We start from the raw sequence: 90,645 nt of genomic DNA, 5'->3' as shown, positions 1-90,645 counted from the left end.
TTTTCAAAGTATTTGTGTGAAAAAATGTCAATCCATTGAGGGTCAAATATAGAAGTCTCAAATTCTATGTCAGAAAAGTAAAAGTAAGAGTTTTTGGGGAGAGTGTCAAGGGAAGAAGAAGGGTTGAGGGTTGAGGATTGAGGGTTGAGCTCGTCAGCTCGTCAGCTCATCAGCTCATCAGCTCCGAACATCAAAGAAAGAGAGAACCGTCATTTATCTTCGCCCGGAGAAGCTAAAAAAGCATTCCCAAATCATTTAAAAGAAGAGAAACGTTATCAAATTAATGAATGCCAATGTCAAAAAACACACAAATAAGCATTCTCCAAAAAAGTTTTCTCAAAATAAAACACTAAATTTGAGTTTAAATCAAAACAAACAGCGTCAGGTCTAAGGAAAATACTATCACTCTTTTTGCAAATAATTATGACCTCAAAGCATGTGTTTAACAACAACTTAACCTGATACAAAAAATCCTAATTTAAACCAGTAAAATGAACCCCATGAAAAAAATGAAACACCCTATCTATTTGTTGCTCATCTCAATTCTCTCAATAGCCTTTCTAACCTATTGCTCTGATGATGAAAATAACACTGTTGTCCCTAAAACCGAATTGAACCCCAACGAAGAAGAGGAAGAGAACGAGAGTTCAATTGACGGGGACGTATTGATGATCAACAACTTCATAAAAGAAAATATGGAGATCTACTATTTCTGGAATGAAGAGTTGCCTGACATCGATCAGGAAAAAGAAGAAGATTCAGAAGAGTATTTTTACAAGCTATTAAAGGATCCCGAAGACAGATGGTCCTTTATTACCGATGATTACCCGGCACTGGTAAAGTATTTCTCCGGAATTGAAAAAAGCACCGGTTACTCATTACAACTTATGTATCTGAATTCTACCTCAAACCAGGTGATTGCGGTTATAGAATATGTTCATCCGGACACTCCTGCAGAAGAAGCAGGTCTGAAAAGAGGAGATATCATTATAAAAATTGACGGGCAGTTAATTAATGATGAGAATTACTCAGATCTTCTGGCCCGGACATCTTTTGAAATTACTTTAGGCGAAATAGTTGGTGGCAACACGTCAGATCTGGAACCAACAATCCCCATACAAGCGATGGAAATAAACCTGAATCCTATTGTAAAAACCAACATCATAGATACGCTTGGACACAAAATAGGCTATTTGGCTTATACCTCCTTTGTTTTTGATTACAATGACGATCTTGAAGCGGTAATCCAGGAATTCAAACAAGCAGGCGTAACTGATATGGTGCTGGATCTACGTTACAATGGTGGCGGCTCTGTGGCTACGGCCGAACTCCTGGGAAGCATGTTGGTCCCTACCGGAAATGCAGGTAACGTCTTTATTGAAACCGTTTATAATACTGTTGTCACCAACAGCTTAAATCAAGACCCTGATCTTCCGGATGATTTCTTTTTACGCAAATTCACGGAGCACGAGTCCAATCTCAATCTTGACAAATTGTATGTATTCACAACTGAATCAACGGCTTCTGCCAGTGAGATGATTATCTATGGTTTGGAACCTTATATGGATGTCGTGCAAATCGGAACGCAAACTCACGGAAAATATTACGGTTCGATTACCCTTTATGATGAAGAAGAAAAGCACGACTGGGCAATCCAGCCTATCGTTCTGCGTTCCATCAATGCAGAGGACAATATTGACTACACACAAGGGCTAATCCCGGAGGTTGTTCTGAACGACTATTTCTATAACTATCCCGGAGATCTGGGAGATCCGGAAGAGTTGTTTATGGCTAAAGTTATATCAGTAATTACTGGAGAACCCTTTATTTACGATCAAAGCGATGAACAATCAATTGCAAAATCAGCCTCCAGACAGTTCAAAAAAGCACCAGGCCTGAGGGAAAAGCTTTATCCATTAAGAAACAGGATGTGGGTTGACTTTCCGGAAGCAATGAAACCCTGAAAAAACAGTTCTGAATAAATTCCTAAGGGTCGGATGTTTATTAACTTCCGGCCCTTAATTGTTTAAGAAACTTTGATGCAAAAATAAAATCATTCAACCGCTCGTTGTCTGATTTTAAAATCTCTCCATTGGTTCCTTCCCAGCATTTTTCACCATTGGCAATAAATACCACCTTTTCACCAATCCCCATTACAGAATTCATATCGTGCGTATTGACAATGGTGGTCATATTGTACTCTTTGGTTATCTCCTGAATCAACTCATCAATAACAATCGAGGTCCTCGGATCCAGCCCCGAGTTGGGCTCATCACAGAAAAGATATTTTGGATTAAGAGCAATAGCCCGTGCTATAGCCACACGTTTTTGCATCCCACCACTGATTTCGGCAGGATAAAGATGATTGGCATTTTCAAGATGAACTCTTTCAAGGCAGAAATTGGCTCTGTCGATCCGATCGCTCATGTTCATATCGGAGAACATATCCAACGGAAACCTCACATTCTCTTCCACCGTTTTTGAGTCAAAAAGCGCACTCCCCTGAAACAACATACCCATCTCCTTTCTCAAATCTTTACGCTCCTTCCCGTGCATTTTTGTAAAGCTTCTGCTGTCATAAATCACTTCCCCCTGATCCACTTCGTGAAGTCCCACAATAGTTTTAAGCAAAACGGTTTTCCCGGACCCACTCTGACCAATAATCAGATTGGTCTTTCCGGCCTCGAAAACGCTTGACACATCTTTCAACACATCATTCTCGTCAAAAGACTTATATATACTTTTTATTTCTATCATGCCAATAATAGTTGAGTGAGAATCAAATTAAACAAAAGGATCTGAATACTACTAACAACAACAGCCTTCGTACTGGAGCGTCCAACCTCCAGAGATCCTCCGGAAGTGTAGTAACCCCAATATCCTGAGATCGTAGCTATCAGAAATCCGAAAACAACTGATTTTATAAGGGAATAAACCACATAAAACGGGATAAAGGCATATTGAATCCCATAGATGTATTCAGGAGAGGGCACCACACCTGTGGAAGCTCCGGCCACCCAGCCACCACCAATACCAATCCCCATGCTTATCATTACCAAAAATGGATTAATAAAAATCATGGCAACCACCTTAGGAAGAACCAGGTATCCTGCAGAATTGATCCCCATCACATCCAAGGCATCAATCTGCTCCGTCACACGCATTGTGCCAATTTCTGAAGCAATGTGCGACCCCACTTTCCCAGCAAGGATCAAGGAGACAATGGTAGAAGAAAACTCCAGCAATATGGTATCCCGCGCAGCCACCCCGACAGTATATTTGGGAATAATTGGCAGCTCAATATTATAAGCTGTTTGCAATGTGATGACTGCTCCTATAAAAAAGGAGATGATGACAACTATGCCAAGAGAGCCTACCCCGAGGTCATCAATTTCATCAATTATTTGTTTAAAAAATATACGGTGTTTCACCGGTCGTCCGAATACTCTCTTTAGAAAAAGAAAATACCTGCCTGTTTGGTATAAAAAAGCCATGGTTGAAAATTTTCTTAAAAATAGTAACTAATTTAGTGGAATGAAAAAAAGAAAACTCATTGATTAACTAAACAGAACCATTATCAATTGACTTACAATTGTTAACATCAAAGAAGTAAAAAATGAAAACCAACACTTTTTGTGTCATCATGGCAGGGGGAATCGGAAGTCGCTTCTGGCCCCTGAGCAAAACTGAAACACCAAAACAATTCCTCGACATTCTGGGGACAGGAAAAAGTCTCCTGAGACAAACATTTGAACGGTTCGCTCCCATCTGTCCGGCTGAAAATATCATTGTAGTTACCAGTGGGGATTATGGCAAGATGGTATTAGAACAACTTCCGGAATTAAAACCCGACCAGGTGCTTACAGAACCATTCAGAAGAAATACGGCACCCTGCATCGCTTTTGCCAATAAATGGATTGAGGAAAGAAATCCGGACGCCAACATTGTGGTAACCCCTGCCGACCATTTGATCATCAATGAAAGCGAATTTCACAAAGCCATCAATCAAGGGCTGGATTTCGTTGATACTAATGACGCCCTGCTGACTCTGGGTATAAAACCGCATCGCCCCGAAACGGGTTATGGATATATCCAGACCGGGAAGAACGAAGCCAACAATGAAGCCATCAAGAAAGTAAAGACTTTTACTGAAAAGCCCAACGCCGAACTGGCAAAGGTTTTCTTTGAAAGTGGTGAGTTTTTCTGGAATTCAGGCATTTTCCTCTGGTCTCTTAAAGCCATCAACCACTCCTTTGAGAGTCACCTGAAAGAAGTTAAACAGCTTTTTGATCCTCTGAAGACAAAACCCGCTATTGAAGAAAAAGAGATTACCGACATCTATGCAGAATGCAAGAATATTTCCATTGATTACGGTATCATGGAAAAAGCCGATAATGTATATGTGGAAACGGTAAATTTTGGTTGGTCTGATTTAGGAACCTGGTCCTCACTCTATGAATATTCCGCTCAGGATAAGGAAGGCAATGCTGTCATAAACGGAAAAACTCTTTTGTACGATACTGAAGGCTCCATCGTAAATGTACCGGAAGACAAAATTGCTGTTGTTCAGGGTTTATCGAATTATATTGTGGTGGACTCAGGCGATGCTCTATTGATATGTCCTAAAGAAAATGAACAGCAAATCAGACAATTCACAAACGATATCAAAACAGAGTTTGGAAGAGAATAATTTTTTCATCTCGAATTACAGAGCACAAAAAAACCCGGAATTAAATAATCCGGGTTTTTTTTGATGAAAATATCTTATTAAAACTTCCACAGATCGTGTTCCCACTGGAATATTTCATTTTCAATACGCTTAGACTCAAGGACAGCTTCTTTTCCTACGGTATAAGACTCAATGGTTCTGTTGTCAAACACGTTGGCTTCCTGAACCACATAACTTCCGAAGTAACGTTTAATAAAGATATCGTCAAAACTTCTTCGCTGAGCATCGTTCATTGGATTAAACACCTCGTATTGCGCAAAGAGATCCCTTATTTCAGGAAAATAAACCCAGAATGCTTTGTTTTTAACCACACCTCCTGCTGCACCTGCGGCTTCCCCCAGATCTTCATTCACAGACTCACGAATAGGGCAAAGTCCAAGAATTCGTACATCAAGACGTGAGTAGTTACGGTCAAAGTACCAGATTTCTTTTACCATTATCTGCTTCACTTCATAGGTTTTAGCACCCTCTACAACCGTTTGCTCCGCCATAGTACCATCCTCCTGTTCAATCATAACAGTGCGGGTACCGGCGCCCAGGTTCTTCAGAATATCGTCTTCACTTTCCAGCGGAACTTTAAATTCATCTTCTGAAAAAGCAGAGAACGCGGTGATATCACCAAGCACACCATCTCCAACTTCACCAACAACTCCTTTAAGCATAAGATCAATCAAACTGTAACGATCGTCCATAGGAGTAGTAGGATAATAGAGCGGCAAATTCATCTTTTCGCGTAAATCAATAATTCGCCAGATTTTTTTTGCCCACAAAATATCAGCTTCCCTGATACTGGGATATGGAACAGGTTTTCTGTTTACCACATGTTGTTTTTCAAACAACCCGTCAATCGGAAGATTATCATCATTCCGTTGAGCTGAAAGATTCAGAGAACCAAATCCAAAAGCTCCAATCAAAAACATTATAAGAAGCTGTTTTCTCATCGTAAGATATTTTTTCTTTTCAAATCCTTATTGAATTGTAAAACTAAGTGATCCAAGGTCACGTGTAGAACCGTCGGGCCCTTTGGCCTGTATGTTGTTGAACAGAACAACACCTCCAACTCCTACACCCCGAATCAAGTCTTTTTGTTCAGTGGTAATCACGCCACTTTCACTGTCCACGAACTGAAGATATCCGTCTCTGATTGTGGATATTCTGAAATTGATAACATTAAACTTAAGGTCAAAATCAAAGTTATCCATTTTAGCAATAACGGCACGTTGTGCCAACAACAGGTTCTTTCCAATACCTCCGCCACGCATTCCGGCAACTGTAGCCACCGGGTCAGGCACCCGCTTAATTCGAAATGGTTGGCTGCCCAGATTCTGAGTTTGCCCGTTAAGTGTGGTACTCACACTCACTATCGCTTGTTTACCTGATGAATTGGCATTCGGAGAAACAGAGTATTCATTTCCACGAATTTTTCTCATCCTGGCGTTGGTAATTCTCACATTCAAGTTCTCACTGGGTACGCCGGGAACAGAAACCTCTACGGGATTCTCAACACCAATATAAAATACATTCATTTTAGTTGGTGAAATTACCACACCTGGTTGTGATACCAGATAAGACCCAGCAACGTCGCGTCGCGTATAGGTTCCATCGGGTCCCATTACCGCAATCTCGCCGCTCCATTCCTTTTCTCCAGTGGAATTAGCCGGAATCCTTAAAACTCCACGCCCATTATTAATGGGTAACTCTTCACCATTCACAGTAACAATCGGAGGCTGCGTAGTATCTCTTGCAGCAAGCATGATTTCCGCATAATATTCATCACCGCGAATCACATATTCCGATCGGGGTATAACGATGGCCTCAACGCTGTTAAATTTGAAAGAGCCCTCATCAATTTTGCCATATAGATACCTAATCATATCAGACTCCATATTCCTGACTTCACTTTGAAGCTGACTCATAAGAGCCATAACAGCAGACATTGGTAAATGCTCGAATTTTTCACTTTCCCAACTGCGACCTTCGCCTTCCGATCTTGGTGGATCTTTAGGAGTCAGCGTTCTTTCAAGAGCATTAAGAAGGGCTGTATCCGCGGGGTCAACCATTTCACTCAAAACGTCACGATAGTGAATCAGATGTTCTTTCAACTCTTTACTTCTGGCCCCGCCCCTCTCGGTAATCATTAATTGCGCCGCAATATCCTGATTGTCCAAAGAAGTATAATGCGTTGGGGTAGCCTCAGGACCATCAGCTGTCTGAACAATTAACGTTTTCAAGTCCTGTATATGTTTAAACAAACTGTCAGCTTCTGTCTTAACTTCGAGGGCATTATGATACTGGTCACTAACTTTCTTCTCGTTAGTGGCATATGCGCTTTCAAAATCAGAATATAACAGGCTGTTTTTATTCTCCATCGTTTCGATGGTTTTTCTGATACTGCTATCTACCAGTTGAAAAGCCTGAAGAAGTTCTCCTGAAACATTGAGAGCCAACATAGCCGTCAGGAAAAGATACATCATTCCGATCATCTTTTGTCTCGGCGTTTCAGGACAGTTACCACCACTCATATCACAAAAAGGTCTTTAAGGTTATTACTTTCCTGATTAATTTTGTTTACTCCCCATGTTCATGGCGCTCAGCATATTGCCATAAATGGTATTGAGTTCAGAAATATTCTGATTCAACTTACCCAATTCTTCCTGATAAGTTTTAGCGTCCTCGACTGACTTCCTGAATTCCTGGTCAATACTTCCCAACTGGGTAGTTACGCTTTTAGAAGCTTCCATCTGTTCGGAAATACTTTTTAATTGCATTTCATAAACAGAATTAATAGCCGCCAGCTGTTTATTTGCTTCACTCAGTTGCTCTTTGTAGCTTTCTGAATTTGTTGCCAATTGACCGGCATTTTCATTCATCGATTTACTCAGAGTCTGATAAGAGCTAACCAACGCCTGGCCAGAGGTCTCAATATCTTTAACAAGGTTACCTCCTGCAGCAGCCATTCCATCTGCCAACTGTTGACCTCCGGCAGATATTTTTTGGGCTGTTTCACCATAACTCGAACTTAGTGATTCAAGTTCCTGCGCACTCTTAACCTGAGAGTTAGATAATTTAGAGACCGATTCAGAAGCCATCTTCATACTTTGCAGGTAACTTTCTGTGGCCAATGAAGCATCACTCAGATCAGCCAACTGACCAGTTGTTGCAGAAAGCTTTTTTATACCCTGACTCAATTTTTCTACAACATCGGGCTCGAGCGTACCGCTTTCGATAAGAGCAGCCAAATCGCTACCTCCTCCACCACCGGAGCCTCCTCTGTTTCTTCCGCGATCTTCGGGCTCAAGGCCTACAAGTTCGGGATAAACCAAACTCCAGTCGGGCATTTCATGAGGGGGCTCAAATGCTGAAAGAAAGAAGATAACAATTTCTGTTCCCATTCCAATCAGTAGCATCAGTCCGGCACCCGGATAATGCTGAATTTTGAACAAGGCTCCTGCAAGTACTAGTGCAGCACCCCATCCGTAAACTTTACCCATTACCTTTTTATAGGCAGGACTCTGTACAAATTCCGAAAGACCCATAACAAAATTTTTTCTTTTCCAATCCTAAAATTTAACCTCCGATAAAATCACGCACACACCGGAAACCGATATATGACTTTGCTGAATCCTGGTATTCATAGGTGCGAATACCATTCTGCAGATAATACCCGATATCTTTCCAGGATCCACCTCTGATAACTTTTCGCTTCATCACTTCAGGATCTTCGGGGCGGGCATTGTATTTATAGGTAGGACTCATGTCATGCATAAATCCGTATGACGACTCGTCGTATGCGCTGGAAGTCCATTCAGCGACGTTTCCGGCCATATCGAACAGTCCAAAATCATTGGGAGCAAAATTGGCTACAGACATGGTGTACATTCCCCCATCATCTCCATAGCGTCCTCTAAGCGGTTTAAAGTTGGCAAGGAAACATCCCTGGTTGTTACGGGTGTAATATCCTCCCCATGGATACTTGTTCTGATCAAGACCACCACGAGCGGCATACTCCCACTCAGCCTCACTGGGTAAACGATAGTTACTTACTACCGGCTCTCCCTTACTGATCAAATAATCGTTAAGAAGATTGGTTCTCCAGATCGCAAATGCGGTAGCCTGCTTCCAGGTAACTCCAACCACAGGATATTCATCAAATCCTGGGTGCCAGAAATACTTTTCAGTCAATGGCTCATTGAAAGAATAGGTGAAATCAGCAACCCAGACAAGTGTATCCGGATAAACCAAAACCTGATCGCTCATGATGAATGCAGAACGATCGGTGATTTCACGTTCGCGACCATCCTTGTCATATGCCATCCCTTCATACTCCTTGGTTTCATAGTTGTACCTGTTGGTCTTCTTTGCTGCCTGCTGAAGATCTACCCATTGGTAGTCATATACCAATTTTCTGGTATCAACCTCTTTTCGACGGAAAAACCGTTCGTTTTCAGGCAGAAACATCTCCTCCAGAATGGCAGCATACTCTTCATTACGCCAATCGATAGGTTCATCCCAGTTCAGGAATGGAGGATCGATGGGATTACCAAATTCGTCCTCTGCAATAATGAATTCTTCGAATTGCTCACCTAACAATCGACGAGCCAATGAATCGCGAACCCAATAAACAAATTGACGATACTCGGAGTTGGTAATCTCGGTTTCGTCCATCCAGAACGACGGAACTGACATGGTCCGTTTCTGGGAACTCATAGTATAAGCGAGGTCTTCGTCTGCCGGGCCCATATTGAAGCTGCCTTGCGGTATAAAAAGCATACCATAAGGATCAGGCTCATAAAAAGCCGCTTTTCTGGATACTCCGACCAACTCTCCGCCGCCGGACTGACCACATCCGCTTAAAACTGTGACTACGATGACACTCAGGGCAAGTACTTTCTTCATAGTATTTCGGATAATCTATTTTGTTCTAATTTTCTACAAAAATCTGACACTCTTATATCTCTTTTTCTTCTTATTAATATTCAAATCGAAAGAATAACCTATCATTATTTCATGTGAACCACTACTGCTGTTTGAAAGTTTTGATATGGTTATATCGTAACTATATCCGGCTCTTATTCCATTCTTCAGGTTCAGACCGGCTAGCAAAACCACTGCATCCTGATATCTATACGTCAGTCCGGCCCAATACTTTTCCCGAAAGTGCAAATTCACATTCAAATCTGCCTGCCAGCTTCCACCACCTTGTCGGAAAAAAATGGAAGGTTCCAAATCAAAATTTCGTTCTTCCAGATTTATCAGGTATCCTCCTGTTAAAAACAGGGATCGATGCACATATACGTAAAACTCATCCTGAAAGTTTGGTTCAGGAGCAAATAAATGCTGAATACCTGCACCAGCATACCAATTGGGCCCCTGATAAAAAGCTCCTAATCCAAAATCCGGAGTGAACCCACTAATTTTTTCTGTTGGGATCTGCGGATCATTAGGATCATGATAATCACTCTCTGGAATCACCACTCCGGAACCATCAAAACTCTGACTAAGAATTCCCGTTGAAATTCCAATTCCTAACTCTCCTTCACCGAGTAGATATCTTCGTGCGAATGACAATCTTATCATTAGGTTGTTAAAAAAACCGATGTCATCATTCATCACTTCCAACCCAACACCAAACTTTTTACCAAATAAATTCAAAGCTGCATCAGCACCTGCTACCGTTGTAACCGGAGCCCCTTCCAATCCCGTCCATTGATTACGGTTCATCAAAACAACATTCATCTTCCCACTGTTCCCGGCATATCCCGGGTTGGTGTTCAAATGGTTAAACATGTTTTGACTAAACATGGGGTCAAATTGGGCGTAAAGTCCGGAGGAAATGCAAAATAAAAGAAAAAAAACAAAACTCCTACTTTTTATTTTGTTAAAAATAGGTGACACTGTTTTCTTACCACCTCCCCGCAAAACCCCTATTTGCTTATTTGACAGGCCCTTGTCTCCATCAAAAGAACGTATATTATCTACGCAAAAAGCTAAGTCCATATACTATATTTGGCCGGTAAAGGTTTCGTTTTTCATTAAGAAACTAAAATAATTCTTCTATTTAGTGCTTGCCCGAAAAGTACAATTTCTGCGTTACGCCCTTTCTGAAAACAGTTATTTACGAAAGTAAACGCCTTGGTTTTCAGAAAGACCAAGCCTTGAACTTGAACTTTTCGAATCAAGCACTCGGAAAATCCATAGTTTTCTTGTTGGCACTATTTATTTCCATTCTTTGAATTCTTCATAAAGAAATGCCACCACAAGGCAGGTAATTCTTTAGCTACAGCTTCCTTATAATCTTTTTCGGCACATGGGATCAACCGCTCATTCTCGCCGTGGGGCACCATCAGCCACCATCTGCCATTGGCCGGATTATGATAAAATTTAAGGGAAGCATCAAACTCTTCCAGGTAAACCGCTTTTAATTCATAATCCTGAAATGACCTTGCAGGGAAGTCACCACAACGAGCTCCTCGTCCTTCTAAAAAATGCCAACACATCTGTGCCGCCAAAGGACCATACTCCTTGCCTTCAGAATTCCCTGAAGGTAAGTTAAAAAGCCCGACAATTTTTAAAACATCAGAAGCTCCGGCATACCATAAAATTCTGCAAGCATCAAGTTCTGAAAAACCGTTTGGCATATTATTCCCTTCAGGCAGCACCGGCATCCCTTTAATGGCCGAAAAATCGAAGCTCAAAATGTCCGACTGCCTCAAAAAAACCTCTACAGTTTCAATGTTCTCATCCCTGAGATCTTTTAATCGTGCCAACCGAAAATAATGCTCGTCAAGTACCCGTTCCTGCTCGCCAGTGCAATAATAACTTTGGCATCCCAACAAGCTCACATCCTCTATATTTTCAGGGCCATAATCAGCAATCAGCTTATTCAGGAAGGTTCTTTCTGAAAAATCGTCGTTAGCCGGCAACACGTCAATAAACGAATCGATCACTGTAAGGCTGAATTTTCTGACTGTTTTTGGGAAAACCCCGCAAACAGGAACCGTCAAATCCTGCGAACCTCCGAGGACTAAAACCACAACATCCCGCTGCTCAAGATATTCAATCACTTCATTAAGAGCAACATAACGATCATTAAGACTGTTACCTTTAACATTGCCTAAATCAGCAATTACTTCTCCGGAAGAAATTTTTCTCATCCCGTACAGCCATCGGCGCATAATGACCGGAGCTTCAGCTGAAACTGCCCGTTGGCAATTTCTGGTTTCGGGAACACCCAGTATGGCTATGTCAAATTTCTTATCCAAAAACCATTGAGGCGTTCCATCAAAAAAAAATATGTGATTCCCCAGTGTTTCCTCATCAGCAATACCTTGATAAGAAACCCGGTTCAATTTAACAGGCTCTATGTAATTACTGATTTCCACCAGACAATTTATTTTTTATTTATTATTCATCCTAATGGACTTAGCGACTATTCTACTTAGTTTTTTTTGTCGCTTTCGAAGCTGAAGGACTCTTCTTCTTCCCGGCCGCAGCGCTTTTGGTTGCTTTCTTTGTGCCGGGAGTTTTTGTGCCTTTCCCTTTCTTCGTTTTTTTGGTTTTATCTCCCTCTGCAATGAGTTTCAGACAATCATCATAACTCAAAGCGGCAGCCTCAGTGTCCTTAGGGATCTTATAGTTTTTCTTTTTGTAACTGATATAAGGTCCCCATCTACCGTTAAGCACCTGCACGTCCTTATCTTCTTCAAACGATTTAATATGCTTTTTATTGTCTCGTTCCCTTTTCTCTTCAATAAGTTCGATGGCACGTTCCAAATCAATGGTCATCGGATCATCCACCCCCTTCTTCAAAGAGGCAAATTTTCCGTCGTGTCGGACATACGGACCAAAACGGCCAACACCAACTACTACTTTCTTATCTTCATATATTCCCAGGTCGCGTGGGAGATCAAATAACTTAAGTGCCTCCTCCAATGTTATTGTTTCAAGATGCTGCTCACGCGTAAGGGGTGCATATCGTGGTTTCTCCTCATCATCGGAACTTCCCAACTGGGCCATAGGTCCAAACCGGCCAATGCGAACACTGATGGGTTTACCTGATTTAGGGTCAGTCCCTAACACTCGCTCTCCGGTTGTCCGATCGGATTTTTCCAGTGTTTCTTCCACCTGCTGATGAAAAGGTTTGTAAAACTCATCGATGGCCTTCTGCCACCCAAGATTTCCCAAGGCAATTTCATCAAACTCCTGCTCCACTCTGGCTGTGAAATCATAGCTAACGACATTCGGGAAATAGCTGACAAGAAAGTCGTTAACCACCATTGCAATATCGGTGGGAAAAAGCTTATTTCTTTCTGCATTGGCCATCTCCGATCTTTCCTCATGCTTCACCGCTCCAGCTTCAAGCCAAAGAAATTGGTAAGCGCGTGGCGTACCTGGACGATCTTCCTTCACCACATACCCCCTTTGCTGTATGGTACTGATGGTTGGTGCATAGGTGGAAGGACGTCCAATTCCAAGTTCTTCCAGCTTACGTACCAAACTTGCTTCGGAATACCTTGGTGGTTTCTGAGAGAACCTTTGACGCGACTCCAGTTTTTTCAAGGATAGCTCATCGTTCTCTTTCATGGCCGGCAGGAATGTGGCAGACTCTTCGTCGTCTTCCTGATCAGACGATTCAATATACACCTTCAGAAAACCATCAAACTTCACAACCTCTCCGGTGGCGATAAACTGGTGTTTCTCAGCACCAACGTTTATATTAACCGTAGTCTTCTCGATAAGAGCATCACTCATCTGAGAAGCCATTGTGCGTTTATAAATTAAATCATATAGTTTTTGTTCCTGAGCAGGTCCGCTAACCGATGGATTGTCAGGATAAGTTGGCCTGATGGCTTCGTGTGCCTCCTGTGCTCCTTTCGATTTTGTGCGGTATTGCCGAACCTTCACATACTTATCTCCGAATTCGGAAGTTATGGCAGATGCAACGGCACTAACAGCCGATTTGGCAAGATTCACCGAATCTGTTCTCATATAAGTAATCTTACCTGCCTCATAAAGTTTTTGAGCCACTGACATGGTTTGTCCCACGCTAAATCCGAGCTTTCGGGCAGCCTCCTGTTGCAATGTAGAGGTAGTAAACGGGGCAGCGGGAGTCTTTGTTGACGGCTTTTTTACAACAGAATTCACCTTGAAATCAGCTCCTGCACAACTATTCAAAAAAGCTTTTGCCTCTTCCAGTGTCTTAAACCGATGATTCAGTTCAGCCTTAAAATCACTCTTCTTTCCATTTTCATCGATGGTGAAAATGGCGGACACACGGAATGCTGATTCCGCTTTGAAATCGAATATTTCTCTTTCACGTTCAACCAAAAGTCTGACCGCAACCGACTGAACTCTGCCTGCGGACAAGGATGGTTTCACTTTTTTCCACAGGACCGGTGAAAGCTCAAAACCCACCAGCCTGTCCAGAACCCTGCGGGCCTGTTGTGCATTAACCAGGTTATCATCGATAGCTCTGGGAGATTCAATGGCCGAAAGAATTGCATCTTTTGTGATTTCATGAAAAACAATTCTTCGCGTTTTTTTCTGAGACAATTCCAGCACTTCACTAAGGTGCCATGCGATTGCCTCTCCCTCGCGGTCTTCATCGGAAGCAAGCCAGACTGTTTCAGCTCCTTTAGCCAGCGACTTTAATTCACGAACCACTTCCTTTTTATCTTCGGAAACGATGTACTGAGGTTGATAATTATGTTTTAGATCAATACCAAAATCTTTCTTTGCCAAATCACGTATGTGACCAAAACTGGATTTCACCATGAAACCCTTTCCTAAAAATTTTTCTATCGTCTTGGCCTTTGCAGGCGACTCTACAATAACCAGATTCTCTTCTGTTGTCTTCTCTTTTTTCGCCATCTTCGATTATTTGGTTCTAATGCGACGCATTATAATAAAACTTGGGGCCAAATTTATAAAATATTGTTAACAGCAATCAAGCGACTACCTGCTGCTTCACAACACAAAACAACTCAATTCTCTGTCCCACAATGCATTTACACACATACAAATATTTTTTCAAGGTTTAATTATTCCGTTTCACCTCCGGTATAAAGAAACGAAATTCCCACAACTAATTTTTGCCCTATTTTATTACTTCTGCGTTTAGCCTTTTAGCCGTAGTTCACTATGGCTGTTAAGCTCACCTTAAAAAAAGGGAAATATCACCATAAACTATGGTTCATAAAATTAAGGATCACAACACCAGTAGTAGATTTATAAAAATAGTATATTAATTTTTTGGTGTCCGGTAAAAGATTTCAGATCGCTTCACTACATTCGAAATGACAAGCACCTAAGGGAGGTTTGGTGGAGGATGGGGTTGGTTTTCGGTTTAGCCAAAAACCACCCCCATCATCCGAATATTGATCCAGTAAAAACGTGTTCATTGCGAGGAAACCGAGGCAATCTAAAGAGGTAAAACCAAATTTCTCCGAACAACAGTAATTTTTTAAAAATTTTCTTTTATGATATTTATGCTTAAAAAATATCATGTTCGTTTCATCACAAAAAGACACAGGATCGTCGTTGGCTAAAATATTCTGATTCCGTCTTTTTTCGTACTTTTACACCCAATGCAAAACGGAACAGGTTTTGTAAGTATTCAGAAATTGAACTAATTACTTCAGCAATAAATAAAACAACAGATGGAACAAGGTCGCTTAAAAAAAATATTACGCTGGTTATACGGTCTTTTCATTGGAGCCGTAGTTGTTGTTGTTTTACTTTTTTTCATGATCTCCAAAGGCGCGTTGGGTTTTATGCCCAGTTTTGAAGAACTGGAAAACCCCAAAAGCAACCTGGCTACTATTCTCTATTCGGCAGATCAGGAAGTGTTGGGAAAATTCTTTCATGAAAACAGAACCAATATAGACTACAACGAGCTGAATACCAATGTCATAAATGCATTGATTTCAACTGAGGACATCCGATTTTATAAACATTCAGGAATAGACTCCCGCGGACTGGCAAGGGTGCTTTTTCGAACGATTCTAATGGGAGAGAAAAGTTCCGGGGGAGGTAGTACCATTACACAACAGCTGGCCAAACTTCTGTTTCATGATCCTGCCAGAAATCTTTGGCAAAGAAGTCTTCAGAAACTCAAAGAATGGGTTATAGCAGTAAAACTCGAACGAAGTTATACCAAGCAGGAAATCCTGACCATGTACCTCAACAAAGCCCCGTTCATATATGGAGCCTACGGTATTGAATCCGCCGCACATACTTTTTTCAGCAAGCCCATGGACTCCATTCGTGTGGAAGAAGCAGCAACCCTTATTGGGATGCTTCAAAACCCCTCACTCTATAATCCGTTGAGGAGACCTGACATCACGCAAAACAGAAGAAACATTGTGCTTTCGCAAATGCAAAAAGCCAATCACATCAGTCCCGAAGAGTTTGACAGTCTCAAAACATTGCCATTAAACATCCGTTTTCAGCGTGATGATCACATTCATGGCCTGGCTCCTTATTTCAGGGAACATCTGAGATTAAAGCTATCTGCTGAGAAGCCGGAGCGGGAAAACTATGCCTCATGGCAGGAACAACAATTTATAGAAGACAGTATTGCCTGGTTGGAAGATCCTCTTTTTGGATGGACCAATAAAAACCTGAAAGCTGACGGAACCAAATACAACATCTACAGCGACGGACTTAAAATCTACACAACCATCGACAGCCGCCTTCAGACTTATGCCGAAAATGCCGTAAAACAGCATATTGGAGAAGAAATTCAACCTCTGTTTTTTAAAGAAAAAGAAGGCCGGTCAAGGGCACCTTTCACCCGAAAGATTACACAGGAGCAGTATGAGAGCATCATCGATCGCGCCATGAGAAACTCGGATCGTTACCGGAACCTCAAAAATGCAGGTTTTAGCACAGATTCGATCCGACAAGCCTTTGAAGAACCCGTGGAGATGGAGGTTTTCAGCTGGCAGGGAAATATTGACACAATTATGTCTCCTTTGGACTCCATACATTACTATAAGTCATTTCTCCGAGCCAGTCTACTCTCCATGGATCCGCAATCAGGGCACGTTAAAGCCTACATCGGAGGCCCCAACTACCAGCATTTTAAATACGATATGGTGTCGCAGGGTAAACGTCAGGTGGGATCCACCATTAAACCATTTGTTTATACCCTGGCTATGCAGGAGGGACTAACCCCCTGCGACATGGCCCCCAACATCCCGCAAACTTTCAACCTTATCACAGGACAAACCTGGACACCGAGAAACTCAGGGTCGAGCCGTGCAGGTGAAATGGTTTCACTTAAATGGGGGCTGGCCAATTCCAACAACAATATTACCGCCTGGATACTGAAACAGTTCAACCCTCAGGCAGTGGTAAACATTATTCATGACCTGGGTATCCAAAGCCCCATGGATCCGGTCCCATCGATTGTTTTAGGTGTCCCCGAATTTGGTCTGGATGAAATGGTGTCGGGATATTGCACCTACGCCAATAAAGGCGTAACAGTGAACCCCCTGATGGTGACCCGGATAGAAGACCGGTATGGAAATGTGGTGGCCAATTTTGCACCACGTAAAGAAGAAGTCCTGAGCGAAGAAACTGCCTTCCTGATGATCAATTTACTGGAAGGAGTTGTTAACCAGGGAACCGGAATAAGACTTCGGTTCAGATATCAGTTTGATGCCCAGATCGGAGGAAAAACAGGTACCACCCAAAATCACTCCGACGGTTGGTTCATGGGGATTACCCCCAACCTGGTAACCGGCATTTGGGTAGGAGGTGAAGACCGGGACATTCACTTCGACAACATCGGCATGGGACAGGGAGCAAACACCGCATTACCTATATGGGCCCTTTACATGAAGGAGGTTTACGAAGATGAGGAAATACCCATAACACAGGAGGATCGATTCGAGGAGCCGGTCAATTTCAACATCAACCTGGAATGCTCGGACGAAAACATCACCGCTGATGAAGAGGTCCTGGAAGGTGGAGACTCTATTCTATCAGAAGATGAGTTTTTCTAAGCAAAAAGAAACCTGAAGGCCTCCTCTATTTTGGAGGCCTGCACCACCTTAATGCCATAAGCTTCCGGATTAAAACCTCTGTTGTACCGGGGCACCACAATTGACTTAAAGCCAAGTTTTTCAGCCTCACTCACCCGTTGCTCGATCCTGGTTACAGGCCTTATTTCTCCTGACAGGCCAACCTCTCCCGTCAGGCAAACTCCACGCGGAACAGTCAGATCTGTATTGGAAGACAAAACAGAAGTAACCACCGCAAGATCAATTGCAGGGTCGCTCACCTTGAGGCCCCCGGCAATATTTAAAAAGACATCCTTTGCTGCGAGTTTAAACCCTGCCCGCTTCTCCAAAACGGCAAGCAACATATTCAACCGTCTGAGATCGAAACCCGTAGAAGAACGTTGCGGCGTTCCATAAGCGGCAGTACTTGCCAGTGCCTGTACCTCAATCATAAAAGGACGGATTCCTTCCATGGCAGCCGAGATGGCAATCCCGCTCATATCCTCCTCATGTTGAGCCAGCAGCATCTCCGAAGGATTACTCACCTCCCTGAGGCCGTCACTCTGCATTTCAAAAATCCCAATTTCTGATGTCGATCCAAACCGATTCTTCACAGAACGTAAAATCCGATACATATACTGTCGGTCGCCTTCAAACTGTAGAACCACATCCACAATGTGTTCCAGCACTTTTGGACCTGCAAGATTCCCCTCCTTATTGATATGTCCAATCAACAAAACAGGGATATTTTTTTCTTTAGCAACTTTTAGAATAGCCGCAGTACATTCCCTGATCTGGGATACACTTCCCGGAGCCGATTCAATTGCCTCGCGTTCCATAGTCTGGATACTATCAATGACGACAAAACCCGGATTTTCATTCTCAATGTGAACCAAAATCTGCTCCAGAGAAGTCTCTCCAACCAACATACAGTGATCACCGTTCAGGTCACTTAATCTGTCGGCACGAAGTTTGATCTGCTGGGGACTTTCTTCTCCCGAAACATATAGAATCTTCTGACTTGTAAGTTTCATCGCCATCTGCAGCACCAGGGTAGATTTCCCAATGCCGGGTTCTCCTCCAAGCAATACCAGGGACCCGGGCACAATCCCCCCTCCCAGAACCCTGTTAAGTTCAACAATGCCCGTATCGATGCGAGGAATATCACTTACCGTAACCGACGACACCGCCACCGGTTTTTGCTTGTCATTTCCCAAGGAGAGAGAGAGGCGTTTGTCTTTGGTTTTACCTGTAATAGAAATCTCTTCCACATAGGTATTCCATTCACCGCATGCATAGCATTTACCGACCCATTTGGGAGATTCGGCACCACAATTCTGACAAACAAAAACAGTTTTAGTTTTGGCCATTTTTCTTCATATTTTGAAACAAACTTAAAAATTTTCAGCCAATAAAAAACCCCGGTTTCCCGGGGTTCATATTCTACATAAAAGATTTCTCTGTCAAATCAGCTTATTGGTACCTGTGTCAGGAAAAATAAACACCGGTTTATAAGCCTTTGCCTCATCCAACGGCATGGAAGCATAAGTGATGATGATAACAATATCGCCAACAGCCACTTTTCTGGCAGCAGCACCATTCAGGCAAATCACACCCGAACCGGGTTCTCCCTTGATGACATAAGTCTCCAGGCGTTCCCCGTTGTTATTGTTAACCACCTGAACCTTTTCATTCTCAATAATGTTTGCAGCTTCCATCAGTTCTGAATCAATGGTTATGCTTCCCACATAATTAAGATTGGCTTCGGTAACCGTTACATTGTGCAGTTTAGATTTTACAACCTCAACGTTCATCTGAATTCAATTTACTTAACGGCCAGGTAGTCTCTTTTTTTTCTTTTAATAAAAACAACCCAGGCCCATTAATCAGAAAAATACCAATTTCTCTCTCAATCACAAAACCGGAAAACTTCTGACCTTTGTCAAAAGTAATCAATCATCCGGTAAGGTTTCCAGAACCCGTTCCTGAAAGAGCTGTCACAAGCTCTGTGTCACTTTCCCGGATTCTTATAAATTATATTGTCAATCAATCTGATTTTCCCTGCAAAAACAGCAATACACCCTACAATATAAGAGCTATCTTCCCATCTGTCAACCGGCTGCAATGTATTGCCGTCCACAACATCAAAATACTCAACTCCAAGGTTTTCATCCCCGTTAATACTGCCGATAACAAACGCTTTAATTTCAGCAATATTTTTAAAGGGGACAAAATTACAAGATTCCTTTAAAGTTTTGGCTATCAAAGGAGCACTTTTTCTGTGTTTTTTTGTTAAAAGCATATTTCTGCTACTCATTGCAAGTCCGTCAGCTTCACGCACAATAGGACATGCAACAATTTCAATGCCTGAATTTAACTGACGTTCCATTTCACGAACAATGGCCAGTTGTTGAAAATCCTTCTGCCCAAAAAATGCTTTATCCGGCTTCACCATTTCAAATAGACGGCTCACAACCTGTGCCACACCATTAAAATGCCCGGGACGATGCTCGCCTTCCATTACTTTATCCAACGCTCCGAAATCAAAAACTCTTTCGTCCGTTTCAGGATATACTTCTTCAACAGATGGAGCAAACAGAAGTTCACAGGCGGTATTTTTCAAAAGATTCATATCCTTATCCAAATCACGGGGATAACGCTCCAGGTCTCCGGGGTCATTAAACTGACTGGGGTTAACAAAAATGCTTACCACCACTTCATCACATTGCTTACCCGCAGCTTCCACCAAAGACAGGTGTCCCTGATGCAAAGCCCCCATGGTGGGAACAAAACCAATGGTTTTATTTTCGTTTCTTAACTGAATTATTTTTTCGTTCAGCTCTTGTTTAGTTTTTATCAGTTCCATATCAATAGAATATAAGCCCGGCAGCAGTTTTCTCATTGTAATACGTTGCATGAAAAGCACGGGGGCATCACTAATTCAGGTTTTCAAAAAAAGAGACAAAATAAATAATAATTCCCAACCTAACCTGCAATCTTCTTTAAATATTCTTTTATTGCCAACAGTTTCCCAAATATTCTTCCAAAAAGGATTTCATCTCTTAAACCCTTATACCGATTATGGTTTTGTAAAGTTTTGGTTTTCAAAAACCTATTTCCGAACAAAGAATTTATCAACATAATTGTTGCTGCGTCCGACAATCTGCATAACACAAACCACTTTTAAATTCAAACTTAATCTGATCTTCTGATATACACATGGCGGGTTAAAATTTAAGATTACGTCACCCTGTGGCCAATGAACAGGACTTTTCAGGGTTTAAACCTGGATTATTCATAACAAAAGCTCATGAGTCGAAGATCGACGAAGTCAATAAACCAGATAAAGATAAAAACCAAGTCATAGCTTAAGACTAAAATACCGCAATCTGTCATTAATCTCACTGACCATCAGAACCTAAGAAACAGCCACCACAATCGCTCCCGGTAAACAAACAAAAGTAAAGAGCTGACAACAACCCTCCCTCACAAAAACGTGCCTCCCTGAAAACCAGCGCAAAAGCAATTCATACCACACAAACAACTTTGGGGGGATAGCATATTTTTTGTACTTTTGTAAAATATTTATCTTAATATATCCTTGAAAAAATGGAAAATAACAAGGTCTTATTCATCTCACAGGAAATAACCCCTTATCTGCCCGAAAATTCAATGTCGGCACTTTGCAGGAATCTACCTCAGGGCATTCAGGAAAGAGGAAAACAAATCAGAACTTTCATGCCACGTTTTGGCAACATCAATGAGCGACGCAATCAACTCCATGAAGTGATACGTCTCTCAGGGATGAATCTGATTATCGATGACACCGATCACCCGCTGATAATCAAGGTAGCCTCTATCCAGGCAGCCCGTATGCAGGTGTATTTCATCGACAACGAAGATTATTTCTCGAGAAAAAATACCATCATTGACGATGATGGCAAGGAATTTGAAGATAACGATGAGCGCATCATCTTTTTTGCCCGCGGGGTTTTGGAAACCACCAAGAAGCTTAGATGGGCGCCGGATGTTGTGCATTGTCAGGGTTGGTTTACCGCACTGGCACCACTTTACATCAAAAAGACCATGAATGACGACCCATATTTTGCTGATTCAAAAATCGTCTATTCCGTTTTTGATGATGATTTCACCAATGACCTTAACCCAAACATTAAAGAAAAGGCAAAACTCGAAGGCATTTCGGATGATGATTTAAAAGTTCTGGATCCAGCCAACTTTGTAACCCTCACAAAGCTGGCAATAGACAATTCAGATGCCATTATTCAGGGATCGGAAAAGATCAACCCCGAAATTGAAAAATACATCAAAGAATCGGGCAAACCATTCCTTGAATATCAGCCCGAAGACAAATACATGGATGCCTACAATGAGTTTTACGACCAATTGTAGCGTTCGATAATTTTAAACGATCAAAACAGACTGGATTTTTATGCTGAACAAAAGAAGTCTCCGGCAATTCATGCCCTTAATTCTGGCAACACTTGCTATTTTCTCGTCCTGTAAAGAAGAATCAGGAACCCTTGGGCTGGATGTTTTACCCCCGGAGGATATCTTCACCGGAACCGATGCCACTTCGCGTTTGATGGGACAAAATTATGATCCGGGCAATTTAATATCGAGCGATGCCAGCTATGCAATACTGGGATCCGTAAATGACCCGTTCACAGGTCCTACCGAAGCATCCTTCATTACCGAAATTAATTTGGGCGAACGAATTGGCAGTTTAAATAAAACCACCGAAGCAAGGGAGTATTTTGTAGATTCACTTGTGCTCAATCTGGCCTATGTAAAAGAATGGTGGCTGGGTAACAAAGATGCAAAACACGAGGTAAGTGTTCATCGGTTCAACGCCCCTTTATCAATGACCGAAACCTATTATTCAGACATGCCGGTAGATGGTCTTTACGATGAAACTCCGATTTCGACAATTATCAAAAGTGCCAACGACGGACTAGCGGACTCCTCCTGGATACAAAACAACTACACTAACATCTGGCAGTTAAAACTTGATGACGCGGTGGCTAATGAGGTTTTCAACCTCAATGACTCAATAATGAGTGATCGAAAAGCTTTCAGAGAAACTTTCGGTGCCTTATTTATACAGTCTTCACTGTCCGACACAGAAACTGCCGGATCACTAATCGAATTCAATCTTACCGATGAGCTCTCAAATATGAAAATGTATTATTCATATTACGTTATCGACACGGTTGACAATGCCAATGAGGTGGTGGACACTGTTCAAACATCCTACACCTTCCCGATTAATCTGGAGTGTGTTAGACTTAACAGATTCTCCCACAACAATCAGGAAGCCGTAACTTTTAATGATCAGGAAACCGAACACCTGATAGCACAGGGAATGGCCGGAAGTATGGTTGAAATCGACTTTAACGATATAATGTTAGTCAATGAAGACGGAGATCAGGTAAACCTTTTCAGTTATTGGAAAGAGAAACTGGATACAGAGAAGAACAACGAATACAATGGAATCAGCGCTGTTGACATTATCTTCGAAGCCGATACCACAAAACAATATGAAGATGATAACTTTTTCTCTCCAGCAGCTCAGGCATTAAGGCTGTATAAAAAAGACGGTGACCGTTATGTACAACCTGGCTACTCATACGACACCGATGACACTACCGAGTGGTCATCAGGGTTTTCCGGAGGAGATTTTGTTGAAGAGACAGGAACATATACCTTCCGAATGTATAGGGAATCATTTCTTATGATGGTAGAAAAAGAGGATTTAAGAGGTCCTTACTATCTTTCCACACCAGATCCTGCTTCCTATCCCTGGAAAGTTTTGTTGAAAAACTCAAACAATTCGGACAATCCGAATCCAAAAATCAGGATAAAGGAGGTCAGCATCGACACTCTTTAAATCCCTGAATATTTGTTAAGATTTTGTAAAACACAAACACACTTAATCACATAAAATGCCTTGCACCAAACCCGCGGTGTAAGGCATTTTTTTTGCATTGAAACCAAAGAAACCCTTCAGCATCGATTTTTGACATCTCAGTAATTTCAGCAGAAATGCTTACTTTTACATATACAGAAACTTCCCTGAGCTCAATCCCTTATCCAACAAACACTTACTATTTTGTCCTGCAAAAAAAACCAAAACAACACCCCATGTCAGGACTTGTATGATATTTGTAAAAAACCTATTTTAGAGGAATTAAAAAACGCAAAAACTATTGGAACAAAAGTCGTTTCTTCACTATAAAAATTGAAACTATGACAAAAAAACTTCAGGACCTTACCGAAAAGATATACAACGAAGGGGTCCAGAAAGCCAAAGAGGAAGCAGAAGCCATCCTGGAGGAAGCTCGTAAAAAGGCTTCAGCAATAGAAAAGGATGCCCAAAAGAAAGCCGGACAGACCATAGAAGATGCCGAAAAGAAAGCTGAAGAAATTAAAAAACACGTGGATTCGGAAATGAAGATGGCTCTCGAGCAATCCATGGCTGCCCTCAAGCAGGATATTGCAGGCCTGGTAACGATGGAAGCTGTGGAACCCACAACCAAAGAACTTTTTTCCGATAAAAAATACCTTGGAGATTTGATTGAAAAGACCATTGACGGGTGGATCAAAAAGGAGAGCATGGATCTCGAAGTTATTCTTCCGGAGAGTCAGCGCAAAGAAATGGAAGACCATTTCAGGAAGCAACTGGCCCACCATTTAAACAAAGGTCTCCAACTTTCGTTTTCTAAGAATATGAAATCAGGATTTAAGGTAGGTCCGGCCGACGGAAGCTATGTAATCAGTTTTACCGATGAAGATTTCAACAACTTCTTTAAAACCTATCTGCGTCCCAAATCAACTGAATTATTGTTTGAAAAAAAATAAATATGTCGAAAGGATACTACTATCTTGTCGCCGGATTACCTGATTTGGTTCCTGAAGAAAAGAAATTGTCCTTTTCCTCAGTCGATTTCAGAGAGCTGATGGCAGATGAGTTAACCACCAAAGATTATGCTTTATTAAAGCTTTTCTATCTGCCTTTCGACCACGAAAACCTGCTCAATCTCTTCTTTGAAGAGGGCAAAGAGTGGGATTCCCGTGGCAATTTCAGCAAAGAAGAACTGGAACCACTGGCAGACAGAAAGCTGGCACAATCCGCAGACACTGAGGCACTGCCTGATTACCTTTACGAATTTGTCATTACAATGCACGGAGAGGAAGCTCCGGGAAGCAGAGTGGAAGCAGCCCGGCAACTAAGTGCCGATTATTATGCCTATCTGTACCAAAACTCCAACACCTTTGTCCGGCAACTGGCAAAATACCAACAAGATACTGCAAATGTACTTACCGCACTTAACGGACGAAAACACGAACTACAATATGAGCAGGCACTTATTGGAAACGATGAAGTAACTGAAGCTCTTAAAAAAAGCCGGTCCAGAGATTTCGGTCTGAAATCAGAGGTAGAACACATCGAAGACCTTCTTCAGATTTTTGAAATGGATAATATTACCGAACGTGAATTAAAACTGGACATACAAAAATGGCATTTTGTTGAAGAAGAAACATTCTTCAACTATTTTACCATTGAAAAAGTACTGGCCTTTTTACAGAAGCTCTTTATTGCTGAGCGATGGATTAATCTGGATCCTGAAAAAGGCCGTGAAATGTTTGAAAAATTATTTAGCGAATTGAAGTCGGGATTTGAATTCCCCGAAGAATATACATTGACCTATGGAAAAAAACGATAAGACAACCGGAACAGTATCCGGCATCATTGCCAACCTGGTAGTGGTGGATGTGGACGGACCGGTGGGACAAAATGAGATTTGCTTCATAGCCCACGGGAAAGAGCGATTGATGGCAGAGGTCATTAAAGTGACCGGCGATCAGGCATATGTGCAGGTATTTGAAAGTACCCGGGGCTTAAGACCCGGCAGTAAGGTTGATTTTGAGGGACACATGCTCGAAGTAACACTGGGCCCCGGAATGCTCTCCCGTAACTACGACGGATTGCAGAACGATCTGGATAAGATGGAAGGCGTGTTTCTTAAAAGAGGTGACTATACAGATCCGCTGAACAGGGAGCAAAAGTGGAGTTTCAAACCCCTGCTCGAAAAAGGTGCCGAAGTGATAGCAGGTGACTGGCTCGGTGAAGTAGAAGAAAATCAAATGCCCCACCGCATCATGGTTCCTTTTAAACTGGAAGGGGTCTATACCATTAAATCGATTGTCGGGGAAGGCGAATACACAGTAGATGAGGAAATTGCCGTTATTGAAGACAAAGATGGCAATTCCGTTTCAGTGAACATGGTTCAGAAGTGGCCTGTAAAAGTGCCCATTAAGACCCACAAAGAAAAACCACGTCCTTTCAAATTACTTGAAACAGGCGTTCGTTGTATAGATACACTCAATCCCATTACCGAAGGAGGCACCGGATTTATCCCCGGACCGTTTGGTACCGGGAAAACCGTACTTCAGCATGCCATATCAAAGCAGGCCGAAGCAGACATCGTTATTATTGCCGCCTGCGGAGAACGGGCAAACGAGGTTGTGGAAATTTTCAAGGAATTCCCCGAACTGGATGACCCGCGGACAGGGCGAAAACTGATAGAGCGAACCACCATTATTGCGAATACCTCTAACATGCCGGTTGCTGCCCGGGAGGCATCGGTTTACACCGCCATGACGCTGGGAGAATATTACAGGGCCATGGGCCTTAAAGTATTGCTGATGGCTGACTCCACCTCACGCTGGGCGCAGGCACTGCGGGAAATGTCCAACAGGCTGGAGGAACTTCCCGGACCTGATGCATTCCCAATGGACCTGTCGGCCATTATCTCCAATTTCTATTCAAGAGCAGGATATGTCTATCTCAATAATGACAAAACCGGCTCCATCACCTTTATCGGAACTGTTTCTCCTGCCGGTGGTAACCTGAAAGAACCGGTTACAGAAAACACCCGCAAAGCAGCCCGTTGTTTTTACGGATTGTCGCAGGATCGGGCAGACAGTAAGCGCTACCCAGCTATTGATCCCATTGATAGTTATTCCAAATATCTTGAATATCCCGAACTCCAGAAGTCTCTCCAAAAAAATATGGGAGAGCACTGGCTGGACAATGTCCTTAAAGCAAAGGATATTCTTTTTAGTGGTAAAGAAGCCGACGAACAAATCAATATTCTGGGTGATGACGGAGTGCCCATAGATTTCCACCAACGCTTCTGGAAAGCTGAATTAATCGACTTTGTGGTTCTTCAGCAGGATGCATTTGATAAAATTGACGCATCCACACCTTTGGAACGTCAGAAATATATGTTAGAGAAGGTGCTCAACATTGCGGATACTGCCTTTGAATTTAAGAACTTTGAACAGGTGGGAGATTTTTTCAAGCGCCTGATCAACCAACTGAAGCAGATGAATTATTCTGAGTTTGAATCAGAAAAATTCAAAACCTTCGAAAAAGAGCTGGAAGAAATGCTCAGGGAGTTTGCCGTTGAAACCAAAGAGGAAGCACAGGCAGTCTGATGCTTTTTTTGCCAGGAGTCATTAACAGCATTTCTGCAAAAATAGAGACGAGAAGGTTTCCTGAAGGTATTAATTAAAAACAATTCAGATTAAAAAATATGAGCAGTCAGGCATTTCAAAAAGTATATACCAAACTGACCAATATTACCAAGGCCACTGTTTCGCTAACTGCAAAGGATGTAGGTTACGACGAGATGGCTGTGGTAAATGGACGGATGGCCCAGGTAGTAAAAATTGTGGGCGACCAGGTGGTTTTACAGGTTTTCTCAGGCACGGAAGGAATCCCTACCAATGCCGAGGTAACATTTCTTGGGAACCCGCCACAGCTAAAAGTCAGCGATGAATTGTCCGGAAGATTTTTCAACGCCTATGGCCATCCGATTGACGGCGGCCCCGAAATCGAGGGTGAAATCCGTGAAATTGGCGGACCATCGGTTAACCCGGTGCGCCGCGAACAGCCTTCCCAACTTATCGCTACGGGAATTGCAGGCATCGACCTAAACAACAGCCTTGTTTCCGGTCAAAAGATTCCATTCTTTGCCGACAGTGACCAGCCTTACAACCAGGTAATGGCCAATGTGGCATTGCGCGCCAAAGCAGACAAAATCATTCTGGGCGGGATGGGGCTTTCCAACGACGATTACCTCTTTTTTAAGCAGGTATTCGACAATGCAGGAGCACTCGACCGGATTGTAAGCTTTGTGAACACCACCGAAGATCCGCCGGTAGAGCGACTGCTGGTGCCAGATATGGCATTGACGGCGGCCGAATATTTTGCAGTGGACAAAGACGAAAGTGTGTTGGTTTTGCTGACCGACATGACCCTCTTTGCCGATGCACTGAGTATTGTATCCAACCGGATGGACCAGATTCCCTCGAAAGACAGTATGCCGGGATCACTTTATTCCGACCTTGCACGCATTTACGAAAAAGCGGTACAATTTCCATCAGGCGGTTCCATTACCATTGTAGCAGTAACCACCCTGTCAGGCGGTGATATCACACACGCAATCCCTGATAATACAGGTTACATCACAGAAGGTCAGCTTTTCCTTCGTCGGGACACCGACATCGGTAAAGTAATTGTGGATCCTTTCCGCTCTCTGTCGCGCCTGAAGCAGCTGGTAATAGGTGAACAAACCCGAGAGGATCACCCGCAGGTGATGAATGCTGCTGTGCGTCTCTACGCTGATGCAGCCAATGCTCGTACCAAACTGGACAATGGTTTCGACCTGACAGATTACGATGAACGAACGCTGGACTTTGCCAAAGCTTATTCCGAGAAACTGCTGGCGATTGATGTAAATGTTGACACCGACACCATGCTCGACATCGGGTGGGAACTTTTCGGCAAGCATTTCTCAAAAGCTGAAGTTGGCCTCAAGAAAGAGATGGTTGACAAGTATTGGAAAGAGTAAGCGAACCGGTGAATTTGTCGCAAAAATGTAGTTAAGAGTAGGAAGAAAGAAGATTGAAAACCCAACAAACTACAAACGAGCGACAATTCCCTAAAAAAGGAGTAACGTGGCCATAAAATTTCAATATAACAAAACATCACAACAGTTACTTGCCAAGCAGCTGAAAGTCCGTGAGCGTGCATTGCCCACCCTTAAAAACAAAGAGTCGGCTCTGCGGGTGGAGGTAAAAAAAGCCAAGGACAAAGCGACAGAACTGGAAAAAGAACTGAAAAAAGAACTCAGTCTTTACGATGACATGATGCGTCTGTGGGGAGAATTTGACCCCTCATTGGTTTCCATCAGCGACGTAGAACTTACTTCCAAAAAAATTGCCGGTGTTCAAACTCCAATTCTGAACAAGGTGAATTTTGAAGTACGTGATTACAATATGTTTGAGCGGCCAAGCTGGTACCCAGACGGGATAGCGATACTGAAGAAACTCATTGAAATAGCCCTTGAAAGTGAGGTTTTTGAGCGCAAAATGAATTTGCTTGATTTTGCCCGGAAAAAAACCACTCAGAAGGTTAACCTCTACGAGAAGGTTCAGATTCCCGGCTTTCAGGATGCCATTCGGAAAATCAAACGATTCCTGGAAGATGAGGAAAACCTGTCGAAAGCCGCGCAGAAAATTGTTAAAACAAGACAAGAAAATATGGAGGTGGCGTCATGATAGTACCAATGTTCAAATATTCGTTTCTGGTCTTTCATGCTGACTACGATAAGTTTCTGGAGCAACTCAAAGAACTGGGAGTCGCTCACATCGTAGAACATCAGGAAGAACCCACCACCGAGATGCAGGATCTGTACCGCAAAATAAGTGATTTATCAAAAACCATCAAAAACCTGGAAGTCCGCCAAAAAAATGCAGACTCAGAGGCATCAGGAGAAATCACTGAAACATCGGGAGAGCAACTCAACGAGCGCATCCGGGAGATTGAAAGCAAACTGGAACAAACCCGGCAACACCTCTCCTCGCTCCAAAAGGAGGAAAAGCAACTGGAACCATGGGGAGATTTTTCGCAGGATAACATCCGAAAACTCTCTGACGCAGGAATCAATATTCACCATCTGATTTGTGCAGAGACAAAATTTGATGCATCATGGATGGAGAAATATCCTGTGGAGCTGATTTCGGAAGAAGGTGGATACAGTTTTTTCGTTTGGGTGACGGATGAAGCGCATCAGGAACTTCCGGAAGAGATGACTGATGTTGACGAGATCACACTTCCGGAAGCCACATTAGAAGGGGTAAATAAAGAGATTTCCTCCACACAAGAGGAAATTGATGCCCTGGAAGAGGAACTGGACGGAATTGCGACAGGAGGTCTGAATCTCATTGCCCGATATCAGAGCACACTGGAAGATCAGGTTGCCGAGTTAAATGTAAGATTTCAGACCGTTGACGAAGTAGAAGGCAAAATAAGGCTGGTGGAAGCCTGGGTACCGGAGGTAAAAACCCGGGACCTTGAAGAGCAGGTGGACCAACAGGAAGTCTACTACATAAAAGAGGCTGCAAGAAACCATGAAAAACCGCCCATCATGCTCAAAAACAATCGTTTTGCACGATTATTTGAGCCGGTGAGTAAGTTGTTTTCCCTTCCCGCTTATGTGGAGATGGACATGACACCATTTTTTGCTCCCTTTTTCATGATGTTTTTTGGTTTCTGTCTGGGCGATGCGGGATACGGATTATTGCTGGTTTTGGCAGCAACCCTCTACAAACCAAAAGCCGATAAAAAGATGCGGCCCATTCTGTCGCTTGTACAGTTTCTGGGATTGGCCACAGTCTTGTTTGGTGCCATTACCGGCACCTTCTTTGGGATGAATCTGATTGAAAACCCTCCGGCATTTTTAGCAGATGCCAAAAGCATGTTCCTGGACAACGATCAGTTGTTCAATCTGGCACTAATTTTCGGTGCTGTTCAGATTCTCTTCGGCATGATTCTAAAAGGGATTAATCAAATCATCCAGCACGGAATAGGCTACTCGCTGGCAACCTGGGGTTGGTTTACACTCATCGTGTCGTCAGGAGTGTTTTATTACCTCGACCAACAACATCCGGGAGAAGAATTATTTCTCGGATCTCTGCACCTTGGGTTTGTGGTTTTATCAGCCATGGGCATTTTGGTGTTTAACCACCCCAAGCGCAACATTTTAGTAAATATCGGAGCAGGGCTTTGGGATACTTACAACATGGTTACCGGGGTCGTGGGAGATTTATTGTCCTACATCCGTCTGTTTGCGTTAGGCCTTGCAAGTGCCATCCTCGGTCAGGTATTTAATCAGCTGGCCTTTGATATGGCACCTGATGTACCGGTAGTAGGAATTTTGGTTACCCTGATTATTCTGCTGATTGGGCATGGAATAAACATCTTTATGTCGGGACTGGGATCATTTGTACACCCGTTGCGTCTGACATTCGTTGAGTTTTACAAAAACGCAGGATTTATCGGAGGAGGAAAAGAGTACAAGCCTTTTTCAAAAGTACAGTAATTAAGACAAAAAGTAATAACCTTTAAATTAGAATAATATGACTCCAATTGTGTTGGCCTATATAGGCATTGGTATTATGATTGCGCTGGCAGGAGCCGGTAGTGCGTACGGTGTATCTTATGGTGGAAATGCCGCTTTGGGCGCAATGAAAAAAAACAGTGATGCATTCGGAAACTATCTTGTGTTAAGTGCCTTGCCAGGGACACAGGGACTTTATGGATTTGCCGGATATTTTGTTATTTCCGGAACCGGTGTATTAGGTCCCGACATCACTGCCGTTCAGGGTGCAGCTGTTTTAGGCGCTGGTATTGCCATGGGACTGGTAGGCTTGTTGTCCGGAATTCGTCAGGGACAGGTTTGTGCCAATGGGATTGCAGGTATCGGTTCAGGACACGATGTATTCGGAAGTACTTTGGTGTTGGCTGTGTTCCCGGAATTGTATGCAATTCTGGCATTTGCTGCCACCTTTATGATTAGCGGTACTTTGTAGATGAAAATATGACAAACAAAAGCCTGGGCCAGATTTGGTTCAGGCTTTTTTTATGCATTTATGACATTTTCTTCATAAATTCGCATTTAGAAAAACAAACAAAAAAGTTGATGCTAAGAGGACAAAAGGTAAGGCCGAAATGAAAATTTCTGTTTTATCAGACCTCTGACAGCATTCTTTAATCAGCTACATATCCTGACTAAACACCACACTATGGCAGAATACAGAAACCTGCAACCAACAGAAATCACTAAACTCGAAGCGCAGGGTTGTTACTGTGCAAACTGGTCCGACATCCTGGTCAAGGATGGTTTTAACCCCTCTTTTATTCGACACACCAATTTTAGCGGCAAAAACCGGCTGGGAATGTTCAACAGGGAGTTCAGCTTTCCCGGAGGTGTGGTAAAACATGCAGGCATCTCCTATGCGACCATTCACAACACAGATATTGGCGATAATGTTTACATCAGTCAGGTGAGAAACCAGATTGCCAACTACACCATTGGAAATGATGTGGTAATCGAAAATGTGGATGCACTTACCACGGAAGGCCGATCCACTTTCGGAAACGGAGAAAAAGTAGCCGTCCTGAATGAAGCCGGAGGTCGCGAAGTTCCCATATTCAATGAATTGTCTGCTCACACAGCCTATCTGATGGCCTTTTATCGCCACAGACCCGCCCTGATTGAAAAGCTCACCGGGATGGTGAAGCAGTACTGCCAAAAAATTGAATCGGAGAAAGGAACTGTTGCAGAAAATGCCAGAATCATAAACTCGCGTACCATTCTGAATGTGAATGTTGGTCCGGGAGCAACCGTTGAAGGAATTTACCGGCTGGTAAACGGGACCATCAACAGTTCAATGGAGCACCCCTCCTATTTTGGCCCGGGAGTCATTGCTGAAGATTTTATCTCTGCCAGCGGGGCCGAAGTTACGGACGCCACCCTTATTTCCAAGTGTTTCATCGGACAAGGCTGTAGTCTGGGAAAACATTATTCGGCAGAAAACTCGGTATTCTTTGCCAACTGCCAGGGATTCCATGGGGAAGCCTGCTCCATTTTTGCCGGGCCTTACACCGTTTCCCACCACAAATCAACCTTGCTGATTGCCGGCTATTACTCCTTTCTTAATGCCGGAAGCGGATCTAACCAAAGCAACCATATGTACAAGCTGGGACCGGTACATCAGGGGATTGTTGAAAGAGGCAGTAAAACAACCAGCGATTCATACATGTTATGGCCGGCAAAGATTGGTCCGTTTTCACTGGTGATGGGACGACATTACAGAAATCCGGATACCTCGAACTTCCCGTTCTCTTATCTGATAGAAAATCATGATGAAAGTTATCTGGCACCGGGAGTAAACCTTCGAAGCGTTGGAACCATGAGGGATGCACGAAAATGGCCGGGACGAGACAAACGTAAAGATTCCTGTCAACTTGATTTTATCACCTTTAATTTGCTCAGTCCTTATTCAGTAGAAAAAATGATTAAGGGCAAACACACGCTTCAAACTCTTAAGAAGACTTCAGGGATTACCTCCGAATACTTTATGTACAACAGTGTGAAAATCGAAGACAAAGCACTGGATCGCGGCATTGATATGTACAACATAGGAATTCTGAAGTTTTTGGGCAACGGATTACTCAAAAAGCTGGAGAAAGGCAACTTCTCAAACATCAAAGAGATACAGGATATACTGAAATCCGATACCGGGGAAGGATCCGGAGCCTGGGTGGACATGGCCGGCCTTGTGGTGCCCAAAAAAGAAGTAATTTTGCTTATTGAAAAAATCGAATCGGGAATCCTTAATAAATTCGATGATTTACAGACCATCTATAAAAAATGGCACCAGAATTATTACAGTTGGGTATGGAACTGGAGTGTCAAGGTTTTCAGAGAAGAGATGGGGGTTGACCTAAAAACCATAAGCAAAGATGAATTGCTGGATTTCATCAATAAATGGGAAAAGGCTGTTGTTTCGCTTGATGAAATGATGCTGACAGATGCCCGAAAGGAATTTACATTAAAGGCTCAAACCGGCTTTGGAATGGACGGGGAAGATGATGTGCGCCATACCGACTTTGAACAGGTCAGAGGGGCCTTTGAAAAGCATCCTGCAGTGCGTGACATCTTTGACCATATTGAAAAAAAGCAGCAACTGGCAACCCAGATAAGAGAAAAAATAAACCGTATATAGTTTCTGTCCATAAAGTACAACTTGCGTCGTTACGCTTGCCGCCAAAATACTCATTTACGAATAGTAAACTCCGTTTTTGGCGGCTTGGCAAGCTTAGCAATTGGTACTTTCTGACCAGAAACAGGACTAAAAGCAAATTGTGCTTAGTTTTCTTGCTAGCACGATATAATAATTGTAATACAACACCTAAACAACCAAGAACCAGTAAAGTATGTGTGGAATTGTAGCTTATGTAGGAGAAAGAACCGCCTATCCGATATTGATCAAAGGTCTGAAACGACTGGAATACAGAGGATATGACTCGGCAGGGATAGCACTGATGAATGAACAAACTCATCTTTACAAGTGTAAAGGAAAAGTAAAAGATCTGGAGGGTCTGGTAAAAGGACAGGAGATTTCAGGATCTATCGGAATCGGCCATACCAGGTGGGCCACACATGGTGAACCCAACGACACCAATGCGCACCCTCACCAGTCGGAGAACGGAAAATTTATTCTGGTTCACAACGGAATAATTGAGAACTACAGTCACCTCAAAAAAGAACTTACCAACAGAGGTTATAGCTTTAAAAGCGAAACCGACACCGAAGTTTTAGCCAATCTTATAGAAAACATATACCTCGAGCAGAAAGTGTCAGCTGAACTGGCTGTTCGCCTCGCACTGACAAAAGTGGTAGGAGCATACGGACTGGTTATTTACTGTGCCGATGAACCCGGACGCCTGATTGCCGCACGCAAAGGTAGTCCTCTGGTTATCGGAATCGGTGAAAATGAATATTTCATGGCTTCTGATGCTACCCCAATCATCGAATACACCGACCAGGTTGTATTTCTGAACGATGAGGAAGTAGCAGTGATTGACCATGATCATTTCGATCTGAAAAACCTTAAAAACGACATTAAGACACCACAGGTTCAGAAGATTGAATTGAGCATTGAGCAAATTGACAAAGGCGATTATGAGCACTTTATGCTGAAGGAAATTCATGATCAGCCCACATCCATCGAAGACACTTTCCGCGGACGAATTTCCATGGATCAGAGTAAGATTTTCCTGGGAGGTATTTTTGATGTTTTGCCCAAGCTCATTGAAGCAAGACGAATCATCATTCTGGCCTGTGGCACCTCCTGGCATGCAGGTCTGGTCAGTGAATATTTGTTCGAAGAATACGCCCGCGTTCCAGTAGAAGTAGAATATGCATCTGAATTCAGGTATCGAAAACCTTTGATCTATGACAACGATGTGGTAATTGCCATATCCCAAAGCGGAGAAACTGCTGATACACTGGCTGCCATTCGCATGGTCAGAGAGCAATCGGAAGCCACCATCCTGGGAATCTGTAACGTTGCAGGCTCTTCTATATCAAGAGAAACCGACGCAGGTGTTTATACCCACGCAGGAATCGAAATCGGAGTGGCTTCCACCAAAGCCTTCACAGCCCAGATAACGGTACTGACCATGATGGCATTCTTGTTAGGGCACCGAAAGAAACACATTGCAGACAGTGACTATGTGCAAATGGTAAAAGCATTGACCCAGGTTCCTGAAAAAATGCGTGAAATACTGAAGCACGAAGGATTCATCAAAGACGTGGCCAATAAATACACCAATGTAACCAATGCGCTCTATTTGGGACGCGGGGTGTTGTATCCTGTTGCGTTGGAGGGGGCACTCAAGCTCAAAGAAATTTCCTACATCCATGCAGAAGGTTATCCGGCGGCCGAAATGAAACATGGCCCCATTGCGCTGATCGACGAAAACATGCCTGTTTTTGTATTGGCCATCAAAGATGACTCTTATGAAAAAATTATCAGCAACATTCAGGAAGTCAAAGCCAGAAACGGAAAAGTTGTAGCCATCGTTACCGAAGGTGAAAAGACCATCCGCAAGATTGCCGATGACGTGATTGAGATTCCCAGTTGCCACAGGGCACTATCGCCTTTGCTGGCTGTAGTTCCCCTGCAAATCATCTCTTATCAGATCGCAGTGATGAGAGGTTGCAATGTGGACCAGCCCCGAAATCTTGCCAAATCGGTAACGGTAGAGTAAGGGACAAAAAAAGAGACGGTGCTTATTACCCGTCTCTTTTTCTATTTCAAAAAAGTAATGGCACTAACGATTACCATACTGCTGCGAATAATATTTGGCATAATCGCCTGACAGCACATTGTTCAGCCACTCATCATTTTCTAAATACCAGTCAACTGTTTTTTCAATACCTTCCCCGAACTGGAGTGAAGGTTTCCAACCCAATTCATTCATCAGTTTCCCGGAATCAATGGCGTAACGTTTATCGTGGCCTGCACGGTCCTTCACATAGGTAATGAGCTTCTCAGACTCACCCTTTTCGCGATCAAGAGCATTGTCCATGACCTCACATAACTTACGAATCAGATCAATATTTGTCCACTCATTATTCCCTCCGATGTTATAGGTATCACCATTTACTCCCTTGTGAAAAATCAGATCAATGGCTACCGCATGATCTTCCACAAAAAGCCAGTCACGAACATTTTCCCCTTTTCCGTAAATGGGAATCGCTTTTTTATGTTTGATATTGTTGATGGCCAGAGGAATCAGTTTCTCGGGGAATTGATTTGGCCCGTAATTGTTGGAACAGTTGGAAATAACCACGGGAAGGTTATAGGTATGATGCCACGCACGCACCATGTGATCACTGCTGGCTTTAGATGCCGAATACGGGCTCCGGGGATCATAGGCTGTCTCTTCAGTAAAAAAACCTGTCGAACCCAATGATCCGTAAACCTCATCTGTTGAGATGTGATAAAAACGTTTGCCTTCGGTATTGTCACCCCACAAAGCGCGGGCTGCGTTAAGCAAATTGACCGTTCCCATCACATTAGAGCGGATAAATGCCAAAGGGTCACTAATAGAACGATCCACATGTGATTCGGCAGCCAGATGAATAACCCCGTCTGGTCGGTGTTGCTCAAAGACCTCTTTCACAGCTGCCTCATCTGTTATGTCTGCCTTAACAAAAACATAATTCGGCTTCGACTCCAGGTCTTTCAGGTTTTCCAGATTCCCTGCATAGGTCAAAACATCCAGATTGACTATCTTATAACCGGGATATTTATTCACCATGAGGCGAACCACATGAGATCCGATAAATCCGGCTCCTCCGGTAATTAAAATCGTTTTTTCCATAGCTATTTAAGATTTCTGACGTTCTTCTCCCATGCCCAGGCACTTGCCAGTGTTTCCTCCAGCGTTTTTTCTGCTTTCCAGCCCAGCTCTTCATTGGCAAGCGTTGTGTCGGCCCATATTTTTTCAATATCTCCTGCCCGGCGGTCTGTAATCTGATATTTGACTTCTACCCCGTTTACCTCCATAAATGTTTTCACCAGTTGCATTACCGAATATCCGTCACCGGTACCCACATTAAAAAATTCATAGGAAGCTTTATTTTTATTCTCCATCAACCGGTTAATCGCAACCACGTGAGCCTTGGCCAGGTCCACCACATTAATGTAATCGCGAATGGCGGTGCCGTCAGGGGTATCGTAATCCTCTCCGAAAATTTTTAATTCATCCCTCAAACCTGCAGCCGTCTGGGTAATAAAAGGCACCAGATTGTTGGGGATACCAACGGGAAATTCTCCAATCAAAGCCGACGGATGTGCTCCAATGGGATTAAAATAGCGCAGTGCAATACAATTATGGCCCTCACTGGCCTGACTGAAGTCGCGCATAATATCTTCCGAGACGGCTTTGGTATTGCCATAAGGAGACTCTGCCGGTTTTCGGGGAGTGGACTCCGTTACAGGAAGCTGATCAGGCTGTCCGTAAACCGTGCAACTGGAACTAAAGACCAAACTGGGAAGATGATGTCGCTTCATATTCTCCAGAAGATTCATCAGCGACACAAGGTTATTCCGGTAGTATTCGAGAGGTTTTTCCACCGACTCACCCACTGCTTTGAAAGCAGCAAAATGAATAATGGCATCAATATTGGCATTTTTTTCAAAAAAAGCATCCGTTTTCTCCCTGTCAGCGAGGTTAAATTTCTCAAAAGCCGGACGTTGCCCAGTAATTTTCTCAATTGCATCAAGCACTTCTATATTCGAGTTGGACAAATCGTCCACTATTATCACTTCAAAACCCTCATTCTGAAGCTCTACCACTGTGTGAGAGCCAATATAACCGGTTCCGCCGGTCACCAATACCTTTTTACTCATTAGAATTCCTTTCTTTTATTTTTGGTTCCTTTAAGCAAGTAAAATTAACAAAACCAATTCAATTGACGATATTTAATTTTGTAAGAAATGTTTCGTGCTTAAACACAAAAAGCTCAGAGCAACTATTTTTTTATACTTCGGTCCAATAATATCCTAACCTGGATTATTCATAAATTATCGATTCCAATTCATTGGTATCCGGTAAAATATTATTTAGTCTTTGCAAGAAAACACCAACCACTTCGTTATGATTGCCTTTGGATCAATCATTTACAAAAAAAGCAAACTCCTTCAATTCAAAAACTTCGAATGTCTCGTATTTTGGGCTTTCTTATCAAAGTCTAGAAAACCTTATTTTTCTTGCAGACACTATTTAGAGTCTGTCCATAAAGTACCATTTGCGTCGTTACGCCAACCCGCCAAAATACTCATTTACTCAAAAAAACTCCGCTTTTGGCGGCTTGGCAAGCCTCGCAACTGGCACTTTTTGAAGAGACACAGCTTCAGTTAGAAATTTTCCCGACTTTATAGACGGGCACTATTTAGGAAAAAGATTGCGTCACGACATTCTCATTAACAGTTTTTGCAAAAAACTTATAATCAACCTCCAAGGTCACCCACCCTTTAGTAGCAATTTGCCCGGCTTACCTCCACGCGGAGGTGGGCCAATTTTGCCATATCTCCATTATTCCCAAAAATTTTATTGGGATAATCACAAGCAATGAGACCACTTTGCAAGACTTTTGGGAAAGCAAGCACAAAACATGAACAAGGCCTGAATAACGATCCCCCAAAAACATACATCACCCTCTTTCACCAAAAAAATCATCAGTTTTCAACAGATTATTAACAGCTGTTTAAAACAAAAATAGGCACTTAGCGTATAAATTCATTAAATTTGCAATATGGCGAACATTGAAAAGCACATATCAGATTTATTATGCCTGCACGACTGCGTTATCGTGCCGGGTCTTGGAGGATTTGTGGCCAACTATAAATCGGCTTCCATCGTGGACGAGCGAAATCATTTCACGCCACCGGAAAAAGAAATTGGCTTCAATCGCAGTCTGTCGCACAATGACGGACTCCTCACCAATCACCTCATCCGACGGGAGCAAAAATCATGGGATGAAAGCTCAGCTCTTATTCGTGAATTTGTAGGCAATCTACAAACACGAATTGATGAAGGAGTCACCATGGAGCTAAAAGGTATAGGAGCATTTCGTAAGGATGCTTTAGGAAACTTACAATTCAATCCGGTAGAACAGAACCAGTTGTTACCATCAGCCTTTGGATTAGGAGATTTTCATTTTGAACCTCTGGTCAGCAACCATTCCAATACAAGCAAACAGGAAGAACCTGTGCGCAGATTATTGCAAAGTCGTTCTCCCCGCTACTGGACTTCGGTGGCAGCAATGATTGCAGGCCTGTTGCTCTTTTCGCCAAAGCTGGACATGCCTGAACATCACCGTATAGATTCTTCGAATATGATTTCAATGGTGGCCGATGACGCAGTATCAGCCCCATCTGATGAAACAACAGAAGTTGCGGAAACAACGCTTTCCGTACCTGATGAAATTGAAGGAGAAGAAATCAATAAGTTACAGGACGCCAAGCAGGAAACAAAGGCCGCCAATGTTGCGAAACCATTTCATTTAATTGCAGCAAGCTTCAAATACCGTTCACCAGCCGACCAGACTATGGAAGCATTTAAAAATGACGGTTTTTCAGAAGCAAAAGTGTTGGACTCCCCTAGTGGCCGTTACCGGATTGCACTCTTTTCGTTTGCCGACAGGGAAGAAGCGACTCGAAAACTTTTTGCTCTCCGCAAGGATGAAGCCTATAAAAACGTCTGGCTATTAGCCGAATAAAAAAATATTTAACCTGGATTATTCATGAATTATCTATTACAATGTTCAACTACCGGCTAAATACAGGCGTCCTCAATAAAATTGACTTGAAAATAATTTATTATTTCCTTCATCAATTTTCTTTGCGATTGCCAACATTTATTGGTTTTTGAACATCTCATAACGAAAATTCATGACTAAACCAGGCTAAACCAAGCTAAACCAAACTAAAAAAAGCCGCTTGCATAGCGGCTTTTTTTTTGTCATTATCTTACTTCCGACCCTGGTTTTATTCTTGTTCCCGGAGCTACAAAATCCAACCTTCCATCGGCATCTTCAGCCATCAGGATCATTCCCTGCGACTCAATACCCTTAATTTTACGGACTGCCAGATTCACCAGAATAGACACCTGACGTCCGATGATGTCTTCAGGTTCAAAAAACTCAGCGATGCCCGAAACAACTGTTCGCTTATCAATTCCGGTATCCACCTTGATTTTAAGCAGCTTCTTGGTTTTGGCTACTTTCTCTGCTTCAAGAATGGTACCCACCCGAATGTCCATTTTCGTAAAATCATCGAATGAGATATCTGCTTTAGCTGGAGCTGCTTCTTTATTTTCAGCTTCATTACTGTTTTTTGTTTTCGCAAGACGATCCAATTGCTCCTGAATCTGTGCATCTTCAATTTTATCAAACAATAACTTTGCTTCATTAATCTTATGAGCAGGCTTCAGGAGTTCCGTTTTACCACACCTGTCCCATGACAAATCCTCCATATCCAGCATATCACGCATCTTACGCGCAGTAAAAGGAAGGAAAGGCTCCATTACCAGAGCCAGGTTGGCCGTGATTTGCAAGGCAATATTCATGATGGTTTTCACGCGCTCAGGATTTGTTTTCTGAAGTTTCCATGGCTCGGTATCTGCCAGGTACTTATTTCCCAGTCGAGCCAGATTCATCGCTTCACGCACTGCTTCACGGAATTTAAAAGCATCCAGACTCTTTTCGATGCGGTTAACCAAAGCAGGAATCTCCTCCAGCGTTTCCACATCAAAAGGCTCAGTTTCGCCAATCAAAGGCACCTGACCATCATAATATTTATGAGTAAGCACAACTGCTCTGTTCACGAAATTTCCAAGAATGGCAACCAGTTCATTATTGTTGCGTGCCTGAAAATCGCGCCAGGTAAAATCATTGTCTTTGGTTTCCGGAGCATTGGCAGTCAACACATATCTCAAAACATCCTGCTTATCTTTAAAGTCAACCAGATATTCATGCAGCCAAACAGCCCAGTTCCGGGAAGTAGAAATCTTATCCCCTTCCAGATTCAGAAACTCATTGGCCGGCACATTATCCGGAAGATTGAAAGAACCTTCAGATTTCAGCATAGAAGGAAACACAATACAGTGAAATACAATATTGTCTTTACCTATAAAATGAATCAAACGGGTTTCAGGATCTTTCCAATATTTTTCCCAATCAGGAGTCAGTTCGCGAGTGGCAGAAATATAGCCGATGGGAGCATCGAACCAGACATAGAGCACCTTCCCTTCACCGCCTTCCACAGGTACGGGAACACCCCAATCAAGATCGCGGCTGACAGCACGCGGTTGCAAACCCAAATCCAGCCATGATTTACACTGACCGTAAACATTGGGTTTCCACTCTTTATGTTCTTCAAGAATCCATTTTTCCAGAAATTTCTGGTGCTGATCAAGCGGAAGGTACCAGTGTTTGGTTTTGCGCATTACCGGGATACTTCCGGAGATCATAGACTTGGGATTAACCAGGTCTGTCGCATTCAAAGAAGTTCCGCAACTCTCACACTGATCACCATAAGCGCCCGTGCTGTTACAATGCGGGCAGGTTCCGGTAATATAACGATCTGCAAGGAATTGTCTGGCCTCCTCATCATAATACTGATCGGTTTCCTTTTCCATGAAGGCACCTTTATCGTATAGCTTCTTAAAAAATTCGGAAGCTGTTTTATGATGCATTTCGCTGGTAGTCCGGGAATAAATATCGAAACTGATACCGAATTTCTCAAACGAATCCTTTATCAGATTGTGATACTTGTCAACAATATCCTGCGGTGTAACCCCTTCTTTTCTGGCTTTAAGGGTAATGGGAACGCCGTGTTCATCAGAACCTCCGATATGCAATACATCCTCTCCCTTCATTCTCAGGTATCTCACATAAATATCAGCAGGCACATAAACACCGGCCAAATGACCCACATGGACGGGACCATTGGCATACGGCAGGGCAGTAGTAACAAGTGTTCGTTTAAAATTACTCATAATTTCTCCAATCTCTGGTATGTGTATTTTCTTGAAAACAAATATTTTATATCGTAACTTTCTCCAAAAATCCGGACAAGAGCAAGTACTTTTGAAGGGATTTATTTATCTTCACAAAGATAACCAAAGATGTTAAAATCTTATATACAAAGCAGTAAGATATGTCAATTGCCATACCTCCCTTCATAAAAAAAGGAGCTCTTTTCGGATTGATTTCCCCGGCCGGAAAAACAGAAGCTCAGGTGGTAAAAAATGCCGAAAAGTTTCTGGAAACCAACGGATACAGAAGTTCCAGAGGGAAACATGCATCCTCGGAATACCATCAATTTTCAGGAACCGACGAACAAAGAATAGCCGATATACAGACATTTCTGGATGACAATCAGGTTGATGTAATTTGGTGTTGTCGGGGCGGATACGGAACTTCCAGAATTATTGAACAGCTGGATTTCTCAGCCATGCCCAAAAAGCCCAAATGGGTTGTAGGTTTCAGCGACATTACCGTTTTTCATGCAACCCTTCAGAACATTTACAATGTAGCATCCATTCATGGCCCCATGCCGGTAAATTTACAACCCGAAGATGACCAGCAACAAGGTTTTCTGCACCTGCTGGAATTATTAGAGGGACAGGATCTCACCATCAACACTCCGGCAAATCAGTTAAACCGATGGGGAACTGCAGGTGGAAAACTCACCGGGGGAAACCTGTCGTTGCTTTCTTCACTGATCGGGACAAAGTACGACTTTGACCCGCGGGGCAAAATTCTGTTCATCGAAGAAGTGGGAGAACAACTCTATCACCTGGACAGGATGATGCAGCACTTGAAACTGGCCGGAAAACTTGAACAATTATCCGGACTGGTGGTCGGTCAGCTCACCGAAATGAATGACAAACCAACACCTTTTGGTTTATCAGCAAATGAAATAATTATGGAGGCTGTTCAACATTATGATTACCCTGTAATATTTGATTTTCCGTCCGGACATGCACACCTCAATGAGCCACTGCTGATGGGTGTTCAGACCCACATTCAGGTCAATGAAAAAGGAGGTATGCTTATCCGATCTTAAATAGTTTCTGTCCATAAAGTACCACTTGCGTCGTTACGCTTGCCGCCAAAATACTCATTTACGATTAGTAAATTCCTTTTTTGGCGGCTTGCGCCACCCATCGGTCGCCAAAGGCTTGCCGACGGAACGGCGCTAAAGCTTTAGGCGGCACGCGGTCAAAAGCCTAGCAATTGGCACTTTCTGACCAGAAACAGGACCAAAAACAAATTTTGTTTAGTTTATAGACAGACTAAATATTGCCCAAAAACAAGCTGGAAAATCAGTTCGCTTCCAGAAAAATTGAAATTATAAACCGGAGTTGCCCCTTACGGCTTATTAAGACTTCAACATATTCACAAAAACATAAAACCAACCCAATGGCCCAACACAATAAACTGGGACAAAAAGGAGAAGACAAAGCAGCAGCCTACCTGCTGGATAAAGGCTATCGTCTGGCTGCACGAAATTTCCGGTACGACCATAAAGAGATTGACATTATTGCCTGGGATGATGAAGAACTGGTTATCGTAGAGGTGCGCACAAGAGATTCTGATATTCACGAGCACCCCAGAGACAGCCTGACGCCCACAAAAATAAACGCTATTATCTACGCTGCTGAAGCCTACATAATGCTAAATGAATTGGATTGTGAAACCCGGTTTGACCTGATTTGCTGGTTGCCTCACAAGAAAGAAGAGAACTGGGAGATGGAACATATTGTGGATGCTTTTCATTCGAGCCCGTAATTAATTTCTTTTCTGGCACTAACGAACCAGATTGATTAACTTCGCCAATGAATCAGACTAAATCAGACCAAAATGAACATCGAAGAATTCCGTGAATATTGTCTGTCTCTCCCGTCAACCTCCGAAGCCCTTCCCTTCGATGAAACATCGCTCGTTTTCAAAGTAGGCAGGAAAATGTTTGCCCTCACCGTTTTGGAAGGTCCGTTTTGGATAAATCTGAAATGCGACCCGGCGAAAGCCATAGAGTTGAGGGAACAATACCAGGCAGTGAGACCCGGGTATCACATGAACAAAAAACACTGGAACACCATTGAAGTTGACGGTTCTGTTAGCAATGCTTTAATACGCCAATGGACCAAAGAGTCGTATGAGCTGGTAATAAAAGGCATGACCCGAAAAGAACGGGAAAGCATCAACCGCTGACTTCGACTACGCTAATCCGGCAGAGATAGGCGGCTGGACCGGCTAAGCCGGTTGCTTCGGATATAAAATCTGCTATTCTTTTTTACGAAAAATATCTTTCATCCGGTCGAGCAACGACTTACCCTTATCCTTCTTATCATCATTTTTTACATCCAGACTGTCTGCTTTTTGTGTCTCTTCCGCATCTTTCTCCTTTTTATCCTTCCCTCCTCCAAACAAGCGTTCAAAAAAGTTCATATCCGGATCTTCTTCTGAAAAATCGGGACAATCCACGTCAGCAAGCAACTCTTCTGGCAGGGGATAGAAACTTCGCCGGCCAATACCAACCGAAAGCGAAGAAGTCTCCACCTTTTGCATAAATCTTCCAAAAACAGGAAGTGCCGTATATGCTCCCTGACCAAGACTAGTGGTTCGAAATCTTATTCCCGGACTTTCAGCCCCCACCCATGCACCTGCTACCATCCCCGGAGAAAAACCAATAAACCACCCATCCGCATTATCCTGAGTGGTTCCTGTTTTCCCTGCAAGATCAGTTTTTAATCCATAAACACTTCTCAGTGCCCGTGCAGTTCCGCGCTCCACTACTCCCTGCAGCATATGCACCATATAGCGGGCTGTTCTCTCCTCAAAAGCAGGATCACGCAATTCGGCAGGCTTTGCTTCATAAAGAAGCCTCCCCTGAGCATCTTCTATGCGCAAAAGACTTTGCAGTTCTATGCCGTTCCCATAATTTGCAAAAGCAGTGTAAGCCCTGATCATCTCAAATAATGAAAGGTTGGCAGTCCCAAGAGCCACTGAAGGTACTTTAGGCATATCGCTACCAATTCCGGCTTCATGAGCCAATTCTATCACATCATGAGGGCCCGTTTCCACCCCCAGTTCGGCAGCAACGGTATTCACGGAGTTGATCAATGCCCCCTGCAAAGAGTAATATCCCTCATGCTCCCCGTCACTATTGGAAGGGGACCAATCATCATACTGACGATAAACACGTCTTTCATTGCTGATATAATCACAAGGTTCGTAACCTTCTTCAAGGGCAGTGGCATAAACAAATGGCTTGAAGGTACTGCCCACCTGACGTTTAGATAAAACATGGTCGTAAGGAAAAAACTTAAAATTCGTTCCCCCCACCCAGGCCAATATTGCACCATCAGAGGGATTCACCGCCAAAAAGCCTGCATGCAACTGACTGATGGCCCAGGCGACAGAATCAGCCGGTGACATCTCAATCTTTATTTCCTCCCCGTCCTCAAGAATCACAGTACTGACCGGAGTTTCCATAACCTCCATTATTTCCGTCTCGCTCTTTCCTTTCTTTTTTAATGCCTGATAACGAGAGGAATTCTTAAGAGCAGAAACAAATATTTCCGGGTGTCCCTCCCATGGTTTTCTGTTCTTCCAATGAGTGTCAAAATCATTTTGCAGGCGCACCATATGATTATAAACTGCATCATTGGCAAATTCCTGCAACTGAGCATTCAGCGTAGTATAAATCCGTAACCCATCCCGGTAAAGATTGATCGAATCGCCATAAAGTTCTTCCAGTGTTTTTTCAGCACTTCGGCGCACAACTTCCATAAAGTACGGTGCAGGACCATTATTCTTATCCAAAACCCTGTAATTGAGCTCCAATGGAAGTTCCCGGTATTTTTCGCCCTGCTTCTCGGTTAAGAATCCCTGAGTTACCATTCTGTTAAGCACAGTGTTTCGCCTTTCAACACTGCGATTGGGATGAAGCCGGGGATTGTATAAGGTATTAGCGGCCAGCATTCCGATAATGGTTGCGGCCTCATGCGGCTTCAGCTGGGATGAAGATTTATTAAAAAAACGATTGGCAGCTACTTCAATACCATAAATATTTTCACCAAAAGGAACCGTATTCAGGTAAAGATTCAATATTTCAGACTTTGTGTAAATTCCCTCAAGACGTGCTGCCGTGAACATCTCTCGAGCCTTGTTTACAGGTAGCGACAAAAATTTGTAGTCCCTTCTGGGATATAAGTTTTTGGCAAGCTGCTGACTAATGGTGCTTCCACCTCCCTGGGCCTTATCACCCATAAGGACAGAATGCACCAAAACTCTCCCCATACTTATGTAATCGAGCCCTTTATGCTCAAAAAAGCGGCTGTCTTCTGTCGCCACCAAAGCATTGATCACATGCTCGGAGATATTATTATTCTCAATATTCCTTCGGTTTTCAATATAATACTTGCCAATCATTTTGCCATCGGCAGAATATACCTCGGAAGCATCAAAATTCCTTATTTTAGCCAATTCCTCCTCTGCCGGAATACGACCAAACAAACCGATGTAAACCAATGACAGAAACACCGCCAAAAAAGCAATTCCTGCCAAAAACAGCTTTAGAAAAAATTTTAAAACTTTTATCCGAAAACGGCCGGAACTGTTTGCCTGATTCCGCTTTCCGCCGGAGATATTTTTCTTCTTCATTGATTAATTGTTTTCAAGATACCATTGGGCGGTATTCTTTACAGAATTGTCAACAGACCGGAAAGAAAAATTAAATTTTTCCGAGAACTTCCGGTTAGAATAATATGCCCTGTTGTGTGCAGCCCGGGCAGTGTCTTTAGTTATTGCCGGGGCTTTCCCGAAAATGGCACAAAGGGTATGATTGATTCGCCATCCCATCTCGGTAAGAAAAACATTTGCTTTAAGAAAAGGGGCACGTTTATTTAACGCCCGCGCCACCAAAGAGAAAAAGTTTTTAAAACTCATATTCTCCCCATTGAGAATAAAACGCTCATTGACCACCTCACTTTTAATCAGCAAATAAACGGCTTCAGCCACATCCCGAACATCCACAAATCCGGTAACACCGGTTGTATAGAAGGGCATTCCTTTGCGGACAGAATAAAACAGACGGCCACTGCTTCGTTTCCAGTCCACCGGTCCAATAATGACAGAAGGATTAACAATAATCACAGGTAACCCCTCCTTGGAAGCTCTCCAAACTTCCATCTCGGCACGAAATTTACTATGCGAATAGGCAGACCGGTTATCGTCCGGCTGCCACTCCACCTGCTCATCCACTTCCTTTCCTTCGGGATGACGTCCCAATGAAGAGATGGAGCTCACGAAACAAAACTTCTTAATGCCTTTTTCAATAGATGCATTAACCAGATTGGCAGTTCCATCTGCATTCACCTTAAGCATTCGTCGCGCTTCGTTTGGATTAAAAGAGACCATCGCGGCCGCATGAATTACGTATTGAACACCCTCCAATGCTTCTTCAAGCGAAAAATAATCGGTAAGATCCGCCTCAATCCATTCCACTTTTTCCAATAATGCATCAGCCCCGGCATTTTCATAAAAACGAAAAAGTTTCTCAACCTCTCCGATGGTGCTTTGCCGACGACAGGTAGCTCTTACCTGCTCTCCTTGTTTTGTAAGACTGTATAAAATGTGTGAACCAACCAGTCCTGTTGCTCCTGTAAGTAGTATCATAAATACAAAGGTAGTTTTTTACCAGTGAAAGCGAATAGTCTGTTTCAAATCGGGAGAAAGGCTTAAGGGAACCGGGCTGATTCCTGCCACACTTTCAATAAGCTTCTTTTGTTCTTCGGAATACCCCTTGTCAGGAAAAAAGAACGTCACCACTATTTCTGCCACTCTTCTGGGATCGCTGGCCATTATTTTGGTTATTTCCACCTCTGTTCCTTCAATATCGATTCCGTTATCCATCGCTTTTATGCCCATAATGGTAGTGATACAACTCCCAAGGGAAGTCGCCAGAAGGTCAGTGGGAGAAAAGGCTTCTCCTTTTCCCCGGTTGTCCACCGGTGCATCAGTAATAATTTTATTTCCTGACTGAAGATGTGTGCTTTCGACCCTCAAATTTCCAAGGTATTTGCTTTTTACAGTAACATCCATAAGTTTTTTTTTCGAATCTGATTAAACGATTTAGGGTTCTGAAAAAATTGTTTCTAATTTAGCATTTCATTTGATATCAAAACAACACATTGCAATATCTGTTTCAATAAATTTAAAAAGAATATTATGTTTTCAGGAATAGTTGAAGAAGCTGCCACAGTCACAGCAGTGGACAAAGAAAAAGGGAATGTGCACCTCACACTGAAATGTTCATTTACCGATGAGTTGAAAATTGACCAGAGTATTTCTCACAACGGTGTTTGTCTGACCGTTGTAAAGAAAGAAGGAGATGTCTATACAGTTACAGCCATCAGCGAAACGCTGGAAAAATCAAACCTGGGACTTCTGAAATCAGGAGATAAAGTAAACCTGGAACGAAGCATGCCAATGAATGGCCGGCTGGACGGGCACATCGTACAAGGACATGTAGATCAGACAGCAAAATGTGTGGAAGTTAAAGAGGCAGATGGCAGCTGGTATTTTACTTTCCAATACGATGTAGATAAAGAGAAAGCAGGACAAGGTTACATGACAGTGGAAAAAGGATCTGTTACGGTAAACGGCGTAAGTCTCACCGTAGTTAACAGTAAGGACGATCGTTTTTCAGTGGCCATCATTCCTTACACCTACGAATTCACCAACTTCCACCAAATCAAAGAAGGAACTGTAGTAAATCTGGAGTTTGATATTATTGGGAAATACATCAGCAGATTACTGCACTTCAGAGAGTAAGACGCTCACTAATTCACCCCGGGTTGACCACCCGGGGTTACTCTAATTTACCCCCATTCGGGGACACCCCGCTTCTGCCACATCCCCATCACATCCGAAGTCCGCCCGGACAGAATACTCTAAATCAATTACTTAACAGAATTAACAGGTAGTGAAACGAACATGAATTTTGAGGTGCTAATTCCTTAAAAAAGCATGTACAAAATTCATAGTGAGTTTCGTCAGACCAATAACTTGGATAAATTATTGACTTAAGTTTAAAGATTGCTTCGGGCTGACCGAAAATCACCCCTGTCTGTACTTAACAAACATTCAATTATTGATCTTTATTAGTTTTTTTAAACAAAATGCATTAAATTACAGATTCGTCCCCTAACTATAAAGAGAATAGTGCGAATGTACGGATTCAGGAAGAAACTACTCATTTTGATGCTCATTCTGACAGCATCTGCAATGCTTCTCACCGGCGTGCCGGGAATATTTTTTGCGCGGCAGCAAGCCAAAAAAGACGCTTTGGCACATATGGAGCAAATAACCCGCTTGGCCTCTTCGGATGTGGAAAAACAATTCACCCACATCAAAGAAGTGTCCATGGCTTTAGAAGCCGTTATCAGAAGCACCTTCAACAAAACAACGGACTATCAAAACGATGTTGCTCTAAATCGTTACAAACAACAAATAGCCCCACAACTCCGTGAAATCCTCCATCTGATGCGCCCGATGAGTTTATGGATTGTTTTCAACACTGAAAATCTTGAAGGAAAGCATTCCATTAGTTTTTTCGATAAAAAAGGCAATGGTCTTTATCATCGGACCAAAGAATACAATATTCTAAAAAAGGATCTTTATCATCCTTCCATGAATTGGTGGACGGACGCCGTAAAACACGGAGAAACATGGACGCTGCCTTACTATTGGCAAAGCTGGGATATGGAAGTTATCAGTTATTCGCGAGCCGTGTATGTAGATTCTACGTTAATCGGTTGTCTCGGATCTGATTTTCATTATCATGAACTGGAGGATCACCTCGACAGTATTTATGATTTCAAGACAGGTTGTCTGATTCTCCTGAATGAAAACAATGAGCTGGTTTACTCTTCCTCTGGCAAACAACCGCTCCCACAAGAAACCCTTGAAGTCATTGAGCACTTGCCCAAAAACATCGATACCAGGCTACTGCCACATACTAACAGTAAAAGTTTCATTCACTCAGTGAGTCAACTCCAAAACGGATGGACTATAGCGCTTTCTGTGTCCAGAAAAGAGATTTTATCGGATGCCAACAACCTCATACTTCACCTTGGGATAGTATTCCTTACAGGCTTTATTATCACCATATTCCTGGCATTTTACTTCAGCAAAAATGTCACCTCTCCCGTAAAATATCTTCTCAAAAAATTCAGGCATGCTGCAGATGGAAAACTGGATACAAGAGCGAATATAAAGTCCAAAGATGAAATGCAGGAATTGGGAGACCACTTCAATAAAATGATGGAAGAGCTCCAGAATTCATTTAACGATTTGAAGTTGGTCCAAAGCAGGTTGAGTCGGGAAAAAGAACGCGCCCTGGAATCAGACAGTCTCAAATCTTCATTTCTGGAAAACCTGAGCCATGAGGTTCGGACCCCGTTAATGGCCATTGTCGGATTCTCTGAATTAATGGCCGATCCGGTCTCCACATCAAAAGAACGGGAAGATTTCTTTTCGCATATTGCTCAAAACAGCAATCAACTGGTAAGGTTCATTGAGGATACATTATTATTTGCACAACTCGAGAAAGAACAAGCATCTGTAAAAATGAGTCATTTTAATATTCAGGAGGCCCTGCTGGATCTGAAACAGGAATTTGAAAACTATCGGCAAAAACAAAAGCCGGATCTTTTTTTCCGAACGCTGTCGGATGAGTGTGAGATGACCATTTACAGTGACCCGGCCCTATTGAAACGCCTGATCAGATACCTGCTGGTCAATGCTTTCAAATTTACTGACAAAGGAGGAGTATCCTTGCTATGCAGGAGTACTGATCATCATTTCGAAATAATCGTCTCCGACAGTGGCATAGGGATCTCTGACGACAAAACAGATTTAGTTTTCAGGAAATTCTGTAAGGTAGTTGAATCCAACACACGGGTTTATGACGGTGCAGGCATAGGCCTTACCAATGCGCGGGGAATTGCATTTCTGCTAAACGGAACCATAGAACTCTCCTCCACCCGGGGAGAAGGGACTTCTGTCAAGGTTTCTTTCCCATTGAACAACAAAGACTGACCACAAGAATAAAGAACTATCTTTGCCAACGAAATCAACAGTCGCTTTTATGGCATTTTTTAGTAACTTATTAAGCCCAGGGCTTCGATATTCGGGGCTCTCATGGGCTCTCCGACATACACTTCAAAAAAACAAGACCACCATTCTGATGTTTCATCAACCGGAAGCTGTCTTTTTCGATAAAGCATTATCAGAACTGAAAAAAAGATACAACATCATTCCGCTTTCCTTACTTATTAAATCTCTCAAAAACAAGACAATAAAAATTCCGGAACGTTCCATTGCAATCACTTTAGACGATGGGCGTGCAGAAAATCTCCGTTTACTCCCCGTATTGGAGAAACACAATGTCACCGTCACAATTTTTCTCATTTCCGGTATTACCGACACCATGCAGCGCCCTTGGTTTTATGCAGTCAAAGACCGTCAGTTCAAAAAATCACTAAAAGAAATGTCAGATTCGGTCCGCCTTGCAGCACTAAAACGATATGGATATGAGCAAGACCAGGTTTTTGAAGAGCGGATAATGCTCAATAAAAAAGAGATTCAATCGATGAAGGAGAGCGGACTGGTCGGGTTTGGGGCACACACAATGACGCACCCCATTCTGCCCAGATGTTCCGACTCCAAGGCAGCCAAAGAAATACAACTTTCCAAAATTGCTGCCGAAGCACTAACGCATCATCCATGTTCTGTTTTTTCATTTCCCAACGGAGAGTACAGTGAACGTGACATCCGCATCTGTAAAAAAGCAGGGTATGAAGCAGCAGTGACCCTCGACACAGGCTTTAACAGTAAAAACACAGATCCGTTCAGGCTGAAAAGAATATCAGTACCTGATAGCGGTAACATCTCTGAGTTCCTGGTTAAAGCATCCGGAGCGTGGGCATTCTTCAAAGTTTTGGCCGGTAAACAGAAACGAACCCGTCGTCATAGTGGCCTATAAAAACCTTTGCAACCAGCAGAAATACAAAAAGTAAAAGAATACATCAATGCAACTCCACAAAAACCAAACGGTTATTTTCGTGCAAAGTCGTTACTAAAAAAAAGAAAAGCTGCCTAAACAGACAGCTTTTCCTCATTATTCTACGGTTTAAGATTGAATCTGCAGATTACAATTTTTTCAATCCCTTAGTTTCACTTTTGTCCTGTACTTCAATCAGGCTGATGGCATAACCACCTCCGGGAGCACACTTCTGCGACAATTTAGACTTACTGGTGACTACATATTTTTTAATCTCGTAAGCTTTGGGATTTTTCTTATAATGGGCATCCTTTTTATCACTGTAGATCGTTGCCACATATTTTTTGCCGGGCTCCAGAAAATCAAATTTAATATTGGATACACGGGGATCTTCATCATTGGTGCGTCCCACAAACCAGTTATCACTATTCTTATCCTTTCGGGCATAAGTGATAAAATCACCGGGCTCTGCTTCCAGCACCTTGGTATCCGCCCAGTCAACCGGAACGTCTTTAATAAACTGAAGCGCATCCAGGTATTTATTATATGTTTCGGGCAGGTCGGCAGCCATTTGCAAAGGGCTGTACATTGTTACATACAATGCCAGCTGACGGGCAATGGTTGTATTCACCCATGAATGATTGTCGGGATTGTACTTGCTCACATCCTGCTCAAAAATTCCGGGGGTATAATCCATAGGTCCGCCAATCAGACGGGTAAACGGCAGAATAGTGGTATGCGCAGGCTTATTGCCTCCAAAAGCCTCATATTCGGTACCACGGGCCGACTCATTGGCCAACAAGTTCGGATAAGTACGACGCAGTCCGGTTGGACGAACAGCCTCATGGGCATTGACCATCACTTTGTGTTTTGCAGCCTCTTTTACTGCATAAATGTAGTGATTCACCATCCACTGACCGTAATGATGCTCCCCGCGTGGAATAATATCTCCCACATATCCGCTCTTCACTGCATTATAGTTGTTGTCCTCCATAAATTGGTAAGCCTCATCCATATGACGCTCATAATTACGCACAGAGCTGGATGTTTCGTGATGCATCATCAGACGTACTCCCTTGCTTTTGGCATATTCCCGAAGTTCATTCACATCAAAGTCGGGATAAGGAGTCACAAAATCAAAAACATAGTCTTTGGATTTCCCGAACCAGTCTTCCCATCCAACATTCCAACCTTCAACCAACACCTGATCGAAGCCGTGTTCAGCTGCAAAATCAATATGCATCTTCACATGGTCGGTATTGGCGGCATGCTTTCCGGTGGGTTGTGCATTGGCAAAATCGGTCTCACCTAATTTTACTGATGGCAGATCAGCATAAGCCCAGGAGCTTTTCCCTGTGATCATCTCCCACCACACACCAATGTATTTCACAGGCTTAATCCAGGAAACATCATCATAAGCACAAGGCTCATTTAAATTGAGGGTAATGTTGGATAAAAGAATATCGCCTGCATTTTTACTGGCAATAACCGTACGCCAGGGTGTTTGCGTGGGAGCCTGCATATAAGCCATATTACCCACTGCATCGGGAGTCAGGTGTGATTCAAAAACCATATTTTCATCATCCAGTTCCAGGTGCATGCAAGAATATTCCTTCAAGGCAGCTTCGTGCAGATTGATGTACAAGCCGTCGTCGGTTTTCATCATGAGGGCTGTCTGCACCCCGGTATCCGAAAAAGGAGTCTGTGAAGCATTGGGGGTAATGGCCTGATCCATTAAGCCACGAATTTCGGACAGTCTGGAAGTGGTGTAATCATACTCCTGCGTGTCGTAATCTCCGGGAATCCAGAATGCTGTGTGATCATCTGCCATGGCAAACTGAGTCTTTTCATCAGTCACCACAAAGTAGGTGAGGTTGTCCTGTTCAGGAAACTCATAACGAAACCCAAGGCCATCATCAAACAATCGAAAACGAATTACCATGGCCCGATCGGTTTCTTCCTGCTCCAGTGTAACCGCCAACTCGTTGTAATGATTTCGGATTTCTTTGGTTTCGCCCCACACAGGCTCCCAGGTTTCATCAAAAGAACTCTCATCCACCTTTGCAAGCTTAAAACCGTTGGTAAGTGGCTCCAGAGCTTTCAACTCCAGCCCCAGACGACTTTCAAGGATCACAGGTTGTCCTTCCAGTTGGAGACTGTAAACAGGAGCCCCGTCCTTCACCTCAAAACTGAGATGAAAACTGCCATTGGGAGACTTCAGTTCAGCTGCCTGTCCCCATACGGCCATAAAGGATATTGCCATAAAAACGAATAGTTTTTTCATACAAAAAATGTTTGGAATGTTGTATAAAACTTTTACGTCAAAGATACCGAAAAGAGCAGTAAATCAGGACAGTGATACAAACACACACCATTACGAAACCGGGACATCAAACATCAAAAGCAACTGTATATCAAGCAGAAGCAACCAAAAACTGCTTCTTTATCATAAAAAAAGAAAGTAAAAAATAATTGAACTGTTGCCTCCGCAAAGGTTTTCGGAAAATCAACTACCGCTCTTCCGGACAAACAATTTCGGATTTAATATTCTCAATTAGTATCCAGAATTGTTTTTCACGGCCCTGCCCCATGGCTTCTGGACCGAAACGACCAGCATCACCAACAAAAGAAGCAATTGTGCTGTACCCCAACCAGCACTCTGCTGAAAGTTGTACTGAAAAACATCATTGGCAAAAGCCTGCTCCCGAAGGGTGTTGGCCAGTTTGACATTGCCATTGACCCATGGGCCCAGGAAAAAAGTACCGAAGAGTATTTGAGCAACCGTCAGCACCCACTTCACTGTTATCCAGTGATGTTTGAAAAACCCGAAACCAGTCCACACACCATAAACAATACCCATCAACAAATTCCCCATGGCACCGGGTATAATAATAAAATCGTCAATTACCTGAATGATGCGGAACTTCATATAAAGTTCATCCCCCGATTCCGGATGGACTAAAAAGAGTATTAACAAGAGGGAAATGGCACCTCCAATCCACATCACCACAAAGAAAAGGTGAACCATCTTTAGAATTTTGAGACCTTGTTTTTTAAGTTTTGGCATATTAATAACTATAAAAATTTAACGCAGAGGCTCTGTGAACAGGTAAAAACTACAAACGGCCTTCCCACTCATCATAGAATTCATTCAGGAACCTCTCCATATATTGATGCCGCTGTTCTGCAATAGCGCTCCCGGTTCTTGTATTCATCCGGTCTTTGAGTAACAGTAGTTTTTCGTAAAAATGGTTGATGGTTGGAGCCGTACTGTTTTTGTACTCCTCTTTGGTCATGTTCAGATTGGGTTTTATTTCCGGATTGTACATTTCCCGGTTTTTATATCCCCCATAATTGAAGGTACGGGCAATACCGATGGCCCCGATGGCATCCAAGCGGTCGGCATCCTGAACAATATCCAGTTCGGTTGACCTGAATTCCTGCTGATGATTTCCTCCTTTGAAAGAAATATGCCGGATAATCTTCACCACGTGTTCAGCCACTTCACCAGCAACATTCAATTCGCTCAAAAAAAAGGCAGCATTCCGGGGCCCGGCCTCTTCGTCTCCATCATTAAATTTAGAATCGGCAATGTCATGCAACAAAGCAGCAAGCTCCACCACCAGTTGATTGCAATCTTCCTTTTCCGAAATACGACAAGCCATCTTCCATACCCTATAGGTATGAAACCAGTCGTGACCTCCTTCGGCTCCGGTAAGTTCAGCTTTTACATACCGGATGGTGGAATTGATTATTTCTGTTGATTCCTTCACACAATAGATCGTTAGATTTTTAGAAGTTAGAGGTTAAACAAACCGTATGGCGTTGACATTCTGGAGTTTATCAAAAAAAACACTCGTTGAAGCTTAAATTTAATTTCCAGAACTTTGAAAAAGTTTAACGGACCATTGTCACAGTAACTTTATACTTAAAGTTTACAGAAATCAAAACTACCATTTTTGATGCATTTTTCTTACTTTTAATTACCATTGTTTGGAGAAACTTATTTCTTATTAGGAGGTTGCTTCAATTTGTTGACAGGAATCTCAATGATGCCCCTGATAATGATACCTCAATGGACAAGGCGGCAAAAACTGTGAAAGAACTGCTTCAATTCCGGCAGTACTAAATGCAAAAAGAGAACCTGCTTTTGCCGTTAATTGAACAGGAAATGATTCTCATCCGCTATTTTGCTGTGCGCGATGATGAAGGCAACTACCTGGGAACACTGGAAGTATCGCAGGATCTGACAGAGCTGCGCAAACTTGAGGACGAACAGCGTATTTTGAATTACGAATCGTAACTTAAAGACGCACAATTGTGCGTCTCCATTGTGCGTCTCCATCACACCGTACAGCAAGCCGCAACAATTGGCATCCTTAATGTTCAGGAACTGGTGAACCGCTTGAGAGCTGAAGTCAGACAAGATGCCTTTTCCGAAGATGGAGAAGGAGGCTTGACCATCAGGTATGAGCAGCACGACTGGCATGATGAATCCAAGATCACCAAACAGGTGGATGCACGTCCGATGTTGGAAGCAGGCGAGATGCCGGTGCATCAGGTGATGGCAGATTTAAAAAGTTTGCAGGAAGGAGATATTTACGAACTCACGGTTCCTTTACTAACCGTCCCCCTTATAGAGAAAGCTGCCAGTCTGGGATTCGATTACTGGGTGGAGGAAAAAGAAGAAGATCTGTTTATTATTCGGTTTCTGCAGATTGACTGACATTGAGCTATCGGGCATCGCAACGGCCATTGTTTGATGGATCATTCTTCTTTTATAAAAGGAGAGTAATGACCTGAATCAATCATTTGCTGATATTTTCGAACAATTTTTTTACAATCCTCCCAGGTGGGACGTTTTAGACGTGGGTCCCGAAGTAGTGCAGAAGGATGATAAACCGGCATGGCCAGACGGTTACACAAGTTAAGCCATTGTCCATGATCCCGGGTAATGCGATAATTGTTTCCTGCCATATTTTTCAAGGCCGTTGCGCCCAGCAGAATAATGATTTTAGGATTTATCAGTTCTATTTGCTCATGGAGCCAGGGTAAACACGCCTGAGTTTCCTCAATAGCCGGAGTCCGGTTATTGGGAGGCCGACATTTGACAATATTGCTGATAAAAACATGCTTTTCTCGGGTAAACCCGCAAGCGGCAAGAATCTTATCCAACAACTGACCTGATGGCCCCACAAAGGGACGGCCTTGAAGATCTTCAACCTTACCGGGACCTTCCCCAATAATAAAAATTTCAGCTTTGGGATTTCCCTCCCCAAAAATCACATGATTTCTGGTTTGGGAAAGATTACAACGATGACAATTTAGTATCTCAGTTTTTAACTGGTCAAACCTGGGCGACATAGGAATTCTTTTGGATTGCGTTACGATGCATGCAATGAATAAACTCTGCAAAACCCTCAAGCGGCAATGTCAATCAAAACGGGGCCCTCAAAACTTCAAAGGCCCCATTTTTTTTGAACATGAACAACAATCACTCTTCCATCTCTTTCAACCTGTCTTCTATACTCTTAAGTGAATCTTTAAGATTTTCCGCCTGAGCTTTCAGCATCTTTGCCTCATCTCTTTTACTCATCCCCACTCCCATCCAGGGAGTATTAGATGCTGGAACATCCATGCCAGCTCCGGCACTACGTCTAAATCCGAAACCACGCCCCAGGCCGCCACGACGGCCCATGCCGGCACCGCGGCCGGCACCTTGTCCAAATCCTTTAGTAAACCCCGGTGTATCATATCCACCGCAAAATCCCATTGTTCTTCCGGTCATGGCACCTTGTCCCACGGGTCCGGTTCTGTCTCCTGCTGGCATAATATTTTGTTTTTTTAATAATTCAACATCAGGATGCAAACACCCCTCACTATCTGAGGTGGCAGATATCCCGTTATCTGTTTCAAAAAATTTAACACTGTTACCTTTTACAAAGATAAGCATTATACTTTGAAATGAACAATAGTTCATTTAATTTTATGCAAAAATTTAACAAACAACCACATGATAAAACACACAGGACTATCTATTCGTAACATTCAGGAAGTTTATGATTTCTATGAAAGGATCCTTGGATTTAAAAAACACACGCAATTCTCTTTGTTTCGTGAACTGGCAGAAGAAATATTTGGGTTCAGCGAGTCACCGGAAGTAATTGTGATGAAAAAAGAAGACATTGAGTTAGAATTATTTATCAGCCGGGAGGAATTTCGTCCGGCCTATACGCATACCTGCCTGGAGATTGCGGATGCCCAGGAGATTTTCGAAAGAGCAAAAAAACAGAATTACAAAACATACGCCAAGCCAAGTGCCAATGGTTACACATGGTTTGTTGCGGATAGCAACAAAAATCTATTTGAACTCAAAAAACCAACATAAAAGCAAAACAAAGCCGGAAAGGGAAAACCAATCCGGCCTTTATTATCACAAAAAAATTATGATGCAGGTATTACAATATATTTTCGTTCTCAATATCTTTAAAATACCTGTAAGTACCTACCTTCAACTCATCACAGGCAGCTTCGTCGCACACAATAATCCCTTTCGGATGCATTTGCAATGCGCTGATGGTCCACATATGATTCACGCCCTGTTCTATGGCATAATGCAAAGCCCTGGCTTTATTGTGTCCATTTACAATAATCAGCACTTCTTTGGCATCCAACACTGTTGCCACACCAACCGTCAAGGCAGTTTTAGGAACTTTCGCAGTATCATTATCGAAGAACCGAGAGTTGGCAATAATGGTGTCTTGTGTAAGTGTTTTGACACGGGTTCGGGACTGAAGTGAAGACCCGGGCTCATTAAAAGCAATGTGTCCGTCAGGGCCAATCCCCCCCATAAAGAGATCAATTCCTCCGTACCTGAAAATTTTCTCTTCATACAACCTGCATTCTTCTTCCGGGTCAGGAGCATTCCCATTCAAAATATTCACATTATCCTTCTCAATATCCACGTGATTAAAAAAATTATTCCACATGAATGAATGATAGCTTTCAGGATGATCTTCCGGGATTCCGATGTACTCATCCATATTGAAAGTAACTACATTTTTAAAGGAAACTTTTCCTTCCTGATACAAATCTATCAATGCATTATAAGTTCCGAGCGGTGAGGATCCCGTTGGCAATCCTAAAACAAAAGGACGACTCCCGTTATGTTGATTAATTTTATCAGCAATGTAGTTGGCAGTCCATTCAGAAACTTTGTTGTAATCGGGTTGGATGAGTAGTCTCATAATTTTATTTATTTTGATTTATAGTTAAAATTACGTCTTTTTGAGAAAACCTCATGGTCAATCCACCCAAAAATGTTTGAAAAAAACACAGGATAGCTAAAAAAGCCCCGTCACCAATGGCAACAGGGCTTATTTTATCAAACCTGATTATTAATATATCCCGATATAGTAGGAATCGGCGCCTGCCTCGAGCGTTGTACCAACAGTAAACCCATCCGGTTCGGCAGAGTTGACATCAAACATATAGATATGTCCCTCACCTCCTTTGGGTCCCAAAGCCATACAGAATTTATCATCCACCAATATACTGTTTTGATATTGTTGAAGCCACAGATTATCGGGAACATCCAGTTCCACAGCTGTACCGTTATATAAATCAACACGGGCAACTGACCACACAGCGTCGCTTGTGCCGCCCAAATCTGACTGTGCAAAAAGCACATATCCGATCCCGTCACCTACATAGAACCAACCATTAGAAATGGTATTTTTCCCCAGAAGCTCAGATAAATTAAAACTATAGTCTTCATCGTAGGCACCATCAGTAATTTTTAAGATATGCGTATCGTAAGAATTATCAGGAACAGTAATTATCTGATAGACATCCCCCTGCTCATCTTTATAAGCTACAGAAGTCCGGTAACCGTTGGTAGCCCCTTTGGCACCTCCGGCTGTTGTGGATATCAAACGGGGATTGGTTAAAGAAGGGTAATCCACAACCAGAGTCTCAACAGAATTATAATCCACCTGCTCCTGTGTGTCCGTATCCGGATTGTATGTTCTCTTGGCCATTCCGTAATAGGCTTTATCGCCAACCACCACAGGCGCATCAATTCGGAACACATAAGCCCCGCGGTTTTCATCTTCCTGATTTACGGGAATTTCAAACTCCTGAATGCTGCGGAAAGTAAGATCATCCAGATTGATGGAAACCAGTTGTGCCGTGGCCACAGTCTTCAAATAATCTCCACTGGCTTCATCATAAATACGCTCGGTGGTGACGTTGTGCAGCAACGCATAATCGTCGTTCACTTTGGTCCATCGGGGATAAGCCGTGCCAATTGCATATTGCACATTGGTTTCAGAGAGTTGCGTATAATCCTGTCCACCATCGACATCAAATTTATAGACTGATCCACCACCATAATCCAATCCATACAATGTAGTCCCATCAGAAGAAGCAAAAATACGGGCCGTTCGTGTGGATGGAACTTCAAATCCATACCCCACATAGGAAATGGTACCATCTGAAAGGTCAGTTACCGACTGGGTATATGTTGCTGAGGGGCTCCCGGAACCATCAGCATATCCAATAGTATAAAAACGTTCCCCGGTTGGTTGTTCATCAGGTTCTGTATTATCATCCTCGCTACAGGCTACCAGTCCTGTAAGCGTTAATCCGAACAACAAATATTTTAAGTTGTGAATCATAACAAATAATTTTTATGGTTTGAATTAATTGATTTTATAAGTGATTTTGGCATAAAAAGCCCTTCCAGGCTTTTGCAATGCCCAATTATCAAAAACCTGTTCATTAAACATATTCCGCACATCAGTGCTGAGCGTAAGCTTCTGCCCGGGAAAAGTGTAACGCATCCCGGCATCATGTACTATTTGGGTGGGAATAACATCTTTGTTTGCACCCCCTAAACTGGCCCAGTTGCGGTAGAATTCATGCACATAACTGAAATTGTATTGCAGGCTCCACTCGCTCCCTTTCTTAAAAAGGTCCGTCTTTCGAAAGACCACATTACTATTGAAAGTAAAATAAGGTTCATTCCGGAGGCGATCGCCATAGTAATTGTATTTTGCCCCCTCATCGTTAAACTCCCTGTTGAATCTCGGATTGGAAAGTGACGCACCGTTCACCCAGCTCAATGTGCGTTGATAATGGTAGTTTAGTTCCACATCCACACCTGTGCTTCTTACATCATCAAGATTAACATGCGGGGTAGATTCGGAGAACTGATCGGGAACGCCGCGTTTAATCATGCCAGTAATATCGCGATAGAAGAAATTGGTGGACACCCCCACCTGATGAAGCCCCAACTGAAACGGACCGGCATCAAACCCCAGGTTGAGGTTACGACTTCTCTCGGGTTTCAGACCATAGGCGGGATCAATATTTTCCGACACAACCCCGAAGATTTCAGAACCTGATGGGAGTCGGAGCGCATTCTCTGCAGAAGCCATCAATTTAAGCTCAGGGTGGACAGCATAGGAAAGAGCAACACCATAACCTTTGTCCCTCGTATCGTCATCCAGCTCTATAGAGGTGAGCCCTTCATTACGCGAACGCACGGCATCTTTCAAGCGAAGATTCTGAAAATAATATTTAAAAAATGCGGTGGCCTTCAATTTATCACCCAATGCAGCGTGCTCATAATTTAAAGTCCAGACTCTTTTGCTCAAATATCGTGTATCAATCAATTCCCGCTCACTCTCAGGACGCAAGGGGTCATCCGGTCTTCGCGAAAAATTGGATGCAAGCAGATTAAATGACAGCTTATTCCGGTCACTCAACAGGTATTGCATCCTGACTCTGCCCGACCATTTATCTTCTTTATCCTCATTGAGCGTTGGGTCACCCGCTTCAGCGCCTCCTGACCACTCATACCACTGACCTGTTCGTTCATTGAGAACCCTGCTTCCCTGCCAGTTGTACATATAAGGAATGGTATCAACGATCCTTCTTTCAAGTCTTGAAAAAGAGGTAAACAAATCCACCTCCAGATCATCAGTCAGAAAATTACGTTTGCGATATTCAGCATGAAGCAGTCCGGTATTTTGAGCTGCAGCCCTGTTACCGTAAACAATCTCCATGGTCATTCCGTGCTGAATATCTTTTTCCATCTCCGAGATTAAGCCCCCCACCATAAAGCGGTCGGCCCACGGTACGTTGGTGAATCCCACATCTGCTTTAATGCCTGCGGACTGGTAAGAATCATGGAAACGACGTGCCGTGATGTACTCCTTTTTACCTTGTTCATCCACGGTGTAAACTTTATCACCCCACACCTCATAATCATTATCAGAATAGTTGTAAAAAGCATTCCCGTTAAATGTAAAACCCGTTCGTTCATCCCTGAAACGCCCGTCTGCTGCAGCCTGATGAGTATTAAAAGAGCCCACGGAATAACTCACATTCAAGCTGTTGACAAATCGTTTCCGGGTAATCACATTGATGGCCCCCCCAAGTGCATCATCCCCCAGATAAGCAGGAACAACACCTTTATACACATCTATGCGCTCAATCATTGAGTTGGGAATGCTACTCAGTGAGAAGGAAGCACCATAATTTTCAATGGGAATCCCATTCAGGAAAATTTTAATGGATTTTCCCGACAAGCCATTGATATTGTACTGGACATCGGATCCCAGACCTCCCTCTCGACGAATGCGGACTCCAGCCGTTCTGTCGAGCATATCACCGGCCTGCACCGTCTGTAACTCAAACTCCTGCATATTCACACCACTGATGGCAAAACCCTTTTCACGTTGCATGGCAGCCTGATTTTTCCCAACAACTCTCACTTCATCAATCTCCAGTGTCTCCTCTTCCATCCTGATGGTAAGCTGAACCGGGGCTTCAGTCGGTACAGCCACCCGGACACTTTTTCTTTTGTACCCCACGGCTGAAGTCAATAAGGTATGATGTCCGCTTTCAACTCCTCTGAGAACAAACTTTCCGTCTGCATCCGTAACGGTACCCCGTCCTGAATTTCCCAAAGCTACCGACACTGCAAACAGAGGCATTTCCGCTTCATCAACAATTTGCCCTTCAATGATTCCCCCATTAACTTGTGCCAGCGCAAAAGAATGTTGCAGGAAAAATATTAAAAACATCCCTATCCCGAGGCATCTGGCAACAATCCCCGGCTCTTTATTTTTATTTAGACTATTTTTATCGCACATCACATAAAAATCTCAACAGTTTCTAAATTTGTTTCTCATCAACAAAGAATCATCTGGTATTTCGCGACCTGATTTTCCCAAGCCACATAATCACACCTGTAACCGGAAGGCTGGTTGCAATCAAAACCACAAAGAAGTATATGATTTTTGAAAAGGTTCCGTAGATTTCACCGGTATGGAGAGGTTTTATTAAAGCAGCAATCTGCTCGTTTAGTGCTTTATCTGAAAACAAATCAACAGCTAAAACCTCTGAAGTATAAGGATGAACAAACAAATGATCAGATCCTGCAAAAGCAAATAACCCGGTATGGTATCTTGTGATGCGAACAGGAGCATCTCCCTTCTGTGAGATGGAAACTCTGTAGTCTGAATCATTTCCCCACCTTTCTCTGGCTTTTCCCAACAAATCGGAGTATGAAGCCTTTGAGCCATTTTCGGGAACTACCAATTCTATCTTATCTCCTCCTCCGCGATTAAAGACCGGAGCTCCAAGCACATTTCCCAGCCCGCTCCGGTACCAGTCGAATGACCATGAAAGTCCGGTCAGTGCCATTATCAACAGCAATGGAGCAGCATAGAATCCCAAAACATTGTGCAACTCCCATAAGTTTCGTCGAAAAGTCCCTTTCAGGCTAATGCGCAAACCATTTTTCAGCGCCCTTAGTTTTTTGGGAATCCAGAGAACCAGTCCGGATACAACCAAAATCACAAAAATCAGCGTAGAAACACCCACAATGACTTTTCCGGTCTTACCCATAAGCAACCATCGATGAAGCTTCATAACCACAAGGAAAAAATCACTTACTTTGCCCCCGGATTTACCAACTATATCCCCCGAATAAGGATGAACATAAAACACCCTTCCTCGTCGTTGCTTAGGAGAAGTTTTCACCACAGCCTCCAGAGTACGTTGTTCCATTCCCGGTATCAAAACAGAGGTCACCTGTCCGCTATCCGAAAGGATTTCAATCACCCGATCAATACTGACGACCTCTGCCCCCTCCTGCTCATTGACCATATACTTATCCGGATCGGCCAACTGTTCAAATTCAGATCTGAAAGTATAGACCGCACCGCTCAGGCAAATAACAAACAATACCAGTCCACTGACAACACCAAGCCACAAGTGAACTTCTCCAAATATTTTCCGGGTCAAACTATTGTGATTCTTCATTCTTATAAGATTTGGTTTATTAGCACAGAACAGCAGACAAATGAGGGTTGTCTGTTAAGCATATTAAAAATTTACAATTTTCACCTGCTCCATCTGCCGTCTCCTCATATTTGGATTTCATCAGGCAAAAAGTCTTTTCTGGTCAATCCTATCTGATAACTCTGTTTTTATTCAAAAATCTATTTCTCAGGAACGTTGCCCCAAGCTATTGCTTTGGCTTGTTAAAAACACATCCTAACTTTGTCTAAATAGTGTTTGTCTATAAAGTCCAACTTCTGCGTTGTTGCTCAAAATCTAAATCCTCAAATACATTAGTATTCTGCGGTTTAGATTTTTCACACGCCTTGAATTTGAACTTTCTATCTCAAACACATGAAAAACGCTTAGTTTATGGACAGACTCTAAATAGCATTATTGTTCTCCTCTGGAAGGAAAATGTCTCGCTTTTTACAGCCCCGGATTATCCACAAGTCATCTATCGGGATATTTAACCGGATCATTGAGCCAGAATAAAAGGTTTTTGCTAAATCAGAAACAAAAGTATAGGTTGTTCCAACGGTCCACAATCCCAAAAACAGGGGATTTTATAGTGACTCCGACACTCCGAAACCGGCCCCATTTGTTCATTTTTCACATAACCTTTTACTATACAGCGCACTACGCGCATACCTAAAAATAAGTATTACTAAAAAAATATTGGTGTCAGGCTAAAAGATCAGAGCCTTTATTTCGTCTACTGTTGAGAGAATTTGCAGATATCTAAGAATTGGAAAAACATCCCTAGGGAAACAAGAATCCGGATTCTTGCATAATTTTTTAACTTTACTCAAACAAACCACACAACAATCCTATGAAACGGGCATGGCAACGATTGCCTCAAAAGAGAATGCAAATAATCAACCATGCGAGTTCCATCAGACCAACAACTTAGACAAGTTATTTACTGATGAAACGAGCATGATATTTTTTAAGCATAAATTTAACAAACCGCGTGTCGCTGAAGCTTTAGCGCCGCGCCGTCGTCAAGCCTTTAGCGGCCGACGGGAGGCACAAGAATATGTTTTAAAAACATTATGTGAGAGCGAAGCGATTCCAGTCGTTCTCAAATTTTTAATTAGTTTTTTGTCAGTTAATTACAAAATTTTAAACGAATGGATTTTATGCTTAAAAGATTTTCACTCACACTCCTTATTATCCTTGGAATAACCGTAAATGCCTGTTCCGACGAACAGAACCCAACCGTAAAACCAGATGTTAATCCATCGGATCAGGAGTTCTACTTCTCTGCGGAGGGCGGCACAAAAGCGCTCACCGTTGAAACAAACATACCGCTCGAATTAAAAGAATCAACCGACAAATGGTGTGTCACCACAGAGGATCCATCTGAAACTGAGAGCACCCTGAAGTTTACCATAACCGCAACTGTCAACACCGCTGTTGACAGCCGCTGGACCAATATCACACTACTGGGGACTGATTTTGTAAGTGACATCAAAATAACACAAGCCGGTGCAGAACAATCAACAGAAGATGATGAGGATACTGACATTGTAGAAGTGGACGCCAGCCCTATAATAAAAAAGCTGGGACTGGGATGGAATATGGGTAATCAACTGGATGCCCATAGCAATGGTGTTTCCAATGAAACCATCTGGGGAAACGCAAAAACCACTCAGGAAGCATTTAACAAGATTGCTGAAGCAGGTATTCATTCGGTTCGGATTCCCGTAACCTGGCTGGGACATATTGGCCAAGCCCCCGATTATACCATCGAAGAGAGCTGGCTCAACAGAGTGACAGAAGTAGTTGGATATGCCGAAAATGCAGGGCTCAATGCCATTGTCAACATTCATCACGACGGGGCCGACAGTCACTACTGGCTCGACATAAAGGGTGCTGCCACAGATGAAGCAATTAACACGCAGGTAAAAAATCAACTTTCGGCAATATGGACGCAGATTGCTGAAAAATTTAAAGACAAAGGAGATTTCCTGATTTTTGAATCGATGAACGAAATCCACGATGGCGAATGGGGCTGGGGCGACAACCGGACCGACGGCGGAAAACAGTATGCCACACTCAATGAATGGAACCAGGTGTTTGTGGATGCAGTTCGTGCCACAGGGGGCAACAACACCGACCGCTATCTGGGCGTTCCGGGTTATTGTACCAATCCTGAACTGACCATCGAACACTTCGAACTACCTGATGATCTGGTGGAAGACCGTCTGCTGGTTGCTGTCCATTATTACGATCCTTACGAATATACCCTCAACGACAAATATTCGGAATGGGGACACACAGGAGATCCCTCCAAAAAGGAGAGTTACGGAGATGAAGCACACCTCAGGGATGTCTTTAACAATCTGAGGACAAAATTTACGGACAATGGAATCCCCGTCTATCTGGGTGAAGTGGGTAATGTGCACCGAAGCACCGACCGCGCCGAAGCTTTCCGAAAATATTATCTGGAATATATGTGCAAAGCAGCCAAAACTTATGGAATGGCACCTTTCTTCTGGGACAACGGAGCCACCGGTGCAGGGAAAGAGTGTTCAGGCATTATCAATCACAGTACGGGCGAGTACATCAACAACGGCAAAGAGATTGTTGACGTAATGGTGAAAGCCATAACCACCGAAGATGATAATTATACTTTGCAGACGGTTTATGACAATGCCCCTCAATAGGGCATTTCCATCCCGTTCGTTTCAGAATAAGAAGGAGAATATTGGATATTAGAGACCACAAATAGTGAGCCTTTTACTTTAATTAATTCTGCTCCTTAGAACTCCCTATTCTGAAAATAACTTTATAATATCATCCATGTTTTCACAGGGAAGCTAGAGGGTTTCAAAATCACTAAGGTGCTCAAAAAGGCGTGCCTGTTTCAGAAATGATTCAAGTGAAATTTTACCCTGACTTTCAAAACGCTTTAAACTACAAAGGGATACTCCTGCCCGCTCTCTAGCGGAAGCATCGAAGCCAAACAATCCGAATTGGGTTGCTGCGTAAAGATTCCCCGAAGAATCGCGATGCAAATCAAATACTTTGCGGTTGTCGGAACCTTCGGAAAATCCGGTATCAAGAGCCCTGTAATCACTAAATGTGGAATCCGTAACCCACACGCCGATATTGCCATAAATCAGAATACTATCAGGCGAAATAATCAAATTGCCTTTCAGCGAACTATTTCCCCATTGTTGGTAGGAATAAACATCCGGCAAGCTAGTTCGTGGCACCTCCAGCGAAGGAAAAAACTCCCGGTGATTCAGAAAAATACCGGTAATGCCATAATAAAGAAGAATAAACGAAAGTATAAGCCCCGGCCAGCGATGGAGCCTCTTAAAGATTTTTCCTTTTGCCATAAAATAAATGATTAACCGGAAGCCTCCTTTGGAATTCTACGAATCTCACATTCCCTCAATTCCGATTGAGAAACTTACATTCCGCCTCCGGCGACAGACTCTTCAACGATGTATATTGACAGCAGGCTCCTGAGCAAGTGAAGACAAGACCAAAACAATTAAAACTCCTCCCGGAGATTTAGAGGCCCTTTCTAATCCAGCACGCTATTTAGAACAGCCTCTCCGTCTCTGATCTTAGCAGCCAAAGACCGGATGGTGGCCTTTTTCACAATTTCCTCATAGCCACTGCGTACTACTTTGTATTGATTATGCAACGGACAGGGATTTTCGTCACTGCAATTCTTCATTCCGAAACCACACTGGTGAAATATCCCCTCCCCCTCAATTACTTTCACGATTTGAAAAAGCGTAACATCGGCGTCGTCATCAGAAAAAAAGAAACCACCTCCACGGCCCTTTGCAGAATGCAATAATTTGCTTTTGGTAAGTGCCTGCAATATTTTGGCAGTAAAAGCTACCGGCGCCTCAATATGATTGGCCACATCGGCAACTCCCGGACGTTTATACTCCCAGTTTTGCAATTGCACCGACACCATGGCGCGAATGGCATATTCCGAACTTTTTGACAACATTGTGCTGAATCTTTGGGGTTGAAGTGGTGCAAAGGTACGAAATTTTGGCAAAGCGCAGAGCGCGTTAAGCATGGAGCAGAGTGCCTGTAATATGGAGCTTAAGGGCACTGCCCCTGCCCCTCGATTCCGATCGAGGGGCAAACATCCAGTCGTTTCTCACGACAAACAATAAAAAACGCAACTTAAATAACTGCCCTTCCAATTGTATTCTTAGAAACTCGTCAGGAGGCGAGCGTTTATAAGCCCCTCGTGCGGAAACGAGGGGCAGAAAAATTCACAATGAAAAAACAGAGCACCACCAGAACATTGCACTACACCAGGCTCTTCGCTCCATGCACCATGCCCTGCGACCGTTATGCGCCCAACTCCTCTTCCAGCTTCAGTGCTCCGGGAAACAAGATGTTATTCTCAAGGTGAATGTGGCGGTGCAAATCATCCTCAAATTCTTGCAGGGTCCGCATGGTAACCTCATAAGTATTACAGCCATCATCGGGAGTCCGGTATCCGTTGGTGATCTCGGAAATGGTTCTGAAACGGTCCCCCTCAGCATCGTGCTCCGCAAGCATTACCTTGATGGGAGAATCCACCCCCTGGAATTGCTCCAGATCTACCTGCTCACCCCTGTTAGCTTTTGCCAGTTTACGCACCTGAGGGAAAAGCACCAATTCTTCTTTCATCAAATGTGCACTCAGGTTTGCGGCGCTCTCTTCGAACATCCGGGCCACATCAAACAATTCGGGGTGATTGCCCCCATGAGCATTACACAACTTCTCCAACTTGGCTTTAAGAAAAGGAATCTTCTCTTTCACATAAGAATGATGCCGCTTCTCGATATAATCGGCCAGCTGATCCAAATCCAGGCTTTGAATAAACCGGGCATCAAAATCCTCCTCTTTCATTACCTCTTCCAGTTGAGGAATCAACGCGGCCACATCTACCGAAGCATTGGCACAAGCATCATTCAGTGAAATATTCCCACCACAGCAAAAATCAATATGATGGTTCTCCAGAACCGGCGCGGCTTTGTAACTCTCTTTTACAATGTCGCCTACGATGGTATTTGCATCAATATTCATAGCGTTTCGTTTTTATGATTGACAATGCAAATATAGGTATTTTATATAAAAAGACTTCTTTGTCTTTTGTTTTTTTAATAATATCACATAAATCTCTTAGAATGAAGTTAAGCTTCTTCGGCTGGATCGCTATGATGCAAGTTAAAAGAATCTTCCTGCCCCTCGATTCCGATCGAGGGGCAAACATTCCGTCGTCTCTCACGACAAAACAATAGCAAACGAAGTTACGATAAGATACAATTCTTTAGTTCAACTTATCTTATGAGAGACTCGTCGGGAGACGAGAACAAAAAAGCCCCTCGCACGGAAACGAGGGGCAACGAAAGTTGAAAAATGATTTAATCACTATATAATCATAACTCATATCTTCATTCGCTGAAGCAAGGAAGTCTGCCGCTGAACATCTTCCGTAATGGCCTGAACAGAAATAGTGGCACCGGAAATGGCATCAATATTTTTGTTTACCTGAAGAGATTCAGATCCATCATGACCTGCAAACTGTTTTAACCATCCTCTGGAAGTAATTTCATATCCATGTGTGGCCTGATAGTTAAAGACCTTTACTACCTGAACACTTTTTTCAGCATCAAAAAGAATAAAATAATCGAAATATTCACTATTACCCGCCGGTTCACCCTGGGCTGAACACCCGCCGGACCTGCAGCTGTTGACACGCCCGGCATATACATATTTATATTGATCTCCCGCAGGAGAGATTTCGAAAAACTTCCCGGTAAAAGTGTTCTGAATGGAATCTGGAAGACATACTTCCGAAAGATTAGTAAATCCGGAAACTCCATCTTTGGCCAGTGCCCGGTTAAGAGTACGATGCTGATAATCCGGCTGATCCTGCGCCAACACCCATCCAAACATCAGTCCCAACAACACCAATAATCCACGCGTTCTCATGATTTTATTTTTTCTTAAAACATTACCCCAAACCCGACATTGAAGGTCTTTTGGTATTCATCCTGATTGTCTGATTTAACAAACTGCATGTCGGCTTTAACCACAGCACCCTGGGTCAGAGCTAAAGTCAATCCGGTAGTAATAATATTTTTTTCGTAAGCCGGATTTTTACTGATATTATCCTCCACATCACTGTGCGTGTTCAAATATTCGTACCGCACAAAGGGCATCAGCTGTTTCTCTGTACTGTGAGATCTCAAAACATCGTAAGCTGCCTCCACATAATAACCGGTCATAGCACTGCCTAAATCATTTAAATCCCCGTCATCGGCGGTAAAAGCATTGTATTCTTCCGTATTGGAGAGTCCGACGTAATAATACTGGCCACGCAACTGAAGTGCATTGATGGAGTATCGAGCATCGACACCAATCATGGAAACTCCCACTGCAGAAGAGTCCGCAATAGCCAGAGCAGCATCATCATCTTCACTCACCCCGTCATACAAAGTCGTTTGTGTTTTGCCGAAATAACCTGACAGTCCAACATTTAACCCCCTGATGCCATAGTACTCAATTTTTCCTGTAAAATTGGGGGAACTAATGTAAGACTCCGCCCCTTTTTGGCGACCTTTTCGAAGTCCGTTTTTTCCGCCCAGGTTCGCAGATCCATCGTAACCGTTAAATCCATTCATGACATAAGCCTGATACTTTAAGGAGGCTGGCAGGATATTCCCGGTTACACCAAAACCGATTTCACGCCAGGTAGTAGGTGCTATGTATTTGTCGATCCATGGCCGCTCCACCCCATGAAAGGTCGTTGGCTCATGGTACTCATTTACAACACCCATGGGCACCAGCATGAGTCCCCCTCTCAAATTCACACTCCTGCTCAACTGATGTTGAAGAAAAGCCTGTTCGACGTAGAGTTCTTTTACATGCTCGAATTCCAGTTCGGTCACAAACCTGGTTTTATCGCTAAAATTATAACCAAGCAGCATCACAATCCTGTGAACATCCAGTTTTCCGTTGTTTTTAGTGTCAGCATCAAGCGGCTGATTGTAATGAACTTCTCCATAACCACCAACAACCAACTTATTGTCGTTCGACAACAAATTATCAGCAGCATTGGTATAAACGTTGGTCTCCTCCGTTTCTCCTTGTGCATAACCCAACACAGTCATCATCACAGCCATTAAAAGTAAAAACCCTCTCTTCATCATTCTGCTTTTATTTAAACCCATTAAAATTAACAGTGCAAAACTACAATGATGGTAGGATTCCTAAAATCCCTAATTGTTGGGATTTTTTGATGTATGGGTCAACAAGTTTCTCCTGCCCCTCGATTCCGATCGAGGGGCACAAAAACCGCCGTATCCCACAACCGAAGCAATAACAAACGAAATTAGGATTAGATACAATTCTTTAGTTCAATTTGTCTTGTGAAAGACTCGTCGGGAGACGAGAGTTAATGATTAATTACAACTGCCTGTAAACAAGGAATCAGGCAAGGCACTTAGCCCTATTTCCAATCTTGCCTTGTTGACCAATTCTTTATTCTCTATACAAGCTTTTTTAAATTGTGTATGATAAAGAGAATACCCTTTATAATAAACATAGTATTTATCCAAAATCAATGCCAATGCTTCTGGCTTCATGTTGCCCTTCTCAACTTCACTCTTTAATAGATTGAATGTGGGTTTTTGAACAACTTTCGAAGAATTATGAAGTAGAATAGATGGAGCAGCCAAACAGACACTTTCATTCTTGTTATACGATTCCCCTAAAAGTTTTTCATTTGGATAACCATGTTCTTTTATGAAATCAATTATCCGAACAAAGTTAAGAGAGTCTATTTTCTGCATCACAATAATGCGGTCACTATTACCAGGCACTTGCCTAATCACTTGATCAGCCCCATAAATCTGACTTAATTGAAATGCTAAATCATTATTCTCTTTCAGGCGCTTATTCTGATCCTCCTTCAGGATTGAACATGAGGTAAAACAAATTATTATAAGAATTGCTATTAATCTCATATCCTGAATTTGACCTATTTTATGAACTTCGTTTCGCAAATAATCTATTTCAATCTCCAATTATTGGAAAAATACGAGCTTTTCATCCTTTAAATACTCCAGCAGCTTCTCCAAAACCGGATCTCCCCCTTTCATATATTCCCTGGCAATATAGGGGATTGGGATATCGGGACGCACAATGCCATCTTTAGCTTTGGTATATTCGTCGTATTGAATAGTGGAAAAAGCAAAAGGATTATCAAGAAATTCACCTGAAGCAACCTCTCCATATTTCAAGGCATTAGGGGCCAATTGTTCACCCACAAGAGTCCCAATTCCATTGTATTGACAAATATTTGCAAAACTGGCAGCAATGGATCCCGTTGTACGACTAATCAAAACATAAACCTTAAGATTGGGAACGAACAAGGATGAGTCAAGTGCAAATGAGTGAAAAACTTTTTCGGAAGGTAAACTCAACACCTGTCCGTACTGTGATTCATCAAATCCATAATCCTTCGTAATCTTTGACACCCTTGCTTTGGCATTTTTCAAATAGTGAAGACTGTCCTTATCCGAGAAAAAAGAGAAAAACAAATTTAAATCATTCCCCGAACCCCCGGTGTTTTCACGTAAATCAATGATTAAGTCTGAATAACCTTTCTCCGTCATCTCATCAACCAGCTTTCTAAACTTTTTCAAAATGTACCGGTTGTTTTCAAATTCACGGATTTTAAAATAACCTAAAGAATAACCGGGAATTATCTTCCCTTCGCAAAAGGGACCTCCTTTAACTAAATAATTTGGATAAGGCATTCCCTCGATGATCACAGAGTTTTCTTCATCATTTCGAATAAAATCAATTTTGTATCTCGGATATACCCTGTAATTAAAATACCAAACTAAGTTGCCTACATCCACATACCGATCACGATAATAATAGTGCAGGTATTCTTTTACAGGGATATCATTTATAGATTTTATCAAGTCACCTCTTTTCAATCCTTCATCATAAGGAGAATAAACCAATAAGGAATCGTTGATACAAAGTCCCCGAAATGGGGGCACCGTTATTGATGCTGTTTTATATTTAAGTTCAGGAAATTTTCTAAAAACAGGAATAATTCTAAAATGAGGATCTTCATGATTAATAAAATCCATCAATTTACGCGCCTGAAAAACCAATTCAGCATCGTTCATTTTCTGAGTAGGAAAAGATTTTCCTATTTTTTCAATTAATTCATCAATACCTCTTCCTCCTAAGCTATCAAAAGAATAGGGGTGGTATTTTTTGATCCTGTTTATAAACAAGTCGATTCTTTCTCCTGTTAACACCGTATCTTGCTTCTCCTCATAGGAAATATACTGTTCTCGCACAAACACATTTGAACTACAGCTCAGAAAAAGAAAGCATATAACAACTTCAAAAAGAAAAATTTTCATTTGTCAAATCATTAAAGTGGAGGGAGAGCAAAAAAGATAACTCTCCCCTTCAAGTATCTACCCAGAAATAGTTTCTCCTGATGGCTCAGTTCCTATTGCTATTCTGATTTTTCTAGCTCTCTTTTTACAGGAAAGACAAATTCCTTTCCCTGTCATCCCACCTTGGATAACTTGAAGTTGTTGAGGTGTCATCCTTTCAAACTTTGACTCATTCAAAACACTAATTCTATTCATTTTACTGTGATTTAAAATTTCCGCCTACTCTTACCCTTTTCGGCATCCGGGGCATTCATCCTCCGGCCGGGATAACTAAAATGCAGGGTAAAAATATGCCTGCCCACTCCTAAAATTTTGGAGTGGTATAATTTTTAGAAATTCTAAATAAAAAGAAGCTTTTTCTCTTTCCTCGTGGATGACGAAGTTCGCCACATGACATACCTCCCCGCGCCTGATGAAGCTTCTCGCGGTCAATCACCTCAAAACCACACACAAAACGCATAGTTTTCTCATACTCGTAGGTACACCGGTAATGGTTGAAATGAATCTCTGCACCAAGCTCTTTGGCGGTCTGAAGCAATAAGAAAAGGGAACTTTGTGAAACTTGCAGCTTTTCAGCTAATTCTGCGGCATTGCCGGTACAGCGCATCCGGATGAGACGATCCAGCTGTTGAAGACGGGTTAGTTGTTTGGTAAAACTCATTTGATTGGGGATTTGGGTAACAATTTATCAGGGATTACGAATACATCCCTTTTAAAATATCGAACGCAAGATATAAAAAATAAAATAATTTTATGACCTGCCCCTCGATTCCGATCGAGGGGCACACATCCCGTCGTTTCTCACGACAAAACAATAACAAACGAAGTTTCTGGAAGATACAATTCTTTAGTTCAACTTATCTTATGAGATACTCGACGGGAGACGAGGATTTTAAAGCCCCTCGTGCGGAAAAGAGGGGAAGGAAAAAGTCGTCGGGAGACGAGGAGGGAAAGCCCCCTCGATCGGAATCGAGGGGGAGGAGGAAAAACTGAAACCTTATTGACATTCAATAATTCAACACACCACCTCCACATCAATTATTGCGGGCAAAGAAGCATAATTTCTTGCCGAACTGAACAGGTAATCCTCCGGATTGGTTACAATCATCGTCCTCACAGGGTTTTCATGTACATAATTAATGCGCTCATCTATCATCTGATTATTGATCAGCTCTATGGGATGGCAGCCATCTTGCCAAAAATGAATCTTTTTAACCCTGTGATCATACTTCCCTGCATTTCTAAATGCGTTTAAAATCCAATTCCTTCGACTTTCGGTTTCATTCTGTATTTTACTTAAAATATTATTGGCAGTAAATCTTTTAAAGTCCCGCACTATATGTGTCAGGTGATATGGTTCTTCTGCCTTACAAACCAAATGTAAATGATTTGTCATCAGGCACCATGCATATAAAACCAATCCCTTGTTCTTTTGGCAAAAATCAAGGGAAGCTACAATCTCTTCCTTGTAATTAGCTCTTGTGAATACATCAATCCAGTCAATTACCGTAAATGTTAGAAAATGCACTGCGTTTTGATTTCTAATAACATAATTTTCGGAAGACATTCTTTTTGGGTTTAGTTTTTACTACTGCTTCAAACTCGTCAGGAGACGAGAGTTTTAAAGCCCCTCGTGCGGAAAAGAGGGGAAGGGAAACCATTTTTTAAGCTATATCTTTCAGCAATTTAAACATATTTTTTTAGGTCTAAAATGAAACAAGTCAAAAGAATCCCCCCTGCCCCTCGATTCCGATCGAGGGGCACACATCCCGTCGTCTCTCACGACAAAACAATAACAAACGAAGGTTCTGGAAGATCCAATTCTTTAGTTCAAATTGTCTTATGAGAAACTCGTCGGGAGACGAGAGTTTAAAGCCCCTCGTGCGGAAAAGAGGGGCAGGAGAAACATTTTTTTAAGCTATATCTTTCAGCAATTTAAACATATTTTCTTAGGTCTAAAATGAAGCAAGTCAATGAAACTTCCTGCCCCTCGATTCCGATCGATGGGCAAACATCCCGTCGTTTCTCACGACAAACAATAACAAACGAAGTTTCTGGAAGATCCAATTCTTTAGTTCAACTTATCTTGTGAAAGACTCGTCAGGAGACGAGGATTTAAAAGCCCCCTCGATCGGAATCGAGGGGGAGGGGGACGGAAACGAGGGGCAGGGAAAACTCATTTTTACAGTTTATTTCCTAAATTGCATCTCCAAACAGCAATAAAATGACAAATACAACCAATGATACTCCCTTCCAATACTATTCCGCACGTACAAAAGAATACAGCGCACAACTAGCGAAACTTGCCCGTTATTTCCGTTTTACGGCACCTGCCCGTCTGCTTACATTTGCAGGGCTTATCATTTCGGCGTTATGGTTTATCAAATCGAAGTTTGACGACACCTTCATCTGGCTATTCCTGGGATTTCTCGTTTTGTTTGTATTATCAGTTATCTGGGATTTGCGTCTGGTGCGAAAACAACGGACACTGAAGGCACGATTCAAAGTCAATGAAAACGAACTGAAGGTTCTGCAACACCAGTTCAGTGAGTTCGATGATGGCAGCGATCTAACCACAACTGCCCCGGAACTGTCAGGAGATTTTGATCTTTTTGGTGCCGGATCTCTTTTTCAATACCTGAATCGTTGTGTTACAGACCAGGGACGAACGCTTTTTGCACATGAATTGACAAAGGGAGAAAGGTCTTCCGAAGAGATTAGAAAAAGACAAGAGAGCATCGCAGAGCTGTCTGAGAACCCGGAGTTCATTGAGCAATTTAGGGCTCTGGGACTCCAGACAAAGCTGGAGAAAGACGAAATTAGAAAGCTGAAAGAGTGGCTTCAAAGTCCTCCACTAAAGATATCCGTGCTGAAATGGGCAGGCAGGATCTGGCCATTTTTGTTTGCGGTATGGATTACCGCTACAGCACTGGGACATATTGCCCCGAATCTTATCTTCATTCCCATCATACTGCCACTATTTATTGTGGGACGCAAAAGCAAAACCATACAGCAGGCACACAATTTGCTGGGACGAAGCGCCCAAACGCTGAAAAAATATGCAGGGTTAATCCAATTAGTGGAAAGCCAATCTTTTTCAACGAAATTATTAAGGTCTCTTCAACGACAGCTAACCATAAAAAACAAAACAGCCAGCCGGATCCTCAAAGAACTTTTTAAATTGCTGGAACGCTTCGATTTCCGGCTCAACCTCATTATGGGGCCACTGTTAAACATTCTGTTTCTGTTTGATTTTCACATACTGGTCAGTCTGGAAAAGTGGAAAGCTACGCACAAGGACAATGTTCCGGGTTGGTTCGAAGCCATCAGCAAACTGGATGCGATGACCGGCTTTGCTGTATTTGCCTTTAACAACCGGAACAAAACATCTTTCCCGGAAGTCGTTGACACCCCATTTACCTACGAAGCCAAAGATTTGAAGCACCCGTTACTCCCTGATGCGGAATGCGTAGGCAATGACATCTCTTTCTCCGGACAACCCAAAATCCTGATTATCACCGGAGCCAACATGGCGGGTAAAAGCACTTTCCTGCGCACCCTAACAGTCAACCTCATTCTGGGAATGAGCGGGGCCCCCGTATGTGCCGGCAAGATGCAATTCTCACCCTGCAACATTCGCTCAAGTATCAACATCCGGGATTCACTCGCTCGCCACGAATCCTACTTCTATGCGGAACTGCAAAGACTCAAGGCCATTATTAATCATGTAAAAACGCAACCCAACACTTTTGTCGTGCTTGACGAGATCCTGCGCGGAACCAATAGTCTGGACAAGCACAACGGGTCTTACGGACTACTGGAAAAACTCATCAGCCTCAATGCCATTGTGGTCATTGCCACACATGACCTGGGCATTGGTGAACTGGAGAAACAGTATCCCGGCACAGCGCACAACTACTGCTTTGAAGTAGAACTGGAAGAGGACCAACTGGCCTTCGATTACAAGTTAAAGCCCGGTGTTAGTCAGAAACTGAATGCGTCATTTTTGATGAAAAAGATGGGGCTGGGACTTGCAAAATAACCGCTCATCAAATCTCAACGCCTATTCAGGAATACTTAATCCTTAAAAAAACAAGATTCATCCGGTCGCACCTTTCGCTTATCACAAAGAAGTCATCCTTCTCTAAAATAGGGGTTTCCATTGATGTGCATTTGCCGTAATTTTACCCATAGTGTTTATTCCTTTCCCATTTCTCTTAAATCAGAATCACTATGGGCCAAAAATACGTTGTTATCGTTATCCTTTTTGCGTGGGTCTATCTTCTTTTCGAAACCCCACTTTCTGCTCAAAACATCTCTCTTGAACAGGCGGGGAGTCCTTTTGCCGAAGAAGGGGGAACTGCAAGCATCATTGCCAGGACGGATCTGATCGATAATGTCAATGACATCATTGTTAATATAGATTTTTCGGGCGACGCAGTTGTCGGCACCGATTTTTCCACAGAAGCGAACTTCATCACCATATCCGCAGGTAATGAAACCGGATCCATCACCCTCACCGGACTGACAGACAATATTTATGAAGGATCTGAAACGCTGACCGCAACAATCACCAGTGTCTCGGGAGGAACAGCAAGCACAGGTAGTCCCGATTTTATCAGTCTCGATATTTACGACGATGAGGATCTTCCGGAAGTCACCATCTTGGCATCACCAACAACGGTGGGTGAAGATGTGGGAACTGTAGATCTGACAGTCGAACTAAGTAACCCATCAGCCCAAACCATCACACTTGATCTTGGTGTCACCGAAGGTACTGTTGTAGCAGAAGATTACAATTTCCCCAACAACCAGGTCACATTTACCTCTCCGTCCATCTCAGAGATTACCTCAATTGAAATTACTGATGACCTGATTTATGAACTTTCCGAAACGCTGACCGTGGGCATCAGCGATGTTAGTGCAGGAGAAATAAACAGTGGAGCTACATCTCCTTTAACCCTGACCATTGAAGACAATGAGGCTATCCCGGAAGTTAACCTGCCGACAACCACCGCTTCTATCGAAGAGGATCAAAGCATTAACATCACAGGAACCATTTCTCCGGCAACTTATGAAGAGGTCACCATAAGTCTATCCGTTAACAACGGGACAGCTTCTGATGATGACTACACTTTCTCTGACCAAGTGGTATCAATCCCTGCGGGAGAAACTCAGTTTCAATTCAGCATTGCTGCAGTAGATGACTTGCTCTCAGAACCTACCGAAACATTCTCTGTGGAAATCACCGGCATCGAAAATGGAGTAGCCACCGAGGGGCCCAACACAGTCCAGAATATGGAAATCATCGACATCAATGGACCGCCCTCCATTAGTATGGCAGCCTCCGCTCCTTCCATTTTAGAAGGTGGGGGAACCTCAACCATCACCGTATCTGTAGATCCCCCATCATCGGAAATAGTCACCGTAAATATTGGTGCATCGGGAGGAACAGCCTCCACTTCGGATTATACTCTCTCAGCAACAAATATTTCTTTTGATCCAGAAGAGACATCGCAAGAGGTAATCCTGACCGGGAGAGATGACAACATTTATGAAGACACCGAAACGCTTACCATTGAACTCAGCGATCCCACAGGTGGTGGAGCAATAATCGGTTCTCCTGGCACTCTCGATTTTGAAATCACCGATGATGAAAGTGCGCCCCAAATCACCCTGTCGGCTGATCCGACCACTTTCATGGAAGGATCCGGAACCACCATTACCGTTTCCTTGAGTGCGGAAGATACTGAAGAAGTATCAGTCACTCTGGACACAACCAATGGAACAGCATCAGAGGGTGATTATTCCTTTACAAACGACCCCGTTGTTTTTGCTGCGGGAGAAACGGAACAAACAGTCACAATCTCGGCAATTTCTGACGGAATTTCGGAGCCCGATGAGACTTTTTCCATCGGAATAACAGACGTTAACGGCGGAAGTGCATATTACAATAGTCCGGAAGCTGAAGAACTCACCATCACTGACAACGATGGAACACCCACCATCAGCATGACAGCATCAGATGCTTCCTTTTCAGAAAATGCCGGAACCTCAACCATCACCGTATCAGTAAATCCACCTTCTTCGGAAGTAATCGCGGTGAACATCGGTCCATCTGGTGGAACAGCATCCGGATCAGATTATTCCCTCTCAACAAACATGATCTCCTTTGCGGCCAACCAGGCATCACAAACAGTTACCCTGACAGGAACAGACGACAACATTTATGAGGGCACAGAGACCCTTTCCCTTCAACTCAGCGATCCCACTGGAGGCGGGGCAGTCATTGGAACGCCCAATGTCCTCGACTTTGAAATCATCGATGATGAAAGTATCCCCGAACTGTCTCTTTCTGCCAGCGAAAACTCCTTCGCCGAAAACGCAAGCACCACCATCACCGCAACCCTTTCGAATCCTTCAACCCAGGATATTGTAGTCCATCTTCAGGTCAACAATCAAAATGCAGAACCGGAAGACTATACCGTGTCAGCCAATCCTGTGACCATCGAAGCCGGCAACACCACCGCTACCACCATAATCTCGGGGGTGGAAGATAATTTCTATGAAGGCAATGAGCATTTGAATGTTTCCATCTCACACACATCCGGCGGATCTGTGGATACAGGCAGCAACACGCCTTTAACGCTCACCATCACAGACAACCAAACCCCGCCCTTGGTTTCACTATCGACATCTACGTCAGGCATCACGGAAGGTGGAAGTTCCACCGTCACTGCCACCTTATCCAACCCCACTTTTGAGGATGTAACCGTCTCTCTCTCCTATTCAGGCGATGCCACCCGGGGAGAAGATTATTCGCTCAGTTCAACAAACATTGTCATCCCTGCCTTTTCATCATCGGCATCAATCACACTTTCAGGCATAGATGACAATATCTATGAAACAACAGAAAACATATATGTATCCATATCAGCGGTTTCGGGTGGATCAGCTTCTGAAAACGGTACCCAACAACAAACCATCGTGCTCTCAGACAATGACAGCGCACCACTCGTTACCCTGAGTGCCTCTCCCTTGTCCATTTCAGAGAATGGCAATACAACACTTACCATTGCACTGAGCAATCCGACTTTCGAGAATGTTCTGGTCAATCTGGAAGCTTCCACTTCCGATGCCTCAGAAAATGACTATATCCTCTCAGCCACATCTGTGACCATTCCGGCCGGAAGTGAAAATGCAACAACCACCCTGGAGGGCATTCCTGATAATATTTTTGAAGGAGATGAGGCGGTTGTCGTGAGCATCTCCGGAACAGGAGGCGGTGGGGCTTCCATTGACAACCCTCACGAGGTGACCATCACTATTGAAGACGCCCAGAACATTCCTACGGTTTCTCTCTCTTTCACTGGCACACCTTTTTCGGAAAATGGCGGGACAGCATCCCTGATTGCGCAACTGAGCCATGCCAGTTATCAGACGGTTACGGTAAATCTTGCTTATTCCGGAACGGCAAGCGCTTCTGATTATTCCGGAGAACAAGCACAAATAGTCATTCCGACCGGGAATCTCTCCCAAAGCATCAGCATTGCAGGAGTCAATGATCTTACCGCCGAAGGAGACGAAACCATTGTAGTAACGATCTCCTCGGTCGAAAATGCTATAGAAAATGGCATTCAGGAAGTGTCTGCCACCATACTCGACGACGATGTCCCGGGTATCAGACCAACCATTTTTGATGCAAATACAATTACCTCCGAAAATGGATTGTCAGACTCGTTTACAATTCAGCTCAACACCCAACCATCTTCCAACGTAGTAGTGGAAATAACCGGACTGGACAATTCGGAAGGAGCTTTAAGCACCACCGAAATCACTTTTACCCCTCAAAATTGGAATGAAGCACAGTTAATTACCATAACAGGAGTTGACGACAACGAAGTAGATGGCAACATTACCTATACACTCACACTGACCGTGGATGATACTCAGTCCGATGCAGCCTACCACGGCATTGAAACAACAGTGGAGGTCACCAACAACGACAATGACAGTGCCGGGTTCGACCTGAACATCACCAACTCACATACACAAACCAATGAATCGGGAACCCGCGATGTTTTCACAGTTGTATTGCTGAGTCAGCCCACTTCCAATGTTGTTTTTGCCATTTCGGGGCTGGACGAAACCGAAGGCGCTTTAAGTAGTTCAGAACTCACCTTTACTTCCCAGAATTGGAATACTCAACAAACAGTTACCATCACTGGTGTGGATGACGATGAAGTGGATGGCAATATTAATTATACACTTACCGTAGCGGTGGTCGATGAACAATCGGATGCCACCTACCACGGTCAGAGTGAGACACTCCTGGTAACCAATATAGATGACGATCTGGCCGGGTTGGTAGTCTCGACAACCAACGAAACACTTACAACTGACGAAACAGGAACAAGCAGCTCTTTTGAAGTCTCCTTAAGCAGCCGTCCGGCTTCCGAAGTGGTCATTTCCATCTCCGGATTGGACACATCCGAAGGAAGCCTGGACAAAGAACAGCTCATCTTTACCACGGACAGCTGGAGCCAGCCACAAACAGTTACCCTCACAGGACAGGATGATTTCCTGGTGGATGGAGATATCAGTTTCACCCTTTTGCTGACTGTGGAGAACAGTCTTTCCTCCCCGGACTATCATGACCTAACCAGCGAATTATCCGCCACCAACACAGATGATGATGAAGCTGCCATAGTGATAACCCTCACCAATGATGAAATCCGAACCTCGGAAAACGGAGACTCGGACAGCTTCACCATTCGCCTCAACAGTCAGCCCCTCAGTCAGGTGGTCATAAATATTTCAGGAATCGATGCCTCCGAAGGAACGCTGAGCACGAACGAGCTCATCTTTTCTGATGAAAACTGGGACACAGAACAAACGGTAACAGTTACCGGTGTGGATGATGAGATTGTGGATGGAAACATTCAATACACCCTTACACTGACCGTTGATTCTGACAATTCGGATGGTTCGTACAGAGATATTTCCTCCTTAATCGAAGTTCTGAATGCCGACAATGATGAAGAAGTCAGCAACCACGCCCCGCAACCCGGAGATGACGCCTATGAAATGCTTCGTTACGACACGCTGGAAGGAAGCTCCCTGCTGAACAATGACATTGACCCAGACAACGATTCATTCATCATTGAAACCACCCCCACCATATTTCCTCAAAATGGAACGATAACCATTTTCAACAACGGCACCTTTATTTACAGGCCTAATCCGGAATTTACCGGCATCGATTCCTTTGAATACGGAATATGCGACAATGGAAACCCAACCCTTTGTGCTACTGCAACAGTCACCATTACAGTAAACGACCGGTTTATGGATCCGGCGGGCGACACTGATGGAGATGGCATTCCCGATATGACTGAAGGGGATGGCGATTGCAACAATGACGGTTATCCGGACTGGATTGACCCGGATGGCTGCTATGAAGAGTTTCAGGTTACACAGGGGTTTTCTCCCAACGGTGACGGCCATAATGATGAACTCACGCTGGGAGCTTTTAAGGATTATGATCGTGTGGGTATTGTGATTTTCAGCCGCTGGGGAGAGATTGTATATGAAAACAACCACTTCCGAAACGGTGACTCCTGGGATGGCACTGCATCCTCAGGATTTAATAAAGGGGAAAAAGTCCCCTCAGGAACCTATTATTATGTCATAACCATCTACGACATCAACAAAAAAGTGAACGGATACTTTTATATCGCGAAATAATAAAGAAATACACAATCATGCGGCCAGTAAAAATAGTTATTCACAAACAAGTGCACCTATGGTTGTTCCTGTTTCTAGCAGGGATATCAAGTGTGGCATCGGCACAGCAGGAACCTCAATACACCCAGTACATGTTCAACACTATGGGAGTGAACCCTGCCTATACCGGCACACGCGATGCGCTTAGTGCCACGCTGCTCTCGCGGCATCAATGGGCAGGGATGGACGGAGCTCCGCGCACCTATGATTTTTCCGTTCATACCCCCCTCAACAAATACAACATGGGAGTAGGCTTTTCAGTAATATCAGACAATTATGGACCTGTAAAGAACCTGTTCTTTAACATCAACTATGCTTATCGGATCAAGCTTTCTCAAAGCACAATACTCTCCATGGGGATAAAGGGCAGTTTGTTTAATTATCATGTCAACCTGAGCAGTCTTAACACAGACGTTGCTGACCCCGCTTTTGAGCAGGATTTGGAACAGAAGTTCAAACCCGGTTTCGGTGCAGGAATCTATCTCTATTCCGACAAATTCTATGCAGGAATCTCAGCGCCAAGGCTCCTGGAAACAGATCTAAACGGCAACCAGACCACCACCGGCACAATCACGGAATTGAAACGTCATTATTATTTTATGACAGGAGTCGTTCTGGGGAATAAGGACTCATTCAGATTCAAACCCTCCCTGATTACGCGAGTGGTGGAAGGCGCCCCCTTCTCCGCAGAAATCACCGGTCAGTTTTTATTCAACCAAATGGTATGGGCGGGTGCCTCCTTCCGCACGAATCAGGCAATTGCAATGCTGGCAGGAGTCAGAATTTCACCACAATTAATGGTGGGTTACTCCTTCGACTTCCCTGTTTCCCAATTAAAACCATTCGACAACGGAGCCCACGAAGTGGTTATCAGTTATGATTTTAAAGAATTCACGAAAGAAAAGCTGGTTTCACCAAGATATTTTTAAATTTAAAACTCAACAACTAATAAGCTCTGATGTACAGAACTCTTTTCATAACATTCTTCTTCATCTTTCTTACAGCTCTTTACGGACAAAGCCGGGAAAGCTTTCAACACATTATACCCTCTTCTAAAAAATCAGAGAAAGCCATTCGTGCATTTAACGATATGGCTTACCCCAGCGCCATAGAAATCTTTGAAGATCTGCTCAGAGAAGGAACCCTCAACGCTCAGGAAAAAGGACTTCTCGCCGTCACCTATTATCGCCTGAACGAACCTGTAAAGGCCGCCTATATTTTCACTCTGATTGGAGAGGAGAAACTCTCCGGCGAATTTCTTTATACTTATGCCAGGGTTTTGCAATCACTGGAAAAATATCGTTCTGCCGAACGCATCATGAAACGGTATGCCCAGGAGAATCCGGATGACACAAGAGCCCGGGAACAAATCAACACCCTGAAGTTTGTGCAGGCTGCCACCGCCATCAAACGCTATGAGATAAGCCCTCTTGAGATTAACAGTTCTAATTCCGATTTTGGCCCATTCTGGAGCAATGAAACTTTGTTTTTTGCATCCGACAGAGCAATGGAAACGGTCATCAAACGTCGGACTGCCCGTGATCACAAACCCTACCTCAACGTCTTTAAATCTGTGAAACAGGGACAGACATTTTCCCACCCCGACCCCCTTTTCCCAAAACTCAAATCCATATTTCACGACGGTCCTTTGTGTTTTAATGCTGATGGCACAGAAATATTCCTCACGCGCAATACTTTTCACTCCGTATTTAAACAGAAAGGAAATGACAATTACAACCGGTTGATGATTGTTCATTTCTCCCGCAACGCAGAGGGTAAATGGGACTCCCCTACAGAATTGCCGATAAACGAACCCGAATCTTCAAGCGGCCATCCGTTTCTGACACAGAACGGCAAACGACTCTGGTTCACCTCCAACCGGGAAGGGGGATTCGGAGGCAGTGACATCTGGTATGCCGATCGATCATCCGATGGCTGGCATAATCCGGTAAATGCCGGGAAGGAGATCAACACCGAAGGAAATGAGATGTTCCCCTTTGAAGATAACAACGGCATCCTGTATTTTTCTTCCGATGGTCACCTCGGAATGGGTGGTCTGGATCTTTTTATGGCAAAAAATACTGACGGGAAGTATGTCACGAGAAACATGGGACACCCCATTAATTCAGGGAAAGATGATTTTTCCATTTATGTAAACAATGATGGCCGGACAGGCTTTTTTGCTTCGAACCGTCCGGGCGGTCAGGGAGATGACGACCTGTACCGGTTTTCGGTTATTAAACCGGTTTCATTCGAAGAAGACGCTTCTCAATTAAACGAAGAGGCTCAAAATCAATTAAAACTCAGAGTGGTTGACCAGGAATCCGAAAATCCGGTGGAAGGAGTTATTGCCGGAGTGTTGGATAACCGCGGGCAATACCTCGGGGAAGCAGTATCTGAAGAAAATGGCGAATTCGTCATAAATGGATGGACAAAAGGAGATATTACCATCATGGCAGCAGCAGAATTCTATTACCCGTATGAAAAAACGCTACCGGTTTCCGAAAGTCCGTTAATTATCAGATTAAGTCCCATCCCCCTTTATGGTATTTATGGCCAGGTTACACGGTCCGACAATGGCTCTCCTCTTTCTGACGTTACCATTACCGTGTCATCTGCATCGCGCGATACAAAAACGTTCACTACTGATTATGAAGGCAGGTTTCGGATCAGGCTCCATCCCTATTCCAACTACCAGCTTGAATTCAGCAGGACCGGCTTCTCCTCGATTCAGACCGATTATTCTACTTTTTCCAAAAGCACAGGGTATCTGAATCTGAATCTTACTGTCCCATTAAAAATGAAGCCTGCTTTTTAACCTACCTTACACATAAGACAGGCTATTGCTTAAAGACCTTTGGCCTTTTAAAAACACAGCAACATTATGTATTCCTTATAAAATGAAAAAGCCTCGCTTTCTGGAGGACTGATCTATTCAAAAATTAAAAAATATATGGATTTAGTTCAGACTACTCCCCGCTTAGGCAAAGTTAAACTTTTAGAGAAAGTTTTTAATGAGCCTTAGTCGCTGCCGCAGGCAGGGATTCTTTATGAATAATCCGAATTAGATTAAACACCACAAAAGACAGTAGAACTGTTTTTATCTTTCCGGGTGTTTTGTATTTTTATAGCAAAACATAAATATTATGAACGAATTATTTACATCCGCCTTTTGGTCAAAATTACTGGAAAGCTCCATCGACTGGGCCATCAATGAACTACCCGGCTTGATTATTCTTATCATAGCCCTGACAGTAATGCTTCGAGTGGTAACCTTCTCGGTTTCCCGCTTAAAAAAGATTCTTCTTAAAAGGGCAGCCAATGACCAGTCAACAGATTCATTGGAGACAGAAAAAAGGATTAACACACTTACCGGAATTATTCTTGGAGCAGTACGGATAATATTGTTTACCGTCTTTATTATAATGATGCTGAGCAAATTCAGCATCGATGTGGGCCCTCTGATTGCAAGTGCCGGAATACTCGGGTTGGCAATTGGCTTTGGCGCTCAGGAACTGGTGCGCGATTACATTTCCGGATTCTTTATGCTGCTTGAAGACCAGATTCGTACCGGTGATGTTGCCATCATCAACGGCACCGGAGGCCTGGTAGAAAAAATAGAGCTGCGCACCATTTCGCTCAGAGACTTCAACGGTACCGTCCACATTTTTCAGAATGGAAAAATAAGTACACTGGCCAACATGACCAAAGAATGGTCAGCAATGGTATTCGATATTGGTGTAGCCTACAAAGAAGATGTGGATCAGGTGATGCAAATTATGAAGGACGTAGGAGATGATTTGCAAAACGACCCGGAATTTGGAACCAACATCCTTGAACCCATCGAGATTTTCGGGCTGGATAAATTTGCCGACAGTGCTCTTGTCATCAAAGCACGACTCAAAACCCGCCCCATTACCCAATGGAGTACGGGCCGTGAATACCGGAGAAGGCTTAAAATTGCATTTGACAAGCAAAACATCGAAATACCATTCCCACACACCACTGTTTACTGGGGCGAGGAGATCAATCCGCTTAAATTGTCTGTGGATCAAAAAGGAAAATAAATCCTTTTTGCTTAACCTGGTTTATTGTCAAAACCCAGGGCGTCGCCCTGGGCTTTTGCTCTCAGAATTTCAGCCTTTCATTCCCCAATTTGATTAAACATTCATTTTTCTCCGTTAACCTCCATGCACTTCCCGTAAGAATATTTCACACTTTCGAATTTGTATTGTTTTTTTTCTATTTTTGCTAGTCCTAATTATTCCTGCTGAAAACCAAAACATTTCAAAAAAAGTTACGTATAAACTTTTAAGAGTTTTATTCTGTAACTTTTTTTAACCCTATCCCTTAACCTGAATACATAAATTATGTATGTTACTTTCTTCTTGTATTATCAGGAAGGAAGATTTTTTGTACAATTAAAATTGATTGTATTATTTGACCATTAAAGCTACCCCGTAATGAGAAACTCTACAACCCGTTTTTTCTTTTTTGTGGCATTGCTCACTCTTTTTGCAACAAGCAAATCCTACGCTCAGGTGGGACAGGATTTTTGGTTCGTTGCACCGGAAGTGACCGTTAATCACGGAGATGATCCGGTGGTTTTCAGAATTACAGCTTTTGACCAACCAGCCTATGTGGAGATATTTCTGGGAACGGATCAGACCAACCCCATCGCTCAGTTCACAGTCCCGGCGAACTCACAATTCACCTACGAAGGGCCTAACAACCAAACATTTAAAGATCTAATTGAAAACAAGCCGTATAATCAGATCAACGATATGGGAATTCATATCGTTTCAGATCAGGACATTTCGGTTTATTACGAGGTTACCGACACAAACAACCCGGATAAATTCACGCTTAAAGGTGATAATGCATTAGGGACCGAGTTTTTTGTACCTTCCCAGGACGAATTCTACAACCATCACTTTTCCACTCCTGCAAGAGAGCGGATTGACATTGTGGCCACTGAAGACGACACCGAAATTACCATCAACCTTACCGGTGACGTCAATGGACATTCGGCCGGTGAAACCATCACAGTAACATTAGACCGTGGACAAACTTATTCTATTTGGGCTTCGGGGGAGGATGAAGCGGATCAACTGGGAGGAACTTATATTGCATCGAACCATCCCATTGCAGTAACAATATCCGATGACTCTATTCAAAGAGACGGAACCGGACCTCACGATTTAATCGGAGACCAACTCATACCCACGGATGTCATCGGGACTGAATACATCGCAATGAACACCATGTACGGACAGATGGACCAAAGAAATTCCTGGACTCCGGAGGAACCTATCAAAACAGATCAAAAGATATACATTTTAGCCACAGAAGACGACACAAACATAGAACTTAACAATAGTGGAGGTGTTGACATTACACTGGACAAAGGAGAGTCCTATTCCCTTGATATTGCCATAGATGAGAATGCTGTACACATCAATAGTGACAAACCCGTTTACGTTTACCATGTCACGGGTATCCCCGACAGGTGGGAACCACATGTCCCGGACGGCAAAGAGTTAGGTAGTGCTATCCTACCCCCTATCACCTGCACCGGATCAACAAGAATCTCTTTTACCAGAGTTCTGGAAGAACGTTTTTGGGTTCAGATAATGACCAAAGATTCGAACAAGGATAGTTTTACGCTAGAGGATAACAAAGGTGCTGAGGTTACCGGATATTTTGACGACCCAACGGTAGTTAACTGGGTTACCGTTCCCGGAACTGAGACTTTTTCTGACCCCTGGGTTACAACTGTAATAAAAATGGGAGACGGAACCGTTGGTCTTTCCACAACAAACCCATACACAATAAGTAATCCCGGTCTTTTCCACATGAGTATCCTGGATGAAAACAACAGCAGTATGAGCTTCGGTTATTTCTCCAGTTTTAGCTCCTTAAGAATCAAAGGCCCGGATATCTTCTGTGCAAGCGATGGAAGCATTACATTGGAAACACAGGAACCCATGAATGATTACGAATGGGTTCATTATGTAGATGAATTTACCACCGAGAATTTGGGGAACACCCCTTCAATCGTTGTGGAGGAGCCCGGAATCTATGGACTCACTGCATCATCTGCCATCGACCCGCAATGTGTTCTGCAAGATGTCATAGAAATTCAGTCTGTTACCCCGGATTTCACGATTGAAGGAGACACTGTTTTATGCCCGGGCGAGCCCATTGAATTTGAAGTTGTAGCAGAAGAAGACTACATCTATACCTGGCCCGACGGAAGCACAGGAACCACCTATACCATTCCGGAAGGGCTGGAAGCCGATGAAGAGATAGAAATTGCACTGACAGCAACCTATGAAATATCTGCCGACAATGATGTGTGTACCACCACAGATATCACAACCGTTAAAGCCCGTACCATTCCGGTAGTAGAATGGAATGTTGAAGCGGATGCCATTTGTCTTGGGGACACCTTAAAAGCAGAAATTATTTCCGGAGAAGACTTAATTCTTGAATACCAGTGGTATCTTGATGGCACACTTGTAGAAAATTACAACGAACCCTACATTGTCCCAACACAGTCGGGAGTCGAATACTCTCTGACAGTAGTTACCAAAGAGCAGTGTGATGTGAATAAAACGAAACAACTTACCGTTCATGCACTGCCCGACATTGACATTACTGATGCAGCAGTTTGCCCTGGAGCATCACATACTTTCACATTAGATGCCGGCTA

Annotated in this window: 69 protein-coding genes (1 of these 69 cut by a window edge); 32 read left to right on the top strand and 37 right to left on the bottom strand. The window is 43.1% G+C overall.

Annotated elements, in window-relative coordinates:
- Window positions 1–500: 500 nt before the first annotated feature.
- Complete coding sequence (locus W7W_RS0118635; RefSeq protein ID WP_025007096.1) at window positions 501–1,964, top strand: S41 family peptidase; 1,464 nt, start codon at window positions 501–503, stop codon at window positions 1,962–1,964.
- A gap of 40 nt (window positions 1,965–2,004) precedes the next feature.
- Here W7W_RS0118635 and W7W_RS0118630 read toward each other — a convergent pair whose 3' ends face one another.
- Window positions 2,005–2,757, bottom strand: coding sequence for an ABC transporter ATP-binding protein (locus W7W_RS0118630; protein WP_010665169.1), 753 nt, complete (start codon window positions 2,755–2,757; stop codon window positions 2,005–2,007).
- Window positions 2,754–3,494: an MlaE family ABC transporter permease gene (locus W7W_RS0118625; RefSeq protein ID WP_010665168.1), complete on the bottom strand. Its 741-nt coding sequence runs from the start codon at window positions 3,492–3,494 to the stop codon at window positions 2,754–2,756. The genes W7W_RS0118630 and W7W_RS0118625 overlap by 4 nt, the downstream gene beginning before the upstream one ends.
- Window positions 3,495–3,616: 122 nt before the next feature.
- Between W7W_RS0118625 and W7W_RS0118620 the strand changes: the two genes are divergently transcribed.
- Window positions 3,617–4,690 (top strand): mannose-1-phosphate guanylyltransferase, encoded by a 1,074-nt coding sequence (locus W7W_RS0118620; RefSeq protein WP_010665167.1) that lies wholly within the window; start codon window positions 3,617–3,619, stop codon window positions 4,688–4,690.
- A 77-nt stretch (window positions 4,691–4,767) separates the two neighbouring features.
- Here the strand turns inward: W7W_RS0118620 and porN are convergent, their stop codons facing one another.
- The 7 genes from porN to topA form a co-directional block, all read right to left on the bottom strand.
- Window positions 4,768–5,670 (bottom strand): type IX secretion system ring subunit PorN/GldN, encoded by a 903-nt coding sequence (gene porN / locus W7W_RS0118615; protein WP_029510670.1) that lies wholly within the window; start codon window positions 5,668–5,670, stop codon window positions 4,768–4,770.
- Window positions 5,671–5,697: 27 nt separating this feature from the next.
- A complete protein-coding gene (gene porM, locus W7W_RS0118610) occupies window positions 5,698–7,251 on the bottom strand; it encodes a type IX secretion system motor protein PorM/GldM (RefSeq protein ID WP_081485204.1) in 1,554 nt (517 codons plus the stop codon).
- A gap of 36 nt (window positions 7,252–7,287) precedes the next feature.
- Window positions 7,288–8,265 (bottom strand): type IX secretion system motor protein PorL/GldL, encoded by a 978-nt coding sequence (porL, locus tag W7W_RS0118605; RefSeq protein ID WP_010665164.1) that lies wholly within the window; start codon window positions 8,263–8,265, stop codon window positions 7,288–7,290.
- Between the two features lie 31 nt (window positions 8,266–8,296).
- Window positions 8,297–9,625, bottom strand: coding sequence for a gliding motility-associated lipoprotein (locus tag W7W_RS0118600; protein ID WP_010665163.1), 1,329 nt, complete (start codon window positions 9,623–9,625; stop codon window positions 8,297–8,299).
- 33 nt (window positions 9,626–9,658) lie between these two features.
- Window positions 9,659–10,726: a PorP/SprF family type IX secretion system membrane protein gene (locus W7W_RS0118595; RefSeq protein WP_010665162.1), complete on the bottom strand. Its 1,068-nt coding sequence runs from the start codon at window positions 10,724–10,726 to the stop codon at window positions 9,659–9,661.
- A gap of 215 nt (window positions 10,727–10,941) precedes the next feature.
- Window positions 10,942–12,111, bottom strand: a complete 1,170-nt coding sequence (locus W7W_RS0118590) for an arginase family protein (RefSeq protein WP_010665161.1) — start codon at window positions 12,109–12,111, stop codon at window positions 10,942–10,944.
- Window positions 12,112–12,163: 52 nt separating this feature from the next.
- The gene (gene topA, locus W7W_RS0118585) at window positions 12,164–14,599 is read right to left on the bottom strand and encodes a type I DNA topoisomerase (RefSeq protein WP_010665160.1); all 2,436 of its coding nucleotides are present in this window, start codon (window positions 14,597–14,599) and stop codon (window positions 12,164–12,166) included.
- A gap of 788 nt (window positions 14,600–15,387) precedes the next feature.
- On the opposite strand from topA, the gene W7W_RS0118580 reads away from it, so the two are divergent.
- Window positions 15,388–17,739, top strand: coding sequence for a transglycosylase domain-containing protein (locus tag W7W_RS0118580; protein ID WP_010665159.1), 2,352 nt, complete (start codon window positions 15,388–15,390; stop codon window positions 17,737–17,739).
- On the opposite strand, the gene radA is transcribed toward W7W_RS0118580, so the two are convergent.
- The 3 genes from radA to panC form a co-directional block, all read right to left on the bottom strand.
- Window positions 17,736–19,106, bottom strand: coding sequence for a DNA repair protein RadA (radA, locus tag W7W_RS0118575; protein ID WP_010665158.1), 1,371 nt, complete (start codon window positions 19,104–19,106; stop codon window positions 17,736–17,738). The two genes, W7W_RS0118580 and radA, sit on opposite strands and share 4 nt — an antisense overlap.
- Before the next feature lie 93 nt (window positions 19,107–19,199).
- The gene (gene panD, locus W7W_RS0118570) at window positions 19,200–19,550 is read right to left on the bottom strand and encodes an aspartate 1-decarboxylase (protein WP_010665157.1); all 351 of its coding nucleotides are present in this window, start codon (window positions 19,548–19,550) and stop codon (window positions 19,200–19,202) included.
- Window positions 19,551–19,747: 197 nt separating this feature from the next.
- The gene (gene panC / locus W7W_RS0118560) at window positions 19,748–20,638 is read right to left on the bottom strand and encodes a pantoate--beta-alanine ligase (protein ID WP_234408878.1); all 891 of its coding nucleotides are present in this window, start codon (window positions 20,636–20,638) and stop codon (window positions 19,748–19,750) included.
- Window positions 20,639–21,345: 707 nt separating this feature from the next.
- Between panC and W7W_RS0118550 the strand changes: the two genes are divergently transcribed.
- The 11 genes from W7W_RS0118550 to glmS all read left to right on the top strand — a co-directional run bounded on the left by W7W_RS0118550 (window position 21,346) and on the right by glmS (window position 35,947).
- On the top strand, window positions 21,346–22,146 hold the full coding sequence (locus W7W_RS0118550; RefSeq protein WP_010665155.1) for a glycogen/starch synthase: 801 nt from the start codon (window positions 21,346–21,348) through the stop codon (window positions 22,144–22,146).
- A 40-nt stretch (window positions 22,147–22,186) separates the two neighbouring features.
- The gene (locus W7W_RS0118545) at window positions 22,187–23,644 is read left to right on the top strand and encodes a DUF4270 family protein (RefSeq protein ID WP_010665154.1); all 1,458 of its coding nucleotides are present in this window, start codon (window positions 22,187–22,189) and stop codon (window positions 23,642–23,644) included.
- Between the two features lie 359 nt (window positions 23,645–24,003).
- Window positions 24,004–24,615: an ATP synthase subunit E gene (locus tag W7W_RS0118535; protein ID WP_010665153.1), complete on the top strand. Its 612-nt coding sequence runs from the start codon at window positions 24,004–24,006 to the stop codon at window positions 24,613–24,615.
- A 2-nt stretch (window positions 24,616–24,617) separates the two neighbouring features.
- Window positions 24,618–25,481, top strand: a complete 864-nt coding sequence (locus W7W_RS0118530; RefSeq protein WP_010665152.1) for a DUF2764 family protein — start codon at window positions 24,618–24,620, stop codon at window positions 25,479–25,481.
- Window positions 25,465–27,258 carry a V-type ATP synthase subunit A gene (locus W7W_RS0118525; RefSeq protein ID WP_010665151.1) on the top strand — a complete coding sequence of 598 codons (1,794 nt, stop codon included), beginning with the start codon at window positions 25,465–25,467 and terminating at the stop codon, window positions 27,256–27,258. Before W7W_RS0118530 ends, W7W_RS0118525 begins: the two co-directional genes overlap by 17 nt.
- A 98-nt stretch (window positions 27,259–27,356) precedes the next feature.
- Entirely contained in the window at window positions 27,357–28,676 is a 1,320-nt protein-coding gene (locus W7W_RS0118520; protein WP_010665150.1) for a V-type ATP synthase subunit B, read from the top strand.
- 106 nt (window positions 28,677–28,782) lie between these two features.
- A complete protein-coding gene (locus tag W7W_RS0118515; RefSeq protein WP_010665149.1) occupies window positions 28,783–29,385 on the top strand; it encodes a V-type ATP synthase subunit D in 603 nt (200 codons plus the stop codon).
- Complete coding sequence (locus tag W7W_RS0118510; RefSeq protein ID WP_010665148.1) at window positions 29,382–31,208, top strand: V-type ATP synthase subunit I; 1,827 nt, start codon at window positions 29,382–29,384, stop codon at window positions 31,206–31,208. The genes W7W_RS0118515 and W7W_RS0118510 overlap by 4 nt, the downstream gene beginning before the upstream one ends.
- A gap of 37 nt (window positions 31,209–31,245) precedes the next feature.
- On the top strand, window positions 31,246–31,698 hold the full coding sequence (locus W7W_RS0118505) for a V-type ATP synthase subunit K (RefSeq protein WP_010665147.1): 453 nt from the start codon (window positions 31,246–31,248) through the stop codon (window positions 31,696–31,698).
- Between the two features lie 213 nt (window positions 31,699–31,911).
- Entirely contained in the window at window positions 31,912–33,897 is a 1,986-nt protein-coding gene (locus tag W7W_RS0118500; RefSeq protein WP_010665146.1) for a DUF4954 family protein, read from the top strand.
- 211 nt (window positions 33,898–34,108) lie between these two features.
- Complete coding sequence (glmS, locus tag W7W_RS0118495; RefSeq protein ID WP_010665145.1) at window positions 34,109–35,947, top strand: glutamine--fructose-6-phosphate transaminase (isomerizing); 1,839 nt, start codon at window positions 34,109–34,111, stop codon at window positions 35,945–35,947.
- 63 nt (window positions 35,948–36,010) lie between these two features.
- On the opposite strand, the gene rfbB is transcribed toward glmS, so the two are convergent.
- The gene (gene rfbB, locus W7W_RS0118490; RefSeq protein ID WP_010665144.1) at window positions 36,011–37,066 is read right to left on the bottom strand and encodes a dTDP-glucose 4,6-dehydratase; all 1,056 of its coding nucleotides are present in this window, start codon (window positions 37,064–37,066) and stop codon (window positions 36,011–36,013) included.
- A gap of 2 nt (window positions 37,067–37,068) precedes the next feature.
- Entirely contained in the window at window positions 37,069–38,097 is a 1,029-nt protein-coding gene (galE, locus tag W7W_RS0118485) for a UDP-glucose 4-epimerase GalE (RefSeq protein ID WP_010665143.1), read from the bottom strand.
- A gap of 905 nt (window positions 38,098–39,002) precedes the next feature.
- Between galE and W7W_RS0118480 the strand changes: the two genes are divergently transcribed.
- Entirely contained in the window at window positions 39,003–39,968 is a 966-nt protein-coding gene (locus tag W7W_RS0118480; protein WP_010665142.1) for an HU domain-containing protein, read from the top strand.
- Window positions 39,969–40,213: 245 nt separating this feature from the next.
- Here W7W_RS0118480 and metG read toward each other — a convergent pair whose 3' ends face one another.
- Window positions 40,214–42,247 (bottom strand): methionine--tRNA ligase, encoded by a 2,034-nt coding sequence (gene metG / locus W7W_RS0118475; RefSeq protein WP_010665141.1) that lies wholly within the window; start codon window positions 42,245–42,247, stop codon window positions 40,214–40,216.
- 161 nt (window positions 42,248–42,408) lie between these two features.
- Between metG and W7W_RS0118470 the strand changes: the two genes are divergently transcribed.
- The 3 genes from W7W_RS0118470 to W7W_RS0118460 all read left to right on the top strand — a co-directional run bounded on the left by W7W_RS0118470 (window position 42,409) and on the right by W7W_RS0118460 (window position 44,468).
- The gene (locus W7W_RS0118470; protein ID WP_010665140.1) at window positions 42,409–43,320 is read left to right on the top strand and encodes a S66 peptidase family protein; all 912 of its coding nucleotides are present in this window, start codon (window positions 42,409–42,411) and stop codon (window positions 43,318–43,320) included.
- 356 nt (window positions 43,321–43,676) lie between these two features.
- Window positions 43,677–44,045: a YraN family protein gene (locus W7W_RS0118465; RefSeq protein WP_010665139.1), complete on the top strand. Its 369-nt coding sequence runs from the start codon at window positions 43,677–43,679 to the stop codon at window positions 44,043–44,045.
- Between the two features lie 72 nt (window positions 44,046–44,117).
- The gene (locus W7W_RS0118460) at window positions 44,118–44,468 is read left to right on the top strand and encodes an MmcQ/YjbR family DNA-binding protein (RefSeq protein WP_010665138.1); all 351 of its coding nucleotides are present in this window, start codon (window positions 44,118–44,120) and stop codon (window positions 44,466–44,468) included.
- Between the two features lie 72 nt (window positions 44,469–44,540).
- Here the strand turns inward: W7W_RS0118460 and W7W_RS0118455 are convergent, their stop codons facing one another.
- Genes W7W_RS0118455 through W7W_RS0118445 form a run of 3 tightly spaced genes read right to left on the bottom strand, consistent with a single transcriptional unit; the run spans window position 44,541 to window position 48,362 of the window.
- Window positions 44,541–46,922 (bottom strand): penicillin-binding protein 1A, encoded by a 2,382-nt coding sequence (locus W7W_RS0118455; protein ID WP_010665137.1) that lies wholly within the window; start codon window positions 46,920–46,922, stop codon window positions 44,541–44,543.
- Window positions 46,923–46,925: 3 nt separating this feature from the next.
- Window positions 46,926–47,936: an NAD-dependent epimerase/dehydratase family protein gene (locus W7W_RS0118450; protein ID WP_010665136.1), complete on the bottom strand. Its 1,011-nt coding sequence runs from the start codon at window positions 47,934–47,936 to the stop codon at window positions 46,926–46,928.
- An 18-nt stretch (window positions 47,937–47,954) separates the two neighbouring features.
- On the bottom strand, window positions 47,955–48,362 hold the full coding sequence (locus W7W_RS0118445) for an OsmC family protein (protein WP_010665135.1): 408 nt from the start codon (window positions 48,360–48,362) through the stop codon (window positions 47,955–47,957).
- 126 nt (window positions 48,363–48,488) lie between these two features.
- Here W7W_RS0118445 and W7W_RS0118440 point away from each other — a divergent pair, with 126 nt between their 5' ends.
- From W7W_RS0118440 to W7W_RS0118430, 3 genes are all read left to right on the top strand, one after another.
- Entirely contained in the window at window positions 48,489–49,094 is a 606-nt protein-coding gene (locus tag W7W_RS0118440; protein WP_010665134.1) for a riboflavin synthase, read from the top strand.
- 396 nt (window positions 49,095–49,490) lie between these two features.
- Entirely contained in the window at window positions 49,491–51,362 is a 1,872-nt protein-coding gene (locus tag W7W_RS0118435; RefSeq protein WP_010665133.1) for an ATP-binding protein, read from the top strand.
- 49 nt (window positions 51,363–51,411) lie between these two features.
- Window positions 51,412–52,308: a polysaccharide deacetylase family protein gene (locus W7W_RS0118430; RefSeq protein WP_025007099.1), complete on the top strand. Its 897-nt coding sequence runs from the start codon at window positions 51,412–51,414 to the stop codon at window positions 52,306–52,308.
- 166 nt (window positions 52,309–52,474) lie between these two features.
- Here the strand turns inward: W7W_RS0118430 and W7W_RS0118425 are convergent, their stop codons facing one another.
- From W7W_RS0118425 to W7W_RS0118410, 3 genes are all read right to left on the bottom strand, one after another.
- On the bottom strand, window positions 52,475–54,610 hold the full coding sequence (locus tag W7W_RS0118425) for a glycoside hydrolase family 97 protein (protein ID WP_029510669.1): 2,136 nt from the start codon (window positions 54,608–54,610) through the stop codon (window positions 52,475–52,477).
- Between the two features lie 270 nt (window positions 54,611–54,880).
- Window positions 54,881–55,354, bottom strand: coding sequence for a hypothetical protein (locus tag W7W_RS0118415; protein ID WP_010665130.1), 474 nt, complete (start codon window positions 55,352–55,354; stop codon window positions 54,881–54,883).
- Window positions 55,355–55,442: 88 nt separating this feature from the next.
- Window positions 55,443–56,099, bottom strand: a complete 657-nt coding sequence (locus W7W_RS0118410; RefSeq protein ID WP_010665129.1) for an HD domain-containing protein — start codon at window positions 56,097–56,099, stop codon at window positions 55,443–55,445.
- Window positions 56,100–56,455: 356 nt separating this feature from the next.
- Here W7W_RS0118410 and W7W_RS23615 point away from each other — a divergent pair, with 356 nt between their 5' ends.
- A complete protein-coding gene (locus W7W_RS23615) occupies window positions 56,456–56,629 on the top strand; it encodes a PAS domain-containing protein (RefSeq protein ID WP_010665128.1) in 174 nt (57 codons plus the stop codon).
- A 15-nt stretch (window positions 56,630–56,644) separates the two neighbouring features.
- Window positions 56,645–57,052: a hypothetical protein gene (locus W7W_RS0118395; protein WP_148660916.1), complete on the top strand. Its 408-nt coding sequence runs from the start codon at window positions 56,645–56,647 to the stop codon at window positions 57,050–57,052.
- A gap of 41 nt (window positions 57,053–57,093) precedes the next feature.
- On the opposite strand, the gene W7W_RS0118390 is transcribed toward W7W_RS0118395, so the two are convergent.
- Window positions 57,094–57,690, bottom strand: a complete 597-nt coding sequence (locus W7W_RS0118390) for a uracil-DNA glycosylase (protein WP_010665126.1) — start codon at window positions 57,688–57,690, stop codon at window positions 57,094–57,096.
- 130 nt (window positions 57,691–57,820) lie between these two features.
- The gene (locus tag W7W_RS0118385) at window positions 57,821–58,156 is read right to left on the bottom strand and encodes a DUF5320 domain-containing protein (RefSeq protein WP_025007100.1); all 336 of its coding nucleotides are present in this window, start codon (window positions 58,154–58,156) and stop codon (window positions 57,821–57,823) included.
- Between the two features lie 183 nt (window positions 58,157–58,339).
- On the opposite strand from W7W_RS0118385, the gene W7W_RS0118380 reads away from it, so the two are divergent.
- Complete coding sequence (locus W7W_RS0118380; RefSeq protein ID WP_010665124.1) at window positions 58,340–58,714, top strand: VOC family protein; 375 nt, start codon at window positions 58,340–58,342, stop codon at window positions 58,712–58,714.
- Between the two features lie 70 nt (window positions 58,715–58,784).
- On the opposite strand, the gene nagB is transcribed toward W7W_RS0118380, so the two are convergent.
- The 4 genes from nagB to W7W_RS0118360 form a co-directional block, all read right to left on the bottom strand.
- Window positions 58,785–59,573, bottom strand: a complete 789-nt coding sequence (gene nagB / locus W7W_RS0118375) for a glucosamine-6-phosphate deaminase (protein WP_010665123.1) — start codon at window positions 59,571–59,573, stop codon at window positions 58,785–58,787.
- 150 nt (window positions 59,574–59,723) lie between these two features.
- Window positions 59,724–61,004 carry a hypothetical protein gene (locus tag W7W_RS0118370; RefSeq protein WP_010665122.1) on the bottom strand — a complete coding sequence of 427 codons (1,281 nt, stop codon included), beginning with the start codon at window positions 61,002–61,004 and terminating at the stop codon, window positions 59,724–59,726.
- 24 nt (window positions 61,005–61,028) lie between these two features.
- Window positions 61,029–63,419: a TonB-dependent receptor gene (locus W7W_RS0118365; protein ID WP_036163405.1), complete on the bottom strand. Its 2,391-nt coding sequence runs from the start codon at window positions 63,417–63,419 to the stop codon at window positions 61,029–61,031.
- Between the two features lie 118 nt (window positions 63,420–63,537).
- Window positions 63,538–64,662, bottom strand: coding sequence for a PepSY-associated TM helix domain-containing protein (locus W7W_RS0118360; RefSeq protein ID WP_010665120.1), 1,125 nt, complete (start codon window positions 64,660–64,662; stop codon window positions 63,538–63,540).
- An 804-nt stretch (window positions 64,663–65,466) separates the two neighbouring features.
- On the opposite strand from W7W_RS0118360, the gene W7W_RS23745 reads away from it, so the two are divergent.
- Both W7W_RS23745 and W7W_RS0118355 read left to right on the top strand, forming a co-directional pair.
- On the top strand, window positions 65,467–65,868 hold the full coding sequence (locus W7W_RS23745) for a hypothetical protein (protein ID WP_025006871.1): 402 nt from the start codon (window positions 65,467–65,469) through the stop codon (window positions 65,866–65,868).
- A complete protein-coding gene (locus W7W_RS0118355) occupies window positions 65,823–67,352 on the top strand; it encodes a cellulase family glycosylhydrolase (protein WP_044085036.1) in 1,530 nt (509 codons plus the stop codon). Before W7W_RS23745 ends, W7W_RS0118355 begins: the two co-directional genes overlap by 46 nt.
- Window positions 67,353–67,505: 153 nt before the next feature.
- Here the strand turns inward: W7W_RS0118355 and W7W_RS23740 are convergent, their stop codons facing one another.
- The 10 genes from W7W_RS23740 to W7W_RS0118305 all read right to left on the bottom strand — a co-directional run bounded on the left by W7W_RS23740 (window position 67,506) and on the right by W7W_RS0118305 (window position 75,711).
- Entirely contained in the window at window positions 67,506–68,030 is a 525-nt protein-coding gene (locus W7W_RS23740) for an iron-regulated protein (RefSeq protein ID WP_010665118.1), read from the bottom strand.
- A gap of 191 nt (window positions 68,031–68,221) precedes the next feature.
- Complete coding sequence (locus W7W_RS0118345) at window positions 68,222–68,662, bottom strand: RrF2 family transcriptional regulator (protein ID WP_010665117.1); 441 nt, start codon at window positions 68,660–68,662, stop codon at window positions 68,222–68,224.
- Window positions 68,663–69,015: 353 nt separating this feature from the next.
- Window positions 69,016–69,738 carry an iron-sulfur cluster repair di-iron protein gene (ric, locus tag W7W_RS0118340; RefSeq protein WP_010665116.1) on the bottom strand — a complete coding sequence of 241 codons (723 nt, stop codon included), beginning with the start codon at window positions 69,736–69,738 and terminating at the stop codon, window positions 69,016–69,018.
- A 360-nt stretch (window positions 69,739–70,098) separates the two neighbouring features.
- Window positions 70,099–70,647 (bottom strand): FMN-binding protein, encoded by a 549-nt coding sequence (locus W7W_RS0118335; RefSeq protein ID WP_010665115.1) that lies wholly within the window; start codon window positions 70,645–70,647, stop codon window positions 70,099–70,101.
- Window positions 70,648–70,661: 14 nt separating this feature from the next.
- Window positions 70,662–71,867 carry a hypothetical protein gene (locus W7W_RS0118330; RefSeq protein WP_051536094.1) on the bottom strand — a complete coding sequence of 402 codons (1,206 nt, stop codon included), beginning with the start codon at window positions 71,865–71,867 and terminating at the stop codon, window positions 70,662–70,664.
- A 252-nt stretch (window positions 71,868–72,119) separates the two neighbouring features.
- Complete coding sequence (locus tag W7W_RS0118325) at window positions 72,120–72,683, bottom strand: hypothetical protein (RefSeq protein ID WP_157202509.1); 564 nt, start codon at window positions 72,681–72,683, stop codon at window positions 72,120–72,122.
- Between the two features lie 60 nt (window positions 72,684–72,743).
- Window positions 72,744–74,105 carry a S41 family peptidase gene (locus W7W_RS0118320; protein WP_010665112.1) on the bottom strand — a complete coding sequence of 454 codons (1,362 nt, stop codon included), beginning with the start codon at window positions 74,103–74,105 and terminating at the stop codon, window positions 72,744–72,746.
- A gap of 57 nt (window positions 74,106–74,162) precedes the next feature.
- Window positions 74,163–74,339 carry a hypothetical protein gene (locus W7W_RS23605; protein ID WP_157202508.1) on the bottom strand — a complete coding sequence of 59 codons (177 nt, stop codon included), beginning with the start codon at window positions 74,337–74,339 and terminating at the stop codon, window positions 74,163–74,165.
- A gap of 109 nt (window positions 74,340–74,448) precedes the next feature.
- Entirely contained in the window at window positions 74,449–74,805 is a 357-nt protein-coding gene (locus tag W7W_RS23000; protein WP_010665111.1) for a hypothetical protein, read from the bottom strand.
- Window positions 74,806–75,159: 354 nt separating this feature from the next.
- Window positions 75,160–75,711 (bottom strand): REP-associated tyrosine transposase, encoded by a 552-nt coding sequence (locus W7W_RS0118305; protein WP_010665110.1) that lies wholly within the window; start codon window positions 75,709–75,711, stop codon window positions 75,160–75,162.
- Window positions 75,712–76,368: 657 nt separating this feature from the next.
- On the opposite strand from W7W_RS0118305, the gene W7W_RS0118300 reads away from it, so the two are divergent.
- From W7W_RS0118300 to W7W_RS0118275, 6 genes are all read left to right on the top strand, one after another.
- On the top strand, window positions 76,369–78,186 hold the full coding sequence (locus W7W_RS0118300; RefSeq protein WP_010665109.1) for a MutS-related protein: 1,818 nt from the start codon (window positions 76,369–76,371) through the stop codon (window positions 78,184–78,186).
- Window positions 78,187–78,377: 191 nt separating this feature from the next.
- The gene (locus W7W_RS0118295; protein WP_010665108.1) at window positions 78,378–83,891 is read left to right on the top strand and encodes a Calx-beta domain-containing protein; all 5,514 of its coding nucleotides are present in this window, start codon (window positions 78,378–78,380) and stop codon (window positions 83,889–83,891) included.
- Window positions 83,892–83,908: 17 nt separating this feature from the next.
- Window positions 83,909–84,859, top strand: a complete 951-nt coding sequence (locus W7W_RS0118290; protein ID WP_010665107.1) for a PorP/SprF family type IX secretion system membrane protein — start codon at window positions 83,909–83,911, stop codon at window positions 84,857–84,859.
- 29 nt (window positions 84,860–84,888) lie between these two features.
- Window positions 84,889–86,748, top strand: coding sequence for a carboxypeptidase regulatory-like domain-containing protein (locus W7W_RS22500; protein WP_010665106.1), 1,860 nt, complete (start codon window positions 84,889–84,891; stop codon window positions 86,746–86,748).
- Between the two features lie 328 nt (window positions 86,749–87,076).
- Window positions 87,077–87,997: a mechanosensitive ion channel family protein gene (locus W7W_RS0118280; RefSeq protein ID WP_010665105.1), complete on the top strand. Its 921-nt coding sequence runs from the start codon at window positions 87,077–87,079 to the stop codon at window positions 87,995–87,997.
- Window positions 87,998–88,393: 396 nt separating this feature from the next.
- A protein-coding gene (locus W7W_RS0118275) for a T9SS type B sorting domain-containing protein (RefSeq protein ID WP_010665104.1) crosses the window boundary here: on the top strand, window positions 88,394–90,645 show its 5' end (the start). It continues 2,539 nt past the right edge of the window; 2,252 of the gene's 4,791 nt are visible here — the first part of the coding sequence; it begins with the start codon at window positions 88,394–88,396; the stop codon falls past the right edge of the window.

Source organism: Marinilabilia salmonicolor JCM 21150 (genome assembly GCF_000259075.1).
Classification (GTDB): Bacteria; Bacteroidota; Bacteroidia; order Bacteroidales; family Marinilabiliaceae; genus Marinilabilia; species Marinilabilia salmonicolor.
Note: the sequence above shows the minus strand (reverse complement) of the source record. Positions and strands in the feature narration are given on the sequence as shown.

Coding starts and splice junctions, on each gene's coding strand:
- W7W_RS0118635 (WP_025007096.1), top strand. CDS start 501: ATGAAAAAAATGAAACACCCTATCTATTTGTTGCTCATCTCAATTCTC.
- W7W_RS0118630 (WP_010665169.1), bottom strand. CDS start 2,757: ATGATAGAAATAAAAAGTATATATAAGTCTTTTGACGAGAATGATGTG.
- W7W_RS0118625 (WP_010665168.1), bottom strand. CDS start 3,494: ATGGCTTTTTTATACCAAACAGGCAGGTATTTTCTTTTTCTAAAGAGA.
- W7W_RS0118620 (WP_010665167.1), top strand. CDS start 3,617: ATGAAAACCAACACTTTTTGTGTCATCATGGCAGGGGGAATCGGAAGT.
- porN (WP_029510670.1), bottom strand. CDS start 5,670: ATGAGAAAACAGCTTCTTATAATGTTTTTGATTGGAGCTTTTGGATTT.
- porM (WP_081485204.1), bottom strand. CDS start 7,251: ATGAGTGGTGGTAACTGTCCTGAAACGCCGAGACAAAAGATGATCGGA.
- porL (WP_010665164.1), bottom strand. CDS start 8,265: ATGGGTCTTTCGGAATTTGTACAGAGTCCTGCCTATAAAAAGGTAATG.
- W7W_RS0118600 (WP_010665163.1), bottom strand. CDS start 9,625: ATGAAGAAAGTACTTGCCCTGAGTGTCATCGTAGTCACAGTTTTAAGC.
- W7W_RS0118595 (WP_010665162.1), bottom strand. CDS start 10,726: ATGGACTTAGCTTTTTGCGTAGATAATATACGTTCTTTTGATGGAGAC.
- topA (WP_010665160.1), bottom strand. CDS start 14,599: ATGGCGAAAAAAGAGAAGACAACAGAAGAGAATCTGGTTATTGTAGAG.
- W7W_RS0118580 (WP_010665159.1), top strand. CDS start 15,388: ATGGAACAAGGTCGCTTAAAAAAAATATTACGCTGGTTATACGGTCTT.
- radA (WP_010665158.1), bottom strand. CDS start 19,106: ATGGCCAAAACTAAAACTGTTTTTGTTTGTCAGAATTGTGGTGCCGAA.
- panD (WP_010665157.1), bottom strand. CDS start 19,550: ATGAACGTTGAGGTTGTAAAATCTAAACTGCACAATGTAACGGTTACC.
- panC (WP_234408878.1), bottom strand. CDS start 20,638: ATGAGAAAACTGCTGCCGGGCTTATATTCTATTGATATGGAACTGATA.
- W7W_RS0118550 (WP_010665155.1), top strand. CDS start 21,346: ATGGAAAATAACAAGGTCTTATTCATCTCACAGGAAATAACCCCTTAT.
- W7W_RS0118545 (WP_010665154.1), top strand. CDS start 22,187: ATGCTGAACAAAAGAAGTCTCCGGCAATTCATGCCCTTAATTCTGGCA.
- W7W_RS0118535 (WP_010665153.1), top strand. CDS start 24,004: ATGACAAAAAAACTTCAGGACCTTACCGAAAAGATATACAACGAAGGG.
- W7W_RS0118530 (WP_010665152.1), top strand. CDS start 24,618: ATGTCGAAAGGATACTACTATCTTGTCGCCGGATTACCTGATTTGGTT.
- W7W_RS0118525 (WP_010665151.1), top strand. CDS start 25,465: ATGGAAAAAAACGATAAGACAACCGGAACAGTATCCGGCATCATTGCC.
- W7W_RS0118520 (WP_010665150.1), top strand. CDS start 27,357: ATGAGCAGTCAGGCATTTCAAAAAGTATATACCAAACTGACCAATATT.
- W7W_RS0118510 (WP_010665148.1), top strand. CDS start 29,382: ATGATAGTACCAATGTTCAAATATTCGTTTCTGGTCTTTCATGCTGAC.
- W7W_RS0118505 (WP_010665147.1), top strand. CDS start 31,246: ATGACTCCAATTGTGTTGGCCTATATAGGCATTGGTATTATGATTGCG.
- W7W_RS0118500 (WP_010665146.1), top strand. CDS start 31,912: ATGGCAGAATACAGAAACCTGCAACCAACAGAAATCACTAAACTCGAA.
- glmS (WP_010665145.1), top strand. CDS start 34,109: ATGTGTGGAATTGTAGCTTATGTAGGAGAAAGAACCGCCTATCCGATA.
- rfbB (WP_010665144.1), bottom strand. CDS start 37,066: ATGGAAAAAACGATTTTAATTACCGGAGGAGCCGGATTTATCGGATCT.
- galE (WP_010665143.1), bottom strand. CDS start 38,097: ATGAGTAAAAAGGTATTGGTGACCGGCGGAACCGGTTATATTGGCTCT.
- W7W_RS0118480 (WP_010665142.1), top strand. CDS start 39,003: ATGGCGAACATTGAAAAGCACATATCAGATTTATTATGCCTGCACGAC.
- metG (WP_010665141.1), bottom strand. CDS start 42,247: ATGAGTAATTTTAAACGAACACTTGTTACTACTGCCCTGCCGTATGCC.
- W7W_RS0118470 (WP_010665140.1), top strand. CDS start 42,409: ATGTCAATTGCCATACCTCCCTTCATAAAAAAAGGAGCTCTTTTCGGA.
- W7W_RS0118465 (WP_010665139.1), top strand. CDS start 43,677: ATGGCCCAACACAATAAACTGGGACAAAAAGGAGAAGACAAAGCAGCA.
- W7W_RS0118460 (WP_010665138.1), top strand. CDS start 44,118: ATGAACATCGAAGAATTCCGTGAATATTGTCTGTCTCTCCCGTCAACC.
- W7W_RS0118455 (WP_010665137.1), bottom strand. CDS start 46,922: ATGAAGAAGAAAAATATCTCCGGCGGAAAGCGGAATCAGGCAAACAGT.
- W7W_RS0118450 (WP_010665136.1), bottom strand. CDS start 47,936: ATGATACTACTTACAGGAGCAACAGGACTGGTTGGTTCACACATTTTA.
- W7W_RS0118445 (WP_010665135.1), bottom strand. CDS start 48,362: ATGGATGTTACTGTAAAAAGCAAATACCTTGGAAATTTGAGGGTCGAA.
- W7W_RS0118440 (WP_010665134.1), top strand. CDS start 48,489: ATGTTTTCAGGAATAGTTGAAGAAGCTGCCACAGTCACAGCAGTGGAC.
- W7W_RS0118435 (WP_010665133.1), top strand. CDS start 49,491: ATGTACGGATTCAGGAAGAAACTACTCATTTTGATGCTCATTCTGACA.
- W7W_RS0118430 (WP_025007099.1), top strand. CDS start 51,412: ATGGCATTTTTTAGTAACTTATTAAGCCCAGGGCTTCGATATTCGGGG.
- W7W_RS0118425 (WP_029510669.1), bottom strand. CDS start 54,610: ATGAAAAAACTATTCGTTTTTATGGCAATATCCTTTATGGCCGTATGG.
- W7W_RS0118415 (WP_010665130.1), bottom strand. CDS start 55,354: ATGGTTCACCTTTTCTTTGTGGTGATGTGGATTGGAGGTGCCATTTCC.
- W7W_RS23615 (WP_010665128.1), top strand. CDS start 56,456: ATGCAAAAAGAGAACCTGCTTTTGCCGTTAATTGAACAGGAAATGATT.
- W7W_RS0118390 (WP_010665126.1), bottom strand. CDS start 57,690: ATGTCGCCCAGGTTTGACCAGTTAAAAACTGAGATACTAAATTGTCAT.
- W7W_RS0118385 (WP_025007100.1), bottom strand. CDS start 58,156: ATGCCAGCAGGAGACAGAACCGGACCCGTGGGACAAGGTGCCATGACC.
- W7W_RS0118380 (WP_010665124.1), top strand. CDS start 58,340: ATGATAAAACACACAGGACTATCTATTCGTAACATTCAGGAAGTTTAT.
- nagB (WP_010665123.1), bottom strand. CDS start 59,573: ATGAGACTACTCATCCAACCCGATTACAACAAAGTTTCTGAATGGACT.
- W7W_RS0118370 (WP_010665122.1), bottom strand. CDS start 61,004: ATGATTCACAACTTAAAATATTTGTTGTTCGGATTAACGCTTACAGGA.
- W7W_RS0118365 (WP_036163405.1), bottom strand. CDS start 63,419: ATGTTTTTAATATTTTTCCTGCAACATTCTTTTGCGCTGGCACAAGTT.
- W7W_RS0118360 (WP_010665120.1), bottom strand. CDS start 64,662: ATGAAGAATCACAATAGTTTGACCCGGAAAATATTTGGAGAAGTTCAC.
- W7W_RS0118355 (WP_044085036.1), top strand. CDS start 65,823: ATGCTTAAAAGATTTTCACTCACACTCCTTATTATCCTTGGAATAACC.
- W7W_RS23740 (WP_010665118.1), bottom strand. CDS start 68,030: ATGGCAAAAGGAAAAATCTTTAAGAGGCTCCATCGCTGGCCGGGGCTT.
- W7W_RS0118345 (WP_010665117.1), bottom strand. CDS start 68,662: ATGTTGTCAAAAAGTTCGGAATATGCCATTCGCGCCATGGTGTCGGTG.
- ric (WP_010665116.1), bottom strand. CDS start 69,738: ATGAATATTGATGCAAATACCATCGTAGGCGACATTGTAAAAGAGAGT.
- W7W_RS0118335 (WP_010665115.1), bottom strand. CDS start 70,647: ATGAGAACGCGTGGATTATTGGTGTTGTTGGGACTGATGTTTGGATGG.
- W7W_RS0118330 (WP_051536094.1), bottom strand. CDS start 71,867: ATGATGAAGAGAGGGTTTTTACTTTTAATGGCTGTGATGATGACTGTG.
- W7W_RS0118325 (WP_157202509.1), bottom strand. CDS start 72,683: ATGAGATTAATAGCAATTCTTATAATAATTTGTTTTACCTCATGTTCA.
- W7W_RS0118320 (WP_010665112.1), bottom strand. CDS start 74,105: ATGAAAATTTTTCTTTTTGAAGTTGTTATATGCTTTCTTTTTCTGAGC.
- W7W_RS23605 (WP_157202508.1), bottom strand. CDS start 74,339: ATGAATAGAATTAGTGTTTTGAATGAGTCAAAGTTTGAAAGGATGACA.
- W7W_RS23000 (WP_010665111.1), bottom strand. CDS start 74,805: ATGAGTTTTACCAAACAACTAACCCGTCTTCAACAGCTGGATCGTCTC.
- W7W_RS0118305 (WP_010665110.1), bottom strand. CDS start 75,711: ATGTCTTCCGAAAATTATGTTATTAGAAATCAAAACGCAGTGCATTTT.
- W7W_RS0118300 (WP_010665109.1), top strand. CDS start 76,369: ATGACAAATACAACCAATGATACTCCCTTCCAATACTATTCCGCACGT.
- W7W_RS0118295 (WP_010665108.1), top strand. CDS start 78,378: ATGGGCCAAAAATACGTTGTTATCGTTATCCTTTTTGCGTGGGTCTAT.
- W7W_RS0118290 (WP_010665107.1), top strand. CDS start 83,909: ATGCGGCCAGTAAAAATAGTTATTCACAAACAAGTGCACCTATGGTTG.
- W7W_RS22500 (WP_010665106.1), top strand. CDS start 84,889: ATGTACAGAACTCTTTTCATAACATTCTTCTTCATCTTTCTTACAGCT.
- W7W_RS0118280 (WP_010665105.1), top strand. CDS start 87,077: ATGAACGAATTATTTACATCCGCCTTTTGGTCAAAATTACTGGAAAGC.